Annotated in this window: 95 protein-coding genes, 6 tRNA genes and 1 riboswitch (1 of these 102 running past the window's edge); of the genes, 48 read left to right on the forward strand and 53 right to left on the reverse strand. The window is 39.6% G+C overall.

Translation table 11 applies throughout. The features are described 5' to 3' along the window. The 8 genes from GQR47_RS08745 to murB all read right to left on the reverse strand — a co-directional run. On the reverse strand, positions 1-89 hold an 89-nt coding region (locus GQR47_RS08745; protein ID WP_233997923.1), incomplete at its 3' end, for a GTP-binding protein. 128 nt (positions 90-217) lie between these two features. Next, positions 218-293, reverse strand: a tRNA-Thr gene (locus GQR47_RS08750). An 11-nt stretch (positions 294-304) separates the two neighbouring features. Then, positions 305-379 (reverse strand) — tRNA-Gly (locus tag GQR47_RS08755). A 44-nt stretch (positions 380-423) separates the two neighbouring features. Next, positions 424-508 (reverse strand) — tRNA-Tyr (locus GQR47_RS08760). 40 nt (positions 509-548) lie between these two features. Then, positions 549-624: transfer RNA gene (locus GQR47_RS08765), tRNA-Thr, on the reverse strand. Positions 625-750: 126 nt separating this feature from the next. Next, positions 751-1,461 carry a type III pantothenate kinase gene (locus tag GQR47_RS08770; RefSeq protein ID WP_024597283.1) on the reverse strand — a complete coding sequence of 237 codons (711 nt, stop codon included), beginning with the start codon at positions 1,459-1,461 and terminating at the stop codon, positions 751-753. Next, positions 1,458-2,450 (reverse strand): bifunctional biotin--[acetyl-CoA-carboxylase] ligase/biotin operon repressor BirA, encoded by a 993-nt coding sequence (gene birA / locus GQR47_RS08775; RefSeq protein WP_024597284.1) that lies wholly within the window; start codon positions 2,448-2,450, stop codon positions 1,458-1,460. Before birA ends, GQR47_RS08770 begins: the two co-directional genes overlap by 4 nt. Then, complete coding sequence (murB, locus tag GQR47_RS08780; protein ID WP_024597285.1) at positions 2,447-3,457, reverse strand: UDP-N-acetylmuramate dehydrogenase; 1,011 nt, start codon at positions 3,455-3,457, stop codon at positions 2,447-2,449. The genes birA and murB overlap by 4 nt, the downstream gene beginning before the upstream one ends. Before the next feature lie 143 nt (positions 3,458-3,600). Here murB and GQR47_RS08785 point away from each other — a divergent pair, with 143 nt between their 5' ends. Continuing rightward, on the forward strand, positions 3,601-5,442 hold the full coding sequence (locus GQR47_RS08785) for a M1 family metallopeptidase (protein ID WP_024597286.1): 1,842 nt from the start codon (positions 3,601-3,603) through the stop codon (positions 5,440-5,442). 57 nt (positions 5,443-5,499) lie between these two features. Here the strand turns inward: GQR47_RS08785 and GQR47_RS08790 are convergent, their stop codons facing one another. Further along, the gene (locus GQR47_RS08790; RefSeq protein ID WP_024603644.1) at positions 5,500-6,099 is read right to left on the reverse strand and encodes a DUF2057 domain-containing protein; all 600 of its coding nucleotides are present in this window, start codon (positions 6,097-6,099) and stop codon (positions 5,500-5,502) included. Positions 6,100-6,191: 92 nt separating this feature from the next. On the opposite strand from GQR47_RS08790, the gene GQR47_RS08795 reads away from it, so the two are divergent. From GQR47_RS08795 to GQR47_RS08805, 3 genes are all read left to right on the forward strand, one after another. Next, entirely contained in the window at positions 6,192-6,560 is a 369-nt protein-coding gene (locus GQR47_RS08795; RefSeq protein ID WP_024597062.1) for a histidine triad nucleotide-binding protein, read from the forward strand. Positions 6,561-6,779: 219 nt separating this feature from the next. Next, positions 6,780-7,436 (forward strand): response regulator transcription factor, encoded by a 657-nt coding sequence (locus tag GQR47_RS08800; protein WP_004334929.1) that lies wholly within the window; start codon positions 6,780-6,782, stop codon positions 7,434-7,436. A gap of 167 nt (positions 7,437-7,603) precedes the next feature. Beyond that, on the forward strand, positions 7,604-9,760 hold the full coding sequence (locus GQR47_RS08805) for a response regulator (RefSeq protein ID WP_024597063.1): 2,157 nt from the start codon (positions 7,604-7,606) through the stop codon (positions 9,758-9,760). Positions 9,761-9,790: 30 nt separating this feature from the next. Here the strand turns inward: GQR47_RS08805 and GQR47_RS08810 are convergent, their stop codons facing one another. From GQR47_RS08810 to GQR47_RS08820, 3 genes are all read right to left on the reverse strand, one after another. Beyond that, complete coding sequence (locus GQR47_RS08810; RefSeq protein ID WP_024597064.1) at positions 9,791-11,206, reverse strand: mannose-1-phosphate guanylyltransferase/mannose-6-phosphate isomerase; 1,416 nt, start codon at positions 11,204-11,206, stop codon at positions 9,791-9,793. Between the two features lie 75 nt (positions 11,207-11,281). Beyond that, on the reverse strand, positions 11,282-12,055 hold the full coding sequence (locus tag GQR47_RS08815) for an amidohydrolase (RefSeq protein WP_024597065.1): 774 nt from the start codon (positions 12,053-12,055) through the stop codon (positions 11,282-11,284). Then, entirely contained in the window at positions 12,043-13,185 is a 1,143-nt protein-coding gene (locus GQR47_RS08820; RefSeq protein ID WP_024597066.1) for a methionine aminotransferase, read from the reverse strand. The genes GQR47_RS08815 and GQR47_RS08820 overlap by 13 nt, the downstream gene beginning before the upstream one ends. Positions 13,186-13,293: 108 nt before the next feature. Between GQR47_RS08820 and GQR47_RS08825 the strand changes: the two genes are divergently transcribed. From GQR47_RS08825 to GQR47_RS08835, 3 genes are read left to right on the forward strand one after another with little or no spacing between them, the layout of a single operon-like run. After that, a complete protein-coding gene (locus GQR47_RS08825) occupies positions 13,294-13,923 on the forward strand; it encodes a methylthioribulose 1-phosphate dehydratase (protein WP_024597067.1) in 630 nt (209 codons plus the stop codon). Further along, positions 13,920-14,606, forward strand: a complete 687-nt coding sequence (mtnC, locus tag GQR47_RS08830) for an acireductone synthase (protein WP_024597068.1) — start codon at positions 13,920-13,922, stop codon at positions 14,604-14,606. Before GQR47_RS08825 ends, mtnC begins: the two co-directional genes overlap by 4 nt. Further along, complete coding sequence (locus GQR47_RS08835; protein WP_024597069.1) at positions 14,603-15,145, forward strand: acireductone dioxygenase; 543 nt, start codon at positions 14,603-14,605, stop codon at positions 15,143-15,145. The genes mtnC and GQR47_RS08835 overlap by 4 nt, the downstream gene beginning before the upstream one ends. 62 nt (positions 15,146-15,207) lie before the next feature. On the opposite strand, the gene mtnA is transcribed toward GQR47_RS08835, so the two are convergent. Further along, positions 15,208-16,233 (reverse strand): S-methyl-5-thioribose-1-phosphate isomerase, encoded by a 1,026-nt coding sequence (mtnA, locus tag GQR47_RS08840; protein WP_154903834.1) that lies wholly within the window; start codon positions 16,231-16,233, stop codon positions 15,208-15,210. A 129-nt stretch (positions 16,234-16,362) separates the two neighbouring features. On the opposite strand from mtnA, the gene mtnK reads away from it, so the two are divergent. After that, the gene (mtnK, locus tag GQR47_RS08845; protein ID WP_024597070.1) at positions 16,363-17,580 is read left to right on the forward strand and encodes an S-methyl-5-thioribose kinase; all 1,218 of its coding nucleotides are present in this window, start codon (positions 16,363-16,365) and stop codon (positions 17,578-17,580) included. A 46-nt stretch (positions 17,581-17,626) separates the two neighbouring features. Here the strand turns inward: mtnK and GQR47_RS08850 are convergent, their stop codons facing one another. Beyond that, entirely contained in the window at positions 17,627-19,108 is a 1,482-nt protein-coding gene (locus GQR47_RS08850; RefSeq protein WP_024597071.1) for an FMN-binding glutamate synthase family protein, read from the reverse strand. Positions 19,109-19,283: 175 nt separating this feature from the next. After that, positions 19,284-21,062 carry a DUF885 domain-containing protein gene (locus tag GQR47_RS08855; protein ID WP_024597072.1) on the reverse strand — a complete coding sequence of 593 codons (1,779 nt, stop codon included), beginning with the start codon at positions 21,060-21,062 and terminating at the stop codon, positions 19,284-19,286. Positions 21,063-21,396: 334 nt separating this feature from the next. Here GQR47_RS08855 and GQR47_RS08860 point away from each other — a divergent pair, with 334 nt between their 5' ends. The 14 genes from GQR47_RS08860 (at position 21,397) to mdoH (ending at position 37,905) form a co-directional block, all read left to right on the forward strand. Then, positions 21,397-22,383 carry a GGDEF domain-containing protein gene (locus tag GQR47_RS08860; RefSeq protein WP_004334947.1) on the forward strand — a complete coding sequence of 329 codons (987 nt, stop codon included), beginning with the start codon at positions 21,397-21,399 and terminating at the stop codon, positions 22,381-22,383. Between the two features lie 83 nt (positions 22,384-22,466). Further along, positions 22,467-23,222 (forward strand): bifunctional demethylmenaquinone methyltransferase/2-methoxy-6-polyprenyl-1,4-benzoquinol methylase UbiE, encoded by a 756-nt coding sequence (gene ubiE, locus GQR47_RS08865; protein ID WP_024597074.1) that lies wholly within the window; start codon positions 22,467-22,469, stop codon positions 23,220-23,222. A gap of 11 nt (positions 23,223-23,233) precedes the next feature. Beyond that, the gene (locus GQR47_RS08870; protein WP_024597075.1) at positions 23,234-23,917 is read left to right on the forward strand and encodes an SCP2 sterol-binding domain-containing protein; all 684 of its coding nucleotides are present in this window, start codon (positions 23,234-23,236) and stop codon (positions 23,915-23,917) included. 9 nt (positions 23,918-23,926) lie between these two features. Beyond that, the gene (gene ubiB, locus GQR47_RS08875) at positions 23,927-25,528 is read left to right on the forward strand and encodes a ubiquinone biosynthesis regulatory protein kinase UbiB (RefSeq protein ID WP_024597076.1); all 1,602 of its coding nucleotides are present in this window, start codon (positions 23,927-23,929) and stop codon (positions 25,526-25,528) included. Between the two features lie 80 nt (positions 25,529-25,608). Continuing rightward, the gene (tatA, locus tag GQR47_RS08880; protein ID WP_004334954.1) at positions 25,609-25,857 is read left to right on the forward strand and encodes a Sec-independent protein translocase subunit TatA; all 249 of its coding nucleotides are present in this window, start codon (positions 25,609-25,611) and stop codon (positions 25,855-25,857) included. A gap of 5 nt (positions 25,858-25,862) precedes the next feature. After that, positions 25,863-26,195 carry a Sec-independent protein translocase protein TatB gene (gene tatB / locus GQR47_RS08885; protein WP_024597077.1) on the forward strand — a complete coding sequence of 111 codons (333 nt, stop codon included), beginning with the start codon at positions 25,863-25,865 and terminating at the stop codon, positions 26,193-26,195. 48 nt (positions 26,196-26,243) lie between these two features. Next, positions 26,244-26,984, forward strand: a complete 741-nt coding sequence (gene tatC / locus GQR47_RS08890) for a twin-arginine translocase subunit TatC (RefSeq protein ID WP_004334958.1) — start codon at positions 26,244-26,246, stop codon at positions 26,982-26,984. A 1-nt stretch (position 26,985) separates the two neighbouring features. Next, the gene (locus GQR47_RS08895) at positions 26,986-27,501 is read left to right on the forward strand and encodes a hypothetical protein (protein ID WP_004334960.1); all 516 of its coding nucleotides are present in this window, start codon (positions 26,986-26,988) and stop codon (positions 27,499-27,501) included. Then, positions 27,501-28,286, forward strand: a complete 786-nt coding sequence (locus GQR47_RS08900) for a TatD family hydrolase (protein ID WP_154903832.1) — start codon at positions 27,501-27,503, stop codon at positions 28,284-28,286. Before GQR47_RS08895 ends, GQR47_RS08900 begins: the two co-directional genes overlap by 1 nt. After that, positions 28,286-30,139 carry a diguanylate cyclase gene (locus tag GQR47_RS08905; protein WP_024597078.1) on the forward strand — a complete coding sequence of 618 codons (1,854 nt, stop codon included), beginning with the start codon at positions 28,286-28,288 and terminating at the stop codon, positions 30,137-30,139. The genes GQR47_RS08900 and GQR47_RS08905 overlap by 1 nt, the downstream gene beginning before the upstream one ends. Positions 30,140-30,151: 12 nt before the next feature. Beyond that, positions 30,152-31,162, forward strand: a complete 1,011-nt coding sequence (gene hemB / locus GQR47_RS08910; protein WP_024597079.1) for a porphobilinogen synthase — start codon at positions 30,152-30,154, stop codon at positions 31,160-31,162. 127 nt (positions 31,163-31,289) lie between these two features. Next, complete coding sequence (locus GQR47_RS08915) at positions 31,290-34,022, forward strand: ExeM/NucH family extracellular endonuclease (RefSeq protein ID WP_024597080.1); 2,733 nt, start codon at positions 31,290-31,292, stop codon at positions 34,020-34,022. Positions 34,023-34,352: 330 nt separating this feature from the next. Then, positions 34,353-35,972 (forward strand): glucan biosynthesis protein G, encoded by a 1,620-nt coding sequence (locus tag GQR47_RS08920; RefSeq protein ID WP_024597081.1) that lies wholly within the window; start codon positions 34,353-34,355, stop codon positions 35,970-35,972. Continuing rightward, positions 35,944-37,905: a glucans biosynthesis glucosyltransferase MdoH gene (gene mdoH, locus GQR47_RS08925; protein ID WP_024597082.1), complete on the forward strand. Its 1,962-nt coding sequence runs from the start codon at positions 35,944-35,946 to the stop codon at positions 37,903-37,905. Before GQR47_RS08920 ends, mdoH begins: the two co-directional genes overlap by 29 nt. A 474-nt stretch (positions 37,906-38,379) precedes the next feature. Here mdoH and fusA read toward each other — a convergent pair whose 3' ends face one another. From fusA to GQR47_RS08960, 7 genes are all read right to left on the reverse strand, one after another. Continuing rightward, positions 38,380-40,464 carry an elongation factor G gene (gene fusA, locus GQR47_RS08930; protein WP_004334977.1) on the reverse strand — a complete coding sequence of 695 codons (2,085 nt, stop codon included), beginning with the start codon at positions 40,462-40,464 and terminating at the stop codon, positions 38,380-38,382. Between the two features lie 206 nt (positions 40,465-40,670). Continuing rightward, the gene (locus tag GQR47_RS08935; RefSeq protein WP_008136531.1) at positions 40,671-41,396 is read right to left on the reverse strand and encodes a response regulator; all 726 of its coding nucleotides are present in this window, start codon (positions 41,394-41,396) and stop codon (positions 40,671-40,673) included. Between the two features lie 14 nt (positions 41,397-41,410). After that, complete coding sequence (locus GQR47_RS08940; protein ID WP_024597083.1) at positions 41,411-43,033, reverse strand: sensor histidine kinase; 1,623 nt, start codon at positions 43,031-43,033, stop codon at positions 41,411-41,413. A gap of 11 nt (positions 43,034-43,044) precedes the next feature. Beyond that, positions 43,045-44,565, reverse strand: a complete 1,521-nt coding sequence (locus GQR47_RS08945; RefSeq protein ID WP_008136529.1) for a tripartite tricarboxylate transporter permease — start codon at positions 44,563-44,565, stop codon at positions 43,045-43,047. 3 nt (positions 44,566-44,568) lie between these two features. Next, entirely contained in the window at positions 44,569-45,036 is a 468-nt protein-coding gene (locus tag GQR47_RS08950) for a tripartite tricarboxylate transporter TctB family protein (RefSeq protein WP_008136528.1), read from the reverse strand. 13 nt (positions 45,037-45,049) lie between these two features. Beyond that, positions 45,050-46,021, reverse strand: coding sequence for a tripartite tricarboxylate transporter substrate-binding protein (locus GQR47_RS08955; protein WP_008136527.1), 972 nt, complete (start codon positions 46,019-46,021; stop codon positions 45,050-45,052). Positions 46,022-46,032: 11 nt separating this feature from the next. Beyond that, positions 46,033-47,274, reverse strand: coding sequence for a porin (locus GQR47_RS08960; RefSeq protein ID WP_024594934.1), 1,242 nt, complete (start codon positions 47,272-47,274; stop codon positions 46,033-46,035). A 498-nt stretch (positions 47,275-47,772) separates the two neighbouring features. Here GQR47_RS08960 and GQR47_RS08965 point away from each other — a divergent pair, with 498 nt between their 5' ends. After that, the gene (locus GQR47_RS08965) at positions 47,773-50,751 is read left to right on the forward strand and encodes a DUF3857 domain-containing transglutaminase family protein (RefSeq protein ID WP_024594935.1); all 2,979 of its coding nucleotides are present in this window, start codon (positions 47,773-47,775) and stop codon (positions 50,749-50,751) included. Positions 50,752-51,038: 287 nt separating this feature from the next. Here GQR47_RS08965 and GQR47_RS08970 read toward each other — a convergent pair whose 3' ends face one another. From GQR47_RS08970 to GQR47_RS08990, 5 genes are read right to left on the reverse strand one after another with little or no spacing between them, the layout of a single operon-like run. Further along, on the reverse strand, positions 51,039-51,695 hold the full coding sequence (locus tag GQR47_RS08970; RefSeq protein WP_024594936.1) for a 3-oxoacid CoA-transferase subunit B: 657 nt from the start codon (positions 51,693-51,695) through the stop codon (positions 51,039-51,041). Then, entirely contained in the window at positions 51,695-52,414 is a 720-nt protein-coding gene (locus tag GQR47_RS08975) for a CoA transferase subunit A (RefSeq protein ID WP_154903830.1), read from the reverse strand. Before GQR47_RS08975 ends, GQR47_RS08970 begins: the two co-directional genes overlap by 1 nt. Positions 52,415-52,423: 9 nt before the next feature. Continuing rightward, positions 52,424-53,185, reverse strand: coding sequence for a 3-hydroxybutyrate dehydrogenase (locus GQR47_RS08980; protein WP_024595645.1), 762 nt, complete (start codon positions 53,183-53,185; stop codon positions 52,424-52,426). A 9-nt stretch (positions 53,186-53,194) separates the two neighbouring features. Continuing rightward, positions 53,195-54,367 carry a homoserine O-acetyltransferase gene (locus GQR47_RS08985; RefSeq protein ID WP_024595646.1) on the reverse strand — a complete coding sequence of 391 codons (1,173 nt, stop codon included), beginning with the start codon at positions 54,365-54,367 and terminating at the stop codon, positions 53,195-53,197. Positions 54,368-54,375: 8 nt separating this feature from the next. Next, the gene (locus GQR47_RS08990; protein ID WP_024603352.1) at positions 54,376-55,677 is read right to left on the reverse strand and encodes an SLC13 family permease; all 1,302 of its coding nucleotides are present in this window, start codon (positions 55,675-55,677) and stop codon (positions 54,376-54,378) included. A 288-nt stretch (positions 55,678-55,965) separates the two neighbouring features. On the opposite strand from GQR47_RS08990, the gene GQR47_RS08995 reads away from it, so the two are divergent. Both GQR47_RS08995 and GQR47_RS09000 read left to right on the forward strand, forming a co-directional pair. Further along, positions 55,966-58,254, forward strand: coding sequence for a TonB-dependent receptor (locus GQR47_RS08995; protein WP_024595143.1), 2,289 nt, complete (start codon positions 55,966-55,968; stop codon positions 58,252-58,254). Between the two features lie 100 nt (positions 58,255-58,354). After that, a complete protein-coding gene (locus tag GQR47_RS09000; RefSeq protein WP_024595144.1) occupies positions 58,355-59,008 on the forward strand; it encodes a response regulator transcription factor in 654 nt (217 codons plus the stop codon). Between the two features lie 22 nt (positions 59,009-59,030). On the opposite strand, the gene GQR47_RS09005 is transcribed toward GQR47_RS09000, so the two are convergent. Both GQR47_RS09005 and ylqF read right to left on the reverse strand, forming a co-directional pair. Continuing rightward, on the reverse strand, positions 59,031-62,480 hold the full coding sequence (locus tag GQR47_RS09005) for a PAS-domain containing protein (RefSeq protein ID WP_024595145.1): 3,450 nt from the start codon (positions 62,478-62,480) through the stop codon (positions 59,031-59,033). Positions 62,481-62,920: 440 nt separating this feature from the next. Beyond that, entirely contained in the window at positions 62,921-63,874 is a 954-nt protein-coding gene (gene ylqF / locus GQR47_RS09010) for a ribosome biogenesis GTPase YlqF (protein WP_024595146.1), read from the reverse strand. A 256-nt stretch (positions 63,875-64,130) separates the two neighbouring features. Between ylqF and GQR47_RS09015 the strand changes: the two genes are divergently transcribed. Next, a complete protein-coding gene (locus GQR47_RS09015; RefSeq protein ID WP_165723730.1) occupies positions 64,131-64,775 on the forward strand; it encodes a hypothetical protein in 645 nt (214 codons plus the stop codon). A gap of 238 nt (positions 64,776-65,013) precedes the next feature. Here GQR47_RS09015 and brxL read toward each other — a convergent pair whose 3' ends face one another. The 10 genes from brxL to GQR47_RS09065 form a co-directional block, all read right to left on the reverse strand. Then, a complete protein-coding gene (brxL, locus tag GQR47_RS09020) occupies positions 65,014-67,089 on the reverse strand; it encodes a protease Lon-related BREX system protein BrxL (protein WP_165723731.1) in 2,076 nt (691 codons plus the stop codon). A gap of 16 nt (positions 67,090-67,105) precedes the next feature. Further along, the gene (pglZ, locus tag GQR47_RS09025; protein ID WP_165723732.1) at positions 67,106-69,823 is read right to left on the reverse strand and encodes a BREX-1 system phosphatase PglZ type A; all 2,718 of its coding nucleotides are present in this window, start codon (positions 69,821-69,823) and stop codon (positions 67,106-67,108) included. Next, positions 69,823-73,467 carry a BREX-1 system adenine-specific DNA-methyltransferase PglX gene (gene pglX / locus GQR47_RS09030; RefSeq protein ID WP_165723733.1) on the reverse strand — a complete coding sequence of 1,215 codons (3,645 nt, stop codon included), beginning with the start codon at positions 73,465-73,467 and terminating at the stop codon, positions 69,823-69,825. The genes pglZ and pglX overlap by 1 nt, the downstream gene beginning before the upstream one ends. Then, the gene (locus GQR47_RS09035) at positions 73,464-74,201 is read right to left on the reverse strand and encodes a hypothetical protein (RefSeq protein ID WP_165723734.1); all 738 of its coding nucleotides are present in this window, start codon (positions 74,199-74,201) and stop codon (positions 73,464-73,466) included. The genes pglX and GQR47_RS09035 overlap by 4 nt, the downstream gene beginning before the upstream one ends. A 7-nt stretch (positions 74,202-74,208) precedes the next feature. After that, positions 74,209-75,378 (reverse strand): AAA family ATPase, encoded by a 1,170-nt coding sequence (locus GQR47_RS09040; protein ID WP_165723735.1) that lies wholly within the window; start codon positions 75,376-75,378, stop codon positions 74,209-74,211. Between the two features lie 10 nt (positions 75,379-75,388). Then, positions 75,389-79,066 (reverse strand): BREX system P-loop protein BrxC, encoded by a 3,678-nt coding sequence (gene brxC / locus GQR47_RS09045; protein WP_165723736.1) that lies wholly within the window; start codon positions 79,064-79,066, stop codon positions 75,389-75,391. A 17-nt stretch (positions 79,067-79,083) separates the two neighbouring features. Further along, complete coding sequence (locus GQR47_RS09050; RefSeq protein WP_165723737.1) at positions 79,084-79,686, reverse strand: DUF1788 domain-containing protein; 603 nt, start codon at positions 79,684-79,686, stop codon at positions 79,084-79,086. Further along, positions 79,683-80,282: a DUF1819 family protein gene (locus GQR47_RS09055; protein WP_125891679.1), complete on the reverse strand. Its 600-nt coding sequence runs from the start codon at positions 80,280-80,282 to the stop codon at positions 79,683-79,685. Before GQR47_RS09055 ends, GQR47_RS09050 begins: the two co-directional genes overlap by 4 nt. 9 nt (positions 80,283-80,291) lie before the next feature. Continuing rightward, entirely contained in the window at positions 80,292-81,218 is a 927-nt protein-coding gene (locus GQR47_RS09060; protein ID WP_000617210.1) for a WYL domain-containing protein, read from the reverse strand. 321 nt (positions 81,219-81,539) lie between these two features. Continuing rightward, the gene (locus GQR47_RS09065) at positions 81,540-81,722 is read right to left on the reverse strand and encodes an AlpA family transcriptional regulator (RefSeq protein ID WP_165723738.1); all 183 of its coding nucleotides are present in this window, start codon (positions 81,720-81,722) and stop codon (positions 81,540-81,542) included. A gap of 125 nt (positions 81,723-81,847) precedes the next feature. Here GQR47_RS09065 and radC point away from each other — a divergent pair, with 125 nt between their 5' ends. From radC to GQR47_RS09085, 4 genes are read left to right on the forward strand one after another with little or no spacing between them, the layout of a single operon-like run. Next, positions 81,848-82,321 carry a DNA repair protein RadC gene (gene radC, locus GQR47_RS09070; protein ID WP_138555681.1) on the forward strand — a complete coding sequence of 158 codons (474 nt, stop codon included), beginning with the start codon at positions 81,848-81,850 and terminating at the stop codon, positions 82,319-82,321. Positions 82,322-82,333: 12 nt separating this feature from the next. After that, positions 82,334-82,753 carry a DUF2787 domain-containing protein gene (locus GQR47_RS09075; protein ID WP_165723739.1) on the forward strand — a complete coding sequence of 140 codons (420 nt, stop codon included), beginning with the start codon at positions 82,334-82,336 and terminating at the stop codon, positions 82,751-82,753. Positions 82,754-82,765: 12 nt separating this feature from the next. Continuing rightward, a complete protein-coding gene (locus tag GQR47_RS09080; protein ID WP_024595464.1) occupies positions 82,766-83,326 on the forward strand; it encodes a tyrosine-type recombinase/integrase in 561 nt (186 codons plus the stop codon). A 53-nt stretch (positions 83,327-83,379) separates the two neighbouring features. After that, on the forward strand, positions 83,380-83,619 hold the full coding sequence (locus GQR47_RS09085; RefSeq protein ID WP_165723740.1) for a hypothetical protein: 240 nt from the start codon (positions 83,380-83,382) through the stop codon (positions 83,617-83,619). A 174-nt stretch (positions 83,620-83,793) separates the two neighbouring features. Here GQR47_RS09085 and GQR47_RS09090 read toward each other — a convergent pair whose 3' ends face one another. Continuing rightward, complete coding sequence (locus tag GQR47_RS09090; protein ID WP_138740170.1) at positions 83,794-84,465, reverse strand: inovirus Gp2 family protein; 672 nt, start codon at positions 84,463-84,465, stop codon at positions 83,794-83,796. A gap of 458 nt (positions 84,466-84,923) precedes the next feature. Between GQR47_RS09090 and GQR47_RS09095 the strand changes: the two genes are divergently transcribed. Next, positions 84,924-86,207: a hypothetical protein gene (locus GQR47_RS09095; RefSeq protein WP_138740169.1), complete on the forward strand. Its 1,284-nt coding sequence runs from the start codon at positions 84,924-84,926 to the stop codon at positions 86,205-86,207. 6 nt (positions 86,208-86,213) lie between these two features. On the opposite strand, the gene GQR47_RS09100 is transcribed toward GQR47_RS09095, so the two are convergent. Continuing rightward, positions 86,214-87,419: a tyrosine-type recombinase/integrase gene (locus GQR47_RS09100; protein ID WP_165723741.1), complete on the reverse strand. Its 1,206-nt coding sequence runs from the start codon at positions 87,417-87,419 to the stop codon at positions 86,214-86,216. A 304-nt stretch (positions 87,420-87,723) separates the two neighbouring features. Between GQR47_RS09100 and GQR47_RS09105 the strand changes: the two genes are divergently transcribed. Further along, entirely contained in the window at positions 87,724-88,260 is a 537-nt protein-coding gene (locus GQR47_RS09105) for a YaeQ family protein (RefSeq protein WP_024597137.1), read from the forward strand. Positions 88,261-88,443: 183 nt separating this feature from the next. After that, positions 88,444-89,049 (forward strand): alpha/beta fold hydrolase, encoded by a 606-nt coding sequence (locus GQR47_RS09110; RefSeq protein ID WP_024597138.1) that lies wholly within the window; start codon positions 88,444-88,446, stop codon positions 89,047-89,049. On the opposite strand, the gene GQR47_RS09115 is transcribed toward GQR47_RS09110, so the two are convergent. Continuing rightward, positions 89,046-89,255, reverse strand: coding sequence for a hypothetical protein (locus tag GQR47_RS09115; protein WP_024597139.1), 210 nt, complete (start codon positions 89,253-89,255; stop codon positions 89,046-89,048). The genes GQR47_RS09110 and GQR47_RS09115 overlap by 4 nt on opposite strands. 334 nt (positions 89,256-89,589) lie before the next feature. Between GQR47_RS09115 and GQR47_RS09120 the strand changes: the two genes are divergently transcribed. Continuing rightward, complete coding sequence (locus GQR47_RS09120) at positions 89,590-90,063, forward strand: Dps family protein (RefSeq protein WP_004334993.1); 474 nt, start codon at positions 89,590-89,592, stop codon at positions 90,061-90,063. Between the two features lie 282 nt (positions 90,064-90,345). On the opposite strand, the gene GQR47_RS09125 is transcribed toward GQR47_RS09120, so the two are convergent. Further along, positions 90,346-93,288 carry a TonB-dependent receptor gene (locus tag GQR47_RS09125; RefSeq protein ID WP_024597140.1) on the reverse strand — a complete coding sequence of 981 codons (2,943 nt, stop codon included), beginning with the start codon at positions 93,286-93,288 and terminating at the stop codon, positions 90,346-90,348. A 238-nt stretch (positions 93,289-93,526) separates the two neighbouring features. Here GQR47_RS09125 and GQR47_RS09130 point away from each other — a divergent pair, with 238 nt between their 5' ends. Continuing rightward, positions 93,527-94,279, forward strand: a complete 753-nt coding sequence (locus GQR47_RS09130) for a LytTR family DNA-binding domain-containing protein (protein ID WP_024597141.1) — start codon at positions 93,527-93,529, stop codon at positions 94,277-94,279. 22 nt (positions 94,280-94,301) lie between these two features. Here the strand turns inward: GQR47_RS09130 and GQR47_RS09135 are convergent, their stop codons facing one another. The 4 genes from GQR47_RS09135 to GQR47_RS09150 form a co-directional block, all read right to left on the reverse strand. Beyond that, positions 94,302-94,700, reverse strand: coding sequence for a hypothetical protein (locus tag GQR47_RS09135; RefSeq protein ID WP_024597142.1), 399 nt, complete (start codon positions 94,698-94,700; stop codon positions 94,302-94,304). A 60-nt stretch (positions 94,701-94,760) separates the two neighbouring features. Further along, on the reverse strand, positions 94,761-96,836 hold the full coding sequence (locus GQR47_RS09140) for an oligopeptidase B (RefSeq protein WP_024597143.1): 2,076 nt from the start codon (positions 96,834-96,836) through the stop codon (positions 94,761-94,763). Between the two features lie 137 nt (positions 96,837-96,973). Then, positions 96,974-97,537 carry a hypothetical protein gene (locus GQR47_RS09145; RefSeq protein WP_024597144.1) on the reverse strand — a complete coding sequence of 188 codons (564 nt, stop codon included), beginning with the start codon at positions 97,535-97,537 and terminating at the stop codon, positions 96,974-96,976. 96 nt (positions 97,538-97,633) lie between these two features. Further along, positions 97,634-97,721, reverse strand: a riboswitch (cyclic di-GMP riboswitch). 88 nt (positions 97,722-97,809) lie between these two features. Next, entirely contained in the window at positions 97,810-98,466 is a 657-nt protein-coding gene (locus GQR47_RS09150; RefSeq protein WP_024597145.1) for a cytochrome b/b6 domain-containing protein, read from the reverse strand. 107 nt (positions 98,467-98,573) lie between these two features. Here GQR47_RS09150 and GQR47_RS09155 point away from each other — a divergent pair, with 107 nt between their 5' ends. The 3 genes from GQR47_RS09155 (at position 98,574) to GQR47_RS09165 (ending at position 100,145) form a co-directional block, all read left to right on the forward strand. Further along, entirely contained in the window at positions 98,574-99,278 is a 705-nt protein-coding gene (locus GQR47_RS09155) for an AzlC family ABC transporter permease (RefSeq protein WP_024597146.1), read from the forward strand. Then, complete coding sequence (locus GQR47_RS09160) at positions 99,275-99,574, forward strand: AzlD domain-containing protein (protein ID WP_024597147.1); 300 nt, start codon at positions 99,275-99,277, stop codon at positions 99,572-99,574. The genes GQR47_RS09155 and GQR47_RS09160 overlap by 4 nt, the downstream gene beginning before the upstream one ends. A 73-nt stretch (positions 99,575-99,647) precedes the next feature. Then, on the forward strand, positions 99,648-100,145 hold the full coding sequence (locus GQR47_RS09165; protein WP_024597148.1) for a glutathione peroxidase: 498 nt from the start codon (positions 99,648-99,650) through the stop codon (positions 100,143-100,145). Between the two features lie 118 nt (positions 100,146-100,263). Here GQR47_RS09165 and GQR47_RS09170 read toward each other — a convergent pair whose 3' ends face one another. Next, entirely contained in the window at positions 100,264-100,449 is a 186-nt protein-coding gene (locus GQR47_RS09170; RefSeq protein WP_007579801.1) for a hypothetical protein, read from the reverse strand. Between the two features lie 387 nt (positions 100,450-100,836). Here GQR47_RS09170 and GQR47_RS09175 point away from each other — a divergent pair, with 387 nt between their 5' ends. Further along, on the forward strand, positions 100,837-101,631 hold the full coding sequence (locus GQR47_RS09175; protein WP_024597149.1) for a YggN family protein: 795 nt from the start codon (positions 100,837-100,839) through the stop codon (positions 101,629-101,631). A 238-nt stretch (positions 101,632-101,869) separates the two neighbouring features. Here the strand turns inward: GQR47_RS09175 and GQR47_RS09180 are convergent, their stop codons facing one another. Further along, positions 101,870-103,312 (reverse strand): PLP-dependent aminotransferase family protein, encoded by a 1,443-nt coding sequence (locus GQR47_RS09180; RefSeq protein WP_024597150.1) that lies wholly within the window; start codon positions 103,310-103,312, stop codon positions 101,870-101,872. 103 nt (positions 103,313-103,415) lie between these two features. Here GQR47_RS09180 and GQR47_RS09185 point away from each other — a divergent pair, with 103 nt between their 5' ends. Further along, entirely contained in the window at positions 103,416-104,345 is a 930-nt protein-coding gene (locus GQR47_RS09185) for an EamA family transporter (RefSeq protein ID WP_024597151.1), read from the forward strand. Positions 104,346-104,382: 37 nt separating this feature from the next. Here the strand turns inward: GQR47_RS09185 and GQR47_RS09190 are convergent, their stop codons facing one another. Then, a complete protein-coding gene (locus GQR47_RS09190; RefSeq protein WP_024597152.1) occupies positions 104,383-105,252 on the reverse strand; it encodes a YegS/Rv2252/BmrU family lipid kinase in 870 nt (289 codons plus the stop codon). Positions 105,253-105,577: 325 nt separating this feature from the next. Here GQR47_RS09190 and GQR47_RS09195 point away from each other — a divergent pair, with 325 nt between their 5' ends. The 4 genes from GQR47_RS09195 (at position 105,578) to GQR47_RS09210 (ending at position 106,965) form a co-directional block, all read left to right on the forward strand. Next, a complete protein-coding gene (locus GQR47_RS09195) occupies positions 105,578-105,718 on the forward strand; it encodes a hypothetical protein (protein ID WP_164487637.1) in 141 nt (46 codons plus the stop codon). A 218-nt stretch (positions 105,719-105,936) separates the two neighbouring features. Beyond that, positions 105,937-106,027, forward strand: a tRNA-Ser gene (locus GQR47_RS09200). Positions 106,028-106,078: 51 nt separating this feature from the next. Further along, positions 106,079-106,171, forward strand: a tRNA-Ser gene (locus GQR47_RS09205). 305 nt (positions 106,172-106,476) lie between these two features. After that, positions 106,477-106,965 carry an RNA-binding protein gene (locus GQR47_RS09210; protein ID WP_024597153.1) on the forward strand — a complete coding sequence of 163 codons (489 nt, stop codon included), beginning with the start codon at positions 106,477-106,479 and terminating at the stop codon, positions 106,963-106,965. Here GQR47_RS09210 and GQR47_RS09215 read toward each other — a convergent pair. Further along, positions 106,949-108,073 carry an aminotransferase class V-fold PLP-dependent enzyme gene (locus GQR47_RS09215; protein ID WP_024597154.1) on the reverse strand — a complete coding sequence of 375 codons (1,125 nt, stop codon included), beginning with the start codon at positions 108,071-108,073 and terminating at the stop codon, positions 106,949-106,951. The genes GQR47_RS09210 and GQR47_RS09215 overlap by 17 nt on opposite strands. 1 nt (position 108,074) lies before the next feature. Then, the gene (locus tag GQR47_RS09220) at positions 108,075-109,244 is read right to left on the reverse strand and encodes a monodechloroaminopyrrolnitrin synthase PrnB family protein (protein ID WP_024597155.1); all 1,170 of its coding nucleotides are present in this window, start codon (positions 109,242-109,244) and stop codon (positions 108,075-108,077) included. 136 nt (positions 109,245-109,380) lie between these two features. Here GQR47_RS09220 and GQR47_RS09225 point away from each other — a divergent pair, with 136 nt between their 5' ends. From GQR47_RS09225 to GQR47_RS09240, 4 genes are all read left to right on the forward strand, one after another. After that, positions 109,381-109,836 (forward strand): Lrp/AsnC family transcriptional regulator, encoded by a 456-nt coding sequence (locus GQR47_RS09225; protein WP_076925888.1) that lies wholly within the window; start codon positions 109,381-109,383, stop codon positions 109,834-109,836. 72 nt (positions 109,837-109,908) lie between these two features. Next, positions 109,909-112,626 carry an ATP-binding protein gene (locus GQR47_RS09230; protein WP_154903813.1) on the forward strand — a complete coding sequence of 906 codons (2,718 nt, stop codon included), beginning with the start codon at positions 109,909-109,911 and terminating at the stop codon, positions 112,624-112,626. After that, positions 112,619-114,007, forward strand: a complete 1,389-nt coding sequence (locus tag GQR47_RS09235; protein WP_024596416.1) for an alpha/beta fold hydrolase — start codon at positions 112,619-112,621, stop codon at positions 114,005-114,007. The genes GQR47_RS09230 and GQR47_RS09235 overlap by 8 nt, the downstream gene beginning before the upstream one ends. Before the next feature lie 6 nt (positions 114,008-114,013). Next, on the forward strand, positions 114,014-115,153 hold the full coding sequence (locus GQR47_RS09240; protein WP_024596417.1) for a GNAT family N-acetyltransferase: 1,140 nt from the start codon (positions 114,014-114,016) through the stop codon (positions 115,151-115,153). On the opposite strand, the gene GQR47_RS09245 is transcribed toward GQR47_RS09240, so the two are convergent. Beyond that, a protein-coding gene (locus GQR47_RS09245; RefSeq protein ID WP_024596418.1) for a DUF938 domain-containing protein crosses the window boundary here: on the reverse strand, positions 115,130-115,343 show its 3' portion. Its footprint extends 377 nt past the window's final position; only the last 214 of its 591 coding nucleotides appear in the window; the start codon falls outside the window, past its right edge; its stop codon occupies positions 115,130-115,132. The two genes, GQR47_RS09240 and GQR47_RS09245, sit on opposite strands and share 24 nt — an antisense overlap.

A 115,343-nucleotide genomic window follows, 5' to 3' on the forward strand; every position in this document is an offset into this window, starting at 1 on the left:
GCAGTTAGTGTAGTTTTACCGTGGTCAACGTGGCCGATTGTACCAACGTTTACGTGCGGTTTTACGCGTTCAAACTTTTCTTTTGCCATGACGGAACCTATCAGTTTTGTGTATCTAAATTACATATGAAAATAATCCACCAGAGGTAGATTAAGTTAATTTTTTCAAATAGTATTTTCTGACAGATAAAGGAAGTAATCAAGGAGATTCTTAGGACTGGTGCTGATAGGCAGAGTCGAACTGCCGACCTCACCCTTACCAAGGGTGCGCTCTACCAACTGAGCTATATCAGCAACACAAGAACTGGAGCGGGCAGCGGGAATCGAACCCGCATCATCAGCTTGGAAGGCTGAGGTAATAGCCATTATACGATGCCCGCATAAAAATCTGTTCTTAAACTACCTCTAACCGTCAAGAATAAAGTGGTGGAGGGAGCTGGATTCGAACCAGCGAAGGCTGAGCCGTCAGATTTACAGTCTGATCCCTTTGGCCGCTCGGGAACCCCTCCACGATAATTCTCTACTAATTCACTTCCGGTAAAAGGAAAGTGGTGCCGACTAACCGAGTCGAACGGTTGACCTACTGATTACAAGTCAGTTGCTCTACCAGCTGAGCTAAGTCGGCACTGCTTTAGTACGGGGCGAGATATTAGAGTAAGGTTTATTGGGATGCAACAATAAAATTAAAAAAAGTGTAAATTTTTAGTTTAAATGCTCAATATTCACGCGAAAACACGTTTTTTGCACTTTTTTATACTGTTTCGGTTAATTCATACCAATAATTTAAGCCCTTCATTACTAACAATGAATCAAAAATACTTCCTGCAAATTGCTGTTGCAATAGCGAGCCATAGCCACCAGCAAAAATAATTTGTGGTGCTTGTTCTGTTTTTTGAGCCGTTAAATTCAGCTTAGCCTGCTCAATTGCACCGATGGTTGCCACTAAAGCACCATTTTTTAAACCGTTTGGCGTATTTTTACCCAATTCATTAGTAAATGGTGTTTTACCGTCATCAAAAACACGTTGGGTGTTTTGTGTAAGTGATGAGGTCATTAAATCAAGCCCAGGTAAAATCCAGCCGCCTAAATGCTTACCTTCATTATCAAGCACATCAATTGTTGTCGCAGTACCTGCATCAACAACAATGCATGCTTTATGTGGGTATAATGTAAAGCCTGCAATAAGCGCAAGCCACCTGTCGATGCCTAAGTTACCTACGTGCTCGTAAGCGCATACAAGATCTCCAAGCGTTTTGGTTACTTTGGCTTCAAAGCAAGTAATATTATTGCTAGCCGCTTGCGTTAGAATATCGTTTAATAAATCACTGCGCCCTACGCACGCATAAATCACTTCGGTTATTTGCAACCAAGGTAGGTTATTTATATCTGCTGGTTGTGCTTGATCGTTATCCCACAGCACAGCTTTTAGTGATGTATTTCCTACGTCGATCAGTAATCTCATACTTGCGCCTTTCTGAGGGAGACTTCCCCACCATAATAACTTTTTACTTCACCATCTTGGCGAATTCGTATTCCACCTTGTGGGTCAATACCTTCACATATTCCACGCCAGCTTCGGTGCCCTGTATTAAGCTCAACATAATCACCAGCAAATGCATTGAGTGAATTCCATTGCTCATACATATTTTGCAAACCTGTTTGACGATACTGCACTAAACGCTGCTCTAAATGATGAGTAAGCGATGCCACCAGCTGGTTTTTATCTAGCTGTTGGGTATGTTGATTTAAGTCGGTCCACGCTTGGTCTATATGTTGGCTAAAGCTGTCTGGCATTTGTAAGTTGATACCTATACCAATCACAAGCTGACAAGGACCTTGCGGCTGTCCGTCGAGTTCAACTAATACACCTGCAAGCTTTTGCTTATTTATATAAATATCGTTAGGCCATTTAAGCTCTACGTCAATTTGGTATAACGCTTTAATTGCATCATAAACTGCAAGGCCTACTGCAATTGATACACCCATTGCAGCTTGAAGCCCGTCATCTAAACGCCAAAAGTAACTGTAATACAAATTAGCGCCGAATGGGGATTGCCAAACACGGCCGCGTCGGCCGCGCCCTGCTTGCTGCATTTCAGCAACAATAACAGTCCCAGACTCAAGCGCTGTTTTAGCCTGTATACGGCGCATAAGCTCACTGTTGGTCGAATCTATAATAGGGTGTACTTCTACATTGGCCGTATTATCACCTAGCGCTTTGTAGTGTTGATCAATTTGCGTTTTATTTAAAAGGCCCACCTGACTATTCAAACAATAGCCTTTGCCAGTCACTTTAAAAATATCCAAGCCCATTTCTTGTAACGTTTTAATATGTTTACTAACCGCAGCTCGGCTAATCCCTAGCTTTTCACCCAAGGCTTGCCCAGATACAAAGCCTCCTTGGTTGAGTGCATTTAAAATAGCGAGTTTGTTTCCATCAGGTGCTTTCATTGCTCAGGTTCCGCGTTAATATGGCATTCGCTGCACGAATCTATTAAACGTACTTCGTGCTCAAGCATAATGTTGTAGCGCGTATAAACCACTTGCTGAATGTGTTTAATCATTTTTATTAGGTCACTACCTTCACTATTTCCGTGATTAACAAGCACTAGCGCTTGTTGTTCATGCACTTCTACACCGGCCTCGCGGTGCCCTTTTAAACCACTTTGATCGATTAACCAACCTGCTGCGACCTTGTGATGACTTTGCCCATATTCGTAATGAGGTAAATCTGCAAACTGCTTTAATAGCTCAGCTAACTGCTGGTTAGTAATTATTGGGTTTTTAAAAAAACTGCCCGCATTTGGCAATGTATATGGGTTTGGTAATTTACTATTACGCGTTTTTATAACCTGCTCAAACACTGCTTGCGGTGTAATAACATCTAGCTGCTGCAGGGGGCCATAACTTAATACTGGTTGCCACTTTTTTGGAAGCGCTAAGTGTACTTGCGTGATCACCGCTTTATTTTTAAGGGCATGTTTAAATATTGAGTCTCTGTAAGCAAATTCACATTGCTCGTTATTTAATGAATGCATAGTGTTAGTGGTTATATCAAAGTATTCTACCAACTCAATAAATTTAGCTATCTCAACGCCATAAGCACCAATATTTTGTACCGGCGATGCACCCACAGTGCCCGGTATAAGTGCTAGATTTTCAAGCCCGGGTATCTTTTTCTCTAATAAATAACTGACTAGTTGATGCCAGTTTTCGCCTGCAGCAATACTAATTAGTGTGTCGCTCTCACGCTCGGTAATTTTAATACCTTTTAAGGCTATTTTTATAACCGTACCCATGTAGTCATTTAAAAATACGGTATTACTGCCCTCGCCTAGCAAACAAAACGGTGCACTAAAACTTTGCGTTTTAAGTTGCTCAAGCTGAGTAATTTCAACAAAATTTTGGCATTGGCTGTTTAATGCGAATGTATGTAAGGAGTGTAATGAATGCGCCACAAAGCTCTCTAAAAATACCGGTAACTAATCGCAATAGTTTACCTCATCGTCGCAAATGTGGCACTAGATTGTAAAAATCACTCAACCCACCGTGTCAATCGTGATATAAAACCAGCACTTTTTTATTTGTGTTCAGAGTAATGATGAAAATTAAACCTCTTTTTTTAAGCCTCGCTATGGCGGGTATGTGTTCGCAAGCAATGGCTAATGCGATTGACCAAAACTCGTATGCTAACCTTGATGATGTTGTTACTACTCACTTAAACCTTGATTTAGATGTCGACTTTGCCGACAAGCAGTTAGAAGGTTTTGTGGAGCATACTCTTCAGTGGAACAACAGCAAAAGTAGAACTCTGGTACTTGATACCCGCGACTTAGACATTGATAAAGTAATGTACAAAGACCAAAGTGGTAACTGGAAAAAGGCGACTTTTGATTTAGCTAAGCGAGATGACGTTAAAGGTTCAAAGCTTACTATTAAGTTTAAAAACCAAGCTGAAGTAGTTCGTATTTACTACAACAGTCGTCCAGAAGCATCTGGCCTGCAATGGTTAACACCCACGCAAACGGCAAGTAAAACGCATCCATTTATGTACAGCCAATCGCAAGCAATTCATGCACGTAGTTGGATCCCAGTGCAAGATACACCCGCAATGCGTGTAACTTACTCTGCACGAATTCATACACCAAAAGATATACGAGCAGTAATGAGTGCCGACAACAAAGATGCGCTTTATAAAGATGGCGACTACATTTTTGATATGCCACAAGCAATTTCACCTTACCTAATTGCTATTGGTGCAGGTAACTTAGAATTTAAAGCAATGTCGCACCAAACGGGCATATTTGCTGAGCCTACAATTTTAGATGCCTCAGTTGCTGAATTTGACGACACCCAAGCCATGATCGACAAAACAAACGCTATGTACGGCGAATATGCATGGGGTCGCTACGACTTATTAATGCTACCGCCAAGTTTTCCGTTTGGTGGCATGGAAAACCCACGCTTGTCATTTATAACCCCAACGGTTGTTGCCGGTGATAAAAGCTTAGTTAACCTTATTGCCCATGAGCTTGCTCATTCTTGGTCAGGTAACTTAGTAACTAACGCAACGTGGGAAGATTTATGGTTAAACGAAGGTTTTACCTCGTACGTTGAAAACCGCATTATGGAAGAAGTATTTGGTCGTGACCGTGCGGTTATGGAACAAGCACTTGATTCAGCGTCTTTACGCGCACAAATTAAAACAATTGATGCACCAGATACACGCCTTAATTTAAAGCTTAATGGCCGTGACCCAGATGATGCGTTTAGCTCAGTGCCTTACACTAAAGGTCAGTTATTTTTAATCTATCTAGAAAACAAATATGGCCGCGATAAGTTTGACCCGTTCGTAAAAGCCTACTTTAAAGAGTTTTCGTTTAAATCACTTACTACCGCGCAATTTGTTACTTACTTAAAAGCTAACTTAATTGAGAAGTACCCGGGTGTTGTAAGTATGGATAAAGTAAACGAATGGATTTTTGAACCTGGCTTACCAAGTGATGCGCCCAATCCTACTTCTGATGCATTTGATAAAGTAGATACTGCAACAGCAGCATGGCTAAAAGGCGACACAACAGCTGCTCAACTACCAACAGCTGATTGGTCTGTGCATGAGTGGCTACACTTTTTAAATAACTTACCACGCGATTTAAGCATAGAGAAAATGAGCGAGCTTGATAGTGAATTTAATCTAACGCAATCAACGAATGCTGAACGTGCATTTGCTTGGTTTATGCTAGCAGTAGGTAATGGTTATCAACCAATTTATCCTGCGCTTAATAAGCACTTATCAGGTATTGGCCGTCGTAAGTTAATTGTGCCGTTATACAAATCACTTATCACTAACGGTAAAAAAGAGTGGGCTCAAAGCGTGTACTTAAAAGCACGCCCTGGGTATCACCCTCTTGCACAGGGTACTATTGACGCATTATTTGAATAAATAGCGTTAATTAGAAACTAAAAAGGGCCAAATTTGGCCCTTTTGTTTTTCTGTTTTTCACTTTTTTACTTTTTCTAAAAAAGCTTTACGCTCCGTAGCCGTGGCTTGCTGCCACCAAAAATCAAGCATTTGCGGCGCACTTGGCATGCCTTTACCTGTAATTGGTGCTATCGGCTTTATTGGCTGACTAGGACGAGAAGGTCCTGCAGGCATTGTATTTTGCATTGCCGGTTTATTGCTTGCTAGCTGCGTGTTAGAAATAACACTTAAAGGTTTAGCAACAGCGCTACTTTTTGCTTTTAAACTCACTTGAGGGGCTTCTGCAAATACTTTTGCAGATACCGCATTTTCAGCACGATTAAACACTAAGGTATAATCTTTACCTGCTTCAACAGTTACATTTACCCAAAATGGTTCCGACTCTATAACTTCATGCGTGTCATAATCATCTTCATATAAATCGGTGTATTTTAGCCTAAGCTGATAGGTCCCTGGAGCAAGCTCGACATCGTCAATACGACTAAACAAAGAGCTTTCTAGCATTTTATCGCCCACTTGCAGTGGTACAATTTCTTCTGGAAAGTGAATATTCTCAGCATTAGCCGAAAAACTAACTAGTAATGCAACTGCACTACTTATTAAAATTGGTTTAAGCATATTAACTCCTTTATTTGATTTCAGTTTGACACTGCTTTGAAAGTTTGTCATTAGTGAGCTTAAAATTCACAACACTTAATTAGGAACACACTATGAGCCAAGAAACTATTTTTACCAAAATAATTAATCGTGAAATTCCGGCAGATATTATTTACGAAGATGAAAACACTCTCGCATTTAAAGATATAAACCCACAAGCGCCATTTCATGTATTAATTATCCCAAAAAAAGCAATTGCTACTATAAATGATATAAATCCTGAAAACTCACATTTAGTAGGCAACTTATACGTAGCCGCAGCTAAATTAGCTAAGCAACATAATTTTGCTGAGGACGGATACCGCGTAGTTATGAACTGTAACGAACATGGTGGGCAAACTGTTTATCACATACATTTACACATGCTTGCCGGTAAAGAGATGGGGTGGCCACCTTATCAAAATGTAAAAAAAGTAAATTAATTAAAATTTTTCACTAAACTATTCCACTCAACTAATTAGTTACAAATGTTATGGTTTTTCATGGTTATAAATAATAAATAGTTACTTATTTGCAACATTTTATGTTTAAATAATCGTAATATCGTATTTGTTATTGAGTACATCAACGACTTTCTAATACAAAAGGTGTGGAAGTCGTGATAAACTCAGTCAGTCAGCTTTATAAAAGAGTATAAAAACATGAGCAGTTCAGCCTTTTTGTTATTAGATCAAGAGCCAATTAACACTATTGGTATTAACGTTTTAGAACCTTTGTTAAAAACGCAAGGCCTTGACGTAACCACAGGTACTAATATTTTAGACATACCTGAAGGGACTCGACTTTTGTTTATTGAAACATCAAGCAAGGATGCATGGGGAAAACTAAAAGAACAACTAGTAAACCTACGTATTAAATGCGATATCATATTATTTAATCTAGACGAAAACCCTGAACTTGCTAACCGTGCATTGTTGAGCGGTATTCGTGGCGTGTTTTACACAACAGATAACGCCGATGTATTAATGAAAGGTATTCGCTTACTACTTGAAGATCAACTTTGGTATCGCCGCGATATAATGTGTAATGCATTAAATCGTATGCTTCAGTTTAATAAAGATGCCCTGCATAAATTAACTGAAGGTGATATTGAGCCTGTTAAACTCACTAAACGAGAAAAAGCAATAATCTCACTAATGAGTAAAGGTTCGAAGAATAAAGAGATCGCAGAAGATTTAAGTATCAGTCCACACACTGTTAAAACACATTTATATAGCGCATTTAGAAAAACTAAATGTCGTAACCGTATTGAGCTCCTATCTTGGGCACAGCAAAATATTCCTGATGAAATTCGTTAATCAAATATTTAGTTTAAAATTAAAAGCAGACACTTAGGTGTCTGTTTTTGTATGTGTTGCGTACTTATTTAATACTAATTTGCTTACTTAAGTGATCTGTTTTGAAAATTGGTATAAGTGTATACTTTTAATAATATTTGTTTAAAAACTACTTTGCTGGACTATTAATGCTCGACTCTTTCACTCTTTATTTTGCCAGCATCGCCATCATGGTTGTAATGACTTTACTTAACTTTTTGACGTGGCGAACAAACAAACAAATTCCAGGCACATTGCTTTATATTTTCTATCCCATATTGCTATTAGGCTCAGTTATTGGCTTTACTCTTGTTGGTGATACACATAATTTAGTAATTATTAGCGCTGCCAGTAGCATGATGTTTGCCGCATCAATAGTGCATTGTTTATCGCTCAGTCAGTTTTTAAATTATCACGGTATTGGTTTTAAATTACTTTGCTCAGTGACCGTTTTTTGCACTGTAATGCTTGGTTATTACACCTTTTTTGACCCATCTTTGCACGAAAGAGTAATTGCATCCGATATACAACACATAGCAGAAGCCGGTTTTTTACTGTTTATATTTATTAAGTGTGCACGCAAACCCTACCCTAATGGCAGTATTGTATACATAACCATTTTAACGCTTGTTGGTTTAAGCTTTATTGGCCGCTCGTTATTTATGAATAACATTGAACAAAAAAACCTTTTAGTAAACGGCTGGTTTAGCTCTTTGCTATTTTTAAATGGCGTAATTGCGCCCATGTTTTATGCTGCAGGTATGGCGTTATTGTGTAATGAGCGCAGAGAGCAGCATCTCAATAAGTTAGCCGATAAAGCACAAAAAGATTTAGAAATACGCGGGTTATTTTTATCTACTATAAGCCACGAAATTCGCACCCCGCTTAACGGTATTTTGGGCAGTGCTCAACTTGTTATGAACCAAACAAGTGATACTCGCAATAAAGCCTATTGCGAGGCGATTATAAATTCTGCCGAATCTCTTAATTTATTGGTAGATAAAGTACTCGATTATGCAAGTTTGGATCAAAGTGACGAAGCGCTTTACGAAGAAGATGTCGAGTTTAAAACATGGCTTAATAATTTATGCTTATTACTAAGTCCTCTCGCCGAGCAAAAACAGCTCAAGTTTGAACTAATATGTAATATTCCTGAGCAAGCCTGTTATTACTGCGACCAGCAAAAACTTAGGCAAATAATTATTAATTTAGTGGGTAATGCCATTAAGTTTACAGACCACGGAACCGTTAAAATTCAGGTTGATTTAGTTTTAGAAAAGCAACTTGAGCACACTATAAAAATTAGTGTAAAAGATTCAGGGCCAGGTATAGAAAATGATGAGATAGCTTACTTAACAGAGCCCTACGTACAAAGCAGTGCAGGAAAAGAGAAAGGTGGGACCGGCCTTGGTTTAGCTATTACCAGTCGCCTACTTGAAAAGCTCAGTAGCCGACTCGAAATAGCTAGCCAGCTTGGAACCGGCAGTGTATTTAGCTTTACCGTTACTTTTACCTTAGGTGAATTAAGCCTTGTAGAGCAGCGCCATCAAACTAAAGATTACTTAACAGGTCTTGATGTACTACTGGTTGAAGATTTAGATTTAAATCAAAAAATTGCTATAGAATTTATGGCCGACGATGAGCACAAAATTAAGCTCGCAAAAGATGGGAAAAGCGCAATAGAGCTCATGCAAGCTCACCACTTCGATGTTGTTTTGCTTGATATGAACTTACCTGATTTAACAGGCCAAGAAGTACTTAAACGGCTAAAACGCATTGATCATAAAAATCAACGAACGCCAGTACTCGCATTTACTGCAAGCCTTAGCCCTGACGAAGTAAAAGAGTATTTAGAATTAGGTATAAAAGACATTGTAGGTAAGCCTATTAAGCACGAGAAGCTTCGCCAAGCACTTAGCGACTCTCAATCTAATCAAACTGCGAGTATTGCAGTAGAGCTTATTGATACCTTGTATGACAAAACAGCGGCCGAAACACTCACCAGCTCGTTTAGTGAAGATGAAGTGTCGTCGATTTATAATGAGTTTGTGCTTTCGGCGCGTAACAAGCTAATTCGCTGTCAAAAGCTTATTGATCAACAACCAGAGCAATGCATTAAGCTTTTACATCGACAAGCAAGCACTGCTCTGCAACTTGGCTTTAATCGCTATGGTCTTGAGCTTAAAAAAATAGAGCGCCGTTTACTCGATAAAAAACCACACAACGATATGCTTGATGAAGCGTTAGATCTGTGGCAACGAAGCTTAGAGCAATATTTAAAGTTTGTGCGTGGGCAGTTAGAGTAATAGTGAATTAGCTTTAAAAACAGCTAATTATTAGCCTCTTCCATATTTATCATCAAATCGCTCTATGTCGCTTTCATCAAGTACAGCACCGGTTTGCACTTCAATGACTATTAACGGCTCTTTTTGATTATTAGCCAAGTTATGAATTTGTTTTGCGGCGATATAACACGATTGGTCATGCGTTAGCGTATACGCCTGCTCATCAATGCATACATCTGCAATGCCCGAAACCACAACCCAATGTTCAGCGCGATGCTGATGGCGCTGCGTCGAAAGCTTAGCACCGCTGTTAACAGTAATTTTTTTAACTTTAAAGCCAGTACCCTCAACCAAAGTACGGTAATTCCCCCACGGGCGAAAAACCACTTGATGATGGTTAAGTTTATCAGCCTGTGTTGTCGCAATTTGCTTGAGCAACAAAGGCAGAGAATCCAGCTCATTTTGATTTGCGATTAACGTGGCATCATGAGTATGAATAATCGCTAAATTACTCACCCCAAGCGTGGCTATTGTGTGCTCAGCCTCTTTAATAACTAAGTTATTAGTGCTTTCTTGAGCCATATAATTAGTATTTAAACTATTACCGTTTTCATCTTTTTTTGTAAGCGCATCAAGGGATGAAAAACTGCCTACATCACTCCATTTTAAATCAACAGGCATAACAACTACGTTATCGCTTCGCTCTAAAATGGCGTAATCAATTGAATTGCTTGGGCAATGTTCAAGCGCACTGTTGCTTGGGCGGGTAAACCCTAAATCTTTAGTAAATTGTGCGGCTGCGGCGACACTCGTTGCTATTTTTGGCGCAAATCGTTCTAGCTCTTTTAAATAGGCTGCTGGGGTAAATAAAAACATGCCGCTATTCCAGCTATAACCTCCTTGAGCTAAATAACGGTTCGCTGTATCTAAGTCAGGCTTTTCTTTAAATTGAGCGACATCGTAACAACCTGTTCCAGCAATAGCCGCGCCTTGTTTTATATAGCCATAGCCAGTATGTGGCTTTGTAGGTGTAATCGAAAACGTCACTAACTTCCCTTGCTCAGCAAATTTTACAGCTTCTGGGAGCTTAGCTGTTAATGCATCAAAGTTTTCAATATGATGATCGGCAGGCATCACTAGTAGCGGACCAGTAACACCATTTTGTAGTGCGTAGTGCGCCGCTAATCCGATAGCAGGCGCGGTATTTTTACCGTTAGGCTCAAGTAATAATGCACTAGGAGCTAAGCTTGCAACTTGCTCGGCGGCAATAAATCGGTGCTGTTCGTTACACACTAAAATAGCATTATCGAACAACCCATCAGAAACACGCGCCAACGTACTTTGTAGCAATGACGTGTTTTCATTTAGTAGTGGTAAAAATTGTTTAGGCATTGCTTGGCGAGAAAGCGGCCACAAGCGAGAGCCTATGCCACCTGCTAAAATTACAGGAGTGATTAAAGTGTTCATTACGAAATTTGCCGCCAACAAAAAATATCAGCGGCCATTTTAACACTTTATTGGCTCTGCGCTAAATTAACGTGTTTATATTAATGTAAAAGAGTCTGCATCTAAATAGGCAGGAAACGCCGCTTTAAACTCATCCAGTGGTGCTTTTTCAAGTGTTATAGTAACTAGTTGTTCGGTGTCATCTTGCGCTTTAGTCAAGGCATCGCCTTTAAAGTCGTATACCGCTGTACCACCATTGTGCGCGGCACCATTACCATCATCCCCTACGCGATTAACGCCTACTACGTAACACAGGTTTTCCATTGCACGCGCCATAAGTAGCGTATCCCATATGTGGCGGCGTACAGCTGGCCAATTTGCTACGTTTATCATTACATCGTAGTCGTTATTATTACGTTGAAATACCGGAAAGCGGAGGTCGTAACATACCTGCGGTAATAGTTTAAAGCCTTTGATTTCAAAAACTTTGCGCGCTTGCCCTGCTACAACGTAATCGCCCTCACTGCCTAAGCGAAATAAATGGCGTTTGTCGTAATAACTCACCTCTCCGTCGGGTTTTACCCAATAAAACCGATTGGCTTTTTTATTGCCTTGCGCAACCAGTACCGAACCGGCAATAACCGCATTATGTTTATGAGCCTGTGCCTTTAACCAAGTAAGTACTTTACCGCTTTCGGGCTCTGCACAATCTAAATTAATAGCAAAGCCAGTCGAAAATGTTTCGGGCAGTAAAATAAGATCGGGCTGATTAGTAATTGCTTCAAGCTGTTTATTAAACATGGCTAAATTAGCGTCTTTATCAAGCCAGTGAAGCGAGCTTTGCAATGCTGTAATAGTTAAAGTTGACATAATATTTGCGCTGCCTCTATGAGAGTGTTGTCGTTTTTAGCAAAGCATAAACGAATTACTTTATCGGTTGGTGGCTTTTGATAAAACACACTTAACGGAATAGCCGCAACACCTGCTTGCTCTACTAACCAATGGCAAAATTCAACATCGTTTAAATCCGATACATCGCTGTAATCTAACAATAAAAAGTAAGTGCCTTGGCTAGGTAAAATTTTAAAACGGCTGTTACTTAAATGACTCGCTAATAAGTCGCGTTTTTGCTGATAAAACCCGCTTAGCTCATCTATATGCTCACCTTGCTGCTCGAGCATATCGGCAAGCGCATGCTGTGCGGGGGTAAAACTTGAAAACGTAACGTACTGATGAATTTTTCTAAATTCGACAGCTAAATCGGCAGGTGCAATACAGTAACCCATTTTCCAGCCCGTGCTGTGAAACGTTTTACCAAAGCTCGATACAACAAAGCTTTTGGCAAATAATTCATCATCGCGTAATACGCTTAAATGCGGTTGTTCATCAAACGTAATGTGCTCATATACCTCATCGCTTATTACATACAAATTGTGAGTACCAACTAACTCTTTAAGCGCTTTTATATCTTGTGGCTGTAATATTTTACCGCTTGGGTTATGAGGCGTATTTATAATAATTGCACGGGTATTTTTAGTAATTGCTTGGCTTACTACTTGCCAATCAATGGTGTAATTTGGCGCACTTAAAACAATGTGTACCGACTTTCCACCAGCGAGTTCAATTGCCGGTTGGTAAGAGTCATATGCAGGGTCAAATACAATCACTTCATCACTGGGGCGCACAATTGTTTGAATAGCCACAAACAATGCCTCTGTTGCACCCGAGGTAACAGTCACTTGATCAGCTGCGTTTATATCAGCTGCATATTTGCGCTTTGCTAAATCAGCAATTTGTTGCTGTAATCGTGGTACACCACTTGAAGGTGAATATTGATTAACGCCCTGCTGCACATAATAATTTAACTGCGTTTTTAAAAGATCAGGAGCATCAAACTCAGGAAAGCCTTGAGAGAGATTAATTGCCGAAAACTCATTAGCCAACCCGCTCATTTGGCTAAATATACTAACGCCTAAATTTGGTAATTTACTTTCAAACACGTGATGCCCTTAATGATGGTTTTGCGCTTAAAGCGATGCTATCATTGCTTAAAACAGAAGTATAGCCGTCTAAAAACAATTAACTTTACGCTCATTAGTGAGGAATGTATGCAAAACAATACCGCTATTTCACAACTTATTGAAGCCGGAAAATGGGTTAGCCAAAAAGGCTGGGTACCCGCAACAGGCGGAAACTTTTCAGCTCGTACTAGCACTGGCTTTGTTGTTACAGCTAGTGGGCACGATAAAGGCTCACTGACGCAAGAGCATTTTTTGCAATTAGATCATCAAGGCGAGCGCCTAGCAGGAGCTGTAAAACCATCGGCAGAAACACAATTACACCTAAGTTTGTATCAGCTTATACCTGATGCGCAGTGTGTTTTGCATACTCACTCTGTAGCCGCTACCGTACTGTCGCAAATTACCCAAGGGCATCAGCTTGATTTAACAGGCTATGAAATGCAAAAAGCACTGAGCGGCTTTACTTCGCATTTAGAAACGCTGAGCATTCCTATTTTCGATAACGATCAAGATATTGACCGATTAAGCCTACTGGTCAGTGACCATCATTTACATACACCTATAGAGCACGGCGTACTGATACGTGGTCATGGTTTATATGCAGTAGGACGTAATATTGATGAAGTTCGTCGCCACCTAGAAGCCTTAGAGTTTTTATTTCGCTGCGAACTAGAGCGCCTAAAAATAATAGGTATTCAAGCGGGAGTAACTAAATGATTAAAGCCATTTTAACCGACATCGAAGGCACAATAACCCGTATCTCGTTTGTTAAAGAGGTGTTGTTTCCTTACGCAGCAAAACAGTTACCTACCTTTGTACGTGCCGATGCTAATAAGCCAGATGTAGCTGAGCAAATTAGTGCCGTAAAAGCCCTTATCGAAAAGCCAAACGCCGATATTGAAGAGGTCATTAGCACTTTACTTACCTGGATTGATGGAGATAAAAAAATCACTCCACTTAAACAGTTACAAGGCTTAATTTGGCAAACAGGGTATGAACACGGTGATTTTAAGGGTCATTTATACCCAGATGCATTTGATTTTTTACAAGCTCAGTACAACAACGATATAGCTTTATATGTGTACTCGTCAGGGTCAGTAAAAGCGCAGCAGCTACTTTTTAAATACAGTGATTATGGTGACATTCGCAGCTTGTTTACTGACTTTTTTGACACCAAAGTTGGCGCAAAACAAGAGCAAATGGCCTATAACACCATTGTTGAGCTGTTACCGTTTAAAGCAGCAGAAATACTCTTTTTAAGTGATGTAGCCGGCGAGCTTGATGCCGCGCAAGCTGCAGGCTTAAAAACACTACATTTAATTCGTGATGGGCAAGCAAGCACTAAAGCACACCCTTATATTAATAACTTTAGCCAATTTAAATTGGAGCAATTAGTATGAGTCAATTAACAATATATGCTGACAACGATGCAAGCAAAGCACTTGTAAGCACATCAAATGCTGATGATATTACAAAGCAACTAGCTAAAGTAAACGTACGTTTTGAACAATGGCAAGCAAATGCAAATATTAATGAGCACACCACCCACGAGCAAATTATTAGTGCGTACAAAAACGATATAGATCGGTTAAAAACCGAAAATGGCTATCAAACAGTAGACGTTATATCTCTAGCTAAAGGTAATCTTGGCGCATCAGAGCTGCGCAAAAAGTTTTTATTTGAACATACTCATAGTGAAGACGAAGTGCGTTTTTTTGTAAAAGGCCAAGGGCTATTTTGCCTGCATTTAGGCAATAAGGTTTACCAGGTACTTTGCCAACAAGGCGATTTAATTTCAGTGCCTGAACTTACCCCGCATTGGTTTGATATGGGAAGCGACCCTGAGTTTACTGCCATTCGCTTATTTAACAATACAGAAGGCTGGGTAGCAAAAAGCACTGCCTCGTCTATTGCAGAGCAATTTCCGCTATTATCGTAAGTTAGCCATTCAAAACCTTGGTCCACACTGATAAACATAACGTGGACCAAAACATCGCGAAGCTACTTAAGCTTTATGAGATCGCCATTTTCAACCTGACTTTGGTTATAAACACCTGTATCTAACACCCACCCTGTGACCAGTTTTGCCGGCGTTATATCAAATGCAGGGTTATATACATTAGCATTGATGGGCGCCCATAAAGCCTCGCCAAAGCTACCGCTAACTCCGCGCACTTCTTGAGGATTACGTTGCTCTATTTCTATATCATTACCACAAGCGGTGTTGGTATCAAGCGTGGTAATAGGCGCAACGACATAAAATGGAATGTTATGAAAATACGCAAGTACGGCTAAATTATAGGTGCCCACTTTATTAGCAAAATCACCATTGGCAGCAATACGATCAGCCCCTACTACTATTTTATCCACCTTACCTGCAGCCATTAAACTTGCCGCCATATTATCGCAAATTAATGTGTACGGTATTTCCCAGCGCTCAAGCTCAAAGGCCGTTAAGCGGCCGCCTTGTAATAATGGTCGTGTTTCATCAACCCACACATGTACGTTGCCATGTTTTTGCTGCGCTTTGTAAATAACACCCAGTGCAGTACCAATACCAGCGGTTGCAAGCGCCCCTGTATTACAATGAGTTAATATGTTGTCGCCACTATTTATAAGCTCGGCACCACGATTTGCCATTCGTTCACACAGCTCAATATCTTCAATAAACAACCGCTCAGCAGTACTAACAATACCGGCAACATAATCGCTTTGCGTTAAAGCTTTTCGCAATGCCGCCATACAATGCATTAAATTAACCGCCGTTGGACGAGTGGCTTCTAGTTCATTGATTGCTTTTTCAAGCTCACTTTTCACTACCCCTTGCTCAGCTAAATACGCCACTAACAAGCTCGCGCCTAAACCAATAAGTGGGGCTCCACGCACTTTTAAGTTAATGATCAGCTCTTTCATGGTTTCTACATCATGGCACTGATGCCATACCTGCTGGTGAGGTAGTAAATATTGGTCGAGCACACTAAGCGACCCGTTTTCATATTTTAAACTGCTTGCGATTAAGTTTTGCATAATGCTTAAGGTATTAAAAATGCGTAACGTTATTTTACACCACTTTGAATAACTCTCAAGTTAGACTTGTAGACATCTAAACATTTAAAAGTATAGAATGCTTAAAAGCTGATTTTTGAGATTTAAACCATGACTAACTATGTTGCTTTTAATGCACAGCGCGCTATCGATTACGTATCGACATTAATTGAATCTAAACAATGTAATTTTTTTGATTCCGGACAAACCTTATCGGCATATGAGTTTGGTGATGGCAATCTTAATTTAGTATTTAGAATTACTGATGAGCAAAACAATAGTGTTATTTTAAAGCAAGCTCTGCCTTACGCGCGTTGCGTGGGTGAGTCGTGGCCATTAACGCTTGATAGAGCCCGTATAGAAGCACAAGTTTTACTTAACCATGGTGCTATTTGCCCTACTTATACTGCTAATGTTTTACATTATAGTGAAATGCAAGCGCTGACTATTTTAGAAGATTTAGGTAATTTACAAATATTGCGTACTGCACAAAATAATGCAGAGCAATTCCCTAAATTAGCGCAGCACGTAGCGACCTACTTAAGCCACACCGGCTTTTATAATTCAGATTTTTACTTAACCGCGCAAACTAAAAAAGCACTCGTTAGCCAATTTACTAATCCTGAGCTTTGCCAAATCACTGAAGACTTATTTTTTAGCGATCCGTACATTGAGCACGAACGCAATAACTACCCAAAGCAACTACAAAACGAAGTTGACGCAATACAAAAAAACAACGCATTGAAGTTAGAAATAGCAAAACTAAAAGCTAATTTTTTATCTAACCCGCAAACATTACTTCATGGTGATATGCACAGCGGTAGCATTTTTGTTGATTGTAATAATACAAAGATGATTGACCCAGAGTTTGGCTTTTTTGGGCCTATTGGGTTCGATATTGGCTCTTTTATTGGTAATTTACTATTGAATTACTGCGCGCAAGCAGGTCATATTGATGACTTTGTAGCACGTCGCAATTACCAAACACATTTACTTAGCTGTATCGTAGACACCTATAGTTTATTTGAGCAGCAATGGCTTGAATTAATACGCACTAAAACAACAGATGAATCACTAGCGCCAGTAAGCTATGCGCAATACTTTATGAAAAACGTATTGCAAGATGCTGTTGGTTACTGTGGTGCTGAGTTAATTAGGCGCACTATTGGGCTTGCGCACGTAAGCGATATAGATAGTATTAGTGATGACAATGCGCGCCTTACAGTGCAAAAACAAACATTAGCACTAGGCGAGCAACTTATTTTAAATGCACAAACATGCAACAACAAAGAAGCATTCCTTAGTTTATTAATAAGCCAATTAAACTAACAAGCATTAAAAAAGGCGCTATAAGCGCCTTCTAGTTAGTTAAAACTTACTTGTAGTTTTCATAAATTTTATCAAGCGGCTCTGAAAGCCCACTTTCTTGCACTATACGTACATGCTTACGAGCCAACTCTCGTGCACTTGTTACACCGCATGAGTGAGCAATTAAACCGGCTCCGTAATGAATATATTTATTATAGTTAGCTACTCGTTGCGCTTTATCAGCTACATTTAAGCCGCGTTGCAAACGCTCGTTATGCGTAGTGATCCCGGTTGGACAGGTATCTTTATTACATTGCATTGCCTGAATACAGCCCAGTGCAAACATATGACCACGAGCCGATACAACAAAATCAGCACCGAGCGCCAATGCCCAAGCAACCTTTGAAGGTACGATTAATTTACCCGATGCAATAATTTTCACGCGATCTCGAAGCCCGTGCTTTTCAAGCATATTAACTACAAGCGGCAAGCTTTCGCGAAGAGGTAAACCCACCGAATCCATAAGCGGCTGCGGTGCAGCCCCCGTACCACCATCAGCACTATCAATTGTTATAAAATCGGGTGCCGACTCAATGCCACGATGATTTATTTCTGCAAATAACGTTTCTAACCAGGTGTAATCACCAATAACGGCTTTAAAGCCTGTTGGCTTTCCTGTGGTATTACGCACAGTGGCAATCATATCGAGAATATCGGCTGGGTTTTTAATTTCAGGGTGTCCATTTGGGCTAATCGAATCTTGCCCTTCTGGAATACCCCTAATTTTAGCTATTTCGGCGTTAACTTTGCGCCCTGGTAACATACCGCCTTTACCTGGTTTTGCACCTTGGCTCATTTTTAGCTCGAACATTTTAACTTGTTCGTGAGCTGCTATTTCTTTAAGTTTTTCGGTGCTTAAGTTTCCATGCTCGTCTCGGGCACCATATTTAGCTGTACCAATTTGAAATACCAGATCGGCGCCACCTTCAAGGTGGTAAGGGCTTAAGCCCCCTTCACCTGTGTTCATCCAGCAACCCGCTAATTTAGCACCTTTTGATAAAGCGCGCACAGCAGGCTTTGAAAGCGCACCAAAGCTCATGCCCGACACATTAAATAACGAATTAGTGGTGTAAGGTGTTTTACAATACGGACCTAAAGTAACATTACTCGGGTCAAGTGCCTCTTCATCTAAAGTAGGAAAAGCACAGTTCATAAACATAACCGTACCCGTCACTTCTAAGCTTTGTGTTGAACCAAATGCAGCGGTGCGATCGACATCTTTTGCTGCGCGGTAAACCCAACTGCGCTCAGCGCGGTTAAATGGCATTTCTTCTCGATCGAGAGCAAAAAAGTATTGTCTGAAAAATTCACCTTGGCGTTCAAAAAAATATCGAAAGCGGCCAATTACTGGGTAGTTACGCCTAATAGCATGTTTTGTTTGTGTTATATCGCGAAAGTAAAAAATAATAACAGTAAGCACAATTAACCCAAGTGCGATAATAAAAATACTCGCAAATACGTCAATACTAAACATAATGAAATTGCTCATCTAAGGCCCCTTGATGGCTATATTTTTAAATAATACCTATTGCGTAGTATCTGAATATTTTGACGATTGGAGTCGCTAAAATAAACTACATTACTAGGTCTGTGGTATAAAAAAGGTGTTGCGGTCAAAATGACACAACACCTTTGTTTGTTCAAGGTTTATAAGCCCTACAAAGCTAATTTTGCAGCTTAGTTAACTCATTTTTTATATATAAACGTACCTGTGTTTCTAATACTGACAAGGGCACTGAACCATGGCGAAGAACCTGATGATGAAATTCGCGAATATCAAAATTTGGTCCAAGCGCTTGCTCTGCTTCAACACGTAAACGTTTAATAGTTAACTCACCAATTTTGTATGACAGTGCCTGAGCTGGCCAAGATATATAACGGTCAGTTTCTGTTTTAACATTATGCAGCGAAAGCGCGGTGTTCTCGCTCATAAAGTTCATAGCTCGCTCGCGGCTCCAGCCATACATGTGCATCCCTGTATCAACAACCAAACGTGCTGCTCGCCACATTTCATAAGTTAAGCGACCAAAACGGCTATATGGGTCTTGATAAAAGCCTGCCTCTAAACCTAAATATTCAGAGTAAAGCCCCCAACCTTCGCCAAATGCCGAAAGGTAAGCATCACGACGATAGCTCGGCAAATTTTCAAGCTCTGCATTAAGTGATATTTGTAAATGATGACCTGGCACTGCTTCGTGCAACGTTAATGCTTCTAAAACATACAGAGGGCGCTTATCTAAAGCGTAAGTATTTACCCAGTAGTATCCAGCTTCATCATCTCGATTAGAGCCAGAATACCGACCTGTTGTGTATTTAGGGGCAATACTTGCGGGTACCGGTGCCACGCCATAAGGTTTACGCGGTAAGGTATGAAATAACTTAGGCAGCTGTGCATCCATTTTTTTAGCAATGTAAGATGCTTCTTTTAAAAGTTGCTCAGGTGTTGTTGCGTAAAACTGTGGGTCGGTACGTAAAAAGTGAATAAACTCAGCAAATGAGCCTTTAAAACCAACTTCTTTTATTACAGCTTCCATTTCACCTCGAATGCGAGCAACTTCTTTTAAGCCTAGCTCGTGGATCTCTTTTGGTGTCATGTCGGTAGTGGTGTAATGCTTAGCACGATTTTTATAAAAAGCTTTGCCATTAGGGGTTTCTGAAATACCAATACTTGTGCGGGCGCCCGGTTGGTATTGCTCAGTAAAAAACGTTAAGTAGCCTTTATATGCTGGTATTACTTTATTTTTTAAAACAACTTTAGCTCGCTGTTGAAGTGCATAAAAGTCACTCTCACTTAAACTGGCAGTGTTAGCTAAAAACGGTTTATAAAATTCTGATTGAGTTACATCATCAACAATATAAGTACTTATGGAGTCTTCGTATCCTTCTAAAACTGCTTTTGGTTGGGTGAGACCTGTTTCGAGCCCTTTTTTCATCCAATATATATTTTGCTCAAAAAAGCGGGGGATTTGTGCTAAACGTGCAAGGTATGTCTCTAAATCTTGCTCTTTTTTATATTGAGAACTGTTAACGATGTACGACAGACCGGAGTGAAAACCATACTCAGATGTAAGCGGCATGTAATGCGCATTAAACACATATTCATCAACGCTATTTTGCACCTGAGCACGAATAATACTTAAGTTAATTTGATTTTCGTCACTAAGCTTAGTTGCATCTACGGCATCTAAGTCTGCTAATAATTGAGTATTACTTTTGTACTGCTTTGCTAAAAATTCTGGCGATAAATTGGCAAGCAAATAGCCATCAACCCCTTTTGAACTGCTATAAGGGTTTATACTTTCTCTATATTGAACAATAGATTGTGCTACTTGAGTAAACTGTTCATCCGCATTGGGTGTGGTTATTTGACATGCACTTAACGAACATAAAGCAGTTATGCCAAGAAGCGTTTGGCGAAGCGTTTTTGGTAAAAAAAGATTCATTATTATTTAACTTGATGATGCAATAGATTGCATAAAACTATCGTAGGCTAAAGAAATAGCAAGTAAATGAGACAAACTAGCATGTTGAAATAATGCTACATACGTTAACAGAAGTAAAAACCAGCCGAATTGATGAGAAAAACAGCGATTGGGCTGCTAAAGTAAAATTTAAGTTCCCTAACTATCGTTTTTGCTTTTAAATAGCGCGGATAATGATTACTGTATAAAAAAATAATAAAAAGCTCGGACGCATAACCGCCTCATGGAATGAGATATTTTAAAATTTGCACTTATGCGTACTTAGTTGGTATTTAAAATGATGTTCCATGATTCCATGGCTATTGCACAAGAGAAGATGACTAAAGTGTGTGTGTTTTTAGAGCGCTATGCACTTTCTCCTACGCCGCTCAATTATCAAGTTGTTTATACCTATACTAGCCAAACTAACCTTGAGCTGAACAAAGCCTTAGACCGCGCTATTGCGGTTGAAGATAATATAGACAGTGTTTTAATTGAACAGCTCCATGCTGAATTTTTAAATACCGGTCACACAGAGCAAGTCAACATGATTCAAAATGTTGATGGTGTTATAAGTTCACTTTCTCAAAACTCTCAAGCTACTGAAAAACAGATAATTCGCTTTGCGGGTCAGGTGAGCGAATGCGTACATTCACTAGATGAGAACAACATAGAACAAAGCCGTCAAGCGCTTGAAGTACTTCATAATCAAACCGCCGAATTACTAAATCAACACAAGCAATTTAAGCAAGAACTAAGTAAAGCCAAACAACTACACGAAAAAACAAAAAAGCAGCTAAATCAACTTCGTAAACAACATATTATTGATAGCCAAACAGGGCTTTATAAACGCCATTATTTAACGCAACAAACTCAAGTATGGACTAATCAAAAAAAGTCTATTTGCGCCATTGCGATTCAAATAGATAACCTTGATCACTTTACTGAAAATTACGGTGATATAATTGGTGAAGTTATTTTGAATAAAGTAGCTAAACAAGTGCAAAAATATGTTTTTCAAAGTGGCTTGCCTGGCCGCACAGCTAAAGATCAATTTACTGTTTTACTCGCCGATATAGACCCAGAAACAGCCAATGTTATAGCTGAAAAAGTCCGAAATGGAGTCGAAAAGCTTCGCTTTGTTAGTTCAAAAACAGGGATTAAGTTACCTAGTATTGGCTTATCTCTAGGAATTGCTCAACATCTACAAGAAGATGATTTTAACCAGTTAGCTAAAAAAGCGTCTCATGCGGCTTTTAAAGCGCGGTCATTAGGGCAAAGTAGCTACACTGCAGGGCAATAAATTACCTGATAAATCATATTCAAATTGCACCTACTGCGTACAATAAAGTACACTAACCTCTATTGTCACGATAGAGATTAGTCATGAACGAAACCGAACAAAAGACCACGCATTTTGGTTATAAAACAGTAGCCGAGGGCGATAAAGCTTCTATGGTTGCTGATGTATTTCACTCAGTAGCTGCAAAATACGATGTAATGAATGATTTAATGTCTTTTGGTGTGCATCGTTTATGGAAACGTCAAACTATTGCAAGCTCAGGTGTTCGTAAAGGCCATCATGTACTCGATTTAGCCGGCGGCACTGGCGACTTAACGGCAAAATTTAGTCAACTAGTTGGCGAGACCGGTCAAGTTGTTTTGGGCGATATAAATTCATCTATGCTTAAGGTTGGTCGTGAAAAACTACACAATCTTGGCTTAGTAGGCAATATTGACTACGTACAAATGAATGCTGAAATGCTGCCATTTCCAGATAATAGCTTTGATGTGATCACTATTGCCTTTGGCTTACGTAACGTTACCGATAAAGACAAAGCATTACGCTCTATGTACCGTATTTTAAAGCCAGGTGGCAGATTACTTGTTTTAGAGTTTTCAAAACCAGAGCATGACGTACTTAGTAAAGCTTACGATTTTTACTCATTTAATTTATTGCCAACAATGGGTAAGCTAGTTGCTAACGACAGTGAATCGTACAAGTATTTAGCTGAGTCTATTCGTATGCATCCAGATCAAGACACATTAAAAGCGATGATGGAAGATGCGGGCTTTGAACAAACAACATACCAAAACCTCACAGGCGGAATTGTTGCACTGCATCGTGGTTTTAAATATTAAGGCTAGCAGTTATGGCGCTTGAAAAAATAACAAAAAGCAATAATGGTGCAATGTCATCTGAGTTTTTTATGTTACCTAATTTTGTACTTTCGCTTATTGAGCGTGTACTAAATCAAGCGCTTAGCCTTGACCCACAATTATCTCAAAAGCTAAACGCCGTTAAACATAAGCGCTTAGTGGTTGAAATAAGAGATTGGCAACAAAGCATCCAACTCGTTTATAGTGCTGATCAATTACACTTATACAGTGCCCAAAGTAACGAAAACGCAGATTGTATGATCAGCGCAGATATAGAAACACTTTTAGCGCTCAAAAACCCTGCAATGCTTACCCAATTAATTCGCCAAGATAAGCTCGACTTACAAGGCGATTTAAATATTGCGCAAACTTATAGCAATGCATTTTCAGGTATTGATATTGATTGGCCTGAACAACTTTCTAAATACATTGGCGATACCCCCGCTCAGCAGTTATATCTACACCTAAAAGAACTAAAACAAAAGAGCAGCAAAACCAATACTAAAATAAGTACCATGCTTACAAGTTTATGCCAAGATGAGCTCGCAATTACTATTCATCCATTAGAACTTGAGCAATTTAAACAAAAAAATAGAGAACTCAAAGGACAAGTCGCTGCCGTTGAGCAACGCATTAACGCCCTCTTAAATTCTTTTTTACCTTCAAACACCCGCTAAGGATTTTTTGTGTCGACTGCACGTTTGTATAACATCACCAAAACGTTACTTAGCTATGGACTAGACGAGCTAATTCCAAAGCATAAAGTGCCTTGGTTTGGTAAAATAGCCCGTGGCAGTTTATTTTGGCTGCGTAATCAGCACAAAGAAAAACCTGCGGGGCTACGTTTACGTTTAGCATTGCAAGAGCTGGGTCCTGTTTGGATCAAATTTGGTCAAATGCTCTCTACTCGTCGTGATTTACTCCCTCATGATATCGCTTTAGAGCTTGCGTTTTTGCAAGATCAAGTTCAACCATTTGAAGGCGAACTTGCACAAAAAATAATAGAAAAAGCGCTCGAAATTAACGATATAAGTGAATTATTTAGTGAGTTTTCACAAACTCCACTGGCCTCTGCATCTATAGCGCAAGTACATACAGCAAAACTTATTGATGAGCAGAGTATTGAGCAAGATGTCGTAATTAAGGTTATTAGACCCAATATTTATGAGCAAATTAATGCCGATTTAGCGCTAATGGAAAAGCTCGCAAAGGTACTTGCAAAAGTACATAACGAATCAAAACGCCTGCGTCCTGTAGAAGTAGTTAAAGAATATAAGAAAACACTCCTAGACGAGCTCGACTTAATGCGAGAAGGTGCCAACGGCATTCAACTAAAACGCAATTTTGAAGGCTCTGATTCATTATACATCCCTGCAGTTTACAGTGATTACAGCCGTAGCAATGTGCTGGTGATGGAGCGTATTTACGGCATACCCGTCTCTGATACCGATGCACTTATGGCGCAAAACACTAATATGAAATTACTTGCTGAGCGTGGCGTAGAAGTGTTTTTTACGCAGGTGTTTAGAGACAGTTTTTTTCATGCCGACATGCATCCGGGTAATATTTTCGTCTCTCGAGAGCACCCTGAAAACCCAATGTATATCGGTATTGATTGCGGTATTGTTGGTACGTTAAGCAAAGAAGATAAACGCTATTTAGCTGAAAACTTTATCGCCTTTTTTAATCGTGATTATCGCCAAGTTGCACAACTACACGTTGATTCTGGTTGGGTACCACCAGATACTAGCATTGAAGAATTTGAATTTGCGATTCGCACAGTTTGCGAGCCTATATTTAATAAACCTTTGGCTGAAATTTCATTTGGGCACGTACTCGTAAATCTATTTAATACTGCACGTCGTTTTAACATGCAGGTACAGCCGCAATTAGTATTACTACAAAAAACTTTATTATACGTTGAAGGATTGGGGCGTCAGCTATACCCACAACTCGACTTATGGAAAACAGCTAAACCCTTTTTAGAAGACTGGGTAAAGCAACAAGTTGGGCCGCTATCAGTACTGAAGCAAATGTATGCTAACTTGCCATTTTGGGCTGAAAAAATGCCCGAGTTACCGGATCTAATTTACCAAAATTTAAAGCGTGCACCACACATTCAACCGCAAGAACAAAAGGTATCTCATAAACCTTTAATATTGAGTTTATTTGGTAGTGCTACAATGATTATGGCAACACTTTGTTATTTACAGCACGATTTAATAGCTGCAAGTCTTGCAATAAGCTTATCGGCTATTAGCTTTATAGCGGCATGGCGCAGCGCATAAACTGGGTGCTATTTGCGCTAGTGAGCGTATAATTAGTATTTAAAATAAACATTTAACCGTTTTATATATTGGAGAAAACCATGGGTTTTGGTGGTATTAGTATTTGGCAATTATTAATTGTTTTAGCGATCATAGTTTTACTTTTTGGCACAAAAAAACTACGCGGTATGGGTGGCGATATTGGGGGCGCTGTAAAGGGCTTCAAAAAAGCAATGTCAGATGATCAAATGAGCGAGAAAGAGAAATCCGAGCAAATTCAACAATCAGAAAAAAACACTGCTGACAACTCAACCGATACTGAAAAAAACAAAGATAACAATAAGGTTTAATTAGTATGGGCATGTGGGAACTTGTTGTTATTTTTATTGTTGGTTTAGTGGTGCTCGGCCCTGAGCGCTTACCTGTTGCGATTAGAACAGTGAGTAAATGGGTTAAAACCGCTAAATCACTTGCCAACTCAGTAAAAGCCGAAGTAAGTGAAGAGCTTCGCATCCATGAGCTGCACGAAAACCTTAAAAAAGCAGAACAGCAAGAATTAAAAGATTTAAGCCCTGAGTTACAAAGCTCACTAACAGAGCTACAAAAAGCGGCTGAATCAGTTACTCACAGCTACAAAAAACAACAATCTGATACATCAAATAACCAACAACTTGATGAGAAAAAGTGAAATTTATTTCTCACTTTGTGGTCAACTTACTACATGGTATAAAAAATAATGGCTGAGGAAGTAAAATCAGGGTTTGTAGCTCATTTAATTGAGTTGCGTGATCGGCTAATAAAAGCGCTACTAAGCATTTTTGTTATTTTTATTGCCATAGTATATTTTGCAAATGATATTTATGCTTTTGTTGCACAGCCGTTAGTCTCGCATTTGCCAAGTACGGCAACCATGATTGCAACCGATGTAACAGCTCCCTTTTTTGCACCTTTCAAACTTACTTTATTTGTCGCTTTATTTGCGTCGATTCCATGGATATTGCATCAAGTTTGGGGGTTTATAGCGCCGGGTTTATATCAGCACGAAAAGAAAATGCTCATGCCTATTCTCGCCTCAAGTATAATATTATTTTATGGCGGCATAGCCTTTTGTTACTTTGTAGTTCTGCCAATTATTTTAGGGTTTTTTACAAGTACCGGTCCCGAAATGATGACCCTTGCACCTGACATAAGTAGTTATCTAGGATTTGTATTAAAGTTGTTTTTTGCATTTGGCGTCGCTTTCGAAATTCCAGTGGCTATTATGTTGCTATGCTGGAGTGGTGCAACAACAACAAAAAGCTTAAAAGAAAAGCGCCCTTATATCGTAGTGGGTGTTTTTGTAGTCGCGATGTTTTTAACACCGCCTGATGTATTATCACAAACATTGTTAGCATTTCCGATGCTTCTTCTGTTTGAGCTAGGTCTAATTTTAGCAAAGTTTTATACCGCTAAACCACAAAAAGAATCTGAGGAATAAAATGAAAAAACAACTACTCTCACTATTGGTTTTATTAAGCGCACCGACTTTTGCTGCGCAAACAGAGTTTAATACTCAAGCGTTACAAGCATGTAGCTTTATTGAAAACGATTTTAACCGCTTACTTTGTTACGATAATACCATCGCGGGTAAGTCACTGGTTAAGCCATCAGTAACAAAAACGCTCACACCACCAACAGCTAATAATGTGCCTCAGGCAGTAGCCACAACACCAACAGAAGTAAAAACAACAGCTGATGAATTTGGGTTAGAGTACAAAAAATCACAGACAGAAAAAGACGCTGAAATTAAAGCGATGGTTGCTTCAGTTGAAGAAGCTGCTTACGGCGAGTTAATTATTTCGCTAGATAACGGTCAACAATGGCGTCAAATTGGCTCTGACAGCATGCGCTTGAAAAAGAACGATACGATTGTAATTAGCCGTGGTGTTTTTAACTCATTTTTACTTAAAATTGACGGTGAAAACCGCTCTATTCGCGTTAAACGTACTAAGTAATGTCATATACATTAATTGATGCTGGAGTTAACTTAACTAATCATCAATTTGATGAGCAGCATCACGATGTAATTACCCGTGCCAATGAAGCGGGTGTTACAAATATGCTTATTATTGGTTGTGATATTGCAAGCAGTCAGCAATCACTTGAACTTGCAACAAAGCATCTTCAGTATTCTACGGCGGGTATCCACCCACATGATGCAAAATCAGCCACTAATGAACTAGAAGCACAACTAACTGTACTTGCAAATAATAAGCATGTTATTGCTATTGGTGAATGTGGCCTTGATTATAACCGCGACTTTTCGCCTCGCGATGTACAGCGTAGTGTTTTTAGGCGCCAATTAGCACTTGCAGAGAAATTAGATTTACCTGTTTACTTGCATGAACGTGATGCAAGTGACGACATGCTAAGTATTTTAAAAGAGTTTAGTATTCGCGGTGTACTCCACTGCTTTACGGGTAACTCAGCAGCTCTAAAGCAATATTTAGATTTAGGTCTATATATTGGTATAACGGGTTGGGTATGTGATGAAAGGCGTGGAAAAGATTTACAACAGCTAGTGCCTAGCATTCCTCTAGATCGATTATTAATAGAAACTGATGCACCATTTTTAATTCCACGAACAGTTAAACCAAAACCTAAATCACGTAAAAATGAACCTGCCCTGCTTCCTTATATCTGTCAAACGGTTGCACAACTTTATCAAATAGATGAAGAAGTTGTGGCCCGTAAAACTACAGAAAACTTTCACCGTGTTTTTGGTTTAGAAGATCGTTAATGGCCTATGCAAAGGCACTTTTAAGCCTATTAGTATTCCTTTGCACTTTTTGCTGTTTCGCAAACCCAGTAATAATAAAACACGATTTTAACTCTCAAAACATTAATAACCTGTATTACTCTTTTGAACCAACGTCGCTATTAAGTGCACAACAAAGTAGCCATATACAGTGGCAAAAAAACACAGCAAAACCCCTTAATTTAGGACTAGAGCAGCGTCCTGTATGGATAAAATTTAAAATAAAAAATACACTTAGTTATAATACTGAGCAAATATTGTCACTAAACAATCCTTTGCTAAACGACGTTCAAGTATATCAATTACATAACTCGCAATTACTTTCTTATACTCAAATTGGTGGTGCCTACCCCTTATATAAGCGCACAATTAAAAGTGAATCTTTATTAGTTAAACTGCTCAGCCCTGCAAATAGCGAAACGCTTATTATAATGAAAGTGGCGAATAGTTCAGGCTTGCGAGTCCCTTTAACACTGTGGCAACCAGAAGCTTATTTGGCACACAAAGGAAAAATCAATTTACTCTATGGCTTATTGATTGGTTTTATATTTTCTTTGGGTGTGAGTTGCATAGTTTTATATGGTTTTTCACGTAAAGGTTATTTTGTTTATGCTGGGGTTATATCTCTCACATTAGGTAGTGTATTAGCCTACCTTTGTGGTTTTGGCTTAAGGTACGTTCATCCTAATTTGCCTGCATTACAGCAAGTTATGACCCCTATATTACTTATGCTTATCACTTTATTGTTTTTGCCTTTGCAGAAGCAAGTTTGCCATCCCAGGCCCTCTCTTCTGCTAACTATTCAAAAAGTTGTAGTTAACGCTTTAGCCATTTCGTTATTATTTATTTGGCTACTTCCAAACAACATAGTTACATTATTTTGTTTAATCACTACTCCAATCGTTTTAGGCTTTTATATTGTAACTACGTTTATGTGCGTGCGTTTAACGCCTTCTAAACCAAACAAAGCACTATTACTTGTATTGGTTTTTTTCTTGGTGGTAATGCTTTATTTTACTGTTGCAGTAATGGGCCTATACGCCTTTGACAGAAGTACGCTCGCATTTGTATTTGCATGCTTTTTTGGCTGCACTTTTTGCTTATGCTACAGCGTAATGAAGTTATTTATTTTACAACGCGATGAAGAAGTGATTGCTCAACAAACCTTGATTGCTGAAAACACAGCACAAGATACACTACTTAAAGAGCGCTTAAAATTACAAGAAAAAACTCGCCAAGAACTTGAATCTCAGGTGGACGAGCGCACCTTTGAATTACAAGTGACGCTTAGAGAGCTTGAAGAAAAAAACCGCTCACTTGAGTTACTAAATACTGAAGACGCATTGACTGGAATAAAAAACAGACGCTTTTTTGATAAAAAACTGGTAATGGAGCTTCGTCGCTCTCGTCGAGAACAAACGCCGCTTAGCATTGTTATGCTTGATATAGATCGATTTAAAAATATCAACGACACGTACGGCCATATCATTGGCGATCAAGTTATTAAAGCAGTGTCTGACCTTATAAAAGACCATTTAAAACGACCACTCGATGAAGTTGCCCGTTATGGCGGTGAAGAATTTGTTGTGCTATTACCTAATACCCCTAGTGAAGGCGCACAAGACATAGCTGAAAAAATACGAGCTGATATCTCAGTAAGTACAGTAACGGTTGCCAATAATGATATTCAATTTACTATTAGCGCTGGTGTATACACCAGTATTGCTGACGATGTTAGCAACCCTCAAATTTTTACTGAGTGCGCCGACAAAGCACTTTATTACGCAAAGCAGCATGGCCGTAATCAAGTAATTACTTTTCCATTACCACAGTAGGAGCATATTAACATGGCCCAATCAGGATTAGACCTTTTCCCATATACTCGCATGCGCAGAATGCGCCGCAGCGACTTTTCTCGCCGCTTAATGGCTGAAAACCAGCTTAGCGTAAATGATTTAATTTACCCTGTATTTGTACTTGATGGTAAAAATCGCCGCGAGGTAATTGAATCAATGCCTGGTATTGAGCGGCTATCAATTGATTTACTGCTTGTTGAAGCAAAAGAACTCGTTGAACTTGGCGTACCTGCCGTTGCTATTTTTCCAGTAACGCCTGCGGATAAAAAATCATTATTTGCCGAAGAAGCATATAACGATGATGGCTTAGCACAACGCACCGTAAGAGCGTTAAAAGAAGCTTTTCCTGAGTTGGGTGTGATTACTGATGTAGCACTTGACCCTTTCACTACGCATGGCCAAGACGGTATTATTGATGATTCAGGTTATGTTATTAATGATGTCACTACTGAAATTTTAGTTAAACAAGCACTTTCCCATGCAGAAGCTGGTGCTGATGTTGTTGCCCCTTCTGATATGATGGATGGTCGTATTGGCGCTATTCGCGAAGCACTTGAAGCTGATGGGTTTATTCATACTCGAATTATGGCCTACTCAGCTAAATACGCATCTAGCTACTATGGCCCATTTAGAGATGCTGTAGGCTCTGCTGGTAACTTAAAAGGTGCTGATAAAAAAACTTACCAAATGGATCCAGCAAACTCTGATGAAGCAATACGTGAAGTCGCATTAGACTTACAAGAAGGCGCTGATATGGTTATGGTAAAGCCCGGTATGCCTTATTTAGATATTGTACGGCGTGTTAAAGACGAATTTGGTGTACCTACTTTCGCATATCAGGTAAGTGGCGAGTATGCAATGCACAAAGCAGCAATTGATAACGGTTGGTTAAGTGAAGAGGCTACAATAATGGAATCTTTACTTGCATTTAAGCGTGCAGGAGCCGATGGAATATTAACCTACTTTGCTAAGCAAGCCGCAAAATATCTAGCTAAAAAGTAATTTTTTATTAAAAGGCGGTTAAACCGCCTTTTGTTTACATTCATTTACATTTTTGTATTATTTTCGTCATATTTATTCTCTAAACTGGTGTCCCATTTTGGGATTAATACACGGGAATAATAAAAAAATGTTTAAAACAAAAATAACACCACTCGCACTTGTTATAGCAAGTCTCAGTGCACCAGCATCCGCTGATCTAATCATTTCAGAATATATAGAGGGAAGCAGTAATAATAAAGCAATCGAGCTTTATAATAATGCTGATACGGAGCTTTCTCTTGAAGGTTATACTTTAGGACTCTATTCAAATGGTAGCAGTTCGATTGGCAACTCGATTGATTTAACCGGAACATTGGCCGCCAATACCACCTACATTATTTCAAACCCCAGTGCAGCAGCTGCAATACTTGATATTGCAGATGAAACCAGCACAGTAACCTACTATAACGGTGATGATGCCCTTGTTTTAACTAAAGACGGTGTAATTGTTGATAGTTTTGGTCAAGTTGGTGTTGATCCGGGTTCAGAGTGGTCTGAAGGGGGTGTAACTACGGTTAACAAAACGCTGCGAAGAAAAGATAGCATTACCACAGGCCGAACTGACTCGACAGCCATTTTTGATCCTAGCGAAGAGTGGGAACAGTTTGATATTGACACCTTTGATGGATTAGGTTCACACACAGGAAACGGCGGTACCGCTCCTGTGCCAGACCCTGAGCCAGAACCACTTGAACCACTTGTTTGTGGTGCAGAAAAAACACTAATAAATGCTATTCAAGGTGACGGCTCTGCTAGCCCACTTGTAGGTACATTAGTAGAGCTTGAAGGTGTTGTAAGCGCCGATTTTCAAGGTGATGAACAATTAAAAGGCTTTTTTGTTAGCTCACTGGCTGCTGATATAGATGCAAATCCACTTACCTCTGAAGGTGTATTTGTATATTTTGCAGATACTGACGTGAATGTAGGCGACCATGTACGTATACAAGGTACTGTTGAAGAGTATTTTGATGCAACACAAATTGGCAGTGTTAGCCAAGTTGCAGTGTGTGGCACTGGTTTAGCTGCAGCAGCTACAAAAATCACTTTACCTTTAGCTAATACAACTGATTTAGAAGCTTTTGAAGGTATGTTAGTCACATTAGAGCAACCATTAGTAGTGACTAATAACTTTGGTCTTGGTCGATATGGTGAAGTTGAATTAGCAACAGAGCGCTTGTACCAAGGTACTCAGGTTGCGTTACCTGGCGATGCTGCTAATGCAGTTGAAACTGAAAATCTACTTAAAAAGATTTTAATAGATGATGGCTCTACAGTACAAAACTTAGACCCTACAGCTTATCCAACTCCAGGCTTGTCGGCAGAAAATACATTACGAACTGGCGATACTGTTAATACTGTTACAGGGGCACTTGCTTATAGCTTCGGTCTTTACCGAATTCACCCAACTTTAGCGCCTTCGTTTATTGCAACAAATGCACGTGAAGATGCGCCTGAACTTAATGCTGAAGCAGATTTACGTGTAGCTAGCTTTAACGTACTTAATTACTTCAATGGTGATGGCCAAGGCGGAGGGTTCCCTACATCTCGAGGTGCAGATACTGAAGCTGAATTTATTCGTCAAGAAGCTAAAATTGTAAGTGCTATTAGCGCTATTGAGGCCGATGTTGTTGGTTTAATGGAAATTGAGAATGATGGCTTTGGCGAATTTAGTGCAATTGCTAGCTTAGTAGATGCATTAAATGATGCAGATAGTGCTAACAACTATGCATTTGTTGATTTTAACGTAGATCAAATTGGTACCGATGCAATTACTACCGCACTTATCTATCGTGCTAACAAAGTAGAAGAAGTAGGCACTGCAGCCATTACAACTGAGGCTCCATTTGATTTTAGTAACCGTGCTCCAATTGCACAAAGCTTTAAATCAATAGAAACTGATGAAGTATTTACTGTTGCTGTGTCACATCTTAAATCTAAAAGCTGTGGTAGTGCTTCTGGAAATAATGCAGATTTAGCTGATGGCCAAGGCTGTTGGAATGAAATACGCACGCAAGGTGCTAATGCATTCGCAGATTGGCTTGATAGCAAACCAACCGGTGTTGATGACGAAGATACTATTTTAGTCGGCGATATGAATGCTTACGCAATGGAAGATCCAATACGTGCATTTGCTGATAAAGGCTACAAAAATGTAGTTGCTGAAATTGATGGTGATACACTTGGTTATTCTTATAGCTTTTCTGGTCGTGCAGGAAGTTTAGACCATGCAGTAGCTACACAATCATTACTTAGCAAAGTTGTCGCTGCAACAGATTGGCATATCAACGCAGATGAACCTATTTCACTTGATTACAATGTAGAGTTTAAAAGCGAAGGTCAACAATCTAGCTTGTACTCTGAAAGTGCATACCGCGCATCAGACCATGACCCTGTGATTATTGACATTAAATCTGAAATTACTTTAACGCCTGAAGAGCAAACACCTGTAATTGCAGCCGATCAAGTTTTTGCAATCGATGAAAACAGCGCAATTGGCACAATTATCGGCACGCTCGATTTTAGTGATCCAAATGCCGATGAATCACCTGTTGTTAAATTTATTACATCTGATAATGACAGCGTTTCTATTAACAATGAGGGGCAGTTAATTGTTGCTGGAGAGATTGATTACGAATTCGAAAATCGTATTACTTTAACAGTACAAGCTCAAGATAGTGCTGGTAACTTATCAAACATTGAAAAAGTAGCCGTTAAGGTAAATAACTTACGCTCAGATGATGATAATGATGCAGGTTCATTATTATGGTTATCACTTCTTTTAGCACCACTATCAATAGTGCGTCGATTTAAAAAGAAATAATTAAGTAAAATCTAAACATATAAAAAGCCGCTTTTGCGGCTTTTTTATTTTATACAAATGTAATTCAGACAAGCTTCATTAAACTCCCCGTAATATGTTCATACGATTAGTGAGTCTTCTAGTAATTAATCAGTAACAACTACATAAGATTGAGTGAATTTTACACAACAAAAACCTCAATGAGTTACGTATATTGGTTTTCCTATTGATAAATATGAACTTTTATAAGGGTTCACATTTTGCTTTAAGTAAATTAGAAGATACTTACAAAACAAAATCAATATTTACCCTAAACGTAAAAATAAGTCGTGTTTTTATAAAGGAATGAGAATGAAACAACTAACCCAAAACTTGCCTAAATGGCAAAAAAAGTCAGCACCACTACTGGGTCTACTTATTATTTTTTCGACTTGGGGCAATAGCAACCAAGCGATTGCTGCAACTGTTGATGTAGCAATTCCACAAAGTAGCTTATTTGATGTAATTAGCGCTCGCGCTAAAAAGCTAGCAAGCGAAGAATATGTGGCACCTAAAAACATCGAGCTTGAAGCACTAAATAATATTGATTATCAAGACTACCGTTCAATTCGATTTAAAAAAGACAAAGCGGTGTGGAAAGATGAAGGCCTGTACGAGCTGCAATTATTCCACCCTGGTTTTTTATATAAAACACCTGTAACAATAAATACTGTTGATAGCGACTCTAAACGTAGCCGCTTACCTTTCAGCACCGACTTTTACCAATACGATGGCACTGCTGCACCACTACAAGAAGAAATAGCTAAAAGTGTGGCGGGCACTCAACTAGGCCATGCTGGATTTCGCTTACATTACCCATTAAATACTAACGAGTATAAAGACGAAGTAATGGTATTTCAGGGAGCATCGTATTTTAGAGTCGTTGGCCCTCAACAAGTTTATGGCTTATCAGCAAGAGGCCTTGCCATTGATACTGCTGAGAATTCGGGTGAAGAATTTCCAATGTTCAAAGAGTTTTGGTTAGTTAAACCAAAGGCAGAGCAAACACAAATCACCATTTTTGCATTGTTGGATAGTCCATCTATTTCTGGTGCGTACAAATTTAGCGTCGACCCTACAACGAATATGCTAGTTGATGTTGATATGCAGATTTTTGCGCGTAAAGATATTAAAAAACTAGGTGTAGCACCATTAACGAGTATGTTTTATCACGGCGAAAACAGCACCAAATTTTTTGATGACTATCGCCCTGAAGTTCATGACTCGGATGGCTTATTAACTCAATCTGCTGATGACAAGTGGGTATGGCGCCCTCTTAACAACCCATCACAACTCAGCGTTACTTCATTTTCGTACAATAACCCAAAAGGTTTTGGGTTAGCTCAACGAGACCGATACTTTAATAACTATCTAGACACAGAAGCACATTACCACGACCGCCCTAGCCTATGGATTGAACCACAAGGTGAGTGGGGAAATGGTCGTGTAGAGCTTGTAGAAATACCGACTGATACAGAAACTAACGACAATATCGTAAGTTACTGGGTACCAGAAAAACCAATGAAGGCCGGAGATTCATTAAAATTAAGCTACAAAATGACCACCTTTAATTCAGTTTTAACTCAGCACGAGAAAGCACGTGTACTACGTACAAGAATTGGTAGCGCCGCTTTACCTGGTGAGGACAACCCACCACCAAAAAGCCACCGCCAATTTACTGTTGATTTTACTGGATCAGAAATAAATCAACTGTCTAAACAGTTAAAACTAGATGCCGACATTCAACTTACAACAGGCGAAGTAACCGACGTGAATGTACAAAAACTTCCGGATTCACGTGGATGGCGTGTAGCCTTTAAAATTGCACCACAGGACGATCAACCCGTTGATATGCGTTTATCGTTAAAACTACGTGACAAAGAAATTAGCGAGGTATGGAGCTATGTTTGGTACCCAAATGACATCAAGTAATAAAGGTAGGGGCACTCCAATGCCATTCAAAACACTAAGAGTATGGCTATTTGCCATTGCGGCACTTGGCACATCTGGCTACGGCATATCTATTATGTTTGAGATTTTAAGCTCAAACGGTATGACATTACTTGAGTATGCCCTTTTAGTATTATTCTCAATCACATTTGCTTGGATTGTAACGGCTTTTTGTAGTGGCACAATCGGCTTTGTACTACAGTTATTTCGAATTGACCCGCTTACGTTAAAACGTATTAAACCAATTGAGTTCAATAACGAGGCAATTAACGCTCAGAAAACCGCCGTTGTAATGCCTATTTATAACGAAGATACCCACCGTGTTATAGCGGGCTTTGAAGTAAGTCTACAATCGTTAAAAGAAACTGGTCAGCTTGATAATTTTGATTTTTATTTATTAAGCGATACACAAGACCCTCAAATAGTTAAAAACGAGCTAAGTGCATGGCATGCATTGTGCGAACGTTTAGGGGATACAGCAAAGCATGTTTTTTATCGTCGTCGCGAAGATAACAAACACCGCAAAGTAGGTAACCTAACCGACTTTTGTGAGCGCTGGGGAAGTAATTACGACCATATGATTGTGCTTGATGCAGATAGCGTAATGACCGGTAAATGTATGTTAGAACTTACTACAAGCATGCTAAACAACCCACAAGCAGGCCTGATCCAAACAATTCCGATACCTGTTCGTCAAGATACCTTTTTTGGTCGTTTTTTACAGTTTGCGTCAGTGCTATATAGCCCAATGCTCGCTACTGGCTCAGCATTTTGGCAAACAGATAAAGCCAACTACTGGGGTCATAATGCAATCATTAGAGTTGAAGCATTTATAACGTGCTGTGGCTTGCCAACACTTAAAGGTAACGCACCTTTTGGCGGTGAGATTTTAAGTCATGATTTTGTAGAAGCATCACTACTTCATAGTGCAGGTTGGGATGTACTATTACTATCAGATATTGAAGGCAGCTACGAAGAAGTACCAAGTAATATTCTCGATTATGCTGTACGCGATAGACGCTGGGTACAGGGTAATATTCAGCACTTAGGTTTACTATCATCATCTAAATTAAAATTAATGAGTAAGCTGCACTTTCTATTAGGTGCAACAGCCTATATTTCATCACTAATTTGGCTCTCAATGCTAGCGCTAAGTACTATTGATGCAGTAACGCGCGCATTAAATAGTGATGTGTACTTTAATCGTGTTTATCAATTATTTCCTACATGGCAAATAGCTAAAACCGATCTTATTGATTCACTCTTGTATTTAACTATTGTTATTTTATTAATGCCTAAATTAATGGGCGTAATAGTCACCCTAATACATAGAAACAAACGCTTTGGTGGTTCAATTAAATTAATTCTAGGTTCAATTATTGAAACTGTATTTGCTATTATTGTTGCGCCATTAATGATGGTATTTCATGCTTACTTTGTACTTTGCGTATTTTTAGGCAAAAAAGTGAAGTGGGATGCACAACCGCGCGAAGGTCGTATGGTCCCGTGGAAAGAAGCGTTTGGTTATACGTTATTCTCTACTATTGTGGCTATAGCATGGGGCAGCACAGCCTACTACTTCACACCTGTATTCTTTTGGTGGCTATCACCTATATTATTAGGCTTAGTATTAGGTGCTCCAATTATCCGTTATACCAGTAGTATCAAACTCGGCGTACAGCTAAGAAAGTTAGGTATATTTATTTGCCCTAGTGAAGTTGATAACGACTCAACTCTAGAGGCGCTTAAAGTACATCTAAAAGAGATTTCCGTGCCAGAGGAAGGAACTTACCCACAAACAATTCCGGCACTGCCACAAGAGCATATGGTATCAATGCCTATACAATCTTTTAAAAAGCCACGCAGGCTAAAGATGAAAGCGCTAAAAGCTAAGGCTATAAAAAAGTTTAATTAGCGCGTTATAAAATAAAAACAAAAAAGGAGCAATTAATTGCTCCTTTTTTCTATCTAAATTAAAAAATCATGCGCTGCACTTGCCGCTAATATTTTCTATTTTTCTAGCTAACTTATTACAGTACATTTTAGAAATAACTGATTGCGTTTCATCATCAAGTTGCCAGTTATAAAAATGAAAAACCTTACCATTCTCCAGTTCTACTTTAAAATAGTGAAAAGAAAAAACGAGCTAAATGATACAACAGTAATTTCCTCACTATTGATATAACGCTCTGTGCATAGACGTGTATAACAAATCCCTGCTTTGTAACAATATAAATAAATTTCTATCTAGTACCTTTTCATTAATTAAAAATATAGGACTAATTAATAATAAAGAGCAGTTATAAAAACCTATAAAGAATAAAACCAAATTATAGGTAATAAAAAACCCGCAACATGTGCGGGTTTTTTTAAAGAGTTAAGAAACTAATTACTTAGCAGCTTTTTTCTCTTTTTCTGCAGCGATTACTGTGTCAGCTACGTTTTGTGGACATGGTGCGTAGTGTGAGAACTCCATAGAGAACTGACCACGACCAGATGTCATTGTACGTAGTGAACCAATGTAACCGAACATTTCTGATAACGGAACGTCAGCTTTAATGCGAACGCCAGTTAAACCAGCTTCTTGGTCGCTTAGCATACCACGACGACGGTTAAGGTCACCGATTACGTCACCAACGTGATCTTCTGGAGTGAACACGTCAACTTTCATGATTGGCTCAAGAAGTTGTGCGCCCGCTTTAGGGATCGATTGGCGGAAAGCACCTTTAGCAGCGATTTCGAACGCGATTGCTGATGAATCCACGGCATGGAAACCACCGTCAAAAAGTTCAACTTCAACGTCTAATACTGGGAAGCCAGCTAGAACACCTTCGCCCATCATTGACTTAAAGCCTTTCTCAACTGCAGGCCAGAATTCTTTAGGTACGTTACCACCAACAACTGATGATTTAAACGTGAAGCCTGAAGCAACTTCGCCTGGCTTGATGCGGTAGTCGATTTTACCGAACTGACCAGAACCACCAGATTGTTTCTTATGCGTGTAGCTATCTTCGATTTCACGAGTGATAGTTTCACGGTAAGCAACCTGTGGTTGACCAACGATAAGGTCTACACCGTAAGTACGCTTAAGGATATCAACTTTGATATCTAAGTGAAGCTCACCCATACCTTTAAGGATAGTTTCGCCTGAATCTTCATCAGTCTCAACTTGGAAAGATGGATCTTCTGCAACCATTTTACCGATAGCAACACCCATTTTCTCATTACCGCCTTTATCTTTAGGCTGTACAGCAATCGAGATTACTGGAGTTGGGAATACCATTGGCTCAAGTGTTACTGGGTGCTTAGGATCACATAGAGTGTGACCAGTTTGCACATTTTTCATGCCTACGATAGCAATGATGTCACCAGCTTGTGCGCTAGTTAATTCGTTACGGTCATCTGCTTGCATCTCAACCATACGGCCAACACGCTCAGTTTTACCAGTAAACGCATTAAGGATAGTGTCACCCTTATTAAGCTTACCTGAGTAGATACGTACGAAAGTTAATGCACCAAAACGGTCATCCATTATCTTAAATGCTAGCGCCTTGAAAGGTTCGTCAGCAGATACGATTGCGAATTCGCCATTTTCGTTACCTTCTTCATCCATAAGAGGTTGAGGATCAACTTCTGTTGGAGCAGGTAAGTAGTCAACAACAGCATCAAGGATTAGTTGCATGCCTTTGTTTTTGAAAGCAGAACCACAGAACGTAGGGAAGAAAGCAAGGTCACGAGTACCTTTACGGATACAACGCTTGATATCTTCGATAGAAGGTACTTCACCTTCCATGTACGCTTCCATAAGGTCATCGTCTTGCTCTACAGCAGTTTCGATAAGCATTTCATGGTATTCATCAGTTTTTTCTACCATGTCTGCAGGAACGTCAGTGATTTCGTAGTTTTCTGGAAGACCAGTGTCATCCCATACGTACGCTTTTTTAGTTAAAACATCTACAACACCAACAAACTCATCTTCGATACCGATTGGTAAAGTCATGATTAGTGGAGTTGCGCCAAGTACTTTACGTACTTGCTCAGTTACACGGTAAAAATCAGCACCCATACGGTCTAATTTATTTACAAAGATAATACGTGCAACTTCTGATTCGTTAGCATAGCGCCAGTTAGTTTCTGATTGTGGTTCAACACCACCAGAACCACAGAATACACCAACACCGCCATCTAATACTTTAAGTGAACGGTATACTTCAACTGTGAAGTCAACGTGTCCAGGAGTATCGATAACGTTAAAACGGTGATCTTTCCAGAAACAGCTTACAGCCGCAGACTGGATAGTAATACCGCGCTCAGCTTCTTGTTCCATGAAGTCAGTAGTAGATTCACCATCATGAACCTCACCTGTTTTATGGATTTGACCAGTAAGCTTTAGGATACGCTCAGTAGTCGTGGTTTTACCCGCATCAACGTGCGCGAAAATACCAATGTTTCTGTACTTCGATAAATCTGCCATTAATTTTACTCTTAATAAAGTCGATAAATTATTCGGCAGGAGTATAACATCACTTAATGCGAACATCACCATACAAGCCGCTTAAAATGCAATCAATTCAACATATTTTTTTTATCGTCAGAATCTATTAAATATCAAACATAACAAAAAAAACGCAAGGCATTGAAATTAATAGCGTTTAATACTTAAGTTTCAGATACACCAAGTTACTTCGCTATTTTATAGCAACGTTCAGGACGGCCAATACTGCCATAACTTTGATCCGCTGTTAACTTACCTGATTCAAGCAAATACTCTAAGTAACGGCGTGCTGTAGAGCGACTCACACCGACCAAATCGCCCATTTGCTGAGCAGTAAATGCAGTGGTTGCGTGCTCTACAAAAGCATCATGTATTTTTTGCAGGGTAAGTTGATCGACCCCTTTTGGTAAACGAACAGACGTGTTGGTTTGCTGCTTTGAACCAAATAACATATCAACCATTGACTGCGTTACTTCACTTGCATCAGAAAAACATTGCTGACGTGATTCAAAACGTGCGAGTGCTTGATCAAGTCGGTTTAACATTAATGGTTTTACTAAAAAGTCGCATGCACCTAACTGCATTGCTTTTTCAAGGGTTTCGACCTCTTTTGCAGCAGTGAGCAGCATAACCTCACTTTTAATCGTTCGACGTCGTAAGTCGGTCAATAAATCAAGTCCGTTACCATCAGGTAAATGTATATCGAGTAAAATCAAATCGGGTTCAATTGCATGCAGTAAGGCTGTTGCCGTGCTTAAATTACCTGCAATGCCCACTACCTGATACTGTGCTTGCCTTAAACTTTGCTTTGGCGTTTGACTACCTGCGACACCATTTGGTAATAACAAGTACTGCGCTAATAGCTGTGCTACCTCTACTTCGTCTTCAATTATTACTACTGAATACGTCATGTTTAATGCTCTTATTATTTTGGAATGTAAACACTTAGTCTTGCACCAAGTAGGTCTGACTCACCAATTTCTAACGTGCCACCGCATGAGTCTAAATTTGTTTTTACTAAATATAAACCAATACCATGCTCTGCTCCTGATTTAGAGCTGTACTGAGGGGTAAAAATAACATCATGGTCAGAACCTAACCCAAAGCCTGTATCTTCTACATCAAATAAGAGAGTTTGGCTGGTTTCATCAACGGTTACCCGTACTTTTGCAGAGCGAGAGTTCGATGACCTAATAGCAGCCTCAATCGCATTATCTATAAGATTACCTAAAATAGACACAACTCGCTCGAGCATATCTTTACGTGCAATAACACCAAGTAGGCTGTCGGGGTTAAGCTCAAGCGCAACATTTAATTCTCTTGCTTTATGATATTTACCCACCAACAAACCAGCAAGCACAGGGTCTTGTATGCGCTCTAACAAGTTATGAATTTGTGCCTGAGAGCCCTGGCTTTCTTGCCCTATTATTTCTATAGCTTGTTCGTTTTTGCCCATTTGCACTAACGCACCAATTAAGTTGAGCTTATTAGAATAGTCATGAGTTTGTACCCTTAAAAGCTCTGCAAAAGCCTGAACTTTAGTAAGTTGTTGGCTTAAATACTCAAGTTCATCAGAGGGGCGCATACTCAGTAAAATACCATCCGCCTGCCCTTGCACTTGCAAAGAAAATCTCGATAATATAAGGCGTTTATCGGCGGCAAATAATTCAAAACCCACTATTTTACGTCGCTGATTACGCAATAAAAATTCTGCATGTTCAGGTAATAAATCGTTTAAGCTGAGGTTCTGATTAAGAATTGAAGTTGGTTTATCTAATATTTCGCAGGCGCGTTGATTGAGTTTTCGTACTTTTCCGTCCGGGTCGAGTGCAATAATACCGCTGCGTACCGTATTTAAAATTGCATCTTGTTCTGAAAACAAACGTGCAATTTCATCTGGCTGCAGGCCAAAAATAGCATTTCTGACACGCTGTCCAATATAAATAGCCGCCAGTATACTTAAACCTACAAGTATTAAGCCCCATATTAAAATTTCACTACTGCGAGAGAGAATAAGCGGATCGATTGATTGTACTAAAAAACCAACCGATACAACGCCTACTATTTCATTATTACCTGCGTACACCGGCACTTTGCCACGAATTGATTCACCTAAGCTACCATGGGCCACCGAAATATAGCGTTCACCTTTTAATGCAGCTTTGCTATCGCCTCCGACCATTTTTTTGCCAATTTTATCTTCATCTGGATGCACAATACGAAGCGCATTTTCATCGCCAACAACAATAAAATCAGCACCTACAAGCTGTCGTAAATCTTCAATTTTCATGTTAATAGCGGTTAAGTCACTAGGTATTTTCAGTGCATTAATTACATCAGCACGTGTGGCAATACTGCTTGCCACAGCTAATGCTTTATCACCAATATGGTTATGTAAGCTTTGCGCTGTAAGTTGATACACCAACGCGCCAAATAATAAAGCCTGCAATACACACAATCCTGTTACCCAAATAATTAATCGTGTTTCTAATCGCTTAGGTTTTGTGACCATGTTTTGCAATGGATTTAGCTTGTTGGTGTTTTTCATTTCATTCTCAATTATGCATTTACTTTGTCTGCACGGCGTTGCATTAAATAATCTTTTAACGGAAACAACAGCACTAAAATTGAAATTACAAATATGCTCAATGTTAGCGGACGATCCCATAAAAAGCTTAATGAGCCATCAGAAATCATCATTGAACGACGGAAGTTTCGCTCAATCATATCTCCTAATATAAAACCTAATAATAGTGGTGCCATAGGAAATGACAGTAATCGCAATACTAGCGCAACCACCGCAAATCCTACCATCATAAATAAGTCGAAGGTATTGAAGGACACTAAGTAAACACCAATTAAGCTAAAGAACAATATCATCACGGTGAGTACCGACTTAGGCATTGCTAATACTTTTGCAAAGTAAGGAATAAGCGGCAAATTTAAAATAAGCAGTACAATATTACCAAAGTACATACTTACAATAACCGCCCAAAATACACTTGGGTTTTCTTGCATAAGCATTGGACCTGGTTGAATGCCGTAAGCAATCAAAGCACCTAGCATAATTGCCGTAGTACCTGAGCCCGGAATACCAAGCGTTAACAGTGGAACAAACGATCCTGTACACGCCGCATTATTTGCCGACTCTGGCGCAGCTAAACCACGTAATGAGCCTTTACCAAACTTTTCTTTCAAACCTTTTGGCGCTAAATTTCGCTCTGTTGCATAAGCCATAAAGCTTGCAATAGTTGCACCAGCACCCGGTAACACCCCCACTATAAAACCTAAAATAGACGAGCGACCAATCACTGGTGCTATCTCTTTAATCTCGGCTTTACTTAACTTGGTTGAACCTATTTGCGGTGTGTCTGAGTCATTAATGTTTTTAGCATCTTTTTTCTCTGGTTTTACAACATTTACAAGCGCCTCGGCTAATGCAAACGTTGCCATAGCAACCAGTAAAAAGCTTATTCCGTCGAGTAAATCAGGTTGCCCAAAGGTAAATCGGTCAGTCCCTGATGATGGATCAATACCAACCGTTGCTAGCATCAAGCCAAACACAGTCATCATCATTGCTTTTAAAAATTGCCCTTTATTTGAAAATGCTGCAATAGCTGTTAAGCCTAAAAACATCAACACAACATAATCAGGGGATTGAAAACTCAATGACACTTTTGCTAATAAAGGTGCAGCTACCATTAATAATATGGCGCCAATCGTTCCGCCTATAAAGGAGGAATAAGCAGCAATTGCCAATGCTTTACCTGCATGCCCTTGTTTAGCAAGCGGGTAGCCATCAAAGGAGGAAGCTACCGTACCCGCCACGCCAGGCGCATTAATTAAAATAGATGACGTAGAGCCACCAAAAATAGCGCCGTAATAAACACCCGCCATTAAAATCATGCCCGAATCGGCGCCAATGCTGTAAGTAATTGGGATCATCAAGGCAATTGCGGTAATTGGCCCCAATCCTGGTAACATACCTATAAAAGTACCTACCAAGCAGCCAGCTATAACGTACATTAAATTATTAAAGTCGAGCACGGTCGACAAACCAAGCATAATTCCATCAAACATAACTTAACTCCACAAATCGCCCGGAACCAAGTAAATACCCAATACTTGAGTCATCAAAAACCAAAAAACCACCGCAACCGGTATCGATGCAAATAGCAAAATTCCCTTACGTCTTTCGCCCATCACAAAAAAGCCCGCAAGCAAAAACGCACTAGTAGAAATTAAAAAACCAATTGGCTCCAGTGCCGCGCTATAAATTACCATTAATATTAATAAACCAAAGGTGCGCAGTACGTGTGACTTTTCAAGAACATCATCAGTATTAGTTTTCTCTCTTGGTTTAAGCAATGTTGAACCAATAGAAAGTAAGCACACCACAATACCAAACCCGGCATATACTTTAGGAAGTGTCGCTGAGGTAACCGTTTCGTATTCTTCAAACGGTAGTAGCGGAATTTGCCATGCAACCACAGCGTATAAAGTAAATAGCGCCAAGAATAAACTTGGCCCTATTAATTCTCGATTCGTCATTTTAAAACCTCGATTACGGCAATGTGCGGATAAAGCCAAGCTCTTCCATTACAGCTCTAAGCTGCACTTCTTGTGCTTCTAGTGACTTAATAAACTCATCTTTTTCTTGAAAAAGATTTAGCCAACCGTTACGAGCTCGTACAGCTTCCCACTCAGGTGTACTTTGCAACTCACGTAGTTTTTTTGTGTACTGTGCTAACTTTTCAGCGGGTAAATTAGGTGCAGCAAAAAGACCACGCCAATTAACAAATTCCATATCGTAACCTAGTGACTTAAGTGTGGGTATTTTTGGGTAATCAGGTAAGGGCTCACCCGATGTAACCGCTAAAATACGTGCTTGACCACCGTTAGCTACTTCAAGCGCTTCACTTAAGCCAGTAGAAAGTAAATTCACTTCGCCTGAAAGCAACCCAGCCTTAGCTTTACCGCCTGCATCGTAAGGAATATAACGTAGGCGTCGACCATCTATACCCGCAGCTTTAACAGCTTGAGCCGCCACTAAGTGATCCATACTGCCGCGAGCAGAACCGCCCGCTACTTTTACCGAACTTGGATCTTCTTTTATTGATTTAATAACATCCTCCCAAGTTTTAAATGGAGAATCGTTACGCACTACAAACGCGCCATAATCTGCAATCATACTGGCTACAGGTGTTAAATCGCGATAGCTATAAGGAATTCGGCCACTTAACGCGCGCAATACGATAGGCGTTGAGTTAACCATTAAAATATCGCCCTTTTTAGTGCCCGACTCAATTAAATACGCAATAGCACGACCGCCTCCACCACCAGACATATTTTGAAAAGATGCATTATTTTCAATGCCTGACTTAACTAAACCTTCGCCTATACCACGGGCTGTTGTATCCCAACCACCACCAGGTCCGCCAGGGATTAAAAAGTGAGTGTCGGCCATTGCCATTGGGCTGCTAAGTACTAACGATGCTGCAAGTATGGTCGTTTGTAATGATTTAAATAATTTCATTGTGTGTCCCTTTAAAATAAATACTGCATACGTGCACTAAAGCCCATACCAGAGTCTTCGTCGCCAACCAGCGCAGTAGTACCGGCACCTTCTACATCGCTGTAAATTAGATTACCCATAAACTTAATATCACTACTTACGTAATAAGATGTACCTAATGTATAAGTTGTCGCTTTTGTGCCTTGTAAGCTACTTGTAGCATCTACTTCTGAAACACGTGCCACCAACTCCCATGCATCTTTAATATTTTTAGGTTGTACAAATAATGCAGAGCTCGCTTTGTATTGGCGCTGTTCTCCACCTAAAAAGTAACTTGCCGATACATGAAAACCATCAAAGCGCTCGCCATCTAAAAAATCAGCACTATTAGCGGCATCAAGTGAGCGGCTTGCATATTCAGCCTCAAGTGTTAAAGAATCCGCCTGATAAGCAAACTCAAGACCGGTTTGCGATAAACTATCAAGTGGGCTTGTTACACCACCAGCAGCATAATCAACAAGGCGAGTATTAGTCTCGCGCACTTCACCACGCGCAAAACGTGCGCCTAATTCATTGCCACCCATATCGCGATATGAATGCCACACGCCTAAATGAATTACATCGCCAGGTGATGTACTCGACCATGTAGCACGCCCAGTAATAGCAAGAGTAAGCTTATCGTTTTCATCGCTACCTGTTGCACCAAATGCATCATTTTTATAAACGCCTATCGCGTAACGAAAGCCAGAGTCTTTAAAATATTGATAGGCAGAAGCGCCCCAACGAAAAAATGGGGAGAAAGTATTGGCAAGCGAACTACGCTCAATTGTATTAATGTGCTTTGAACTGGTTAATGCATTTAGCGATATATCTTCGCGAATTTTACCTGCTTTAACTTTAAGTCCGTTATCAAACGCATAGCGAACACGCGCCATCACTATTTCAGCAGTGCCTTCGGCAAACTCGAGTAACAACTTGTGATCCCAATTTCCGTGCTCACTTTCAACGTAAGTACGAATACGACGAGGGAAAAAATTGCTCCCGCCAGAGCCCTCGTTATCAGCATTGTAAGCACCATCAAAATAGTTGTAGTCGAGCTGAACCCGTCCACCAAACTCTAAATTAAAACCACTGGTTTTTTTTAGTGCACTTACTTCTTTTTGTAACGCATCTAATTCCTCTTGTAGTTTTTGCGTATCGTTATCGGCTAAAACGGATGTACTTGCTAATGCTGCAGCAACTGCCAAAGCGAGTTGTGTGTTACTTGCTTTCATTATTTTCTCCACGCTTGTGTATGTATTTATTGTCAGGTAGATAAGCGACGACAAACTGCTATCTAACTCGCAGCTTATTGTTAACGTGAAATTAACTAAATATTTAGAAGGTAAGGTGCATTGATGATCGTTATATGCTTTTTGCTCATAAAGTTCATGAACAAAAAGAGCAAAAACAGTTACTGTTATATTTTGATTTATAAACACTTTTAAAGGTTTGAATGATTACCGTACGAATAAATAGATAGGATTTTTGCAGCTCTAATAAAGCCCACAATAAAGTAGGCTTAGCTAATTATGATTTAGCAATACAACTAGAAAATCATTTTAGGAACATTTGAGGGGGTTAAGCGTTTCGCACTTACCATAGCAGTTTATTTATATACTATTAATTAACTGCTCAACAATGAATTTGTTAACATCTCATTGTCAAAAAAGCCTAAATTTGGTACATTATTCCTTCAATAGTATTTATAAAAACAACTATAAGACCCCACAATGAAATGGAACTTCCTTCGACTCAGTGCTTGGCTAATTGCACTTACCTTATTAATTTTCTCTCATAATATTTTTGCGCAGCAATATAAAATAGATAAACCAGCTAATTGGGTTAATACACATATAATTGAGCAACCCAAGAATTCCGATATAACCAAAGTACGTGACGGCACACTTTATTTGTTACTCGATAACCAATCCTATATACCGAGCAGGCAAAAACAGCAACGTTATACCCGTTTGGTTATGCAGGCATTGAATCAAAGTGGTGTTGATTATATAAGCCAGCTTAGTCTTGATTTTGATCCAAGTTACGAGTCGCTAACACTAAATAGCTTAACGATTATCAGAAATAATGAGCACATTGATAAGCTTGATAGCGCGAGAATGACGGTTATACAGAGTGAATCTGAATTAGCTGAGCGTATTTATAATGGTAGCTTATCACTCAATATTATTATTGATGATATGCGCAGTGGCGACATACTCGATTACAGCTACACAGTGACAGGCAGCAACCCTATATATGCTAATAAGTTTAGTACAAGACGCACGCTGAACTGGTCGGTACCCGTAGTGCAACAAAATATGCGTGTACTTTGGGGTAAACAAACACCTCTACATATAAATACAATAAACGGCACAGCAGATATTCAAGAAACGCTTAATAAATATGGCAAAGATTATTCTATAACTCTTTTTGAAGAACCTTTACTGGAGCAGAATTCTCAAACCCCAACGTGGTACGACCCATATACACAAGTTTACTTTTCTGAGTTTGACGATTGGGGTCAGGTAGTTAACTGGGCATATCCGCTTTATCAATCAGCCATAGAAACCCCAAGCAGCATTTTGGATATAGCTAAAAAAATAAAAGCAAAACACACAAAAACATCAGATAAAATTGCAGCAGCACTGCGCTTTAGCCAAGACGAAGTTCGATATTTAGGGCTTGAAATGGGCACTAACTCGCATCAACCAACGTCAGCTTCAGAAACGCTTTCGCTACGATACGGCGATTGCAAAGATAAAACAGTACTGCTTATCTCGTTATTAAAAGCGATGGATATAGAAGCCTTCCCTGCGCTAGTTGATACAGAGGAAACCAAACGTTTAAAAGAACTTCCACCTTCTGCAAGTGTATTTAATCACGTTATTGTTACGCTTAAACAAAACGGAAAACGCTACTGGCTCGATCCTACGGTTAGCTACCAGCGAGGTACTCTCGAATATTTAGCACAGCCTGATTATGGCTATGCCCTAATTATTGATAAAGGTGAAAGCGCTTTAACTTCAATGGCGCAAAAACCTGTACATACAAATGTATCTGTAGAGGATAACTTTTTTATTGCTGAAAAAGTATCTGAGTCATCACGTTTTGAAACCCAGTACACTTATGCTGAATTTGAAGCAATTAACCGAAGAAACAATATAGCCAGCAGTGGTCTAAATAGCGTTGCTAAATCTTACTTCGAGTATTACCAAGGTTTTTTAAATGGCTTATCAATCAATGAAGCAATGGCAATTAGTGAGCAAGAAAAAACGGGGAATCTAATAACCAAAGAATCGTATTTAATTAGTGAATTTTGGGAAAAAACAGACGAAGGCTACGAAGCTAGTTTTTATGCGAGTGAAATACAAAATAGCGTTTACGAACCAAAGCAGGTAAATCGTACCGACCCACTTTACTTTGACTACCCCAATATAATTAACACCACAATAAAACTACATTTTGCAGAAAAAGGTTGGGGATTTGATAGCGATCAAGAAGAAATTGACAACGACTACTTCAATCTAAAAACAACTACTGAATTTAATGATAATGTTTTAACACTGAGCTATAACTATTACGCAAAACAAGATCATATTAAAGCGGATCAAATAGATGATTATTTAGCACAGCGTAAAAAGTTAATATCAGCAACCCATTACCCTATTCTAAAATATGCAAAGGCGAGCGAAACGCCTCAAACAACAGCTGATGTGCTAGATAGCTTTGGTTATAGCTGGCTTAAATATGTGTTGGCTGGCTATATTTTAGTGCTCATATTCTTCTTCGCCGATTGGCGATTAGAGTCAGCAAAAAAAGTTAAATTTGAAGATAGTCCATTTTATGCTGTATCTGTAAGTAAGTTTATTATTTACAGTATTTTAAGTTTAGGCATATTTGTTAACTACTGGAGTTATCGTAACTTTAAGGCCATTAAAGAGCGCGATAACTCAAGTATTATGCCTATTGCTCGAGGTATATTTGCATTTTTATGGTATTACCCTTTGTATCTCGCACTTGCACAGCACAGCCAACAACAGTTAAACAAAAATAGAGTAATGCCTAACTGGACTGCCTTAACACTCTGGCTAATGGTACTTGCCAGCGCCTTTGCTTATCGTATGGACGAATACGCAACCATAGTGATTTGTATAATGCCATTTTTATGGTTGCCCCTAGTTAGTTACATTGAGCAAACCGATATAAGTAAAGAAGCCCTACATTACAACTCATACTGGCGAATTAGACAGTATTTAATCTCGCTTGCGTTTGCACCTCTATTATTTTTAGGCGTACTTCAAGAAGTAAATATTTTACCCAATGCTGCAATTATAAAAGGCGATAGTTTATGGCCTTACCAAGTACACTTTTTAAAACGTAATCGCCTAACACCTGAAAACGAAGAAATACTTTATTTTTATAGCGATGCAGTATTTGATTACCGACAAGACGGTAACGGAATAACCGAGAACTATATTTTTAGTTACTACAAAAACGATGACGGTAAGCTTGAATCAGATCTTAGTCACTTTAAAGACATAGAAAAAATAGAAACCACATACGGTAAAACCAAACTTGATAACACAAGCATTAAAGTAATAAAAACTGACGGTAGTGATTTCTTGCTCATTGTAGGGCGTCTAAACAAGCAGGATAAAGTACTAGTAGAGCAGATTAATTTACGTATAACAGCAAATAAAGTCCGTTAGTCGATTAAAATACCCAATTAATTACGAATATTTTTAGCCTCTAATTAAAGGCTGTTGATATTTTGAGGCTAAGATTTTACAAGAGACTATTTAATTTTATGTCAAAGCAGTAGCTGTCTTGAGTGGCGATAAAATCATTCCTAGCTTGAATTAATTTTAACTCTGAAAGATCAATGCTTTTATAATAAAAATCCATATCAAATTATTAAATTTTGAATTTATAGTTTTTCAAGTTATGAAAAACCCGCAACAATGCGGGCTTAATTAATAACGACAGTAAGCTATTATTAAAATGTCATTTCGGGTGTATTTTTAGGGATAATTAAACGCCCCTGTGTTTTAGCTTGAATTTCTTCTACGCTCACTCCGGGGGCACGCTCTAATAAATGAAATGCACCATCTTTAATTTCCAGTAAAGCCAAGTCGGTAATTACTTTATTAATACACCCCACACCGGTAAGCGGTAAGCTGCATTCACTGAGTAATTTTGACTCACCATGCTTGTTAGCGTGGGTCATCGTGCAAATAATGTTTTTTGCACCGGCAACTAAATCCATGGCACCGCCCATACCTTTTATCAATTTATTAGGAATCATCCAGCTAGCAATATTACCGTTTTGGTCAACTTCAAAGGCGCCCAATACGGTTAAGTCAACATGACCACCGCGGATCATCGCAAAGCTTTCGGCTGAGTTAAAAATGGCTGCGCCAGTGGCGGCAGTAACAGTTTCTTTACCGGCGTTTATCATATCAGCATCGAGCGCATCGGCAGTAGGATACTGCCCCATACCCAGCAGGCCATTTTCTGATTGCAGCATTACTGCAATATTATCGGGAACATAGTTAGCTACTAAGGTAGGGATCCCAATGCCTAAATTAACGTAATAGCCATCTTGTAATTCCATCGCGACTCGCTTGGCGATTTGTTCGCGTGTTAATGCCATTAGTTTGCTCCTAATTGCTTTGCTGCTTGGGTGGTCTCTTTTTCTATGCGTTTTTCAAACACCCCCTTTATAATCCGGTCGATATAAATACCGGGAGTGTGTATTTGGCTTGGCTCTAACTCCCCAGGCTCTACAATTTCTTCTACTTCGAGTACGGTTATTTTACCCGTGGTGGCGGCCATAGGATTAAAGTTCATCGCGGTATGGCGATAAATACAATTACCAAAACGATCCTCTTTCCACGCTTTTACAATGGCAAAGTCACCGGTAATACTGTGCTCTAGTAAGTAATCTCGACCATTAATACTACGTGTCTCTTTGCCCTCAGCCACTGGCGTGCCTACTCCAGTGGCTGTATAAAAAGCAGGAATACCCGCGCCACCAGCGCGCATTTTTTCAGCCAGTGTACCTTGTGGAGTAAGCTCTACATCTAGCTCACCACTGAGTAGTTGCTGTTCAAACAAGGCATTTTCACCCACATACGAGGCCACCATTTTGCGTATTTGTTTATCCTCTAGTAACACGCCTAAACCAAAACCATCTACGCCACAGTTATTAGACACCACAGTTAAATTGCGAATACCTTGACGTTTAATTTGGCCAATAAGTCCCTCCGGTATACCGCACAAGCCAAAACCACCGGCAATCACTGTCATGCCATCTTCAAGCCCTGCCATTGCTTCGCTGTAACTACTTACTACCTTATCGAATCCTGCCATTGTTAGCTCCTATTGTGCGGTCCAGCCGCCATCTATAGCTATCGCTTGTGCGGTAATGTTTCGCGCCGCATCAGCCATTAAAAAGGTTACCGTATGGTGTATTTCATCTAAACCAATAAAGGCTTTTTTAGGCATAGGTGCTAGCATAATAGTGTCGATTACTTGTTGCTCAGATAAGCTATGCTCTTTAGCTTGTGCGGCAATTTGCTGCTCTACCAGCGGTGTTTTTACATACGCAGGACACACGATATTAATGGTTATATTGGCATCCCCTGTTTCAAGGGCTATAGCTTTACTAAAGCCAATTAAGCCATGTTTGGCGGCCACATAAGCCGACTTATATTTAGAGGCCACCATGGCATGAATAGAGCCAATATTAATAATTCGGCCAAAATTTTGTTCGCGCATTTTAGGTAATACCGCTTTGGTCATCATTGCAGGTCCAACTAGCATTACTTGCTGCAAAAATTGCCATTTATCAGCCGGAAATTCTTCAAGCTTTGCTACGTGCTGAATGCCGGCATTATTTATAAGCACATCAACAATTTGCGGTAACTGATTAAAAAAAGCGGTAATTGCCTCGCTGTCGGCCACATTTAATGCATAACCTTGGGCTTTTCCGCCATTAGTAACAATACCCTCTGCCGCTTCTTTTGCGTGCGCTGCATTTAGGTCGGTTACTATAATATGATGACCCGCTGCTGCTAATTGCTGTGCTATATATAAGCCAATACCGCTGGCTGCACCGGTTATTAAAATTGTTTTGCTCATGCAGGCCTCCTAGTTGGCTAAAAACTCACTAATTTGCTGCGCTTTAGGCGCAATCGAAAACAGCCCATCTAAATGGCCCCAACCACCCGCAATTTCAGAAATAGTGACCTCTTTACCTAGTTCATCCATTATTGAGTCCATATTGCGGACATTTTCGGGGCGTAGCAATAAATCGTTAGTGGCAGGTAGCAATAAGGTTTTTGCCTGCACCTTTTTTAGGGCATCAGTTAAATTGGCTGATCTACCTGCGGTAAATAACTGCGATGCTCGCACTAAGTACAAAACATGGTTTGCATCTTGTAGCTTAGCTTTTGCTAATGCTCTAGCCTCTAAAACCTGGTTTACTTTTGGTAAGGTGCGAATATCTTGAAGTGCGCCGTCATCTAGCACCTCAAAATTAGGGAAACTGGCGTTATAAATAAGCGGATGCATAGCATCTTGGGTAATGTTTAGTAGCGTAGCGGTAAGCCCTGCAAGTGGGCGTTCTTTGTTATAGTAATTACCTTGCTGCCAGTTTTTATCTAAACGAATTGGCATGGCCCATTTTTCTAGTGCCGACACAGTCCATGCATCCATGGTTGCCGCACCAATTACGTGTACTAAGCGCTCTACTTGCTCTGGGTAACGTACTGCCCACTCCAGTGCCTGAAACGATCCCATTGAGGCACCTATTACGGCATGCAGTTTGTTAATACCTAAACTATCGAGTAAGCGTTTTTGCACTTCAACAAAATCAGTAATTGTCACTACCGGAAAGTCTAACCCGTAAGGTTTATTTGTTTTAGGATTTATAGAAGCTGGCCCCGTGGTAATTACATTAGGATCATGCCAGTTTGCATTGACCAAAGTGTCTGAGCTAATTACAAAATATTTATTAGTGTCGATTGCTTTACCTGGGCCTATTAATGCATCCCAATAACCGGCAAGTGCATCATCAGCTTTGTATTTACCTGCGGCGTGTGACGTGCCCGAAAAATAATGAGTAATTAAAATAACGTTATCTTTATTTTTATTTAATTTACCGTAACTTTCCCAGCCTATGTCTACTTTTGGCAAAGTAGCCCCCGACACAGTTGTAAAATCTTCAGTGGTAAAATGCTGTTTTTTCACTAATATTGTTTCGCTATAAACGGCGTTACTTAACAACAATATAAATAGGGGCAATATAATTTTAATTTTCATGATTCATCCTAAAAGAAAATAAATAAACACAAAGCAAGCACTACACCTACTACAGGCACCACTCCCGTAAGAGCAGCCATAGACCAATAGGCACGTTGATGGGTTTCTTTACAAATTGCACGTATGGTCGTAACTACATAACCATTATGCGGGAGGGTATCGAGCGCACCAGAACTAATCGCAACCACTCTATGTAACTGCTCAGGATTAACACCCATATCTAAATATTGCGGAGCGACAAGTGGCAATGCGATAGCTTGCCCGCCCGATGCAGAACCGGTAAGCCCTGCAATCACACTCACGGCCACTGCCGCACCGACTAATTCATTACCTGGCATGTGAGTCATTGCATCTACCGCTGCTGTAAAAGCAGGCGATACTTTAGCTACAGCGCCAAACCCAACAACCGCAGCAGTATTACCAATAGCCACTAAAGCCCCTGTAGTACCTACATTTATTGCAGCCGACATATTATAAAAGTATTTATAATTAATAATGACAATACTTAAAACACCACCTAATAACGCAACTATTAATGCCGTTTGCTGTAACACATCATGTAAAAAAAACGACAGGAGTAAAACAACAAATAAAGGTATAACGCCTGTTATTGGGTGTGGGCGCTTTCGCTCAAGCAATATAGGGTCATCTTCGCGTGCTTCAAAACATTCGCCTTTTGCAATAGCTTTTTTTATCATTTTATTTAGCCAGTAATAGCCTACTGTCGCCATAAATACAGCTACAACTAAACTTACTTCCCACGCAGCATAAGGTGAGGTTCCAAGGTATTTGACCGGTATCCAGTTTTGTATTTCAGGTGAACCTGCAGAGGTCATTGTAAAAGTAACCGAACCAAATGCCAGGGTCGCTGGTATAAAGCGCCTAGGCAAGTTAGCGTCTTTAAATAAGCTCAGCGCCATGGGATATACCGAAAACGCGACTATAAATACACTAACTCCTCCGTAGGTTAAAACAGCGCACGCAATGACTACCGCTAAAACCGCATGCTTCATCCCTAACTTACCGACAATGTAACTAGCTACACTATCTGCAGCGCCGGTATCTTCCATAAATTTGCCAAATAAAGAGCCCAACAAAAACATAAAAAACCAGGCACTCAGAAAGCCAGCAAATCCATCCATATAAGCCGAAATAAAATTAACAGAGTCCGTTACCGGAAAAATCGCCATATTACTTGTAAGCGCCACAAGCAGTGCACATACCGGTGCGGCAATAAACAAATTAACGCCGCGTAGCGTTAAAATAATCAGCAGTACTAACCCGCCTAATAGTCCTATCATGCTCAGCATAGAGGTTCCTAATTTATTGTTATTACACGATGAGGTGACACGCGAGTAATATTTATAACCTTCATACTTGGTTACCCTGAGTGTTACTGCAATGGCCACATAAATACATAACACTAAGGTACTATCCATTATTAAAAATAATATAAGCAAATGAATTTAAAGGACTTTAAAATAAAAATTTAACGTATAGCACTATGGTACTAATTCTATTTGAGGTGCAATCTTCTACAGTGAACTTAGGTGACGCGAGTTAAGCATTTTTGTGATAACAATAAATAGGAACACACTATGAATCAGCTCAAACACAAACCAACCTTACTCACTATTGCAGTAGCACTGGCTATAACAAGCAGCTTTAATAGTGTTGCAGCAGAGAAAGCTACAGCAAAAAAAGGTGAGCTAGAACGTATAGAAGTAACCGCTCGAAAAACAGTTGAAAACTTACAAGAAGTCCCTGTAGCAGTAACCTCAATAGGTGCGCAAGAACTTGCCGAAAATGGAATTAGCGTGATGACAGAAGTCCAGCAATTCTCACCTAATACGACTTTGCAAGCTAGCCGCGGTACAAACTCTACAATCACTGCTTTTATTCGTGGTGTAGGCCAACAAGACCCTCTTTGGGGATATGAACCAGGCGTAGGCATTTATATTGATGATGTTTACTTAGCTCGCCCGCAAGGTGCTGTGCTTGATTTGCTCGACGTACAACAAATTGAGGTTTTACGGGGTCCACAAGGCACGCTTTATGGTAAAAATACCATAGGTGGCGCTATAAAATACGTGACCAAGGAAATGAGCGGTGATGCAACACTTAACCTCCAAGGTACGTTCGGTAGCTACAACCAAAAAGATTTAAAAGTGACAGGTCAACTGCCAATTATTGATGAAAAACTTTATGTCGGCTTTGGCTTTGCTACTCTAAACCGAGATGGGTTTGGTGAGTTTTTAACATCTGCACTCGATAATCAAGACCGTGAAAACTACAATAAAGATGTTACGGCGGCACGAGTGACACTTGAATACACGCCTACCGACGATCTATTTTTTAAACTCACATGGGATAAAACTAAAGACGATTCAAACTCAAAAGGGGGTTACCGACTATTACCAAGCTTATTAACTGATGCGCCAGTGCCTGATAGCAAGTACGATTCATACACCAGCCTTCCAACAAAAAATAACGTAGAACTTGAAGGATACAGCTTCACTGCTCGCTGGGATGTAAGTAATAGCACCAGTATCAAGTATGTTGGATCTAATCGCGACAGTTATTCCCCTACTAATATTGATTTTGATAACACCTCAATTCGTATCTTTGATGTGCCTGCTATTTATGATGATGAACAAACCACACATGAACTCCAGGTAAACCACCAAGGTGATAATTACAAACTAGTATCAGGTTTATATTATTACGATGGTGAGTCTTGCGGCCAATTTGAAGCTATATTAGAAGAACTAGGTAAAAGTTTAGGTGCTGCTGGGCTTACCCGAGAAGTTAGTGGTTGTAGTAACTCAACAAGCAAAGCTGCTTACATGCAAGGCACCTATGACTTTGACGAGCAATGGTCAATGACCCTAGGCGCTCGCTATACCCGTGATAGTAAAGAAGCAACTGTTAACAATGGTTTGGTGTTTGCTACGGTTTATCCAGAGTCTGGTTGGATACCAGGGTATGTTCGACCTGAAGGGCAGCTTGTCCCTACTGTACTTGATGATAATGAAGACTGGTCGCGCTTTACTCCTCGTGCAGGTGTTGAATACCAGTACAACCCCGACATTCTATTTTTTGCAAGCTATGCCCAAGGTTTTAAGTCAGGCACGTTTAACCCGCGTGCTACCGTAGCAGAGCCCGCAGCAAAGCCTGAAATTGTAGACTCGTTTGAAATAGGAATGAAAAGCGAATGGAACGACAATCTTCGTGCAAACATTACGCTATTTACTTTAGATCATAAAGACCGTCAGTATATTTCCGTACTACCGGGCGATGATGCATCTGATTTAAATCAACGACTAGGTAATATTGGCGAGTCAACATCAGACGGTATTGAAGTAGAACTTACCTACATTGCTACTGAATCACTCACTTTTGACGTCTCTTTAGGTTATATAGACAGCACCTTCGATAATGTTATTGATACCAACCCCGAGACCGGTGAAATATTTGATAAATCAGACCGCTTTACTGTATCGAACACTCCCGACTTAACCTTCAATTTTGGTGCAACATATCGTTTATATACTGATATGGGAGACTTTGTATTTAATAGTAATTACTACCATAGAGGTGAGTATGCGTTATTTGAAGAAGACAGCCTACTAACCCAAGACAGTTACGGCTTACTCAATGCCGGCATTACTTGGTACAGCACTGACGGACACTGGAATGCAGGCTTATATGCTAAAAATTTAACGGACGAAGAGTATATGATAGGTGGTTATCAATTTGTCGCGCCCGATCCCTCAGACCCACAAAATGTGAGTAAGTACACCCCTGGACTTGGTGGCGATAATACCTTAATTGGCTATTATGGCGATCCGCGTACCGTGTCACTTACTGTTGGCTATCGATTTTAAATAATAGTAATTAGGTTTACACGACACCTTCCTCTTGTCGTGTAAACCTTGTTTCATTTTTAAAAATCACTTATAAGTAAAGTACTTGGAGTAACTTTGGATGAGCGCAGTGAATACTATAATTGCCGATGACCACCCCCTATTTCGCAGCGCCCTACGCCAAGCGGCAGCAACCTCAGTTCCTGAAGAATATATTAAAGAAACTAGCGATATAGAGGGCTTGTTCACATTACTAAGCGCGCACCCCGAGATAGAACTCGTATTTTTAGATTTAACTATTCCTGGCGCCAATGGGCTGCAAGCTCTTTCGCAGCTGCGTAATCAATATCCTGACATATTGATTATTATGGTATCAGCCAACGAAACACCCAGCATTATAAAACAAGCCATGACACTTGGTGCGTCAGGTTATATCCCTAAGTCATCATCGCTCGATATAATAAGCCAAGCTATTGCCCATGTACTAAATGGAGATAACTGGCTCCCACCTGATATTGATTTAAACGACGTACAAGTAAATGATGAGCAAAGCGAATTTTCTAGTAATCTTGAAAAGCTAACTCCGCAGCAATATCGTGTTTTGGCAATGATCGCCGAAGGGCTTTTAAACAAACAAATAGCCTTTGAAATGTCAATTCAAGAAACCACTATAAAACAACACGTATCTGCTATTTTACGTAAACTTAATGTATATAACCGTACACAAGCAGGCATTTTATTTGACCAATTATCACAAGTTGGTAAAACCGAATAAGTTGCATGTTAATGTAATCAACTTAAGTAAGGCGCTTAATCATTCGCTTAAGTGCGGGTGCTTTAAGAGGCTTGTAGAGCAATGGATAGCCCGCATCGAGTACCTTTTCTCGAATAACCTCATCATGATTAGCTGTGTTAACAATAATAGGTAAGTGGCAAAGCTTCGCTTCACGAATAACATCAAGGCCTGTTATTCCATCATCTAATTGATAGTCAATAATAAGTAATTGCGGCACTGGTAATTTAGCTTGTAATGCTTGTAGCTGCGCTAAACCTGTTGCGGTGGCTATATCGCATCCCCAGTTTTGTAATAATTGCTTGAGCGCATTGAGTACATTCTCGTCGTTGTCGATTAACCAAATACGTAATTTACCAAGCTCTGTTTCAGGGTTTTTCACTGTATTATTCATTTGGGTTGGCACTAAATCAGTGGCGCAAGGTAGGTTAAGTGTAAACTGCGTACCCTTACCAAGCTCTGATCCCATCACTAAACTAATATTTAATAAGTCACAAATACGCTTTGTAATTGCAAGCCCTAAACCTAACCCTTCGGCATTAGGCTTATCGCCAAGTTGCTTAAACTCCTGATAAATTGAATGTTGATCTTTACTAGCAATACCTATTCCGGTGTCTTCTATTAAAATAGCCAACTGATCGCTTTCAACAAGCATTTTGAAGCGAATTTCACCATGTTGTGTATAACGAATAGCATTACTTAATAAGTTACGTAAAACACGCCTTAATAAAGCTTTATCTGTTTTTACCATTACATTTTTTGATTCAACAATAAAACGTAAGCCTTTTTCATTTGCTAAAGCCTCATACTCATTTTGCAAAGGTTCAACCAAGGATTTAATAGCAAACTCACTTAACTCTACTTTAAATGCACCAGCATCGAGCTTAGTTAACTCTAAAATACTCGAAAGCAGCTCTTCTGCACTGCTCAGTGAATTTTTAATATTCAGTGCAAGCTCTGCTAGTTCTGTATCTTGTGTTTTTTCGTTCATGAGTGAACAAAATAAACTGGCCGCATTGAAGGGTTGCAGCAAATCGTGACTGGCCGCTGCAAAAAAACGTGTTTTACTTACCGTTGCCTGCTCAGCAACTTGTTTAGCTTGGGATAGTTGCTCATTAGCTTGTGTTAACGCAGCTGTTCGTGCACTAACCTTTTCCTCTAAGCTAATATTGGCTTGTTTAAGCGCCTTTTGCTGCTTTACAAACTCACTTATATCGGTATACGTTGTTACAAAGCCACCATCAGGTAGTGGATTACCTTGCATTTCAAACACTCGACCATCGCTATGTAAACGTTGAAATTTATAGGCGCTGCCAGTTTTTAAATATGCTAAACGCTTACTTACCTCCGCTTTTAAATTATGGGAACTAAACAATCCTCTCACTGCGTTATACATAATGATCTCAGCTATTGGTCGCCCAATGTAAAGGGCATCATCAGGGTAGCTAAACATCTGTTTGTAGCCTTGGTTCCACGCAACAAGCTTTAATTCGCTATCTACAACACTAATACCTTGCTGAATATTCTCGATGGTTGACTGTAATAAGTCGCGATTAAATTTAAGTACCTGGCTAGCTTCATCAACAAACTCTGCAACTTGTTCAAGAGGTTGACGCTGCTCATTTTTAGCCACATCTAAAATTAATTTAGCCGATGCTCCCCCTATCACTGCCGACATTTCTCGTTCAACAATTTGCTCTAAATCAGTATTAGCTGGTTGCTTCCATTTACTTTGATCTGCAGGAAAGTACTGTGTAACAAGTAACTGGCTTGCTTCTTTTTCAGCAAATCGCTGTAGCAAAGCTCCCAGATCTTCATAATTAAGTGGTTGTAATGTGGTATTTAAACGCGGTTCAGGTAACTGCGAAATAAACTTATTACTTTGTAAACGCTCAGCTAAAGACGCTTGACTAAATAAAGGGACTAAAAAATATACCAAACAATTTGACCCAAGCGATAACAAAGATGCCTGAGTTACACTATCTAAATTTAAACCAAGCAAGTTGGTAGGAGCCAGCCATGCTATTTGCCAAGGCCCTTGACTAAGCCAAAGCCCATCTATACCTAAGCCACTGGCTAAACTCGGTATTAATAGAGTATACCCCCAAATAATAAAGCCGCTTAAAATACCAAGTTGAGCACCTTTACAGGTCGCTTGTCGCCACCAAAGGCCAATAATCATAGCGGGAGCAAATTGTGCAACCAAAGTAAATGACATCAATCCAACATTTGCAAGTGTATTACTCTCACCCAATACACGATGCGTAAAATAGCTAAGCAGTAATATGCACACAATCACTATTTTACGGGCATGTAATAGGTTGTTTTTATCAAGTCCTCGGCTACTTGAGTTGAGCTGCGAGCGCCTTAAAATAAACTGATTTATAAAATCATTGGTGATCATTACAGAAAGCACAATGGACGAAACAATTACCATGCTTGTAGCCGCTGAAAAACCGCCTAAAAATGCAAGTAATGTAATGCCGGCGTTGTTGCTCGCCATTGGGAGAGCCAATACAAAAGTGTCGTGCCCTACGTCAGTACCATTAAAGTAAACAAGGCCTGCGTAAGCAATAGGTAAAATAAATAGGTTTATTAGTAATAAATAAATGGGAAATAACCATCGAGCTTTGGCAAGTTCAGTATCGTTATTATTTTCTATAAAACCCATGTGAAATTGCCGAGGCAAACACAACGTAGCTAAAACACCTAGTATCGTATGCGCAATATAAACATACACCGGGCTTTTAGTAGCTTGAACTTGTTGAGGTACATTTAATTGCTGCGCCTTTAAAAATAAATCACTGGGACTGTCAAAAATTACAAAGCACACATACAGACCCACCCCAACAAATGCGAGCAGTTTAACCACCGATTCAAACGCAATGCTGGCAATTAAACCCGGGTTATGCTCGCTCGGTTTTAACCTACGAGCACCAAATAAAATAGCAAATAAAGCAAGCAGCAACGTAATATAAAAGGTGCTATCAGCTAAAACCATATTGTTTTGTGTGGGCGCGCGATTGGTTAATAAATTAATACTTTGTGCGGTAGCACTCAACTGCAGTGAAATATACGGCACAATAGCAATCACAGAAATGAGCGATATCAAACCAGATAAGCTAGAAGATTGACCATAACGGGTTGATATAAAGTCGGCCATTGAGGTTAATTTTTGTTGCCTACAAATATGGGCTATTCTGCCATAGAGCTGCCACCCAAAAATAAATAATAAAATGGTCCCTGCATACGTAGGCGCTAACCACCAACCATTACTCGCAGCTTGCGCTGTCGTGCCATAAAAAGCCCAAGAGGTACAATACACCCCCAAAGACAAACCATAAGTTAATCCTTTAAAAGGTAAAACTTTATGCTTATCCGCCCAGCCGGCAACCGCAAATAATATACCGAGATACACCAGCGCAATTAAGCTAATAAACCAAATAGAAAACATATTTTTATTCTTATCGTATTTATTGATTACTTAATCAGCATAAGTGTTTTTACTAAAAATAGCAGCACCCACTTTAGTGCTAAGTTATCGTTTTAAAAGAGAATAAAAAACAAACTCACCAATAATAAGAATTATTTGTATTTAGATATTGACAGATAGTTAGATCTAACTGATAATCAATATCAACAAGACGGATTGCATACCACTTGTTAAGGAATGAATTGATTTGTTTCTCGACCCTGAAACAACGTGTGGCGCACGTAAACAGCTATGGTTACTTGTTATGAACCGCAACGCCCCTTGATGTTGATGATGAGTAACCGCCCTACTATTTTACTTGCTACATTGCTCATATCGGTGACGGTAGATATGAAACTAAAAAAGCCCTTACGGGCTTTTTTTATGTCTGTAATTTAGTTGGTTAAATTAAACTAAATCAATTAACGACGGTTTTTACGTGCGCGTGCTCGGCGTTGTTTTTTCTCTTCTTCTTTAGCTGCCTTTTTAGCTTCTGCTGCAGCGCGTAAACCAGCAACCATTACTTCTTCTTCCTCACGCATTTGCGGAGTTTCCATAGTAATACGGCCAATGATACCGTCGCGTAATTCGTTGATTAGTATTTCAGACATTTTGTATGTGTCTATTTGGTTACCACCACGAATACAGCCACGTTTTTTCCCCGCCATTTCAACAAATTCCCAATCACTTTGTGGTAATTCATCTATTTTATAACGCGCTTTTAATAACTCTGGGTATGCACGCAATAGGTACTCAGCTGTGTAACTTGCTACTTCTTCATACTCAAGTGCTGTATCACGAATGGCACCGGTAGCGCCTAAGCGATAACCTGAGTTTTCGTTTTCTACTTTTGGCCACAACATACCTGGCGTATCGTAAAGCATAATACCGTCTTCAAGCTTAATGCGTTGTTGCGCTTTAGTAACAGCAGGCTCATTACCTGTTTTTGCAACTATACGCCCAGCCAATACATTAATTAACGTAGATTTACCCACGTTAGGAATACCCATGATCATGGCTTTAATTTGCTTATCTGCACCCACTTTATGCGGCACTAGCTTTTTACAAAGCTCATTAATACGGTGTACTTCAGCTGCTTTATCATGCCCAAAAGAAATCGCTTTAACACCGTTTTCTTGCTCAAAATAATCTTTCCAGATTTGAGTCATTTTAGGATCCGCTAAATCAGCTTTGTTCAAAATTTTGATGACCGGCTTACCTTCACGCAAGGTTGCCACCATCGGGTTTTCACTACTGTAGGGAATGCGCGCATCAAGCACTTCAATGATCACATCCATTTGTGGCATTATTTCTTTAATTTCATTGCGGGCTTTATTCATGTGCCCAGGGAACCACTGTATTCCTGCTCTACTCATTTGATTTATATGACCTTTAAATTTAGGCTCTAGGCCATGGGTACTAATATGGGTACTAAAAGTAAAACTATGCTTTTGTACTTTTCGATATTGATGTAAGTTTACTACATTACTTGAAGTTATTGCAGGTGCTTGTGTTATTAGATGTTTAACGATGCCAGCTAAAGACATTTATCATTTTAGAATCATATATGTATTAATAATAATAACTTTACGCATACCAACAAAAGCAAATACATAGCAAAGGAAAGCTTGCATGAAAGAATATGAAACTGACTTAATCGATTTTCCAATCACTACAACCACTTATAAGCGCATTGAAAAGTATGCTGTTGGCTTTGATGATACGCCTGATAAAACAATTGTTCGCCTCTTAGACCTCATAGAGAACCTTAACGATACAAACATCAAAACACAAAAGCCTAATAAACCAGAACTATCATTTCACCATAATTCAGAGAGTGAGTTTGAAAAAGAGCTTATCAAATCAAAAATAGCAGAGGTAGTTATACATTATCGTGATGGTAGCCATAAAGTAAATATATGGAATGCCTCACACTTCAATGAAAGATCTGATTTGAGAGCGCACTTGTGGTCTGAGTATCTAAGTGATTGGGAGGAGGAGAACATTATCAAGGCCGAATTAGACACTTATAACTCTGTGATAGAAAAAACCATTGGTATAAGCAATCACATACTAAGAGCTGTGAACGTTGCACTAAATATTCCATATAAACAGCTTATTAAGCATGAAACTCATATAGTTCGTCACGATAGCCCAACACCTCATTTGGCTATTAGTTTTAACAATGACGCGCCGACTTACGCGAATGAATGTGGATTTGAACCTGATGATAGCTGCTACTACCTAACTGAAGAAGATTTAGGTATTAGTTTATAAATTGCGGCATAAAGCCGATGCATCAGCATCGACTTATTAATTTTAGAGGGACTTAAAGGCTGCTTCTAGTGAAATAAAAAGCAGTTTTTGACTGTATTCATGTTCATTGAAGCTCTGCTGTTGCCCACGATATTTTATGTATCCTGCCGGGTTCACCTGCAATGCGCATTTAAAGAAGCGAGCATTGGTAAACATACCTGTAATTACTCCATAAAATGGCGCGTCAAACGACACCTAATCAATTAACCCCAAGCGCTTTAAACACAGCATCGACGGGGTCTGCATAAAAGCTGATCTGGAATTTTGAGAACAACTCAGCAGGAACCGTTGGAATATCTGAGGCTGAGGCCATTGGGAGCAAAATACGCTTTGCGCCACTGTCCATAGCTAACTGAAGACTGCCTGCAAGATCTTGAACAGGATTGACGACACCACCTAAAGTCATCTCTCCCAAAACAACCATCTGCTCTTGAATCGGTCGGTTCATCAGAATTGAACAGAACGCAATTAATGCAGCGAGCGATGACTTTGTACTTGGCCCCGTATTGTGGAGCTCAACAACATGGAGGTGATACTCATGATCAGAAAACTTCGCCGACGCACTGATTCTATTCAGGTTACCTTTGAAATAATCAAAGCCAACACGCACAGCTTCTTTCGCTGCGGTATTCGAACCAAGGCCAGATACTGAGTGTTTACCAGAACCAGCCATCATCTGGGTTTCATAACGATATAACCCAAGCTGCCCAGTGCTTCCCTGAGTAACCAAGTGCACAACACCAGCGCGAGGTAAGCCCTCTGGAATTAGCTTGCTGCCACCTTGTTCCGGTACATTGACGAAGAATTCTTCTAATGAATCGTTATCGATGTAGCTAAAGTGCACATCAAAAAATTCCATTCCGCCAAGCTTTTTCAATTGCTCTTTGACTCTACGTCTAGTTTCCAGCGCATAGGTCAGGCAGGCTCTTACATCATCTTTTGTGTACTGTGCGTCGGGATGTAGTAGCTTTAATAAGCCCGAAACAGTTCTTCGCACAGCAATTACATCACGCTGATTAAGGTTATTACCGAGTTTGAAGAACTTATCTATAGCATCCGCAAAACTTCTTTTGCGCATTTCACGCATGTATTCAGCAAGATAGTCTGTGATTAATCCGTAACTATTGGTGAAAAACTCAGGACGCATCTTCGGTATTTCCCATCCAGGAATATAGGAATGGAAACGGTCAAAAAAAGCAGTGTCAATCATGGCATCAGGAAAAGGTGCCAACAGATGACTGGTCTTCACCAGTGTCTCAACGCTTTGATTGATGTTACCAACGAATACCATGGAAGCCTTCGCTTCGATTGAATCACGACCACGAGAAAATGAACCCGACGACATATAGTCTTTCATGATCTGAACGCCGTCTTTGTCTTTAAAGTTAATACCCGCTACTTCATCAAAGGCGACAACATCCCACATTCCGACCAACCCAACTTGGCGCGAGCTCATGTTATAGAACAAGTTCGCCACAGTTGTTTGTCCGCCCGAGACAAGCAATGAGTTTGGTGAGCACTCCTTGTAGACATGGCTTTTACCTGTCCCTCTTGGTCCGAGCTCACAAACGTTGTAGTTGTTTTCAACGAATGGAATCATGCGAGTGATAAGATGCCATTTCACCCGATGCTCTAAGTTGGTTGGCTCCATACCCACGGAACGAAGCAACACATCCATCCACTGATCGGTACTAAAATGTCTTCTGGTTGAAAACATCTCATCCATGTTCATGGACGGCATTTGTATCGGCTTTAAACTCATAATGGAGAAAGGTGATGTCTTCTGACCTTCCTCAAAGAAATACTGGACGGTAATAATGCACCAGATGCCGCCAGTTAATAATTTTTCGTTGTCTTGTACTATTTTGGTCGGTACAAGGGCATCCTTGATACCCAGGTTCGACAACGCAGCTTCATAGACGTCTTTTTTCTGATTGAGCTTAACGCTTACTTTGTCGATGATTTTAAACGTGCCGCGTTCACGGATCAGTGACTTCACTTTCTCCGCTTCATCTGGTCGGACATAGTTCTCAGCCAAGATTTTTTTGACATTATCAAGGCCTTGCATGACAACTTCGTCGTCATCGGACGCACAATACATCCCTAGTAAATACTCAAGCACATAGACAGGGACGTTAGCGCCTTCTTTCAATTGCTTTGTCAGATCTTTTCGAACGACACGGCCTTTAAAATATTGGTTGAGCAATGCGTCTAAATCGGCGCTTTGCATCTGATTTTTTTCGTCTTTATGATCTTGTGAAAAATCAGTTGTCATGTTTCACCTCAGCGCCTTAGAAAAAATCATCTTGGAATGCCAAATCAATGGTTACCGCGTATTGGCTATAACGGGTTCTCATTTCCGCATTCTCAAGAACTAATGTGTATTGAGCGTTTCTGTCGAACTGGGAACCAATAAGCTTTAACCTAGCTTCGCGAGTACGTTCATCCATCACTTTACTCACGCTATCAAAGTTAATCGTTTCACGACTGGATACTTCATTACCTTGTGCATCGACGATATAGACATCCAACAACCGTGCGACAAAACGCTCGCCTACAGGGTCTGTCTGAATAAATCTGACCTTGTCGATATTGTTTACTAATTTGATGGGCTGAGTGGCTGCAACAACACCTACCGGTTGTTTCTCATGTTTTGCTGCTTGTTTTTTTTGCAGCTCTCGCACATGCAGTACCGGGACGCATACTTCCTGTAGCATCGCTCCGCCATGCACAAACTTGGCTCCACCAACAAAATGAAAGCGTTGACTCCCTTTTGGCACCATAAAATTATAATCATCCTCCGGCTCTTTTATTCCATTAGCTGTATTTGAAATCGAACCTTTCCAATAACTTTCATCATCAGGCAAATCCTTACCAACGATATATCTCTTCTTGGCTTCTAAAACACCGTTTGGTTTACTGGTAAGTTTGGTCTTTTCAGCCGCGACAAGTGCTTTTTGTTGGAAGAGGAAGCCATGGTCAGCGGTGATCACAACTCGGCTGCCGTTTAGACGGTTGATAACCCGCCCAACAAGGTCTTTTAGCTCTTCAATGGCACTACGACAGGCTTCAAACGTTTTCTCTTCAGTTGCAGCCTTATCACCAATCGCATCAATGGTATCGTGATAGATATAAACTACTTCTACGTCTCGAACCTTGTCACGCCCCTCCTGGTTACTCCAGCTCATCAGTTCCTTAGAACTCACCGCCATGCCACCTACCTTCTGTAGGATGGAATTACGATTGTCTAAACCCTGTGAAGAAATACCATCCACATAAACAGCCGTGCCTTGTTCTGGCTGGTAACTGAGCGCCTTATGAGGCAATAATGCCGCCATCCCAAGTTGGGTATAACTCGGCAAAACACCCAACTGCGTAGACACCTCAGCCTTAAATCGCTTCTCGTTGTTAATGATAGCGCCAAGCTCATTCGCAATTTCAAATCGCAGGGCATCAGAGATGATCACAAACACTCGTTTCGTCTGTTTCAGACTCAGTCGTGTGCGAACTTCTTTTTCATAAAAGTCATACTGGTGCGGTACGCCAGAAATCTGCCACTTTTCAAGTAATTTCTCATTAGCCAAATGACGATCCCAGGCAAGGCCAAGCTCATACAAGTACCAGTTGGTATAAATGCTTTCGACTTCGTCGTCGAGCTGACGCAGTATGTCTGCACCTTTACTCAATACAGAGTGCACATGTTCATTGAACAAACGGTAAGCCTGGTCAAAACGATAAATGTCTGTGGTATAGGCGTCGTACATTGCTTTCGCGTTATCAAAGTGGAACCCGTCCACATAGCGATTTCGCAAGTGCATTAACTCTTCAGCGTTGCGGATAGCTTCATAAATTGCGAAGTATTCTTTGCGTGATAATGTCCAGTGGCTAGCAAGACGTCTTGATAAGACCGTATCAAACTGAACCCGGTCTAGCGCTTTACTGCTATCGAGCAAATCACGAACTAAACCACGGATTATGGCCTGTTCCACAGCTTCGAACGTTTCGCATTCGATAAGCTCAACCGGATGGTACTGGCCTGCACGAGTCGAAATTTCCAACTGTTGGCTAAGCACCTTAGAGATGCTTTCGTAGTAAGCGGCGAAAGAGCGGCTGTCGCGCCAGCTCACCATAAACGCCAAGGCTGTCGCCCGGCCTGATGCGCTTTTTAGAACATTGTTAAGCAACCAATCGCGTTCAACACCTTCAATTTGGCTCCAGAATTCAGTACAGAACAATTTCAACACGAAGTCTGAGAAGGTTGGCTCTTCGACTGTATAGCCAAAACCCTCACTCAGATATGCCCAGAGAGAGGTCTCAAGATCAAACTTTCCTAGCTGGCTCCACACTTGTTTAAAGGCATCGGGTTGGCCAAGGCTTTCATCTTCATATGAGCCGTCAGCGCCTGCGGCGGGCGCGTCTAGCGCCGTAGAGTAAGCGCGTAGTAACCCAAGCAAAATGTCCGACAAAGACGCAGAGTCAGCTTTTACAACCACTGCCATCATCTTCCTGTCTAACGACAGTTCGTCTTCGTTCTCAGTCACCCACTTTTTTAAACCGGCTATGCGCTGTTTATTGGCAAAAAAGCTCTGGCGCTTACGAATGTGCGTGCGTAGCGCCATTTTCGGGATACCCAGCTCATTAAGCAGCATTGAGCTGTGATCAGCAAAAAACTGCTCGCTATACAAACGCACGTCTAGCAACCAATCACGATCAGGCTCTGGCTCAGCGCTTGGAAAATAGATAAGGAATTTAGCTTCACGCTCATCTACTTCAATGCGTTTTTTCACTGCCAATACAGACTCATTGCCCATATTGAGGATGGTCAAATCATTTGGCAGTACCCTAGCAGTTATATCTGCCGCTTTATCACCTGATTCTTTTGCAAGCGATAAAGAATTAGCTAAATGCTCAAGCTCTTCAGTAAAGCTTTGCTCTGGGTCGTACCAAAACACAATGCGGCTTTGTTCGAGCTTGGCAGCGACACCTTGTGCCAATTCGCTAATCTGCATTAGTTAACCTCCGGGGCCGAACCAGTAATGGCCTTAACATCAGCCAACAGATCGCCAAACTTGCCGTAATTCACTTTCACGCCATCATCAAGATCCAGTGAAATACGCATATCGGCGTAGTGTTTTAGCTTGTCATCAAACTCTCGTAGCTCGACTTGTTTCTTAATTAAAGCATCCAACTCTTTCTTGAAGCGGTTCGCTTCACTGGTCGAATCAGCCGTTTCAATCTGCTTCTCAAGCTGCTCTGCATAAGCATCGTATTTGCCTAGTAACGGGGTAACATACTCAGTACGCATACGCGAAAGCGTGCCCTCATTGTAACGGTGCAGGTAAACCAGGCACTCAAAAGCCTTCTGTTTGCCTGAGCTAAACAGCCAATAAATAGGGCGTTTTTTGTAAGTCTTCAGATGATCTTTATAGAACTGAGTCGATAAATAGCGGCGGATTGTCTCTAGCGCTGATTCTGATTTCTTGGGTTTAATGGCGTTTAAGCACAGTGACTCGGCGACAAAATCAAGATTCTCTTGCAGATGTTCTTCACCCCATACGACCTGGACAAATTCGCGGAACCGATTTGTGGCGTCGTCTTTAAACCATTCTTGGTCGGTTAATGGAATGATGCCATCTTCATCGGCTGGATAGTCCATATAAGATCCTTCAGCATCTAGCAAGTCGAATCCATCATTCCCAGACTGTGCATAAACTAGACCTTCTCGGTTTAAAGAAAAACGACCCATGACACAACCTATTGAATAGCTTAATATTTCCGCTATTTTTTCAGCCCTATATAATAATTTACCTAAAGCAAGGTCTTTACTAGAAAATTGGTAATACTGGTTACAATAAAGTGATATAGTGGATTTTTTTACCTCTTTATTTGCTTGGCCACTTGCGCCGTACATCTCTATAAACAACTCATTATTTGCTTGCTCTAACTCTTGTACTTCTTCAACCAGGCTCAAGGAATTTTCATATAACTTATTGAAAGAGGATGAAATAGTTGAAGCAGGTATATTTATGATATCTAGGGACTTAAAACCGGGATTCTCTTCTTTGGACTGATAGTCATCTTTAAATATACTTACTAGCTCTTTGGCTCGCGTGCATATCAATTCATAATTTGAATCAACAATAGTTGTTGGAAAACTAGCCATAACCCCTGGACTTAGATTCAAGGTTGGATTTAGAAGCCCACTAATTAAACTACCTACTGGTGAATTTAAAAATGCCATTACATAAAAAAGTCGTTCTGAAGATGACCCTGTAAAAATTGAAGGGGATGCAAAATCAAAGATATAACCTTCAGGGGTGTATCTTACAGATAATTCTCCCCCCCCGATCATGGTCCATGTGACAGACTCCTTAAAGTAATAGTCTTCATTTCTGACATAAGCATTTTTAAAATTTTTAAGATCAAAGCCAGAGTTTTCCCAGTTCACAATATAGTTATTATTGCCGAACCACTTTCTATATTCACCACCCTTATTGCAACCATACCACTTGTATTCATCAGAATACTCAACTCCTGGCAAACATGTATCAGCTGATGAAACCTCATGCCATAACCTAATAAAACGATCGTTATCCGCTGATGACAGCCCACTCTTAATTGCGTATTCATCACCCAAATTATCTAATTTTGATATAACTTCAAGAAATCGTGGTGCTATCCAATATGTGATAGGTTGACCAGATATCTTCAAAAATGACTCTTGTGAAATTTCCTCAAATCTATTCTTATTCTGCAGTAGATTTTTTCTTTTAAGATCTTCACTACCTTCCACAAGACGATGGAAGGTTGGGTAGAAATTATTTATGTGAAATTTATTAACAACCCATGCCGCAGTTTGTACAACCTCACCACTGATTTGACTAAATGCACGCGCACCTAAATGAGCCATGATTACAAATGTATTATCTTGTAACAGATTTTTTCTTAATTGTTCAAAACTTGACAAGAACATCCAAGATTGCATGTTTATTTGAGCATTAAAGCCGTATATTGTAAGCAAAGAAAACGCTCGCTCCATAAAAATAGCAAACAAGTCTGATTTACTATTTGGGTATTGTTTCTTAGCAAAATCTTTTAAATCCGCATTCATGCCTTTGCTGCCCATATAAGGAGGATTCGCAATCACAGCATCGTAACGAATCGACAGAACCAATGCCTGATGCACTAATTCAATCAATTGCTTCGCTGCTGGCTTTTGCATTGAATCGCCTGACTCTTGTAGCTCGATAAGAGTGCTTAGTAGCTCCTTTAATTGTTCATTGTCATCGCTTGGCACATCAATCAAGGAACCAAAGGTTTTGGCCTGTGTAAATCTAGCCAAGGTTCGCTTCAGCAGTTGGTAGCGGTTGTCTGCATTGAACGAGCTTAAATCTTGCTCTTCATCGGCGAACAAGCTCTGCGATATGCCGCTTTGCCAACTTCCCGATAGATTGAGTGCTTTCCATAAGGTCGGCAGGTCAAGATGGGTACTTTCCTGCAATGAAAGTACATTGAGTCGCACGTTACGGGTAAAAATACGCTTATCGTCATCTCTAGCCATCATCATCAGCGCAAAGCCAGATAACTGTGCTGCACGATCATCTATGTCTAGGCCGTAGAGGTTGTTCTCCAAAATCATCTTTGGAATATCACGAGAGCGGAAACCACGTTCTTCGTAGATGGCTTTTAACACGTTATAGGCTTCAATCAGTATGTGGCCCGAGCCACAAGCGGGATCGAGTACTTTGATGGTTTCAGGCTCGATGGATTCAGGCGTAATAGCTTTTAGCTGTTGGTTAACTTCGTCAGATTGTTCAGCAGGCTCAATGTAGTATTCCATCTGCGATTTAATGGCAGAATCTGGATAGGTTTGAAGCCATTGACGACCGACTGAGTTTTGTACCAGGTACTTTACAATCCAGTTAGGTGTAAATAGCTGGGTAGCAGCAGGAATATCTTCACTTTTGACTACCTTACCCATTACCTGATCTTTCTTTTCAGAAATGTAGAACTGGTAAAGCCAGCCAATCACTTCTACCTGTTGCCAGTCCTCTTCAGGGATACCGTCTACCAATCCACGCAGAATTGAGTCGGTACGTGTTAGGTTGTCTGGTAGCAAAAGTTCTGTTTCATCGTCCAATGCGTCAAATAAGAAAGGCATCGCTTCATGAAGCTTATGGCACTGGCCTAACAACAGTTCACGATAAAGCTCTTCGTCCTTGTTGCCCGCAAGCTTGAGTTCAATAATGCGAGATCTATCTAATCCGAGTTCATCCGCAGCGTCTTGCGCATGGTCGATAATTTCAAAACCTTTAGGGTTGTCTGGGTGCGACAAAACACGAAAACCGTGACCTAGGTAGTCATGGATTTCCATATAGCGAACAGCACACAAACGGTTGAACCAGGTATAGGCTACCTGCTCAATTAGCTGCGCATAACCGAAAGTCTTAACTTTTCTGACTAAGCGTTCTCTCGCTGTTTTTACGCCTATTGGAAAGGCTTTTCCTTCGATAGAAAGAACAGAACCTTGCTCTTTGACGTCAGAAATTTGCTTGTCACTGTAAATACCCAGTTGATTTAATTGCTTTGAAACAGCTGAGATAAATTCACGTCTTGCTTGGGGAGCATATTTTTTAAGCTTTGCAGTATTCATAATCTTCTCGCTGTTCCGTGACCACAAACACCTTCGATGGCTGTGGTCAAATCTGTTTTAAACTGGTTGTAACTAGGCATGTCTATGCGTGTGATATCTATCCCCGTTACCATTTCATATTGCTGTTCTGTTGTCGCTTCTTGCCCTAACAATCGAGCTAAAACTTTCTTAGGGGCATTTTCATCTGATGCAGCATCATTCCCTGACAGTTCGGTTTCTAAAGCTGTGCAATGAGCATAGGGATCTTGCTTTTGACCACATATCAACCAAGCTTCGGAGGTTGGTTTGGGTATCATCGGTATCCCATGCACGCCTTCAACTCCATTAAAGCCAAGGATGATAGATTGATGTAAATCATCAAAATCACACTTATCGGTATCATGAAAATAGAAAGCCAACTGGTGTCCATTGTCTTTTGCATAGCCAGCCATTGTTGTGGCTCTATTTGCATGCTCGACGAAGCCTTTTCTTAACTTTGTACTTGGTCGATGTTTACGAACCCCCTTAGCTTGGCGTGCCAACTCGTTGCCAGAAATACAAGTCATCCAATTATTAGGGGATTGAAAATCTATATTATCTTCATTCCAATCAGGGATAATTTTCTGCAATAGGCGAACCGCTAACAATGCCATTGGACCAAGATTGTAAGATGCCCCACTAGATATTGAATGACCATTATTTGATCCCCCCATATCTGAGCTACCTTCACCTGTTACCAAGATGCTTGTAATCATAATGAACCTACCGACTCAACTTTGAAGAATTTGCCAGAAACTCGGCTTCATCGGCAGCATCTTTTAGGTAAACGTCAAGCATGGCATCGCCAGGAGCCAGCGAATTAAGTTTCTTAGTCAGAGATGGTAAGGCAAACAATTTTGTTGCTTTGGTATGTCCTTGTTTATTTTTATAAACAAGAGTTATAGAATTCTTCGCTAATTCATCTTCTATATAATTCAATACCATTGGGCTATGCGTTGTAATTAACACCTGTTGAGGTGAGCTTATAAATGCCTCGACCAGTTTTTCGGTTATTTCAGAATTAACACCATTCTCAACTTCATCAAATTGCTGGAATTTCGAACTAGATCTTTGACTTGCCAGTATGATTAAAATACGCAACATGCCATCGTTGATATGCTTGGCATTAGTTACAACATCGGTGTGAGACCCATCCTCGTTATAAAACCGCTCTGTTAACAAAAGGCTTAATGTGCCATCCAATTCAGTTTTAGTATCAATATTCACAACCTGAGGAAAATAACCATACAAGTTTGTTAGCAAAGTATCTCGCGCGCTCTTTTCCAAATTGTGGATATAACTGATCAAGTACTCACCAGCACTACCTATTTTTCCTGGAGAAGCAAAACGACCTGAACGTATAACCTTAGGCGATAAAAGGTCATGACTATCAACATTAGTCATAAAATTTCGAAAAATGACTGCTTCTTGGGGTAAAGCTGAATCATCTAAAGCAGACAATATTGAACCTGAATATTTGAAAATAAGATTCGGAATAGTGTCACGCTTAGTTTTTAGTCTTCCCTGATATAGACGTAATAGCTGATGGCCATTAGCTAAATCCGTTAGAGTCTCACTTGTGCACAGGCCTCTTTTCCAGTTGTAAGTGGCTTCCCACCGCAATTGCTTATCTGAAAGCTCTATATCGAGTTCAAGATCAAACGTTTCTCGTGTAGGGAAAAAATGAGAAGCAACATCTTTTTCTTCCCAACCTCTTTCACTTAACCAACGGTCAATTTTTCCTTCAATAAGAGCAGATACATAACTAAACAGTTGTAAAACCGAACTTTTCCCTGCGCCGTTTAAACCAATGATGCAATTAAACTTCGAGTCAAGGTTTAACTCAAAATCAACTAACGATTTGAATGCGCTAACGCTTATTTTTTTAATCATAATAAGCCCCTTACTTTATTCTTACTCGGTCGCCAGCTTTGACAGCAGCAATCAGCTGTTCTCTTAAAGCGGCAAGATAGGCATCAACTTCGGCTTCACTTTCAATGAATCCAGTTGTTACTGACTTTGCCATGGCATCGGTTGGGTTAATCGTTACGGTACGTTTTGCAATCGACTGTGGCTGCACTGGTTCAGGGGCTGGCTCAGGTGCTGGAGCTGCCTTACCAGCTTTCGCTGCTTCTTCTTCGCGTTTCTTCTGTTCGAGTTCACGACGTCTTTGCTCAGCTTCAGCTTTTTTGCGTTGATCTTCGATAAAGCCATTCAGCAACTCATAGGCTTCGTCCTCGTAACCTTCCGCTTCAGTTTGCTCACTGATAATTTGTGGTATTGAAGAGGTTGCTTCAATGCGCTGTCTGCACATTTGTAACGGGCGCAGTGCCTGGTTCTGTAGTTCAGACGGTGCGTGAGCTTCAGCTAGCGCTTCTTTTACACGTCCGATGCGCAGATCAACACGCTCTAAGGCATGAGTGCGTTTTTCTTCAACCAATGTTGAGTTAACTTTTGCCACCTGCTCGATAAGCGGATTAATGTGGCGCAGCTGCTCATACGGTGAGGACATATTGTAAATGCGTTCTAATTCAGTGAGCGCTTTTAATGCTTCACTGTCTTTTTCTAACGCAGGTCTATTGGCCTTAAACTTCTCGTTAAATGCGCCAGCAAGGGCTTGCCAAGTTTGAAATTGGCTATTGTAGAAGTCATCAAGATCTTCAAAGTCCTCAGCAAACTCTTCAAGGGCATCAGCGTCTTCTAAGAATCGGGCGATAAGGGCGAAGCTTGAAGTTTGCTCAAGAATACCCGCGACCAATGCAAGACCATCGTCAATTTGAGATTTACCTGGGAAATGACCATTTTTAGACATGTCGCGAAAGGATCTTAAGCTATTTAGCCATTCATCTAGACCGTCATTAACGTTGTTGGCGATCTCTGCCTCGCCACCACCTGTATAGGTAAGTGAAAAGAGTTCTTTAACTAAAACAGCCGCCTTATTAATTTGGCGCTCGTCATGTTGCCTGATCTTATGTACACGGATCTCGCCGCGTTTACGCACACTGGTAAACGGCTCGTAAGCTTTTTTCAACGCCAGATCTGTGCCTTGGGTACTAAAAGATACCTTTCCAGCCAAGCCCAGCCTTGCAGTGAGCAATAAGATTTCATTGTCTGGCCAGCCATATGGGCGCTTGCTGAAGCGGGCAACGATGTCACGTAAGTAAACAGGCTCATTACGCTCGACTTTTAGCGTTACGTACTGCTCAACCTCACGCGTAGCTTCTGGGTTACATTCATCCGCTTGAAGATCCAGTCCAATCTGAGCAATATCATCAGCAACAAGAACGGCCTGTAGCTCACGCAAAGCTTCACCAGGCGTTGCCTTGAGCATGTTCAATTTAGCGAAGGTGTTTTCGATAACGTATTTGTATGCTTCTTCGACGATGGCACTTGGCGTTGCTGATTTCTTCGGTAGTTTTGTGCCGATAGCGTAAACGTCAGCCTCTGCAAACAAAGCTTCAAAATCCGTTCTTAAGCGTTTTTCACGCTCAATATTTTCCATCTGCTTTTCGCGGAGAAGGTGTTCTTGCTCTGGTCGCTGTCCTGAATTTTGTTTTAAGAATCGGTCAGTTTTAATAAAGGTTGTCAGGTCATCCCAAAGACGCTTATGTTCGCCCAGCTTGACGAGCACGCACCCATCAGCCTCAAGCGTATGATTGATGCACGCTTGATCGTGGGAGTAATTTTCAAAGTGCGAATCCAAAGGTGAAATGACTTTAATGACTAGGTCTTCCAGCGTGGTGCCATCTTTTGGATGACCATTGCAAAAACGGCTCACCGCAAAGTCTTGCTTATTAATCGGGTAACGATAGGCACGATTACCTTTCAAAATACCGTCAAATACGATTGCTGAAAGCTTGTTAGAGACCTCTGACATTTCAACGTCAGTGTGGCGGATCTCGTTTTCGATCTCTTTTTCTTCGTTGGTCAGGAAGATAAATTCATCACCATTACGGGCAATCAGCAATTGGCGTTCAAGACGATTCAAGCTCTCTTCAATTTGTTTACGCAGCGCAATTTTATCTGCATCGATTCGATCAATTGACAGCGTTACAAGGTTGTCTAGTGTGCTTTTGACAACGTCCACATAACGGATCAAGAAAAGAGTTTTTAGGATCTTGCCATCGAATTCTGTTAAGGAATCCAACTCACAGGCTTGGTCAATCGTTCGCTTAACCGCTGGCTCTAAAAAGCTTTCAATCGGAGCATAGAAACTGTAAAACGGGATTAACACATCAAGGCCAAAGTCCTTCATCTGTTTTGCAGCTGATTGGAAAGCATCAAGTAATGAACGCTCCCCCATGGCTAAGTGCTTACCCGTCGCGCCTTTTGTTCGAATTGACTCAAACACTTTTTGAACCAGCGTGTAGTGGTAAGGCACAAACGGATAGTTGTCCACGAAAGACGGAGCGTCGGTGTAGCCCTTTAGAGACGCGGTTGTCGTTTTATCAAATGTCAGCTGATTACGAAGAATGTCGCCTTTTTCAGCAAAGACATCGATGAGGTGTGTACGAGCTTCTTCCGTTTTGGACAACAAACGCTTTTGAATAACTTCCGAGGTATTCGAGCTCGACAGCTGTAAGCGGGTACTAAAACGCCCTTGAATTTTAGAGAAGTCCTCGCCATCGCGCTTATCCATACCACCAATGGCAGCATCAATGTCTGCCTGAGAGGTAACAACGACCCAAGCTCTGCCACCACAATATGTGCCAAGATCTTCAGTAATGGTCTGAAGCTTCAACATCATTTGTGTGTTCTTACCGATAAACTGACCGACTTCATCGACTAAGAAAAGAAGGTTACGATCCCCAGTTCGATCTAAGTATTCATTAACCCACTTACAGAAGTTTCGGATATCTAGCGGGAAATTGTTTTCAACCTGCTCGACCCAAGCTTTTGCAGACTCTAATGATTGCTCACTGGCATGAGCGAGAGCTTCTGAAAGTTCGTCTCGATAGAAGTCATAGGCGTCACGCTCCTTTTCCCAAGTTGATTGGGTCAACTCAGCAAATTTATCCTTGAAAGACATGTATTGATTACGTTTATCAAGTTCGCGTTCTAAGTGGGCAATATGAGGAAAGTCAGCGCAGTATCCTACACGTTCATTAAATACTTTGAGGAAAACCTTAAGAATGGCATTTTCTCGGTCGTCCGTATTGGCTCGCGAATCGATGTTAAAAAGAATAACATCAGTGTCTTTGGTAACAGCGTTTTGGATATCGGCCAACAGCATGGCGTCGTTGATTTTGTCTTTGAAAAACTCAAACGCTTGTCGGCCTTGGCCATCTTTTTCAACAGATTTATTCTCAAGCAAATAAGATAAAATTTTCAGGAAGTGCGATTTACCCGAGCCAAAGAAGCCAGAAATCCATACGCCAATTTTACCTGACATATCACCGTGGCTTTTCGCAACAGATGGTACATAAGCTTCAAAGAATGCTCGAAAGTGACGATCTAGCTCTCGGGTTACAACATACTCATCAAGCTCGACATACACACTGTCATTGTCTTTTTGTTCCGCTTTAACAACGCCATTAATGTCACGCGTCAACTTCTTGGAAAAAATCTGTTCAATTTTCATTCGGGAGGCTCCCTGCTCTACTTTTTATTTTCAGAAAAAGGTTTTTTACCGTCTTCAGGCACAAGCTTGAAGGCGCGATAGTAGTTTTTAGATTCGATCATGCCGAAAGGATGCAAATCCCTTCCGCTATATTCACCCGGATAGAAAAGCACTAATGGCGTGCTACCCATAACGTCTTGCAGAGCACTAAGTAACTCATGCCCTCGAACAAGAGGCCACGCACTGCCTAAGCCTGACATCAACACAAACTCAAGTTCTGATGGCTTATATTTGTCCGCGATATACCTTGCCACTTTCTCTTGGCTCAGAGGCCCGGCTAGTGTTTTTCGAAGGCCATCAACACCGACTTGCAATTCACGCTGGCAAGCTCGGTCGAAAAGGCCTCGCTCCTCAAGCATATCTATCAAGACTTCAAAAATATTGAGATGGACAAAGCGGTAACCACGCTTGTTGAGTTTTTCGTCAACGTGCTTAAGGTGCTCTCGTACAAGCAGTTCATACTTGGCTGGATAGTCAAATACCCAAAATCCAATTTCATTGCCCAAGCCATCGTTTTTCAAAAACTTAGGGCTTTCAATTCGTTCCAGTATAAGATCAAGCCTGGTCTGAAGAGCCTTCATATTGTGCACTCCATTACATCAATCAAATCTTCCCGGCCCAGACGAACTAACCAGTCTTTAACTTCTGGCATTAAGTAAACAGGTTGTATTTTCTTTGTCCTGCTATCACTCAGGTAGCCACTATCAACCAATGCCTTAATTGCGTTGTTACCCATTTTTTTGACAGTTGAGTCAGAAAAACCGCCAAGTTCGGCATATGCCCGCACTCTCGTGTCATAAAACTCAGACCATGCATCAGCGGTTAAAGAGGGTTTATAGGTGCGACGAGCCTCGGCTAAGGTAAGTCGCATAAAATCAGCGACAACCGGAGAATGAATGAGTAATGACATCATCAGCATTTGGACATAGGCACGTTCACTCGCGGCTAAAAGATCAGTCATAAACTCATCACCCAGGCCTTCAATACGCCAACGGATTGTTCTGGCATAACGAATAGCCGTCTGACCGGATTTTTTCTGAAGAACATTTTGCTCAACGATCAGTGACTTCCACTCATCTTCTGGGTGTTTTTTCAGTAGCGATTCTGCGATTATTCTAGATTCAGTTATCAATAAACTGCCTCCGATAAGATCGCCTAAATATTCTTTTATATTCATAAATTCATCTCACGATTCGCTATATCCAGGAGCGAGTGCAGCATTGTCAACGCCGTATAGTGCTTCTGGATTTTTAAGTGCTAAATGGAACTCTCGCCCATTGCTCTTACAATTCTTTGAACAATCGATATTCCATAAACGCAGTAAATATCCAGCGAACGCAGCTCTTATCTCTACACGCAACCTATTGTTTTCCATTGCGTAGTCCATCGATACAGCTTCTGGATGTGCTAGTTTTGGATGAGGTATCAGCTCTAGTTCAACGATTCGGTTCCATTGCTTATCCCACTGAAGAGTCTCAACTTCGTCGTTAACCTCATCCTCTAACAACTCAACTTCACTTATTCTGGTTAAAACAAAATCCCTAAATTCTCTATGCTTTCTATCGAATGCTCGGACATGCCATCTCAAGCCATTGTCAATCAAGGTATGAGGAACTATTTGCCTGCTCCCATGACCACTCGACAATGAGGTGTACTCAATATTAATCACAGCGCGCTTATGTATGGCTTCACTAATAGCCGCTACCACTTCCAATTTCGGCTTATTGAGATGGAATGGTGCTTCACAAGCCATAGGTGGCCTGACCTTGCCAAGAAAGCCATCACCGAACCCTTGGCTTATCGTCGCAAGAGTTCGAACAACGTCATAATCAAACAACGGCTGGAATGCGCTCGTCTTCAAGTGCACTCTGCGCTTTTCGTCATACATAACGTTGTTAGGAGCCAACTCTTTGTACCGCGCAAAATCTTGTGTTGCCACAGACGGCGCTACGCTAAATCGCTCGGTTAAATAACTACGCCCAGCTTCACCTTTAAATAACAAAGTGAAATCAATATGAGCGAGTCGTTCTCTCTGTGCTTGGCTAAGCTCTTCAAGTCCAGTGTTGTCTTGCACTGTCAGCCTCTCAATCCATCTGGGACAAGCCCTAATCATTTAAAACTAGGAAGCCATCGATTGAATGCCATCAAGCAACCTACTTTTTTTCATTAGGTCTCATAGTATCAAAAAGTCGTCTTGTTGGCTATAAAACTTGGCTTGACATTATTCAAATATTCTTTATCTGGCCTGAGCTGAAACTCTCTCAGTAATGGCAGTAACCCTTCAGCAATCGCTCTCTGGGAGGACTATTGACCACAAGACATCAAGTTCTTCCGTAGACCGTTGATAAAGGGATAAATAAGTATTACAAATAATATTATCATTCACTTAAAGATTAAAATAATAGTCTATTAATGATAGGCTTATTCTGCTCTTTTAATTACTCCTTCCTTCAACCTTTTCCATTATCCAATCATCAACTTCAGACTCAAGCCAGGCCACCGATTTAGCACCTAGCGATACTTGCTTTGGAAATGTGCCTTTAGTCATAAACTCATAAATTGTTGAACGACCAAGTGATGTTTTTTCGATTACTTCTTTTAATTTGATTAAACGCATGGAATTTCTCCGGTTGGTTATTAGTACATAACCTTTCCGGGGTCAGTATTTTTTTATGCTCTTCAAACAAAAAACTTACACATATACATCACTAACTTGCATGAACCACTTAAGAGGAATTTACAATGCAAGGTCAACAGTCGTTATATGAATTTAAACACCCCGTAAATGATGAGCAAATACTAGAAGCCGCTGCGTACATAATCGCTAAGAAGCAGTTTCGCGATGGCGTATTAAATAGCCCTAATGATTGCGAAGAGTACTTAAAACATAAGCTCGCAATACATGAGCATGAAGTATTTGCTGTACTGTTTTTGGATAGCCAGAACCGCATACTAGAGTTTAAAGAGCTATTTAGAGGCACTATTAACGCTGCCAGCGTTTACCCTAGAGAAGTTGTTAAAGAGGTACTGGAGCTTAATGCTGCATCCATTATATTGGCGCATAACCACCCTTCAGGCGTTACTACGCCTTCTCAAGCAGACAAGCTTATTACTACCAAATTACAGCAGGCACTTAACCTAATTGATGTATCAGTGCTTGATCACATCATCATTGGCGAGAACACGTATTCATTTGCTGAACATGGCTTAATTTAAAAGGAATTAGATATGGCGTTACAAATAGAACAAGTACCAGACTTAAAAGTGCCTGACTCTTTTATTGGTGTGATTGTAAGTGCAGTTATTGAGGGAGGTGACTCGGTAGGCGGAGCTAAGGCGGTTACGCTTAACTTTAGAGATCCTGATTACAGCCCTGAAGCTGGAGGCTTTCACCCTGTAGAGGTTAGGTTGGAAAAGCAGGCCACCAGCTGGCAGCTTATTTATATTACTGACTTTTCGTATCAGGGCCGTCATACCCCTGAACTGATAAAAGAAATTGATGTGTGCTTTAGCATTAAGCAGGTTTATCACTTTCTAGCTGGTTGGTTGAATGCTAGGGAAGGTAAAGAGTTGTTAGCCTTGTTTATTTCTAACTTTGTTGAGTACTACAACACAGGTTGTTATCAGGTTACGGTTACTACTGAGTAACTGGAGGTTTTTATGGCTGAAGTACAAGCGGTTAAAGATCTTGATACAGTGAGACTTGTTAGTTATTTGCTAGAAAAACGTTGCTCAAGGCAAATGAGCCAAATATGGAACATTGGCTTAAATCTCGCGCTTAGAATATCTGACTTACTCGCAGTGAAGTTCACTGACATAAATAACGATAGGTTGATTATTTACGAGTCAAAGACCTCAAAATTAGCTGAAATTAAGCTAAATGATAAGGCGCTTAACTTAATCAACGAAATTAAGCTTACTCATCCACAGCATATCTACTTATTTCAATCATACCGAAATCAACAAGCAATTAACTCAAAGCCTAAACCACTATCGCGTAGAGCGGTTACTAAAGCATTTGCGCTAGTTGGTGAAGAACTAAATATTCATTTAGGTACTCACTCAATGCGTAAAACACGCGGTTATCACTTGTATCAGAAAACCCACGACATCGCCCGAGTAATGAAAATGCTTCGCCATAGCTCCGAAGCAACAACACTTCGTTATATAGGCATAACACAGGAGGAAATAGACAAAGACTTTGAAGAACTAGAGCTATAACTCTTAACAGCGTCATTCTGGCGCTGGTTTTACTTAATTAAAAGGAAGGCATTATGTCTTTAGATAAAGCCGTTTCATGCGGCTTGGTTGGTAATGAGCTATCTAAACAGATAACTGGCAGTAATGACTCTAGCGTAAGCAGAACAGCTGTGGCTATAAGCTCCGGTGCAGCTGCTGGAGCGCTTACATCTGGTGCAATAGTAATTGGTGCAGGCGTTGCCTCTGCGCCCGTTACAATCCCTTTAGCTGTTGCTGGTGGAATAGTTGCTGGCATTGCTAGTTTGTTTGATTAGTTAAATACGAGTGCTCAATATGAGCACTCTTTTATAGTGCAATAACACCGTTTATTTTTTAGGTTCTCATAATGGTATTTTGAGAACTTGCCAGCCCTTGTCGCATAAGGGCCTAGGTCTATTTAACTAGTTGAAGGTCTCAAAACACTGTTAAGTAGCTTAATGGGAAGTTGATTACCTCCTACTGCAACCAAAGTAATTATCTTTACTACCAAAAGCTTTTGTATCAACTTTTGCAAAATAACTGACTCTAAAAAATAGCTGTTTAAAATCCTCTGCAAAGTTTTCACTGTTTCTATTAAGCCTGTATGTATGATTATCAGGAAATTCTACACACTTACCTGCATCATAGGTTTCAATCCCTATAGCCTTGGCCCAAGCCCTAATTATACGAGAAGCCATATTATCACCATTACCTTGATAGCTACCTAAACCATAATAAGTGTCTTTATTCAGAAATATGGCGACATGATAATGAGGCATGCAAGAGCTATCTTGCTCTTTAACCCATATATATCTCAAACTACTGTGGTGGGCATTACCATTTCTTTTAATTTTACCTTTAATATCACGCTGTATTTCTAGATCTAGATTCTTAAAAAAGCTTGATATATGGGATGTTTGTAAACTTGCAATTTGATCAATAATGCCAAAGCTAATTGGAAACCTTAAATCGAACCTAATAGCTAAAGTCCTTGGGTGCTCATTCAGGCTTTGAGTTAAAACCTGCTCAATAGATATTAAATAATTTTGTATCAAGTCTCCGTTATTCCATACAGGAATATTCTTGTAGAAACCTCCTTTATTTATCACTAAGTTCCTATTAACTGGATGACGTTTATTCATTATTTTCCTCTTGATTTTGGTTAGTCACATAAGAGGTGTCTCCTTAGTAATTATTTATCCATTATTCCTTTATATGCTCGAAGAGGTAGTGCCGTGTATATATTACCTATACAGAAAAACACCCCATCAGGTTTGTGTGGTATGAATCAAAAAATCATAAGCTACCTAGTTGAATTTGACTCAATGAAAAAAGAGAAAAGTAGTACCGATGTGGGATCAATTCATCTGCTTATAAAGCTTAACATTTGCTTTTTAAAACTGACATGTAATAGAGTAAAAAATAAAAACATAGAAAACACACACCAAAAACAGCTGAGAGCTATTAAATTGGTACCAAAAAAGATTTATTATGTTACGTTTTTTTTACGAAATATATGTATTTTTTTATGAATTAATTACTTATTAAATACATTTTAGTTATGCTATAAACAGGTTTTATCTGACAGGGAATTACAAAAATGTCATGGCTAGAAGTATTCAAGAATGATGAAAGAACGCTGTATTGGTTGGTTAATTATATTCATCACAATAATTTATTGTGCGTTGAGTACTTCCCTACAAATATCGAACAAGCTCGTGAGATTATTCAAAGATGGGAAAGTGAATTTATTAATGGCGTAAGCGAACGTTCAAAACACCAATTAAGCAATATAATGGGGAACTACATTGCAAATGTTCTACCTATTGAGAGCTTTGATTGGCTATCAGTTAAAAACCCAAAACAACTATCTTGGGTACTTTTTTACATAAACCTTAACCCTATCCCACAGTTTCATTCCGCTCTACCAGATAAGTACTATAGAAATTTTGCAAGCAACATTGAGGAGGCATATCCGCTGATAATAAAAACTTTTGACGCAGCAATGACCCATGATGGACTTAAGCAAAACTATTTATTAGCCTTAAAATGCGCATATTCGCAATATGTAATAGGTAAAAGCCCACTTCCCTGGTTAGACATGAAAGATGAGGAAACATGTAGTTGGGTTTGGCGTTATCTAGTAGAAAAAGTAGAGGAGGCGTCGAAGCAAAAAGATGTGTTTCAATTTATAAAGCCTATTGATAACGAGACAATATATTGGTCATGTATTGCACTAATAGGTAATTGGGAGCTCTTAAAAAATCGCTATGTAGAAAATATTGATAAACCGCTTTTTAATCATATCAAAACAATCAAACCTTCTAACACTACGAGTGTGAATTTAAAAACAAATAAATCTCTTCCTACAGAGTACTTTTTAACAGCTCCCGATCTAGGGTGTAAGTATCAAATTAAATTTCATGCTGCCGACTTTACTATTAATCAGCTCACTACTACGCCCTCTACACCTCTAATTACATTAAATTTCGATAAGTTAATCAGCACAGATATCAGATTTCTCACTATTACTGCTCCCTCGACATCTCTAGTTGCATTTAAAACTATTGGTATTGTTAGAGTTAACTTATTACCTAATTGCACGTTTACTTACATTACCGAAAAACTTAATCAGCCTTCGGCTTTAGACGACTCTTTAGAAATTAATGGCACGCTACCCGTATCAGTAGATCTTTTACCTACTCAAAAAAATCTCATTGCCTACTTATACAACGCGCATAAGCAAAAAATACATCGTCAAAGAAATAATAGCTTATTAGGTTTAAATAAAGCCAACCAGAAAAAGCTAACCAACTACGCTAAAGAGCAGAATACCACTGAAAAAAAAGCCCTCAATGAAATAGTCAAAGCAATGCTTGATTAGGTTCTATTACTTTAAATTAGCTTGCTCAACAAACTCACTCCACCAGCCCATTATTGGCCTGCGTTGCTCTAAATAATCCGAGCGGTTATATGCCGCTCTTGTTTCGTTTTCATCTGCGTGGGCTAGGCAAGCTTCGACCAAAAGGCTATCGTAACCTTTCTCATGAAGCGCTGTAGAAGCAACGGAGCGCAAGCCATGGGCTACCAGCTTACCTTTGTAGCCTAAACTACGTTTAATAGCTGCATTAACCGTATAGGTACTTGCATGGCTCTTTTCATTACGCTCACTCGGGAATACATATTCATGGTGACCGCTGAGTGGTTTCATTTGATTAAGTATTGCTAAGGTAGCTGGTGTTAAAGGTACTCTATGGGACCTTCTACGCTTCATTTCTTCAGCTGGGATCACCCATACAGCATCTTCAATATTAATATCGGTCCACTTAGTGCCTGCGGCTTCCTTTGAGCGAGTCATAGTGTGCAGTTGCCACAAGATTAAAAGCCTGGTTTTATTTTGAATGGTTTGAGAATTATTTAAAGCAGTTAAAAAGTCAGGCAGCTCGTCAGGCTTAATAGTAGCCATATGCTCTACTGTATTTTTAGTAAATACTTTTATAATTTTTGCTAGTGGATTGGCATTGATAAAACCATGATTTACCGAGTAATCCATGATTTGATTTAAGCTTTGGCAAATACGCTTAATTGTTGAGTGTTTACCGTCACTCTCAAGTGGCCTAAGAATTTCAATGGTATCAATCGCTGTAATGCTTTCTAAAGGCGTATCTTTCAACTTGGGGAAAATGTACATCTCAAGCGTTCGCCATTCCCTAGCTGCGTGATGAGGTGTCACAGTAGGCTGTTTTCGTTCAAACCAAAGTTCTGCGGCAGCTAAAAAAGTATTCGCAGCTTTACGGCTCTCGGCCTGTTTTTTAGCTAGTTCATGTGCCTTTGGATTAATGCCTTGAGCCAATAATTCTTGGTACTCAATAGTTTTAGTACGTGCGTTAGCAAGTGATAGTGCAGGATAAAGCCCTAAAGGTAATTTATTAAATTTATTACTTATTGGATCTTTAAACTTAAATTGCCAAGATTTAGTACCGCTAGGTAAAACACGCAGTTGAAGACCGCCACCGTCAGAAAGCGTTTGCTCTTTGCCTGTACTAGTAATTGATTTTATTTTTTTATCCGTTAGACGAACTACAGCTCTGGCCATAATAAGCTCCACAATGCTAATTAAGGCTAGTATATATAAAATACAATCTCATGGGTACTAACGTGGGTACTAAAAATAGTAGAAGCAACAAGATTAGACTGGACAAATACGGAATAAAAACAGGTTAAACACATGTTTTTAATATGATTTAAGCATCTCTACGGAGTGGGGCGGAAGTTAATACAAGCGCCCAGGGAACCACTGGATAGCCATTTTTAACTCCTAACGTATAATTAACCGCTATTTTAACTGGCAATTCATTTAATTGCGCTATACTGGCGCAAATTTTTTCAGATTAGTTGTTATGGCTCTTAAATCCACCATTATGAAAGTGCAGTTATCGCTTAGCGATATGGACCGCCACGTTTATCAAGATTTTAATTTAACCTTGGCTCAACACCCATCAGAAACCGACCAAAGGTTGATGATTCGCTTACTCGCTTTTGCGCTAAATAGCTGTGATGGTTTAGAATTTACTAAAGGGTTAAGTGCTGATGATGAGCCTGAACTTTGGCATGTAAGCTATAGTGAAGAAATAGAACTATGGGTTGAACTTGGCTTACCAGATGAGAAACGCCTTAAAAAAGCCTGTAATAAATCTAAAAAAGTGGTGCTATATACTTATGGTGAAAACAATCAAGCAATTTGGTGGCAAAAACATCAACCTAAATTGTATGAATTTAAAAATCTAAGTATTTTTAGCCTTGATTACGCAGCAACACAAGCACTTGCTGCTTTGGTTGATCGTGGAATTAAGCTCGCCATTTCCATTCAAGATGGTGAAGTATGGGTAAATACCGATACAACCAATATTGAAATAAAACCGCTACAGTTAATGTAATTACGGTAGTTATACCAATTGCATTAAATTAGTTATCTATTATAGCGACAAATAAATAAGTCGATAACAAGGCGAAAATTATGACATATAGTTGTTCTATCTAAATAATTTTTAACGCAGGTAGCGGATTATCTAATACGCTAGGATGATCATGTTTTTAATAAAATTGGTATTAGGGAGCATATGAAAGTTAAACACGTTATTGTTTTACATGGCTTGTATATGTCTGGCTTTGTTATGCGCCCACTTTGTTCACGACTTGAAGAGTCGGGTATGACGGTATTAAACATTACCTATAATACGCTCGACCCTCACCGCGATACCATATTTGCACAAATTGATGAGTGTATTTCTAACGAACCTGCAGCGCTTGTATGCCACTCAATGGGAGGGCTGATTGCACGTGCTTACCTAGAGGCAAACTCTCCTGCTAGCCAGAATATTACGAAGGTAATTACACTGGGTACTCCACATAAAGGCAGCCATATAGCGCAAAAAATGAAGCAAAAAGGGTTTGAATCATTTTTAAAAAATAGTGTTGAATTTTTGCTTACTAAAAATGGTAATTGGCCTTTTAAAGCTAAGCTTTATAGTATCGCAGGGGATTTACCTATTGGGCTTATGCCTTTAATAATCAAAGGTAGCCAGTCAGATGGCACTGTATTACTAGATGAAACCAAACTTAAAGGTATGGCCGAACATAAAGTGTTTCATTTAAGCCATACCAGTATGATTTACTCGCGCCAAGTACTCGATTACATTTTAAAGTGCTTAAACGAGAAAGATTAATCCTCAGCATTGGCTGCTATTTTATAACTAATTAAAAATATCACAGCCAGTATCAGCGGAATGGGCGCCGCAATGTAACCAAAAAAATCTGAGTTCGCAAAGCTTGCTCCTGCTAAGTGCGCGACTAGCCCAAGCACAAATGCGATGACTGCAATTCCTACCACGATTAACTCTGCTTTATTTTGTTTCGCTGTTTTTGCATGCATGTTATCTCTCCTAATTATTTCGACAACATTATTATGCGCCGTTAGGGTGGATGATTTTTGACCTACATCAATAAAAAAATAGCTAAGTTATTACCTTGAATAAAGTTTGTTTTAGATCATGATTTATATACTTCTGGGTTTTATTTATTTTTGAGGGGTAGTATTTTTATTAATCAGTCCCATTTCTATTAATAGTCTAAAGTGAATACAGGTATCAAAAACAGCTAATAGGTTAAAACTATTAACTAGATACATTTAAACGATTTTACTAATTTATCGAAATTAGTAATACTTATCACAAGTTCACAAACAAACGGTTATTCAGGAGCAAGTTATGTCACATGTAAACGCAATTGGTCTAAACAGCGCAAAAAGCGAAGACATCATAAAGTCACTCAATACATTATTGAGTAGCTACCAGATTCAATACATGAATGCGCGTGGTTTTCACTGGAATATTAAAGGCCGTAACTTTTTTGAACTACACGTTAAGTTTGAAGAAATTTATAACTTGCTACTTCTAAAAGTAGATGAAGTTGCAGAACGTATTTTAACGTTAGATGGCGCACCACTACATGCATTTTCTGATTACCTTGAAGTAAGTAAAATTAAAGAAGCTAAAGGTATTAGTGATGGTGTTACAGCCGTAGAAAACCTACTTGCTGGTTACAGTACATTAATTCACATGCAGCGTGATATTTTAAGCCAAGCTGGTGATGCAGACGATGAAGGTACAGCCTCACTAATGAGCGATTACATTTCAGAGCAAGAGAAACTGGTTTGGATGCTAAAGGCTTACTTAGACTAAACCAGCAAAAAAAAGCCCTCAATGAAGAGGGCTACAAATAGGGATAAATCGTTAAATAATCAAGCGATTCGGTTACTATATTAGCCTCCTCCCAATACTAAACAACGCCCCTGTTACCAGTGGCGTTGTTTTGGGTTTAAGTGGGTGTAATGCTCATATATTGGGATAAACAATGTATAAGCATTACTACTACATTATTTTTCCCCATGAAAAAGCCCCAGCAATACTGAGGCTTTGTGAACGTTACGAATTAAGTAACTATATTAGTGTCGTTATTGTTGGTTAGAATTTACTTCTAAAACCTATGTAGAATGATTGACCAATTGGGTCATACGTACCTGCATCTGTTTCAGTACCAGTACTTGAACCGCTCACACCCGATAAAATGCGTGGTGGCTCTTTATCAAATAAGTTACTCGCACCAGCGTAAAGCTCTGTTGAATCGCTGATATGGTAACTTGCTTGAACATCATGATATGTCACTGAACCAATCCCTACTCCACCTGGAGCAATACCAAAACCACTTAAGAATTGATCATCAAAGTCTGCAGCGCCAATGTAAGTTAAGCTCCAGTTAAAATCAAAGTCGTTAAGTTTATAACCAAAGTTCCAGTTAGCTTTATGCTCTGATGCACCAATTTCTCCAGCAAACTCATCTTTATCAGCGCCTGGAAGTGGAATGCTATAACCATCAATTAGGTAAGTATAAGCAAGGCGAGTTCTAAACGCACCTGGGCCAATATCAGTAGAGTACGTTAGTGTTAAATCAACACCTTCTGTACCTAAACCACCACTGTTAGATACACCACTGTCAATAAACTCTAGTGAACCAGCACTATTATTACCTGATGGCGCACTACGACGAGTTATAAAGTCACAAAAGCTTGTATCGCCACCACCATAACATTGGTCAAGAATAAACTGACGAGGTGTTGATACGATTGCATCTGTAATTTCGATATCAAAGTAATCAAGCGTAATGTCTAGGCCTGATATTAGATTTTCTGGTGTAAATACTAAACCTACTGTCACAGAGTCACCAACTTCTTCTTTTAAATCTTGGTTGCCACGGTTAAAACCACTAATACCTTGTAAGTCAGACTGGTTAAGCGTGAACTCGCCATTTGAAGCGATATTAGTTGTAACACCAACATCTGTACGACAAGCATCACCTGCAGCACCACCGCCACTATTAGTAACACCTAAACATGGATCGTTTAAACCACTTGGGAAAGTTTGTGAAGGTGGAGAAAATAGTTCATCGATATTTGGAGCACGTGTTGAACGTGCACGGGTAGCACGTAAACGTAAGCTATCCATTACTTCCCAGTCTATACCCACGTTCCAACTTTCAGTATTGCCTACTGTTGAGTAGTCAGACAAACGAACTGCTGCATTCATTGTTACAGAATCAAGCACGGGGATGTTTGCTTCTACATAATATTCAGTTACATCAAACGAGCCTTCTGTTGCTGGAATTGCATTACCCGCATTAAGGCCAGCTTGCTGTAGAGCATCAAATTCACTACGTGAGAACTCTTCACGGTATTCAAAACCAGCAGCGATACCTACCGTACCTGCCGGTAAATCCAATAAATCACCTGAAATATTACCACCAATGATTTCTTGCTCAACCGACGTTGAAAGTGAGCTAGGTGCACTTACAAAATCAATAGCACCTTGCGATAGCGAATTGAAACCGTAAATGTCTACCGGCGCACAGTTAAAGCCACGTGCTGTCGCATCGATACAAATAGCCTCATCAGTAATACCATCACCATCTAAATCTTGGCTATCGATAACAGCCTCTAAACCTTGACGAAAGCTTTGTACGTTAACTAAACCACCAGAAACTTGCTGCTCTTTTGTTTTACCGTATACATAGTAAGTATCGTAGAACCAACCATCTGCTATTTCACCTTGAAAGCCTAGTGCTAAACGGAATGTATCACGCTCAGCTCGTGCTCCACGGTTACCGATATCACTTAAGCGCTTTGCAAAAAAGATATCACGCATACCATCACCATCGGTGTCGGTTGCTGCGTTATATATATCATCAGGTACAAATGCGTTACGCAATATTTCACCGTTTACATTAAATTCAATTGGTACTTGGCCATTTGCATAGATGTCGTCAGAGGCAAAAGGAAATGGCTCTAATTCAGAAACGGTTGTTGTTGCAGCGTAAGTACCTTCATAAAAAAAGCTATGCTTGTCGCTTAGCTCGTAGCTACCATTTGAGGCAAATAAGTAACGTTCTGTAGGTATCGCTATCGTACGTACGCCACTTCGGTTAAAACCATTTGCAGCTACGCCATCGCCACCGTTAGTACTAAACGAGTTTTGTAGGGTGTTTGCATCATTAAACGTAAATGTTTCATCCCCAGCGCTAAAGCGACCCTGTGGCGGAAATGAAGATAAAAATGGACTTACAGCATCAAATACAGAACCTGGGTTTGCTACTGGATCATCTTCAAAGAAGATACCTGAAAATTGGTCTACTGCCGAGCGGTCACGGTCACGTGAAAAAACAGCACCTTGATCAGAATACCCAAGATGGAACATCGCGTGCCCTTTCCCATCTGAGCTTGATAAGCCTGAGGTAAAGTTAAATTGGCGTGATTCATCATCGCCTTCGCTTGATTCACCATATTGGCCTTCGAATTCAATACCTTCAAAATCATCTTTTAGTACAAAGTTAACTACACCAGCAACAGCGTCAGAACCATAAACAGATGAAGCACCACCTGTCATAATTTCAACACGTTCGATGAATTGACTCGGAATAGTATTTAAATCGACAGCAGAGCTACCTGGTACACCTGATACATAACGACGACCATTCACTAAAACCAATGTGCGGTTAGAGCCTAAATTACGTAAATCAACAGTAGCAACACCCGCACTTGCGGTATTAAAGTTTGAGTTAGTACGGCTAATAGCTGGTGTACCAAATGCAGGGTTCTCTAATAATAAGTCTTGAATATTTAATGACCCTGATGCATCGATAGCAGCACTATCTACAACTTGAATAGGAGCCGATGACATTGCCTCAGCTGAACGAATTCGAGATCCTGTAACTTGTACGCGTTCTATTTTAGTTATTTCGTCATCTTCTGCTGCAACACCTTGAAATGAAAAGCTTGCAAGTATCGCGCTGCTTAGCGCAACTGTTAACGACGATTTTTTAAATAATCGCGCGCTACCTTTGTTAGTTAATGTCATATAATTCCCCTGAATTGTTATTTTTGTAACTAAATGGTTACTTCGCGGATTACAGTAAGGGGATTTATTTAAACACTCTACGGGCATTATTTATGAGGCGTAGTCTTTGGTACGAATAGCAGCTTTTATGGGATGAATCAGTACGTCACAATTATTTTATAAATATATTGTACTTTTCATAACAGTTTTTCCGCTAAGCACGGTCTTTATTATTATATACAGCAAGAGATATAAAATAATGATCGCTTCTTTTCATGCATTAACTTTTGTTAGTAACACTAAGTTTGCAACATTTTTAACAAAGCGTGTGCAAGATCACCGACACTTTGAATCTCAATCTTTTCTTCAAACAAATAGGTTAGATCAAATAGACACAGATCAATACAACGTACTGTTTTACGAACTAACCAACCTAGCTGACCCTATGCAAATAGTGCATTTAACTGAGCTTGCTAAAAAGCTGAAGTTAGTCATTATTGCTCAATCGGGACATTTTGCGAGTTTTGCCTTTGAAGTTGGCGCTGTAGATTTTTTAATATTAGATTCAACTGCATCACGTATTGATAAATGCTTTGATAAGCTGATTCACCTTTGCCCGATTGCAAGTGCGGCCGAACGCCAATACCAGCAAAGCACACAAGCTGAAAAGCCATCATCACACATTGTGGTTAAAGATGTAGGTAAGGTAAGGCTAATTGATATAAATGATATTATTTGGATTAATGGCGCGGGCAACTATGTAGAGCTGCATTTTACCCAAGGTAATACGCCGGTACTACATCGCGAAACCATGAAAAATATTGAACAACAACTAGAACCTGAAGGATTTGTTCGCATTCATCGCTCTACGCTGGTAAGAAAACAAGCTATTTGCGAACTGATGCCTACTGACAGTGGCGATTATAGAGTAAGACTGAAAAACGATATGTGTTTAAACCTTTCACGGCGCTATAAAGGGTGTTTAGAGAGTATTATAAGCCCTCTTCAATAGCGGTTTATAATACTCATATTAATTACCAGTTCTGTTTTATATAACTGTCATTTGGGTGCACTAATAAATAGCTTTCGGTATCTTTATAAAAATTAACTTCTACATCGCTATTTTTCCATACTTTTTCAAACATATTTTTAGCTATGATATTAATGTTTATATAATCAACTCGTTGATAGCCACGTTCTTTTACACCGGCAAAATAGGCCTCTAATGAATCGAGGCCATCCAAAGTTAACAGCTCAAACTCTTTTAAATTAACAACCACAAACTTAATCGTATTTTCAGGGTGAGTGCTCAACTCCTGAACAACTCCATTAGTTAACAGCGTAATGCCTTCATTATTAAAGCTCCCTTTCAATTCTAAATACATCTGAGGGGGCTGTGAACAAATTTGAAATTCACCATGTGCACCAAACATATATCGCCTTACATATATCAACTTCTATATATAGGATAATACAATTTTCCGATTTTGCAGTTAATTTAATAAAGCAATAAAAAAGGCCATTTCGAGTGCTTTTTCCTCTAAACTTTTAAAGCGACCTGATGCACCGCCGTGCCCTGCATCCATATCGGTTTTAAATACTAAAATATTACTGTCAGTCTTAAGTTCACGCATTTTTGCAACCCACTTCATAGGCTCCCAATACTGCACTTGTGAGTCATGAAGACCGGTAGTAACGAGTATGTTCGGATAGTTTTGGGCGCGAATATTGTCATACGGCGAGTAAGCTTCAATTACATCATAAAACTGAGGCTCATTTGGATTACCCCATTCATCATATTCATTTGTTGTGAGCGGAATACTTTCATCAAGCATCGTGGTTAATACGTCTAAAAATGGTACATGACAGCCAACACCGCAATATAACTCTGGTGCTTGGTTTACAACCGCCCCCATTAATAAACCACCAGCACTGCCGCCTGAGGCAAACACCTTGCTGCTATCACAATAGCCTTGTGCAACAAGCGCTTTTGTCACATCAATAAAGTCACTAAAGCTATTTTGTTTATGCTCTTTTTTACCTTGTTCGTACCACTCGCGACCTAGCATTTCAGAGCCTCGAACATGTGCTATTACATAAACAAAACCACGATCGAGCAAGCTCAGCGATGAACTTGAAAAACTTGGATCAATCGTATAGCCATACGCACCATAGCCGTATTGAAATAACGGATTTGTGCCATCTTTTTTAAAGCTGTCTTTTCGATAAACAACTGATACGGGTACTTTCACTCCGTCCCGAGCAGTTACCATTAATCGCTCAGACTGATAGTCATCGGCATTAAAACTACCGAGTACTTTTTGCTGTTTAAGTAGTGTTTTTTCGCCAGTTGCTAAATCAACATCATATAAAGAACCTGGTGTTGTTAAACTTGAGTAATAAATACGCGCAGTGCGTGTGTCTGGCTCTGGGTTCATTGCTATTGCAGCATAATAACAAGGATCGGCAAACTCAAGTGCCATACGATCCCCTTGCCTATTAACAACTACAAATCGAGCTTGCCCTTGCTCGCGTTCACTCAATACTAAAAAGTCATTAAATAACTCTACACCTTCAAGCAGTACATTCTCTCTGTGAGCTGTATGCTCAACCCATTGTGTTTTATCAGCAATTGTTTCGTTTGTTGCCGTCATTAATCTAAAGTTTTTAGCTTGCCAGTTAGTCACAATATAAAATGTGTCACCTAGCTTATCTACGTCAAACTCGTGGCCATCTTCACGCGGCATTAATGCTTTAAATTCGCCAGTGGGCTTATTAGCATCAAGCACCCATGTATCGTTGGTCTCTGTCGATGCTAAATCAATAATAATTAAGCTTTCATCGCGGCTTTTACCAAGTCCCATAAAAAAGCTGCTGTCTTGCTCTTCGTAGACCATTACGTCTTGGCTTTGCTCGCTGCCAAGCTCATGCCTAAATACTTGGTATCCTAATAGCGTTTTTAAATCTTTTTTTACATAAAAAACAGTTTTATTGTCGTTAGCCCAAACAACTTGTCCTTCTGTATTTTCAAGCACATCAGGAAGCATTTCACCGGTCGCTAAGCTTTTAAAGCGAACATTATAAATACGACGACCTTCAGTATCTTCAGAGTAAGCCATAAGCTGCTCGCATGGGCTTAGTGCGACTTCGCCCAGCTCAAAAAACTCAAATCCTTCAGCTAAGACATTAACATCGAGTAAAAGCTCTTTATTATCGGCCTTTATGCTCGTACTTCTATAGTGACGTGAGTATTCATCATCACCACGAACTTCTGAGTGATACCAGTATTTCCCGTCTTTAACGGGTACCGAATTATCATCTTTTACAATGCGTGCTTTTAACTCTTCAAAAAGTGTATTTTGTAGTGGCTTCATAGCAGCTAACTGTTCATCGCAGTACGCATTTTCAGCATGTAAATGCGCAAGTACTTGCTCATCCTGGCGATCGTCATCACGCATCCAATAGTAATTATCGGTACGTATCTTATTATGAGTACTTAATGTATGGGCTTGCTGTTTAGCAATCGGGAAATTAGGTAATAAACTTAAAGAGTAGACAGGACGAGACACAACAAAACCAATTAAAAAAATAATGTGATTTGCAGTTTATCATAAAAATAAAAAAGCCCATCCAATAGTTGGATGGGCTAAAACGGTAAACGCTTCATTACTAAAACCGCTATACCTTTGGGAAGATAATTTAAGCTTTATATTTGCTGCCAAGCCATAGCCCAGCTTTGCCCTACACCGGGTTCGAACATAGACTTATTATCGTCATTCGTGCGGCAAAACTCATTAAATGGCCAAGGCCTGCATTGATATACATGCCCAGTTTTTGGCTGCAATACCTTTGTACCCGCATTATAGTTTTCACAATTTTCAGGGTACACGTAATCATAAGTATCAAGGTTCTTAACAACACGCTCATCGCATTTTGCAATACAATGAAAGTCGACGTGTGCTTTACATATACCACTGCTTTGCAAAGCAAAAATTTCATTATTTCTATAGGCTACAATTAAACCCTGTTCGGTCATTTTACCTGCGCTAACCAGAGGAACATGCACATTAATATGCTCGGCAACTAAACGTGGCCATGCGTGAGGCTCACCTTGCTCAAGCGAGGTGATCTTGTAATCAAATGATAAACTAACCAGCTCTCCTTGCATGTCGTAAAAGGTTACACTCACCACATCACCAATAAATAATTGGGTATGATGATTTAAGCAACCTATTGTTGACCACTTTCCACAGGCCAACGACGTATGCATAAACACGGCAACACCTTAAGAGTTACAAAATTTTATCCATAGACTATGGATACACAAAAAATACACTGAGGGCAAGTGATACATAACAACACGTTATGCAGTAGTCCCGCTACCATAGCTTTTAAAAAGCCTTAGACCGGAAACTTTGCGTCCTAACCTTTCGGCTAGTTTGCCAGCAATGCGGCGATTATAATTCGACCCCGCATAACAATCAAACAAAAGAATGTAACCAAAAACAAAAACCAACCCTTTAAGGTTGGTTTAATGTGTTTTTAACTAAACAAATAAGTTAAAGGCTCTTTCGCCCACGTAAATACCAGCAACACCAATAAAGATATAAATATTAACCACGCAGGCCAAGACGCTTTTGTTACTTTAGCCTCAGAGTCATCCGCTTTTAACTCTTTTGAGCCTGTGATCATCGCCTTAACTAGCGGTTTGCCTTTTATTCTATAAACAATAATAGCTAATACATGCAAGCCAATAGCATAAAGTAAAATGTCAAAATTCAGCTCATGTAGCCAATTGGCAAAATCAATCGTATCGCTAGACACATATTGAGCAAGCGGCCCGTCAGTTAAAATACCATCACTGCTCATTAAGCCACTTACAAGTTGCGTTATGATCAATATAAAAAACACTATCACCATACAGCTACCGGGTGCTGAATGGCCTAACGATTCGCTTGGTGATTTTAATGCCTTTAAAATAGCTCTAGGAGAGTGCAGTAACCCACTTAATCTCGCGGTTTTACTACCAATAACACCCCAAATTAAACGTGTTACTATAAGTGCTAAAGTAAAAAAGCCAGCAACAAAATGAAGCTCAATCATGCCCTCTTCAATACTAAAATAAAGCACTGCAATACTTACAACCAAAAACCAATGAAAGCATCTAATAAACCCATCCCACACTTTTAACGTCGTCATTGTGCCTATCCTTAAAAAAACAGTATTATTTAATTTGTTAACTACTTTAACATCATAATATTAAGGTATCCTTATGAGCCATTCTACAAGCCGTGAGAGTAAATATCATGCAACCAGTTAAAAAAGCTATTTTAAAAGGCTTTTTAGATATGCTACCACTGTGTTTAGCCGTTGTTCCTTGGGGTATTTTATGCGGCTCTTTAGCGATTCAAAATGGTTTTAGCGCCTTTGAAACCCAAGCAATGTCGTTATTAGTATTTGCAGGCTCTGCACAGCTTGTTGCGATTGAACTTATGGCGGGCAACACACCATTGCTCACAATTTTATTCACAACATTTATTATTAGCTCTCGGCATTTTTTATACGGGTTAGCCGTGCGTCATAAGGTGATTGATCAACCTATGCGTTGGCGCTTACCAGTAAGTTTTGTTTTAACCGACGAGCTGTTTGCGTTTTCTCATCATCGAAGAGCATATAGAACAAAAACACGCTTAATATACGCATTAAGCGCTGGTTTTAGCTTTTATATTGCATGGAATATTTGGACGTTAATTGGCATTGTAGCGGGCACAATGCTGCCCGACCTAACTAATTTAGGGCTCGACTTTGCGATTGCTGCCACGTTTATCGCGTTAGTTATTCCGGGAATCAAAAATTTGGCCTCACTCGTTACGGTAATTGTAGCAGGCGTTAGCGCAACGCTTTTAAAAAGTACCGGATTTGAGTTATGGCTTGTTTGCTCAGCGCTGCTGGCAATGGCCGCAGGTTATAGCACAGCAAGGCTAACCGCTAAAAAGGAAGCAACGCCATGATGACAACTATTTTACTCATGGCGTGTATTACATTTTTTACGCGTTATTTATTTTTACACCGCGCTTTACCGTTTAAAGTAGGTCCTAAAATGCAGCAATTTTTAAGCTTTAGCGCACCTGCGGTGCTTACAGCAATTTGGGTGCCTATCGTGTTTTTGAATGAAGATGGCATTAACTTAGACTGGCAAAACCCTTATTTAAGCGCAGCAATAGTCGCTATCATTGTTGCCTATAAAACACATAATATTTATTACACAACACTTGCCGGTATGGGGCTATTTTTAATATTAAATTAGAGCACTCTTTATACTTTATGAAATACTGTACTCAGGTTAAAATACCAATAACAATAATAAAAAAGACGCCAATATGCACAAATTCCATCAATTAAGCGCAACAAGCTTGCAGGGTCAACCTATTAACTTTAGTGATTTTGAAGGTAGGGTTGTGCTTATTGTTAATACCGCAAGTAAATGTGGATTTACCTACCAATACGAGTCGCTTCAAGCTTTGCATAATAAATATGCTAGCCAAGGTTTAGTTATTTTAGGGTTTCCGTGTAATCAATTTGGTCAGCAAGAACCCGGCGACGCTACACAAATAGAGCAAGGGTGTTTAATTAATTTTGGTGTGAGTTTTTTAATGGCGGCCAAAGTAGATGTAAACGGTAAGCATGCTCACCCAGTCTTTCGTTTTTTAAAATCGGCTTTACCTGGTTTTTTAACACGTAAAATAAAGTGGAATTTTACTAAATTTTTAATTGCCGCAGATGGCACGCCAATTAAACGTTATGCACCTTTTACTAAACCAGAAAAGCTAGAACTTACAATTCAAAAAGCTTTGGCACAAACTAAAAATGCGCTTTAAAAAGTAATAAAGAGGCGCAAGGCCTCTTTATTGCCAATACTACTGAAACTTAAACATACGCATAACTGCACATTTAAACTCTCAATATTAATTGGTATTTTATTTATACTAGTGAAATTTAATCGGTGTAATCGCTTAAATCATCTTCGCCTAGATTTTTACGCAAGCGTTTTTGCTCAAGGTAGTCTTCCAACTTCTTTTTAACCTTTTGCTTGTTCTTATCGTGTTGATTACGGCCGAGCATTTCGTACTCGTCTTCAACAAAATCGTCATCTAGCGCATCGTAACTAAATGTCTTACCCACAACCCACTCCATAAAGTGTTTGAGACCAACCAAGGATTTTATTATCGCAATAGTCGGTAAAATTAAAATGTTTAACGTCAAAATGCTGTGCAAATTAACATCAAAATAAAGCCACGTGACTACTGTAAATAGTCTTCATGTCAGTAATGTGAATAAATAGCGCTAAATTTGAATTGAGGAAAGTGAGAGTTTTTTATCGTATCGATAAATAAAATTTATTAATTTTTATTAGTTAGCCAATTTGACTAAAAAATAGTTATTTATTAATTAATTTCATTTACTAAAAAACAAACAAAAACAGTTAAGCATATGTTTTATATTAAAAAATAAAACTGGCATCAAACTTGTTATTAATTAATCGTCATCAACAAAAAGTAGAGAACAAACATGAAAAAATTACTATTAGTTAGCGCATTAATTTGTTCACCAGCCGCTATGGCTCATAACGATAACGATTCTGCAATTTCATTTAGTAATGATGAATGTAACGTCGAATTTAAAAATGATGTGCGCATTAAGCCAAACGAATTGGAAATTTTTACCGCCAACAATAAAACCATGCAGTTTAATACCCATGGTGACTTAACCGTAAATGGCGAACTTGTAGCGCTGAATAGTTCGCAGCGCGACGCGCTAACCAAGTACTCTGATAGCTTACGCACTCAATTACCTGAAGTAGCTAATATAGCGCTTGAGGGTGTTAAAATTGCCGGAGTAGCATTAGAAGAAGTAGGCAATGCATTTAATATTGACGGTCTTGATAATATGTCTGAGCTTATGGATGACATTAAAATCGAAGTAGAAAACACATTTTACCAGCAAGGTACATTTGTGATGGGCCAACAAAGTTTTAATCAATTTGGCGAAAACTTTGAACAACAATTTGAGCAGCAGATAGAAACAGCGGTTGAATCAGCAGTAATGCAATCAATGGGCAGTATTTTAGTTGCTTTAGGTTCTGAGTTACTTGGTTCAGGCCGTGATATGGATGCCTTTGAACAACGTATGGAAAATATGGGTGCACAAATAGAAGAAAAAGTAGAGCTACATGCAAGCGCACTTGAAGAACGTGCCAACTCTTTATGTGGAAACTTTGCTGATATTGCAAAACAAGAAGAGCAATTAGTAATGCAAGTGCCTGAGCTTGAAGGTTACCAGTTATTTAGCTTTAAACAAAATTAGTACAGCAAACGTTATTTAACATCCCTTTGGCAGCACTTAAGTTTACTTAAATGCTGCTTTTTTGTGTTTCGCAAACTTATACCAACCTGCATAAATCTTTGAGCAATTTAACGAATTAAATTGCACTATAACGTCGTTAAAAATTTTTTATTTAGAACAACTCGATACAAAAACTTTTGCCTAGTTCTAGCGTAATTTTCTTAACGTTAAATAGACCCCATATATAAGCAGATTGGTATTACTTTTTAGCTAATAAAGTAAGCTTACCCAATGTAACTATTGCTTGCTCAATTTGCGCGTTCCATTGCACACCATAACTTAATCTTACGCAGCTTTTATATTTATTAGAGGCCGAAAAAACAAGCCCAGGGGTAATACTAATACCAACCTCAAGCGCAAGTAAAAACAATGTTTGGCTATCGTACTCGCCTCCTAAATCTAGCCACATAACGCAGCCTCCTTTTGGATCGCTTATACGTGTGTTTTTTGGCATAGCTTGTTGTAAGCACCATCGCATACGCTCTTTATTATCGCGCAAGCGTTGCCTAAGTACTTTTAAATTTCGGTCGTACTCACCACTGGCAATAAACTCAGATAACGTCCATTGGTTTATTAACGAAGCAGAGCAACTTAGTGCTCTTTTATATCGCCTTGCTTGCGTTGCAAATTTACCCGCAACTAACCAACCTACACGATAGCTCGGCGCTGCCGTTTTAGAAAAAGATGAGCAACTAATCACTAATCCTTTTTTAGAGTACGCTAAAGCAGGTGTGCCTCGTTTTGCCGTAAAATATAAATCGCCATATACGTCATCTTCAATAAGCACTACGTCATGACTTTCAAGTAGCTCCACCAGCTGCTGTCTGTTTGTATCAGGCATAAAGCTGCCCACAGGGTTACTAATTGCAGTCGAGAATAAACACGCTTTTATATCATGCTCATTTAAAGCGCGTTCCAAATCACTTAACCAAATACCATTATCTGGGCACAGTGGTATTTCGAGCGCTTTAAGCCCTAGGCTTTCTATTAACTCGATAATCCCGTGATAGCAAGGCGTCTCAATGGCAACTACATCGCCTGGCTTTGTCACACACTTAAGTGCAATAGCCATGGCTTCTTGCGCACCATTGGTGATCACAAGCTCGTCCATATTTATGCCAATACCAAAATCTAAATAGCGATGCACCAATTGCTTTTTCAGCGGTACAAACCCATCTGTTGGTCCATAGTTAATAGCTTTACTGCCCGCAATTGTCATTACACGGCGCATGTTTCTGGCGAGTGCTTTATCGGTGGGTGCAGCAGCAATTGGATTAGCGATACCAAAAGGGACTACGTTAGCTTGATGAATGGCGCTGTATACCTGCTCTATTAAGGCTTGTTTATTTACCACAACAGGCTCGCGACTCAATTTAACTCGCTTAGGTAAGTTATGCGCGGCGTTAACAGCTTTTAAAAAGTAACCTGATTTTTCACGTGCCTCTACTAACCCCTGATCTTCAAGTGTTTGATAAGCTTGCTTCACTGTCGGAATACTAATGTTTAAGTTATCTGCCATTTTACGCAGTGATGGAAGTTTTTCGCCAGGGAGTAAAACCTGCTGGGCGCTCATATCTCTGATCAACTGAATAACTTGCTGATATAGAAACTCATGCCCCTGGCTATTTTTTTGTCTTATCATCACGCATCCAAATCTGTATAGGTTACATTTTTACTTTTCTGTATATGGTAAGTATACAGATAGGTCTTAAAATAGCCATTCAATCGGGCTTTGGAGACTAACCATGAAAAGTGCAACGCTATACATTACAACCGTTTTAATTTGGGGTTCTACTTGGTTAGCCATCGAATTTCAGCTAGGTGATATTGCGGTAGAGCTATCGTTATTTTATCGCTTTGCTATTGCAGCGCTTTTAATGTGGTTATATGTAGCGTACAAAAAACCGGATATGCGCTTTTCATTAATCGATCATGGCTTTTTTGCTTTGTTGGCTATTTGTAATTTTGCCTTAAATTACTTAATGCTTTACTGGGCACAAAATTACTTAACCTCCGCTATGACCTCTATCGCCTTTTCACTATTGCTGGTTATGAACATAGTTAACACTCGACTATTTTTTGGTAAGCCTATCTCAAAACGAATTTATACCGGTGCCGCACTCGCTGTATTAGGTATTACGTGTCTGTTTTGGCCACAGTTACAGCAGTTCGACTTAAGTAATGGTGCATTGGTCGGGTTACTACTTGCCCTTGGTGGCACCTTTGTGGCTTCATTGGGCAACATGGTAAGCGTTCGTAATTCTCGTAAGCAAATTGGCGTATTGCAGGGCAATGCATGGGGCATGTTATATAGTGCTATAGGCTTAGCTTTATATGTATTAATGAACGATGTGCAATTTAGTTTAAACGCCCCAACTAGCTACTGGTTATCATTACTTTATTTATCAATATTTGGCACAGTAATCGCTTTTGGTTGTTACTTTGCACTACTAAAAAATATAGGCCCTGAAAAAGCCAGCTACGTTATTGTTTTATTCCCGTTAGTGGCAGTAACACTGAGTAGCTTTTTTGAAGGCTTTGAATGGCACGCAAATACCTTTGCAGGGTTTAGCTTAGTGCTATTAGGTAACGCCATTGTGCTTACCCCAACAAAACGAATTAACGCCTTTTTAGCTAATAGAGCAATAGCTAAAAGTGGCTCCGTCCCCAGTTAGACGCGTTATTAACGCAACTAACGCAAAAGCGCCTACTTTACTGTAGGCGCTTTTTTATTGGCATATGAAAAAGTAAGGCCTGTCCATGCACACTTACAACTGCAGGAGTTTTACCTATCAGCTCACCATCTGCTTCAATCAATAACCCTTCAGTTTTTATGGAAGCTGTATTTAAGCGACTATAGGTAAGGTTTTTTATATACTCATGACGCTTAAAAAATAACTTAATAAAGCTTATTACATTATAAAAAAGCCCACCCGATCGCATTTGATAACACTCAAGCTGGCCATCAGTTAAATCTGCTTTTGGCGCTATTTTTAGCCCGCCACCAAAGTACTTATGATTAGCAAATACAGTAATTAAATTTTGATACTGCCGAGCATCGTTATTAAACGTACCTTGTAACTGCTGAGCTTGATAATAAAATAGCTCTTTAATGCTCGTCCAACTGTAATCAAAAGATGAAAAATTAGCTTTATCGTTAATAGTTTTAATCACATGAGCATCAAATCCTACCCCTGCAATATTAATAAAATAGCGGCTATTAATTTTTCCTATATCAATTGCTGTCGGTGTATTAAATAATGCCTTTCGCCAATCATCTTCTTTGCAATTAAACCCTCTGGAGAAATCGTTACCTGTACCGCAAGGTAATAATGCTAACGAACAACTGCTCCCTATTAGCGCATTGACCGCCAAGTTCAATGTACCATCGCCACCTAGTGCAACTACTTTGGGAAATTTACTCAGTAACAACCTTATTTGAGCGCAGTCATCGTCAAAGCTTCCCGTTGTAGTAAATATACAATAAGAAAAGCTGCGCTTTTTACAGATATTTTTAAGCCATGCCAATGATTTTTGGCTCTGTTTTTTGATACTTGGTTTAATAATTATAAGTAGTGACAAGCTTTTGTTTCCAGCAATGTATTTTAGAGTGAGATAACAAACGTTTAATTAAATTTTTTTAATCCGAATAAATAATCAAAAAACATTGTATAAAATGCATAAAAATAAATTAAAAAACCAAAGACCCCAACATCAAAGGGGTTAAAACCAACCGTCATATAAATAGCTATGCAAAAACAGTAATGCAACTTACTGAATCGCATATTAATAAAATCAATTCAGATTAGTTTAACTAATCCCTCAGGCTCAATTTTTATCGTTGTATTTTTAATCTAACAACGTGCAAAATGCACGCAATTTCAACAGATACGATCGGAGCAAAATAATGAAACCAATTAATACATTAAATCAAACAGCAGTAGCGCAAGTAGCCGTTAAACCAACTAACCGTAAAGCAAGAATGTTAGCTAAACTTAACACGATTGGTAAAAGACTAGCACTTAGCGGTGCAGCTCAATATAAATAATCACCCAACCATGATTATTTTTCGGTGCAGCGAACACTCAACCACTAAATGAAGTCACTTATTTAGCTCCCATTGTTTGCTGCAACCTATTTATTTTATTAAAAATTGCCTTAATTTCCCCTTATTTACAAAAAAAACCTCATTTACGTATGTTTTTTAGGCAAACAGTCATTTTGCTATTTACACAGCGGTATCACCTAAGTATTATTCTGCGTCACGGAGAGATGGCAGAGTGGTCGAATGCACCGGTCTTGAAAACCGGCATGGGTTTATAGCCCATCTAGGGTTCAAATCCCTATCTCTCCACCATATTTTAATTGGTGGCTTTTTTTATTCCATCAATACAACCGGTTATGCGTTGGAGAGGTGTCCGAGTGGCCGAAGGAGCTCCCCTGCTAAGGGAGTATAGAGTTTGTAGCTCTATCGAGGGTTCGAATCCCTCCCTCTCCACCATACTTAATTTAAACCACTTGATTGTGGTTTTTTTGTGCCTAAAATTTAACACCGATACTAAATTGGGAGGGTGAGAACCCTCGACAGGGTTCGACAAAATGTCTGGAACATTTTGGGCCGCTGCAAGCGTCGCGCAGCGATTGATTACATGGATGTAAGCAAGTCTACCCCCCTCTGGAACATACTTAATTTAAACCACTTGATTGTGGTTTTTTGTGCCTAAAATTTATAAAAACTAAACAAATTGTGCCTAGTAATAACTTAGGGCATTATTAACACAACTTTAGCCACTTTTAGGTTTAGCTATGATCCGGTTCATATTGCTATCATTTTGCGCGGCAGCACCATTTTTTACCTTGGCACAAAGTACAACAGTGTATAAGTGTGTAATTAAGGGCGTTCCTACTTTTAGCCAAACGCCTTGCGCTAAAGATGCACAAGTTATTACTCTTAAAGATATAAATGTAATTGAAGCATATAAAAGCTCTACGCCCGGTAAAGGTATTACCGATACCTCTGTTGATGACTACTTAGAGGTTCAGCAAATAGAGCGTGAAATAAAGCGCCTTGAGCTATCTATTGAACAAAGCCAAAAAGAATACGCAGCTAAAAAACAACAAATAGATTATATGACCCAAGATAAGGCCAATCGTTTAGGCGCTTCGTCTATTGCTGATGCTATCGCAACTAAAACAAATTCATTAAAACAAGCCTACGACGCATCAATTAGTCAAACGCAGCAAAAAATAGAGTCATTAAAGCAAAGAAAGCAGCAGCTTAGCCAAAACCCTTAAGCGCTCGTTTTACTATAGAAATAAATTGCGCAACGTCTTCTTGAGTATTATAAATATGTGGCGATACTCGTATTCCAAATTTGCGAGCATCTACACTGACTTTCGCTTTATTAAGCTCTGTAAGTACATGGTCTTGCTGCTTGTTAAAAAACAAAATAACAGTCCCGCTGCATTTATCACCACTCATAGGTGATACAACATATTCGCTTAGTTGCTCATGAATAAGCGTAAGCATCGCTAAGTTATGCACCCTTACCTTATGAGCTGTTAGCTCTGCAAAGTAGGTAATACTATTTGCGGCAATAATATAAGGCGCTACAGAAGGGGTGCCACCCCAAAACTTGAGCGCACTGGCGTTATATTCAAAGTGGTTAATATCGAACTCAAATGGATTTTGATGCGAAAACCAACCCACATCTTTAGGCTCACAATACTCTATTTGATTTTTGTTAACCCATAAATAAGCTGCACCTGGGCCACCACATAACCATTTAACGCTCGAGCCAATCATAAAGTCCGCATCGAGCACGCTTAAATCAAGCGGTATAACCCCCGCTGACTGAGCAACATCAACTATTGATAAACTATTGGTTAATTTACTTATAGCTACAATATCGTATACAGGCGCCTGTACACCTGTATTTGAATACACATGGCTTATAAAAACCAAGTCGATATCGCAAGTTATATAGCGCTGCCAAACATTAATATCAGTTAGGTTTTCGTGCTCTGGTATAAACATAATTTGTGCGCACTCTGGTAATGCTTTTTGCATTGCAAAACCCATGCTCGGAAAATCACTTTGCGCCATAAGCACTTTACAATTTTTTTGCTGTAATCGAGGGTGCGACATAAGCAACTTTGTTAAGCCACTTGATAAATTAACTTGAGGACAAAACTGCGAACTAGGCGCATTAAATAACTTACTAAGTGCGCTAGTAAATTGCTCAACTGCGGGAAGCCATTGCTGCCAAGGTTCTTTACTTGAGCTCTCCCATGGTAAAAAATAGTGCTGTGCTAAATATTGCTGTGTATTTTTAAGAGGACGCCCTACCGAGTGGTTTAATAAATAACAGCCATCGGCCATACAAAAATCGTTTTTAAGCATGTTATTTAATCCATTTTTTAAGTGTATTTAGATCGTCAAAACGTGTTTTTATATCGTCGCGTTTTGCGCTGGCTCGCCTATCTCTTAGTTTTTCGAGCGAATCAAGCAATACATGAAGCGGCGGACCACTTGCTGTTACTTTACTCATATACTGCTGTTGCATATTTTTTGAAGGCTGAGCAATAAACTTTTCAACCAGTTGATTATGATGACCGACCGCGGTGTCACCATGTAATTTACACACTTGGATAAATAACTTTGCGTGGTTTTTAAACCAACCTGTATTTTTATATTGCTCTGCTTGTAAAAAGTCATCCATAAAGCTTTGCATACGCATGGCTTCTCGTAGTATTTGCTGATCCTCTGGCATCATATATAAAAACTTATCCACCAGCATTTGCGAGTAACTAGGCTCGTTTGCGCTACAAAGGCCTAGTAACATATCAATCACGTTAATACCTGCAAAGTCACCAGCATTTGCACCTCTGTAAACCTCTTTACCTACACGATACGGTTTATAATAAGGGCGAACGCAGTTAAAAAAGCGATCTGTATCGAGCTCAGAATAAAGTGCATTATTTGATTCAATAACATCTATAAGCGCTTGTTTAGCTACTTTTAATAACTCACCACACAAGGGGTGTGAAATGCCTAACGGCAGTATTTTTAATAAAGCATCACTTGCTCGTTTATAGGCCAAAATACCTTGGGTGTTGTAATCAATAAATAGCTTTTCATCGGGTAAATTAGTAAATCGTTTATAAATACCGTTAAGTGCTTTGTTATGAGTAGTTAAATGGGCGGTAGCAAAACGAGGGGTTACGCCAATGGATGCACCAATATGCATAGCAAGCGCTGAGGCTTCTATTAGTGGAGAGGTGGTTTCTCTGCTTGGCTCAGTAATTTCATGGCGCCTACACGCTGCCATAAACAATCCTACGTTACCGAGTAAGTCAAAAGCGCTATCAAAGCCTTGATCTGTGTTGCCCTCGGCTAATAAATTGCTAACTAATGCGTTGCCTTTTTTTTCTAATTGTTGCTTTAAGGCCTCGCCTACCCCTTCTACATTTGCTTTATCGGTTTGCTGCCAATAAAGCTGCTCTAATTCACTATTTAAAGTGACAAACTCTGTTCGTATCCAGTGATCGAAAATAGCGGTATGTGTGTTCATTGTTGTGCTCTATTATTTTTATAGTTAAATGCTAACAGAGTTCAATGAGGGTAAAACGCCAAAAAAATTAGTAAAAACTGCAATACTTAGCAATAATCACTACAAATATAAAAATAATTAATAAAAGCCGACAACTATGTTAGATAAAAAAGATCAGCAATTACTCGTTGCACTGCAAAGCCAAGCTCGTATGTCGGTTTCAGACTTGGCCAGTAGTATTAACCTATCGGATACACCTTGCCTAAGACGTATAAAAAAGTTAGAGCAAGAAAACATTATTACCGGCTACCACGCCGCCATAAACCCTAAAGCACTTAACCTTAATGTGTTGGTATATGCGTTTGTGCGATTAAGCCAAAACTCGGTAAGTGCTGCAGAGCAATTTGAGCAACATGTAGAAAAATTACCACATGTATTAGAGTGTTGTGTAATATCAGGGAGCTATGATTATTTATTAAAAATAATTGCCCATGATCTTGAGAGCTACGAAACGTTTGTAAAACATCAACTAGGTGGCTTAAGTTGTATCGCAAATATAGAATCAACAGTTGTGCTTAAACAATCATTTAGCAAAAAACAGTTACCATTATAAAAATAACCCAAATAACTTACTGTTAGCTATACTGATATTTCAAAACGATAATAATAATTGCTTGGACCTTATGTGAAAAATTTTAACTCTAAAAATCATTCTATTATTTTTTACATCATGTTTGCTTTAGCATATTTTTTAGTGGGTATAGCACTCACTAAACTTGCTTTTAATTCGCAAATAATTCCAATTTGGTTACCTGCTGGTATAGCTTTGGTCGGTTGTTATATTTGGTGGTGGCGCTTTATCCCGCCTTTATTTGTAGCTGCAATTGCATTTAATTTAAATATTTTTGATAGTTCAGCTCATGAGCTAGTCCTTGTCGGTAACTCATTTAACGAGGCTATGTATATCGCCTTTGGTGTGGTTATACAGGCAATGGTGGGCGCTGCTTTACTAAAATTTTGGCTTGGCCACCCACTACGCTTTAAAAAGCGTAAAAACATAATTTACTTTATTCTCGTCATAGCCATATTAGTCAGTTTAATTTCGGCTAACTTTGGCGTGTTCGCTCTTAGTCAATTTAACTCAGTTTACAGTATTGATAATCATTGGAAGAATGTTATTTACTGGTGGCTTGGCGATACATTAGGAGTAATAATTGCAACTCCGTTTTTACTTTCTTTATTACCACAAAAGTCTAACCAACATAATATATCGGCGTTTCCAACAATTGCAGTATGTTCTATTTTATTTGTGTCGGTTGCGGTCACAACACAGCTATACGATCAAGAAAACCGTATAAGCACAATTAAAATCGCCGAACGTGAAGTCCATGTTATAGAAAACAGCCTTTATAGATATACAAATCGCAGTATTATTGCAGTGCAGAGCCTAGCAAGTCAGGTTCAATCATCTTCAACATTAAGCCAACAAGATTTTTATTCTTATGCTAGCCAATTACTAACCCAGCATGCGTTTATTCACGCTTTATCGTGGAATGCAAAAATACCTCAAGATCAACGAGACGTCTTTGCTCAAGAGATATCAAACATTTACCATTTAGATGTTGATGTAGTAGGTGAGCCTCTTGAAATTAGCGATCCCCTTGTTATAGTAAAATACATAGCTCCTTTTAATGGTAATCAAAAAGCTATTGGCTTTAATGTATTTTCAAACCCTGATCGAAAAAATTCCCTGCTTAACCCTGCTATAAAATATATGCCCGTAGGGACTAAGATAATTCAACTAGTACAGACCAAACAGCCTAAGCCAGCTTATTTATTATTTGCTCCTGTGTATTCTCAAAGTAACGATAAAGAAACAATTAAAGGCTATGCCACAGGTGTATTTTTAGTACGAAGTATTATTGAACAAGCTATTACTAAACAGCAGTCTGATATGTTTTCGATTGGTATATATGAAGATACAAATACACCGCCGTTTTATAGTAATTACTCTCAAGATGTTCAGCAAGCCAAAGGCAGCCGTTTAATGTCGTTTGACGTGGACTTTGCAGGGCAAAAATGGATTGTAAAACTATCCCTTAAAGAAAGCTTTTTAACACAACATAATAGTCAGCTAACTTTATTATTACTCATACTTCAAGTTGCCGTATGTTCTTTAATTTTAATGGTTTTACTACTGTTTAATCAGCAACAAATAGCGCTTACACGTCAAGTTGCAGAGCGTACACACTCACTCGCACAAGCAAAACAGCAGTCCGATTTAGCTAATCAAGCTAAAAGCCAATTTTTAGCTAATATGAGCCACGAAATACGAACACCGCTCAATGCCGTTATTGGTTTTTCTTCACTTGCTCGCGAAACAGACACTGCAACTACACTCATTGGCTATTTAGATAAAATAAACTCATCATCTAAAAGTTTATTAAACTTAATTAATGACATTCTTGATATATCAAAAATAGAATCCCAAAAGTTAGTTATTGAATCTATTGCATTCGACCTAGGTGCCTTAATAACACGCATAAACAATATGTTTGAACAAAGCGCTGTTAACAAAGGTATTAAATGGCAAGTTAACTCAAAGCTACCTTTAGATACCTGGTTTATTGGTGATCCGATGCGAATTGAGCAGATATTACTTAATTTATGTAGTAACGCGATTAAATTTACAAGCCAAGGCAGCGTTACTTTAAACATAGAAACAGAGTTTACTGCCGCCAATAAAGTACAGCTTGTTATAACCATTAGGGATACCGGAATAGGTATAAAGCCAAGCCAACATAAAAAATTATTTAATGCATTTACCCAAGCTGATAGCTCTACCTCTAGGCAATTTGGTGGTACAGGGCTGGGCTTAACAATAGCAAAAGAGCTAAGCCAATTAATGGGGGGAGAAATAGCACTTGAAAGTGAAATAGATAAAGGCTCTACGTTTACATTTTCAATGCAATTAGAAACAACAGAGCCTAAAAAAGAACATGTTATTACATTTGATAATACTAATATTACTTCGCTAGACATTTTGGTCGCAGAAGACAACCCAGTGAATCAAATGGTTATTAAAGCGATGCTTGGCTCGCTGGGGATTGTGCCGTATATAGTAGAAAATGGCGAACTGGCCGTTGATATAGTTAAAAAGCAGCATTTTGACTTAGTGCTTATGGATTGCCAAATGCCTGTAATGGATGGCTATAGGGCAACGGCCCTAATCCGCCAGTTTAAAACCGAACAAGAACTCCCGATTATTGCTTTAACTGCCGACGTTATGCCAGAGGATAAAGCACATGCACAAGCCGTTGGATTTAACCAACATCTTGCAAAACCGCTTGAACTCATTAAGCTAACCGAGTGTCTTGTCCAATATGCAGTAGTTAATGAATAATAGTGATTTAATTTTAAGAATAGTTTTAAGAGTAGCTTTTGGTTTTGTTTTAAGTATTTTTTCGCATATTACCGTCGCTCAAAACTGTATATCGCAGGCAAGCGACTTTAAATTTATAACAAAAAGTAAGCAACAAGGCTTATTACGCTTTGAAAAAGAGCACAACCACCAGCGCTTTAATTACCACGCCCTTTTACCATTTAACGATTACTTAGATTTTGCATATAAACATATAAATAAAACCAATCCACGTGCAGATATGCCATGCCCTGTTATTACACAAACGTACCAGCAATTAGTAACACAAGGTACGCGAAAACCTGACCCTACTATTGCAGATATTATTGCCCCTTTTGAGCTTACGCATCCAAACAGCAATAAAGTTGCACTATTAGTTCACGGGCTAACTGACTCACCCTTTACGTATCACGATTTAGCACAAGTGTATTATCAACAAGGCTATACTGTGCGTACTATTTTATTACCAGGACATGGAAGCGCCGCAAGTGCATTACTCAATGTAGAGGTTAGCCAATGGCAACAGGCAATAAAATACGGTATTAAACGCTCGGTGCAAGACTTTGATGAGGTGATACTCGCAGGTTACTCTACCGGTGCAGCGTTACTTATTGATTACGCAACCAAGTACACAGTTTCACCCAAAATTAAAGCGCTTATGCTTTATTCGCCAGGCTCCGAGCCACATAATAAGTACGGCTGGATAGCAAAAAGGATTGATGCCATACCCTTTGTTAATTGGATAGATAAAGACGCCGATGTAGACTTTGCTAAGTATGAATCATTTCCTTTAAATGCAGCTGCCGCGTCGTACTATGCTATGTCACTTGCAAGCGTAAGTAGCTTAAACAAACGCTCTGCACTTAAATTACCTATTTTTAGTGTACTTAGCGATATTGATACCACGATAGATACGCGTGCCACGCTAAAATTATTAAGTGCGTTACACAAAGATAATTCAGTAAAATATAAGCCGCTCGATACTTTAGTACTTTATGGAAGCACTGATATTTTACCGCCAGACTTTGCTAGTGACTACACAGTAAATAACCCGCAATGCACATCGCCTCAGTGTAAAAAAGTTCATGGTATGTCGCATATTGCTATTGTTAACTCACCGCAAAATCCACATTATGGGATTAACGCAACCTATCGTAATTGTGGCAGCTTTATTAACGACGAGTCCCTGTACAAAACATGTAAAACAACAAAAAATCCACAACTAGGAGAGCGTACAAGCGCCAACTTAAAACACTATCCGGCTTTACAACGCTTAACTTATAATCCTCATTTTACCGAGCTTAAAAAGCAAATTAGTACGTTTATTAAAAACGTAGAACAGCTTAGAACAACTACAAGGTAAGTAGTCATGGGAACGTTTTCGCACCAATGGTTTAGCAGTATTAATGAGATTGATCAGGCGCAGTGGCAACGTTTATTTGGTGATGAACCATTTACTCAACATGCTTTTTTATATGCCCTTGAGCAAAGCCAATGCGTAACACAAAAAAGCGGTTGGCAGCCCCATCACCTCGCTATTTTTGAAGATGATACGCTCATTGCGCTTGCACCTGGGTATTTAAAAAGTCATTCATACGGCGAGTACGTATTTGACTGGGCATGGGCTGAGGCATACGAAAAACACGGTTTAGAATATTATCCCAAGTGGCTATCTGGCATTCCCTTTAGCCCTATTGAAGGCAAGCGTATTGCTATCGAGCACGCTAACCCAAATGCGGTGTATCAGTACATTACAGAGCAACTTAATATACACAGTGCTGAGCAAAGGTGGTCGGGGTGGCATGTTAATTTTTGCGACCAAGCCCAAGCAACATCATTAACTGAGCAACATGCCATGCTAAGAGTGGGTGTGCAATTTCAGTGGTTTAATAAAGGTTTTGAAACCTTTGACGATTTTTTGCAAATACTTAACTCACGAAAACGTAAGTCACTTAAAAAAGAGCGAGCTAAAATAGCGCAACAAAATATTGATATTGAATGGCTGCAAGGAACGCAAATTACGCCCGAGATAATGCAATTGTTTTATGAGTTTTATCAGCGTACCTACTTAAAGCGATCTGGTCATTTGGGCTATTTAAATATGGAGTTTTTTACGCTTTTACATGCATTAATGGCTAATAACCTCGTTATTATGCTGGCCAAAAAAGACGACAACGTGATTGCTGCAACACTTAGTTTAGTAGGTGAGAATACACTTTATGGGCGCTACTGGGGAGCAAGTGAAGAAGTAGATTCGCTTCACTTTGAGCTGTGCTATTACCAAGGTATTGAGTTTGCAATAAAGCATAAACTCAGCTGCTTTCATTCGGGAGCACAAGGTGAGCACAAAATAGCACGCGGATTTGAACCCGTACTTACCTACTCTGCTCACCATATTGTTGATAGCGATTTCAGTAATGCAATAAGCGACTACTTAAAGCGTGAACGCGGCCATATTGATATATATAAAGAGCAATGTAGCTCATTACTGCCGTTTAAAAACGAGTAACTGATTATTTGCAGGCATGGCAGTATCGCTAATAAGCGTAAGCCCTGCTTGCTTAGCTAGTTGTTCAACTGCTTCAAAATCTCTTATTCCACTTAACGGATCGCGCTCTGTTAAAAAGGCACTAAAGTCATCATTACTTGGGCTGGTAAATTCACATTGGTATTTGAATGGCCCATAAATACACAACATA

Origin of the sequence: Pseudoalteromonas sp. Z1A2, assembly GCF_011378755.1 — a bacterium.
Lineage (GTDB): Bacteria > Pseudomonadota > Gammaproteobacteria > Enterobacterales > Alteromonadaceae > Pseudoalteromonas > Pseudoalteromonas distincta.

Excerpts from the sequence above, each read along its gene's own strand:
- GQR47_RS08770 (WP_024597283.1), bottom strand. The coding sequence starts at position 1,461 with ATGAGATTACTGATCGACGTAGGAAATACATCACTAAAAGCTGTGCTG.
- birA (WP_024597284.1), bottom strand. The coding sequence starts at position 2,450 with ATGAAAGCACCTGATGGAAACAAACTCGCTATTTTAAATGCACTCAAC.
- GQR47_RS08785 (WP_024597286.1), top strand. The coding sequence starts at position 3,601 with ATGAAAATTAAACCTCTTTTTTTAAGCCTCGCTATGGCGGGTATGTGT.
- GQR47_RS08790 (WP_024603644.1), bottom strand. The coding sequence starts at position 6,099 with ATGCTTAAACCAATTTTAATAAGTAGTGCAGTTGCATTACTAGTTAGT.
- GQR47_RS08795 (WP_024597062.1), top strand. The coding sequence starts at position 6,192 with ATGAGCCAAGAAACTATTTTTACCAAAATAATTAATCGTGAAATTCCG.
- GQR47_RS08800 (WP_004334929.1), top strand. The coding sequence starts at position 6,780 with ATGAGCAGTTCAGCCTTTTTGTTATTAGATCAAGAGCCAATTAACACT.
- GQR47_RS08805 (WP_024597063.1), top strand. The coding sequence starts at position 7,604 with ATGCTCGACTCTTTCACTCTTTATTTTGCCAGCATCGCCATCATGGTT.
- GQR47_RS08810 (WP_024597064.1), bottom strand. The coding sequence starts at position 11,206 with ATGAACACTTTAATCACTCCTGTAATTTTAGCAGGTGGCATAGGCTCT.
- GQR47_RS08815 (WP_024597065.1), bottom strand. The coding sequence starts at position 12,055 with ATGTCAACTTTAACTATTACAGCATTGCAAAGCTCGCTTCACTGGCTT.
- GQR47_RS08825 (WP_024597067.1), top strand. The coding sequence starts at position 13,294 with ATGCAAAACAATACCGCTATTTCACAACTTATTGAAGCCGGAAAATGG.
- mtnC (WP_024597068.1), top strand. The coding sequence starts at position 13,920 with ATGATTAAAGCCATTTTAACCGACATCGAAGGCACAATAACCCGTATC.
- GQR47_RS08835 (WP_024597069.1), top strand. The coding sequence starts at position 14,603 with ATGAGTCAATTAACAATATATGCTGACAACGATGCAAGCAAAGCACTT.
- mtnA (WP_154903834.1), bottom strand. The coding sequence starts at position 16,233 with ATGCAAAACTTAATCGCAAGCAGTTTAAAATATGAAAACGGGTCGCTT.
- mtnK (WP_024597070.1), top strand. The coding sequence starts at position 16,363 with ATGACTAACTATGTTGCTTTTAATGCACAGCGCGCTATCGATTACGTA.
- GQR47_RS08850 (WP_024597071.1), bottom strand. The coding sequence starts at position 19,108 with ATGAGCAATTTCATTATGTTTAGTATTGACGTATTTGCGAGTATTTTT.
- GQR47_RS08855 (WP_024597072.1), bottom strand. The coding sequence starts at position 21,062 with ATGAATCTTTTTTTACCAAAAACGCTTCGCCAAACGCTTCTTGGCATA.
- GQR47_RS08860 (WP_004334947.1), top strand. The coding sequence starts at position 21,397 with ATGGCTATTGCACAAGAGAAGATGACTAAAGTGTGTGTGTTTTTAGAG.
- ubiE (WP_024597074.1), top strand. The coding sequence starts at position 22,467 with ATGAACGAAACCGAACAAAAGACCACGCATTTTGGTTATAAAACAGTA.
- GQR47_RS08870 (WP_024597075.1), top strand. The coding sequence starts at position 23,234 with ATGGCGCTTGAAAAAATAACAAAAAGCAATAATGGTGCAATGTCATCT.
- tatA (WP_004334954.1), top strand. The coding sequence starts at position 25,609 with ATGGGTTTTGGTGGTATTAGTATTTGGCAATTATTAATTGTTTTAGCG.
- tatB (WP_024597077.1), top strand. The coding sequence starts at position 25,863 with ATGGGCATGTGGGAACTTGTTGTTATTTTTATTGTTGGTTTAGTGGTG.
- tatC (WP_004334958.1), top strand. The coding sequence starts at position 26,244 with ATGGCTGAGGAAGTAAAATCAGGGTTTGTAGCTCATTTAATTGAGTTG.
- GQR47_RS08895 (WP_004334960.1), top strand. The coding sequence starts at position 26,986 with ATGAAAAAACAACTACTCTCACTATTGGTTTTATTAAGCGCACCGACT.
- GQR47_RS08900 (WP_154903832.1), top strand. The coding sequence starts at position 27,501 with ATGTCATATACATTAATTGATGCTGGAGTTAACTTAACTAATCATCAA.
- GQR47_RS08905 (WP_024597078.1), top strand. The coding sequence starts at position 28,286 with ATGGCCTATGCAAAGGCACTTTTAAGCCTATTAGTATTCCTTTGCACT.
- hemB (WP_024597079.1), top strand. The coding sequence starts at position 30,152 with ATGGCCCAATCAGGATTAGACCTTTTCCCATATACTCGCATGCGCAGA.
- GQR47_RS08915 (WP_024597080.1), top strand. The coding sequence starts at position 31,290 with ATGTTTAAAACAAAAATAACACCACTCGCACTTGTTATAGCAAGTCTC.
- GQR47_RS08920 (WP_024597081.1), top strand. The coding sequence starts at position 34,353 with ATGAAACAACTAACCCAAAACTTGCCTAAATGGCAAAAAAAGTCAGCA.
- mdoH (WP_024597082.1), top strand. The coding sequence starts at position 35,944 with ATGTTTGGTACCCAAATGACATCAAGTAATAAAGGTAGGGGCACTCCA.
- fusA (WP_004334977.1), bottom strand. The coding sequence starts at position 40,464 with ATGGCAGATTTATCGAAGTACAGAAACATTGGTATTTTCGCGCACGTT.
- GQR47_RS08935 (WP_008136531.1), bottom strand. The coding sequence starts at position 41,396 with ATGACGTATTCAGTAGTAATAATTGAAGACGAAGTAGAGGTAGCACAG.
- GQR47_RS08940 (WP_024597083.1), bottom strand. The coding sequence starts at position 43,033 with ATGAAAAACACCAACAAGCTAAATCCATTGCAAAACATGGTCACAAAA.
- GQR47_RS08945 (WP_008136529.1), bottom strand. The coding sequence starts at position 44,565 with ATGTTTGATGGAATTATGCTTGGTTTGTCGACCGTGCTCGACTTTAAT.
- GQR47_RS08950 (WP_008136528.1), bottom strand. The coding sequence starts at position 45,036 with ATGACGAATCGAGAATTAATAGGGCCAAGTTTATTCTTGGCGCTATTT.
- GQR47_RS08955 (WP_008136527.1), bottom strand. The coding sequence starts at position 46,021 with ATGAAATTATTTAAATCATTACAAACGACCATACTTGCAGCATCGTTA.
- GQR47_RS08960 (WP_024594934.1), bottom strand. The coding sequence starts at position 47,274 with ATGAAAGCAAGTAACACACAACTCGCTTTGGCAGTTGCTGCAGCATTA.
- GQR47_RS08965 (WP_024594935.1), top strand. The coding sequence starts at position 47,773 with ATGAAATGGAACTTCCTTCGACTCAGTGCTTGGCTAATTGCACTTACC.
- GQR47_RS08970 (WP_024594936.1), bottom strand. The coding sequence starts at position 51,695 with ATGGCATTAACACGCGAACAAATCGCCAAGCGAGTCGCGATGGAATTA.
- GQR47_RS08975 (WP_154903830.1), bottom strand. The coding sequence starts at position 52,414 with ATGGCAGGATTCGATAAGGTAGTAAGTAGTTACAGCGAAGCAATGGCA.
- GQR47_RS08980 (WP_024595645.1), bottom strand. The coding sequence starts at position 53,185 with ATGAGCAAAACAATTTTAATAACCGGTGCAGCCAGCGGTATTGGCTTA.
- GQR47_RS08985 (WP_024595646.1), bottom strand. The coding sequence starts at position 54,367 with ATGAAAATTAAAATTATATTGCCCCTATTTATATTGTTGTTAAGTAAC.
- GQR47_RS08990 (WP_024603352.1), bottom strand. The coding sequence starts at position 55,677 with ATGCTGAGCATGATAGGACTATTAGGCGGGTTAGTACTGCTGATTATT.
- GQR47_RS08995 (WP_024595143.1), top strand. The coding sequence starts at position 55,966 with ATGAATCAGCTCAAACACAAACCAACCTTACTCACTATTGCAGTAGCA.
- GQR47_RS09000 (WP_024595144.1), top strand. The coding sequence starts at position 58,355 with ATGAGCGCAGTGAATACTATAATTGCCGATGACCACCCCCTATTTCGC.
- GQR47_RS09005 (WP_024595145.1), bottom strand. The coding sequence starts at position 62,480 with ATGTTTTCTATTTGGTTTATTAGCTTAATTGCGCTGGTGTATCTCGGT.
- ylqF (WP_024595146.1), bottom strand. The coding sequence starts at position 63,874 with ATGAGTAGAGCAGGAATACAGTGGTTCCCTGGGCACATGAATAAAGCC.
- GQR47_RS09015 (WP_165723730.1), top strand. The coding sequence starts at position 64,131 with ATGAAAGAATATGAAACTGACTTAATCGATTTTCCAATCACTACAACC.
- brxL (WP_165723731.1), bottom strand. The coding sequence starts at position 67,089 with ATGACAACTGATTTTTCACAAGATCATAAAGACGAAAAAAATCAGATG.
- pglZ (WP_165723732.1), bottom strand. The coding sequence starts at position 69,823 with ATGCAGATTAGCGAATTGGCACAAGGTGTCGCTGCCAAGCTCGAACAA.
- pglX (WP_165723733.1), bottom strand. The coding sequence starts at position 73,467 with ATGAATACTGCAAAGCTTAAAAAATATGCTCCCCAAGCAAGACGTGAA.
- GQR47_RS09035 (WP_165723734.1), bottom strand. The coding sequence starts at position 74,201 with ATGATTACAAGCATCTTGGTAACAGGTGAAGGTAGCTCAGATATGGGG.
- GQR47_RS09040 (WP_165723735.1), bottom strand. The coding sequence starts at position 75,378 with ATGATTAAAAAAATAAGCGTTAGCGCATTCAAATCGTTAGTTGATTTT.
- brxC (WP_165723736.1), bottom strand. The coding sequence starts at position 79,066 with ATGAAAATTGAACAGATTTTTTCCAAGAAGTTGACGCGTGACATTAAT.
- GQR47_RS09050 (WP_165723737.1), bottom strand. The coding sequence starts at position 79,686 with ATGAAGGCTCTTCAGACCAGGCTTGATCTTATACTGGAACGAATTGAA.
- GQR47_RS09055 (WP_125891679.1), bottom strand. The coding sequence starts at position 80,282 with ATGAATATAAAAGAATATTTAGGCGATCTTATCGGAGGCAGTTTATTG.
- GQR47_RS09060 (WP_000617210.1), bottom strand. The coding sequence starts at position 81,218 with ATGATTAGGGCTTGTCCCAGATGGATTGAGAGGCTGACAGTGCAAGAC.
- GQR47_RS09065 (WP_165723738.1), bottom strand. The coding sequence starts at position 81,722 with ATGCGTTTAATCAAATTAAAAGAAGTAATCGAAAAAACATCACTTGGT.
- radC (WP_138555681.1), top strand. The coding sequence starts at position 81,848 with ATGCAAGGTCAACAGTCGTTATATGAATTTAAACACCCCGTAAATGAT.
- GQR47_RS09075 (WP_165723739.1), top strand. The coding sequence starts at position 82,334 with ATGGCGTTACAAATAGAACAAGTACCAGACTTAAAAGTGCCTGACTCT.
- GQR47_RS09080 (WP_024595464.1), top strand. The coding sequence starts at position 82,766 with ATGGCTGAAGTACAAGCGGTTAAAGATCTTGATACAGTGAGACTTGTT.
- GQR47_RS09085 (WP_165723740.1), top strand. The coding sequence starts at position 83,380 with ATGTCTTTAGATAAAGCCGTTTCATGCGGCTTGGTTGGTAATGAGCTA.
- GQR47_RS09090 (WP_138740170.1), bottom strand. The coding sequence starts at position 84,465 with ATGAATAAACGTCATCCAGTTAATAGGAACTTAGTGATAAATAAAGGA.
- GQR47_RS09095 (WP_138740169.1), top strand. The coding sequence starts at position 84,924 with ATGTCATGGCTAGAAGTATTCAAGAATGATGAAAGAACGCTGTATTGG.
- GQR47_RS09100 (WP_165723741.1), bottom strand. The coding sequence starts at position 87,419 with ATGGCCAGAGCTGTAGTTCGTCTAACGGATAAAAAAATAAAATCAATT.
- GQR47_RS09105 (WP_024597137.1), top strand. The coding sequence starts at position 87,724 with ATGGCTCTTAAATCCACCATTATGAAAGTGCAGTTATCGCTTAGCGAT.
- GQR47_RS09110 (WP_024597138.1), top strand. The coding sequence starts at position 88,444 with ATGAAAGTTAAACACGTTATTGTTTTACATGGCTTGTATATGTCTGGC.
- GQR47_RS09115 (WP_024597139.1), bottom strand. The coding sequence starts at position 89,255 with ATGCATGCAAAAACAGCGAAACAAAATAAAGCAGAGTTAATCGTGGTA.
- GQR47_RS09120 (WP_004334993.1), top strand. The coding sequence starts at position 89,590 with ATGTCACATGTAAACGCAATTGGTCTAAACAGCGCAAAAAGCGAAGAC.
- GQR47_RS09125 (WP_024597140.1), bottom strand. The coding sequence starts at position 93,288 with ATGACATTAACTAACAAAGGTAGCGCGCGATTATTTAAAAAATCGTCG.
- GQR47_RS09130 (WP_024597141.1), top strand. The coding sequence starts at position 93,527 with ATGATCGCTTCTTTTCATGCATTAACTTTTGTTAGTAACACTAAGTTT.
- GQR47_RS09135 (WP_024597142.1), bottom strand. The coding sequence starts at position 94,700 with ATGTTTGGTGCACATGGTGAATTTCAAATTTGTTCACAGCCCCCTCAG.
- GQR47_RS09145 (WP_024597144.1), bottom strand. The coding sequence starts at position 97,537 with ATGCATACGTCGTTGGCCTGTGGAAAGTGGTCAACAATAGGTTGCTTA.
- GQR47_RS09150 (WP_024597145.1), bottom strand. The coding sequence starts at position 98,466 with ATGACGACGTTAAAAGTGTGGGATGGGTTTATTAGATGCTTTCATTGG.
- GQR47_RS09155 (WP_024597146.1), top strand. The coding sequence starts at position 98,574 with ATGCAACCAGTTAAAAAAGCTATTTTAAAAGGCTTTTTAGATATGCTA.
- GQR47_RS09160 (WP_024597147.1), top strand. The coding sequence starts at position 99,275 with ATGATGACAACTATTTTACTCATGGCGTGTATTACATTTTTTACGCGT.
- GQR47_RS09165 (WP_024597148.1), top strand. The coding sequence starts at position 99,648 with ATGCACAAATTCCATCAATTAAGCGCAACAAGCTTGCAGGGTCAACCT.
- GQR47_RS09175 (WP_024597149.1), top strand. The coding sequence starts at position 100,837 with ATGAAAAAATTACTATTAGTTAGCGCATTAATTTGTTCACCAGCCGCT.
- GQR47_RS09180 (WP_024597150.1), bottom strand. The coding sequence starts at position 103,312 with ATGATAAGACAAAAAAATAGCCAGGGGCATGAGTTTCTATATCAGCAA.
- GQR47_RS09185 (WP_024597151.1), top strand. The coding sequence starts at position 103,416 with ATGAAAAGTGCAACGCTATACATTACAACCGTTTTAATTTGGGGTTCT.
- GQR47_RS09195 (WP_164487637.1), top strand. The coding sequence starts at position 105,578 with ATGAAACCAATTAATACATTAAATCAAACAGCAGTAGCGCAAGTAGCC.
- GQR47_RS09210 (WP_024597153.1), top strand. The coding sequence starts at position 106,477 with ATGATCCGGTTCATATTGCTATCATTTTGCGCGGCAGCACCATTTTTT.
- GQR47_RS09215 (WP_024597154.1), bottom strand. The coding sequence starts at position 108,073 with ATGCTTAAAAACGATTTTTGTATGGCCGATGGCTGTTATTTATTAAAC.
- GQR47_RS09220 (WP_024597155.1), bottom strand. The coding sequence starts at position 109,244 with ATGAACACACATACCGCTATTTTCGATCACTGGATACGAACAGAGTTT.
- GQR47_RS09225 (WP_076925888.1), top strand. The coding sequence starts at position 109,381 with ATGTTAGATAAAAAAGATCAGCAATTACTCGTTGCACTGCAAAGCCAA.
- GQR47_RS09235 (WP_024596416.1), top strand. The coding sequence starts at position 112,619 with ATGAATAATAGTGATTTAATTTTAAGAATAGTTTTAAGAGTAGCTTTT.
- GQR47_RS09240 (WP_024596417.1), top strand. The coding sequence starts at position 114,014 with ATGGGAACGTTTTCGCACCAATGGTTTAGCAGTATTAATGAGATTGAT.